The organism is Actinopolymorpha alba DSM 45243 (assembly GCF_000373925.1).
Taxonomy (GTDB): domain Bacteria; phylum Actinomycetota; class Actinomycetes; order Propionibacteriales; family Actinopolymorphaceae; genus Actinopolymorpha; species Actinopolymorpha alba.
Genome location: NZ_KB892743.1, coordinates 1 through 115343 on the forward strand (window position 1 = coordinate 1; position 115343 = coordinate 115343).

General features: G+C 68.9%; 104 protein-coding genes, 1 tRNA gene and 1 riboswitch (1 of these 106 running past the window's edge). Of the genes, 50 read left to right on the forward strand and 55 right to left on the reverse strand.

Features of this window, described 5'->3' with window-relative positions:
- Nucleotides 1–341: 341 nt before the first annotated feature.
- Complete coding sequence (locus B141_RS0109580; RefSeq protein ID WP_020574940.1) at nucleotides 342–4406, reverse strand: type VII secretion protein EccC; 4065 nt, start codon at nucleotides 4404–4406, stop codon at nucleotides 342–344.
- A gap of 155 nt (nucleotides 4407–4561) precedes the next feature.
- Between B141_RS0109580 and eccD the strand changes: the two genes are divergently transcribed.
- The gene (gene eccD / locus B141_RS0109585) at nucleotides 4562–5956 is read left to right on the forward strand and encodes a type VII secretion integral membrane protein EccD (RefSeq protein ID WP_020574941.1); all 1395 of its coding nucleotides are present in this window, start codon (nucleotides 4562–4564) and stop codon (nucleotides 5954–5956) included.
- A 252-nt stretch (nucleotides 5957–6208) separates the two neighbouring features.
- On the opposite strand, the gene B141_RS0109590 is transcribed toward eccD, so the two are convergent.
- A complete protein-coding gene (locus B141_RS0109590; RefSeq protein ID WP_020574942.1) occupies nucleotides 6209–6874 on the reverse strand; it encodes a hypothetical protein in 666 nt (221 codons plus the stop codon).
- Nucleotides 6871–8157, reverse strand: a complete 1287-nt coding sequence (eccE, locus tag B141_RS0109595) for a type VII secretion protein EccE (RefSeq protein ID WP_157180906.1) — start codon at nucleotides 8155–8157, stop codon at nucleotides 6871–6873. The genes B141_RS0109590 and eccE overlap by 4 nt, the downstream gene beginning before the upstream one ends.
- 190 nt (nucleotides 8158–8347) lie before the next feature.
- Here eccE and eccB point away from each other — a divergent pair, with 190 nt between their 5' ends.
- From eccB to B141_RS0109620, 3 genes are all read left to right on the forward strand, one after another.
- Nucleotides 8348–9883, forward strand: a complete 1536-nt coding sequence (gene eccB, locus B141_RS45420; protein ID WP_020574944.1) for a type VII secretion protein EccB — start codon at nucleotides 8348–8350, stop codon at nucleotides 9881–9883.
- A 271-nt stretch (nucleotides 9884–10154) separates the two neighbouring features.
- Nucleotides 10155–10469: a WXG100 family type VII secretion target gene (locus tag B141_RS39825; RefSeq protein WP_157180907.1), complete on the forward strand. Its 315-nt coding sequence runs from the start codon at nucleotides 10155–10157 to the stop codon at nucleotides 10467–10469.
- 46 nt (nucleotides 10470–10515) lie between these two features.
- On the forward strand, nucleotides 10516–10809 hold the full coding sequence (locus tag B141_RS0109620; protein WP_020574946.1) for a WXG100 family type VII secretion target: 294 nt from the start codon (nucleotides 10516–10518) through the stop codon (nucleotides 10807–10809).
- A 147-nt stretch (nucleotides 10810–10956) separates the two neighbouring features.
- On the opposite strand, the gene B141_RS0109625 is transcribed toward B141_RS0109620, so the two are convergent.
- Nucleotides 10957–11955 carry a bifunctional helix-turn-helix transcriptional regulator/GNAT family N-acetyltransferase gene (locus B141_RS0109625; RefSeq protein WP_040420901.1) on the reverse strand — a complete coding sequence of 333 codons (999 nt, stop codon included), beginning with the start codon at nucleotides 11953–11955 and terminating at the stop codon, nucleotides 10957–10959.
- A 168-nt stretch (nucleotides 11956–12123) separates the two neighbouring features.
- Complete coding sequence (locus B141_RS49080) at nucleotides 12124–13029, reverse strand: zinc ribbon domain-containing protein (protein ID WP_157180908.1); 906 nt, start codon at nucleotides 13027–13029, stop codon at nucleotides 12124–12126.
- A gap of 181 nt (nucleotides 13030–13210) precedes the next feature.
- Here B141_RS49080 and B141_RS0109635 point away from each other — a divergent pair, with 181 nt between their 5' ends.
- The 4 genes from B141_RS0109635 to B141_RS49085 all read left to right on the forward strand — a co-directional run bounded on the left by B141_RS0109635 (nucleotide 13211) and on the right by B141_RS49085 (nucleotide 16128).
- Nucleotides 13211–14038, forward strand: coding sequence for a hypothetical protein (locus tag B141_RS0109635; protein ID WP_026257063.1), 828 nt, complete (start codon nucleotides 13211–13213; stop codon nucleotides 14036–14038).
- Nucleotides 14039–14116: 78 nt separating this feature from the next.
- On the forward strand, nucleotides 14117–14635 hold the full coding sequence (locus B141_RS0109640; protein WP_020574950.1) for a hypothetical protein: 519 nt from the start codon (nucleotides 14117–14119) through the stop codon (nucleotides 14633–14635).
- Between the two features lie 6 nt (nucleotides 14636–14641).
- On the forward strand, nucleotides 14642–15217 hold the full coding sequence (locus B141_RS39830) for an RNA polymerase sigma factor (RefSeq protein WP_020574951.1): 576 nt from the start codon (nucleotides 14642–14644) through the stop codon (nucleotides 15215–15217).
- Nucleotides 15214–16128, forward strand: a complete 915-nt coding sequence (locus B141_RS49085) for a hypothetical protein (protein WP_020574952.1) — start codon at nucleotides 15214–15216, stop codon at nucleotides 16126–16128. The genes B141_RS39830 and B141_RS49085 overlap by 4 nt, the downstream gene beginning before the upstream one ends.
- Nucleotides 16129–16164: 36 nt before the next feature.
- Here the strand turns inward: B141_RS49085 and B141_RS0109655 are convergent, their stop codons facing one another.
- From B141_RS0109655 to B141_RS0109665, 3 genes are all read right to left on the reverse strand, one after another.
- Nucleotides 16165–17358, reverse strand: coding sequence for an ATP-binding protein (locus B141_RS0109655; RefSeq protein ID WP_020574953.1), 1194 nt, complete (start codon nucleotides 17356–17358; stop codon nucleotides 16165–16167).
- Nucleotides 17359–17595: 237 nt separating this feature from the next.
- A complete protein-coding gene (locus tag B141_RS0109660; RefSeq protein ID WP_020574954.1) occupies nucleotides 17596–18057 on the reverse strand; it encodes a VOC family protein in 462 nt (153 codons plus the stop codon).
- On the reverse strand, nucleotides 18054–18656 hold the full coding sequence (locus B141_RS0109665; RefSeq protein ID WP_020574955.1) for a DinB family protein: 603 nt from the start codon (nucleotides 18654–18656) through the stop codon (nucleotides 18054–18056). The genes B141_RS0109660 and B141_RS0109665 overlap by 4 nt, the downstream gene beginning before the upstream one ends.
- 62 nt (nucleotides 18657–18718) lie before the next feature.
- Between B141_RS0109665 and B141_RS0109670 the strand changes: the two genes are divergently transcribed.
- Complete coding sequence (locus tag B141_RS0109670) at nucleotides 18719–19717, forward strand: helix-turn-helix transcriptional regulator (RefSeq protein ID WP_020574956.1); 999 nt, start codon at nucleotides 18719–18721, stop codon at nucleotides 19715–19717.
- Nucleotides 19718–19814: 97 nt separating this feature from the next.
- On the opposite strand, the gene B141_RS0109680 is transcribed toward B141_RS0109670, so the two are convergent.
- Genes B141_RS0109680 through B141_RS39835 form a run of 3 tightly spaced genes read right to left on the reverse strand, consistent with a single transcriptional unit; the run spans nucleotide 19815 to nucleotide 23181 of the window.
- Nucleotides 19815–21209, reverse strand: coding sequence for an O-antigen ligase family protein (locus tag B141_RS0109680; RefSeq protein WP_020574958.1), 1395 nt, complete (start codon nucleotides 21207–21209; stop codon nucleotides 19815–19817).
- A complete protein-coding gene (locus tag B141_RS0109685; RefSeq protein WP_020574959.1) occupies nucleotides 21206–22024 on the reverse strand; it encodes a twin-arginine translocation signal domain-containing protein in 819 nt (272 codons plus the stop codon). The genes B141_RS0109680 and B141_RS0109685 overlap by 4 nt, the downstream gene beginning before the upstream one ends.
- Nucleotides 22018–23181, reverse strand: a complete 1164-nt coding sequence (locus B141_RS39835; RefSeq protein ID WP_020574960.1) for a glycosyltransferase — start codon at nucleotides 23179–23181, stop codon at nucleotides 22018–22020. The genes B141_RS0109685 and B141_RS39835 overlap by 7 nt, the downstream gene beginning before the upstream one ends.
- Before the next feature lie 136 nt (nucleotides 23182–23317).
- On the opposite strand from B141_RS39835, the gene B141_RS0109695 reads away from it, so the two are divergent.
- From B141_RS0109695 to B141_RS0109740, 8 genes are all read left to right on the forward strand, one after another.
- The gene (locus B141_RS0109695) at nucleotides 23318–24820 is read left to right on the forward strand and encodes a lipopolysaccharide biosynthesis protein (protein ID WP_020574961.1); all 1503 of its coding nucleotides are present in this window, start codon (nucleotides 23318–23320) and stop codon (nucleotides 24818–24820) included.
- A 115-nt stretch (nucleotides 24821–24935) separates the two neighbouring features.
- Complete coding sequence (locus B141_RS39840) at nucleotides 24936–25745, forward strand: WecB/TagA/CpsF family glycosyltransferase (protein ID WP_020574962.1); 810 nt, start codon at nucleotides 24936–24938, stop codon at nucleotides 25743–25745.
- A 5-nt stretch (nucleotides 25746–25750) separates the two neighbouring features.
- Nucleotides 25751–26995 (forward strand): acyltransferase, encoded by a 1245-nt coding sequence (locus B141_RS0109705; RefSeq protein ID WP_084678205.1) that lies wholly within the window; start codon nucleotides 25751–25753, stop codon nucleotides 26993–26995.
- Nucleotides 26996–27168: 173 nt separating this feature from the next.
- Complete coding sequence (locus B141_RS0109710) at nucleotides 27169–27801, forward strand: hypothetical protein (RefSeq protein ID WP_020574964.1); 633 nt, start codon at nucleotides 27169–27171, stop codon at nucleotides 27799–27801.
- Complete coding sequence (locus tag B141_RS45425) at nucleotides 27801–29387, forward strand: M23 family metallopeptidase (RefSeq protein ID WP_020574965.1); 1587 nt, start codon at nucleotides 27801–27803, stop codon at nucleotides 29385–29387. Before B141_RS0109710 ends, B141_RS45425 begins: the two co-directional genes overlap by 1 nt.
- Nucleotides 29388–29730: 343 nt before the next feature.
- On the forward strand, nucleotides 29731–30009 hold the full coding sequence (locus B141_RS49090) for a hypothetical protein (protein WP_157180909.1): 279 nt from the start codon (nucleotides 29731–29733) through the stop codon (nucleotides 30007–30009).
- A 31-nt stretch (nucleotides 30010–30040) separates the two neighbouring features.
- The gene (locus B141_RS49095; RefSeq protein WP_157180910.1) at nucleotides 30041–32080 is read left to right on the forward strand and encodes a MinD/ParA family ATP-binding protein; all 2040 of its coding nucleotides are present in this window, start codon (nucleotides 30041–30043) and stop codon (nucleotides 32078–32080) included.
- A 58-nt stretch (nucleotides 32081–32138) separates the two neighbouring features.
- Nucleotides 32139–33707, forward strand: coding sequence for an Hsp70 family protein (locus B141_RS0109740; RefSeq protein ID WP_051114022.1), 1569 nt, complete (start codon nucleotides 32139–32141; stop codon nucleotides 33705–33707).
- Between the two features lie 16 nt (nucleotides 33708–33723).
- Here the strand turns inward: B141_RS0109740 and B141_RS0109745 are convergent, their stop codons facing one another.
- The 6 genes from B141_RS0109745 to B141_RS0109770 all read right to left on the reverse strand — a co-directional run bounded on the left by B141_RS0109745 (nucleotide 33724) and on the right by B141_RS0109770 (nucleotide 42981).
- A complete protein-coding gene (locus B141_RS0109745) occupies nucleotides 33724–34731 on the reverse strand; it encodes a hypothetical protein (protein ID WP_157180911.1) in 1008 nt (335 codons plus the stop codon).
- Nucleotides 34732–34844: 113 nt separating this feature from the next.
- Nucleotides 34845–37139 carry a hypothetical protein gene (locus tag B141_RS0109750; protein WP_020574972.1) on the reverse strand — a complete coding sequence of 765 codons (2295 nt, stop codon included), beginning with the start codon at nucleotides 37137–37139 and terminating at the stop codon, nucleotides 34845–34847.
- On the reverse strand, nucleotides 37136–40123 hold the full coding sequence (locus B141_RS39855; RefSeq protein ID WP_020574973.1) for an ATP-binding protein: 2988 nt from the start codon (nucleotides 40121–40123) through the stop codon (nucleotides 37136–37138). The genes B141_RS0109750 and B141_RS39855 overlap by 4 nt, the downstream gene beginning before the upstream one ends.
- Nucleotides 40120–40716 carry a PrgI family protein gene (locus tag B141_RS39860; protein WP_020574974.1) on the reverse strand — a complete coding sequence of 199 codons (597 nt, stop codon included), beginning with the start codon at nucleotides 40714–40716 and terminating at the stop codon, nucleotides 40120–40122. Before B141_RS39860 ends, B141_RS39855 begins: the two co-directional genes overlap by 4 nt.
- Nucleotides 40717–40778: 62 nt before the next feature.
- Nucleotides 40779–41054 (reverse strand): TrbC/VirB2 family protein, encoded by a 276-nt coding sequence (locus B141_RS0109765; RefSeq protein ID WP_020574975.1) that lies wholly within the window; start codon nucleotides 41052–41054, stop codon nucleotides 40779–40781.
- A gap of 88 nt (nucleotides 41055–41142) precedes the next feature.
- Entirely contained in the window at nucleotides 41143–42981 is a 1839-nt protein-coding gene (locus B141_RS0109770; protein WP_157180912.1) for a conjugal transfer protein, read from the reverse strand.
- A gap of 504 nt (nucleotides 42982–43485) precedes the next feature.
- Between B141_RS0109770 and B141_RS49100 the strand changes: the two genes are divergently transcribed.
- Both B141_RS49100 and B141_RS0109780 read left to right on the forward strand, forming a co-directional pair.
- Complete coding sequence (locus B141_RS49100; protein ID WP_084678207.1) at nucleotides 43486–44124, forward strand: TcaA NTF2-like domain-containing protein; 639 nt, start codon at nucleotides 43486–43488, stop codon at nucleotides 44122–44124.
- Nucleotides 44125–44474: 350 nt separating this feature from the next.
- The gene (locus tag B141_RS0109780; RefSeq protein ID WP_020574977.1) at nucleotides 44475–44993 is read left to right on the forward strand and encodes a hypothetical protein; all 519 of its coding nucleotides are present in this window, start codon (nucleotides 44475–44477) and stop codon (nucleotides 44991–44993) included.
- 190 nt (nucleotides 44994–45183) lie between these two features.
- Here the strand turns inward: B141_RS0109780 and csaB are convergent, their stop codons facing one another.
- From csaB to B141_RS0109800, 4 genes are all read right to left on the reverse strand, one after another.
- Nucleotides 45184–46221: a polysaccharide pyruvyl transferase CsaB gene (gene csaB, locus B141_RS0109785; protein ID WP_020574978.1), complete on the reverse strand. Its 1038-nt coding sequence runs from the start codon at nucleotides 46219–46221 to the stop codon at nucleotides 45184–45186.
- Nucleotides 46218–48302, reverse strand: coding sequence for a DUF5693 family protein (locus B141_RS0109790; protein ID WP_157180913.1), 2085 nt, complete (start codon nucleotides 48300–48302; stop codon nucleotides 46218–46220). Before B141_RS0109790 ends, csaB begins: the two co-directional genes overlap by 4 nt.
- Entirely contained in the window at nucleotides 48299–49771 is a 1473-nt protein-coding gene (locus B141_RS0109795) for a lipopolysaccharide biosynthesis protein (protein WP_169512918.1), read from the reverse strand. Before B141_RS0109795 ends, B141_RS0109790 begins: the two co-directional genes overlap by 4 nt.
- A 151-nt stretch (nucleotides 49772–49922) precedes the next feature.
- Entirely contained in the window at nucleotides 49923–50801 is an 879-nt protein-coding gene (locus B141_RS0109800; RefSeq protein WP_020574981.1) for an Fpg/Nei family DNA glycosylase, read from the reverse strand.
- Nucleotides 50802–50943: 142 nt separating this feature from the next.
- Here B141_RS0109800 and B141_RS39865 point away from each other — a divergent pair, with 142 nt between their 5' ends.
- Complete coding sequence (locus tag B141_RS39865) at nucleotides 50944–51282, forward strand: hypothetical protein (protein ID WP_157180914.1); 339 nt, start codon at nucleotides 50944–50946, stop codon at nucleotides 51280–51282.
- Here the strand turns inward: B141_RS39865 and aat are convergent.
- Nucleotides 51222–51914, reverse strand: coding sequence for a leucyl/phenylalanyl-tRNA--protein transferase (aat, locus tag B141_RS0109810; RefSeq protein WP_020574983.1), 693 nt, complete (start codon nucleotides 51912–51914; stop codon nucleotides 51222–51224). The two genes, B141_RS39865 and aat, sit on opposite strands and share 61 nt — an antisense overlap.
- Nucleotides 51915–52786: 872 nt before the next feature.
- Here aat and B141_RS0109815 point away from each other — a divergent pair.
- From B141_RS0109815 to B141_RS0109830, 4 genes are all read left to right on the forward strand, one after another.
- Nucleotides 52787–53467, forward strand: coding sequence for a hypothetical protein (locus tag B141_RS0109815; protein WP_026257065.1), 681 nt, complete (start codon nucleotides 52787–52789; stop codon nucleotides 53465–53467).
- A 193-nt stretch (nucleotides 53468–53660) separates the two neighbouring features.
- Nucleotides 53661–54938 carry an extracellular solute-binding protein gene (locus tag B141_RS0109820; RefSeq protein WP_020574985.1) on the forward strand — a complete coding sequence of 426 codons (1278 nt, stop codon included), beginning with the start codon at nucleotides 53661–53663 and terminating at the stop codon, nucleotides 54936–54938.
- A gap of 1 nt (nucleotide 54939) precedes the next feature.
- Nucleotides 54940–55908: a carbohydrate ABC transporter permease gene (locus B141_RS39870; protein ID WP_020574986.1), complete on the forward strand. Its 969-nt coding sequence runs from the start codon at nucleotides 54940–54942 to the stop codon at nucleotides 55906–55908.
- Nucleotides 55905–56741, forward strand: a complete 837-nt coding sequence (locus B141_RS0109830; RefSeq protein WP_020574987.1) for a carbohydrate ABC transporter permease — start codon at nucleotides 55905–55907, stop codon at nucleotides 56739–56741. Before B141_RS39870 ends, B141_RS0109830 begins: the two co-directional genes overlap by 4 nt.
- Before the next feature lie 98 nt (nucleotides 56742–56839).
- Here B141_RS0109830 and B141_RS0109835 read toward each other — a convergent pair whose 3' ends face one another.
- From B141_RS0109835 to B141_RS39880, 4 genes are read right to left on the reverse strand one after another with little or no spacing between them, the layout of a single operon-like run.
- Nucleotides 56840–57505: a response regulator gene (locus B141_RS0109835; RefSeq protein WP_020574988.1), complete on the reverse strand. Its 666-nt coding sequence runs from the start codon at nucleotides 57503–57505 to the stop codon at nucleotides 56840–56842.
- Nucleotides 57502–58686 carry a sensor histidine kinase gene (locus B141_RS0109840; RefSeq protein ID WP_020574989.1) on the reverse strand — a complete coding sequence of 395 codons (1185 nt, stop codon included), beginning with the start codon at nucleotides 58684–58686 and terminating at the stop codon, nucleotides 57502–57504. The genes B141_RS0109835 and B141_RS0109840 overlap by 4 nt, the downstream gene beginning before the upstream one ends.
- 58 nt (nucleotides 58687–58744) lie before the next feature.
- Nucleotides 58745–59878, reverse strand: coding sequence for a ketopantoate reductase family protein (locus B141_RS39875; protein WP_020574990.1), 1134 nt, complete (start codon nucleotides 59876–59878; stop codon nucleotides 58745–58747).
- Nucleotides 59879–59901: 23 nt separating this feature from the next.
- A complete protein-coding gene (locus tag B141_RS39880; protein WP_020574991.1) occupies nucleotides 59902–61428 on the reverse strand; it encodes a hypothetical protein in 1527 nt (508 codons plus the stop codon).
- 138 nt (nucleotides 61429–61566) lie between these two features.
- Nucleotides 61567–61674, forward strand: a riboswitch (SAM riboswitch).
- A 47-nt stretch (nucleotides 61675–61721) separates the two neighbouring features.
- Here B141_RS39880 and B141_RS0109855 point away from each other — a divergent pair.
- From B141_RS0109855 to B141_RS52210, 6 genes are all read left to right on the forward strand, one after another.
- Complete coding sequence (locus B141_RS0109855) at nucleotides 61722–63176, forward strand: aminotransferase class V-fold PLP-dependent enzyme (RefSeq protein WP_020574992.1); 1455 nt, start codon at nucleotides 61722–61724, stop codon at nucleotides 63174–63176.
- Entirely contained in the window at nucleotides 63173–63319 is a 147-nt protein-coding gene (locus tag B141_RS49105; protein WP_020574993.1) for a hypothetical protein, read from the forward strand. The genes B141_RS0109855 and B141_RS49105 overlap by 4 nt, the downstream gene beginning before the upstream one ends.
- A 197-nt stretch (nucleotides 63320–63516) precedes the next feature.
- Nucleotides 63517–64047: a cysteine dioxygenase gene (locus B141_RS0109865; protein ID WP_020574994.1), complete on the forward strand. Its 531-nt coding sequence runs from the start codon at nucleotides 63517–63519 to the stop codon at nucleotides 64045–64047.
- Entirely contained in the window at nucleotides 64044–64460 is a 417-nt protein-coding gene (locus B141_RS39885; RefSeq protein WP_020574995.1) for a rhodanese-like domain-containing protein, read from the forward strand. The genes B141_RS0109865 and B141_RS39885 overlap by 4 nt, the downstream gene beginning before the upstream one ends.
- Before the next feature lie 119 nt (nucleotides 64461–64579).
- Entirely contained in the window at nucleotides 64580–65611 is a 1032-nt protein-coding gene (locus tag B141_RS0109875; RefSeq protein ID WP_020574996.1) for an ABC transporter substrate-binding protein, read from the forward strand.
- Nucleotides 65612–66010: 399 nt separating this feature from the next.
- Complete coding sequence (locus B141_RS52210) at nucleotides 66011–66142, forward strand: hypothetical protein (RefSeq protein WP_020574997.1); 132 nt, start codon at nucleotides 66011–66013, stop codon at nucleotides 66140–66142.
- A gap of 456 nt (nucleotides 66143–66598) precedes the next feature.
- On the opposite strand, the gene B141_RS0109885 is transcribed toward B141_RS52210, so the two are convergent.
- The 7 genes from B141_RS0109885 to B141_RS49110 form a co-directional block, all read right to left on the reverse strand.
- Complete coding sequence (locus tag B141_RS0109885) at nucleotides 66599–67417, reverse strand: ABC transporter ATP-binding protein (RefSeq protein WP_020574998.1); 819 nt, start codon at nucleotides 67415–67417, stop codon at nucleotides 66599–66601.
- A gap of 19 nt (nucleotides 67418–67436) precedes the next feature.
- Entirely contained in the window at nucleotides 67437–68489 is a 1053-nt protein-coding gene (locus tag B141_RS0109890; RefSeq protein WP_020574999.1) for a FecCD family ABC transporter permease, read from the reverse strand.
- Entirely contained in the window at nucleotides 68486–69559 is a 1074-nt protein-coding gene (locus B141_RS0109895) for a FecCD family ABC transporter permease (protein ID WP_020575000.1), read from the reverse strand. Before B141_RS0109895 ends, B141_RS0109890 begins: the two co-directional genes overlap by 4 nt.
- A gap of 86 nt (nucleotides 69560–69645) precedes the next feature.
- Complete coding sequence (locus B141_RS39895) at nucleotides 69646–70764, reverse strand: glycoside hydrolase family 6 protein (protein WP_237742667.1); 1119 nt, start codon at nucleotides 70762–70764, stop codon at nucleotides 69646–69648.
- 184 nt (nucleotides 70765–70948) lie between these two features.
- A complete protein-coding gene (locus B141_RS0109905; protein WP_020575002.1) occupies nucleotides 70949–71827 on the reverse strand; it encodes an LLM class flavin-dependent oxidoreductase in 879 nt (292 codons plus the stop codon).
- Nucleotides 71828–71905: 78 nt separating this feature from the next.
- Complete coding sequence (locus B141_RS0109910; RefSeq protein WP_020575003.1) at nucleotides 71906–72394, reverse strand: glutathione peroxidase; 489 nt, start codon at nucleotides 72392–72394, stop codon at nucleotides 71906–71908.
- 112 nt (nucleotides 72395–72506) lie between these two features.
- Entirely contained in the window at nucleotides 72507–72653 is a 147-nt protein-coding gene (locus B141_RS49110; protein WP_020575004.1) for a hypothetical protein, read from the reverse strand.
- Between the two features lie 90 nt (nucleotides 72654–72743).
- Here B141_RS49110 and B141_RS0109920 point away from each other — a divergent pair, with 90 nt between their 5' ends.
- The 3 genes from B141_RS0109920 to B141_RS0109930 are packed head-to-tail and all read left to right on the forward strand — an operon-like array spanning nucleotide 72744 to nucleotide 74405.
- A complete protein-coding gene (locus B141_RS0109920) occupies nucleotides 72744–73688 on the forward strand; it encodes an RNA polymerase sigma-70 factor (RefSeq protein ID WP_026257068.1) in 945 nt (314 codons plus the stop codon).
- Between the two features lie 48 nt (nucleotides 73689–73736).
- Entirely contained in the window at nucleotides 73737–74024 is a 288-nt protein-coding gene (locus B141_RS0109925; RefSeq protein ID WP_020575006.1) for a hypothetical protein, read from the forward strand.
- On the forward strand, nucleotides 74025–74405 hold the full coding sequence (locus tag B141_RS0109930) for a PIN domain-containing protein (protein WP_020575007.1): 381 nt from the start codon (nucleotides 74025–74027) through the stop codon (nucleotides 74403–74405).
- 48 nt (nucleotides 74406–74453) lie between these two features.
- On the opposite strand, the gene B141_RS39900 is transcribed toward B141_RS0109930, so the two are convergent.
- Together B141_RS39900 and B141_RS49115 are read right to left on the reverse strand one after the other, a co-directional pair.
- The gene (locus B141_RS39900; protein ID WP_020575008.1) at nucleotides 74454–75722 is read right to left on the reverse strand and encodes an alpha-amylase family glycosyl hydrolase; all 1269 of its coding nucleotides are present in this window, start codon (nucleotides 75720–75722) and stop codon (nucleotides 74454–74456) included.
- Nucleotides 75723–75786: 64 nt separating this feature from the next.
- Nucleotides 75787–75963, reverse strand: coding sequence for a twin-arginine translocation signal domain-containing protein (locus B141_RS49115; RefSeq protein ID WP_020575009.1), 177 nt, complete (start codon nucleotides 75961–75963; stop codon nucleotides 75787–75789).
- Between the two features lie 141 nt (nucleotides 75964–76104).
- On the opposite strand from B141_RS49115, the gene B141_RS0109940 reads away from it, so the two are divergent.
- A complete protein-coding gene (locus B141_RS0109940) occupies nucleotides 76105–77262 on the forward strand; it encodes an NAD(P)-binding protein (RefSeq protein WP_202805717.1) in 1158 nt (385 codons plus the stop codon).
- A gap of 105 nt (nucleotides 77263–77367) precedes the next feature.
- Here B141_RS0109940 and B141_RS0109945 read toward each other — a convergent pair whose 3' ends face one another.
- The 5 genes from B141_RS0109945 to B141_RS0109965 all read right to left on the reverse strand — a co-directional run bounded on the left by B141_RS0109945 (nucleotide 77368) and on the right by B141_RS0109965 (nucleotide 82079).
- Complete coding sequence (locus tag B141_RS0109945; RefSeq protein WP_020575011.1) at nucleotides 77368–78021, reverse strand: response regulator; 654 nt, start codon at nucleotides 78019–78021, stop codon at nucleotides 77368–77370.
- A complete protein-coding gene (locus tag B141_RS0109950) occupies nucleotides 78022–79299 on the reverse strand; it encodes a sensor histidine kinase (protein WP_020575012.1) in 1278 nt (425 codons plus the stop codon). It lies immediately after the preceding gene.
- Nucleotides 79300–79319: 20 nt separating this feature from the next.
- Complete coding sequence (locus B141_RS0109955) at nucleotides 79320–80054, reverse strand: ABC transporter permease (protein WP_020575013.1); 735 nt, start codon at nucleotides 80052–80054, stop codon at nucleotides 79320–79322.
- Nucleotides 80055–80080: 26 nt separating this feature from the next.
- On the reverse strand, nucleotides 80081–80983 hold the full coding sequence (locus tag B141_RS0109960; protein WP_020575014.1) for an ABC transporter ATP-binding protein: 903 nt from the start codon (nucleotides 80981–80983) through the stop codon (nucleotides 80081–80083).
- Nucleotides 80984–81176: 193 nt separating this feature from the next.
- Nucleotides 81177–82079: an NmrA/HSCARG family protein gene (locus tag B141_RS0109965; RefSeq protein WP_020575015.1), complete on the reverse strand. Its 903-nt coding sequence runs from the start codon at nucleotides 82077–82079 to the stop codon at nucleotides 81177–81179.
- A 100-nt stretch (nucleotides 82080–82179) separates the two neighbouring features.
- Here B141_RS0109965 and B141_RS0109970 point away from each other — a divergent pair, with 100 nt between their 5' ends.
- The 3 genes from B141_RS0109970 (at nucleotide 82180) to B141_RS0109980 (ending at nucleotide 84832) form a co-directional block, all read left to right on the forward strand.
- Nucleotides 82180–82791 carry a TetR/AcrR family transcriptional regulator gene (locus B141_RS0109970; protein WP_020575016.1) on the forward strand — a complete coding sequence of 204 codons (612 nt, stop codon included), beginning with the start codon at nucleotides 82180–82182 and terminating at the stop codon, nucleotides 82789–82791.
- 128 nt (nucleotides 82792–82919) lie between these two features.
- Nucleotides 82920–84359, forward strand: a complete 1440-nt coding sequence (gene pdxR / locus B141_RS0109975) for a MocR-like pyridoxine biosynthesis transcription factor PdxR (protein ID WP_202805718.1) — start codon at nucleotides 82920–82922, stop codon at nucleotides 84357–84359.
- Nucleotides 84360–84391: 32 nt separating this feature from the next.
- Nucleotides 84392–84832, forward strand: a complete 441-nt coding sequence (locus B141_RS0109980; RefSeq protein ID WP_020575018.1) for a MarR family winged helix-turn-helix transcriptional regulator — start codon at nucleotides 84392–84394, stop codon at nucleotides 84830–84832.
- A gap of 19 nt (nucleotides 84833–84851) precedes the next feature.
- Here the strand turns inward: B141_RS0109980 and B141_RS0109985 are convergent, their stop codons facing one another.
- A complete protein-coding gene (locus B141_RS0109985; protein WP_020575019.1) occupies nucleotides 84852–86162 on the reverse strand; it encodes an amidase in 1311 nt (436 codons plus the stop codon).
- Between the two features lie 105 nt (nucleotides 86163–86267).
- Between B141_RS0109985 and B141_RS0109990 the strand changes: the two genes are divergently transcribed.
- A complete protein-coding gene (locus tag B141_RS0109990) occupies nucleotides 86268–86960 on the forward strand; it encodes a GntR family transcriptional regulator (RefSeq protein WP_020575020.1) in 693 nt (230 codons plus the stop codon).
- Between the two features lie 8 nt (nucleotides 86961–86968).
- Here B141_RS0109990 and B141_RS0109995 read toward each other — a convergent pair.
- Nucleotides 86969–87052 (reverse strand) — tRNA-Leu (locus B141_RS0109995).
- 251 nt (nucleotides 87053–87303) lie between these two features.
- On the opposite strand from B141_RS0109995, the gene B141_RS0110000 reads away from it, so the two are divergent.
- From B141_RS0110000 to pknB, 6 genes are all read left to right on the forward strand, one after another.
- Nucleotides 87304–88098, forward strand: coding sequence for an FhaA domain-containing protein (locus B141_RS0110000; protein WP_020575021.1), 795 nt, complete (start codon nucleotides 87304–87306; stop codon nucleotides 88096–88098).
- Nucleotides 88098–88571: an FHA domain-containing protein FhaB/FipA gene (locus B141_RS0110005; protein WP_020575022.1), complete on the forward strand. Its 474-nt coding sequence runs from the start codon at nucleotides 88098–88100 to the stop codon at nucleotides 88569–88571. The genes B141_RS0110000 and B141_RS0110005 overlap by 1 nt, the downstream gene beginning before the upstream one ends.
- Nucleotides 88572–88703: 132 nt before the next feature.
- A complete protein-coding gene (locus B141_RS39905) occupies nucleotides 88704–90260 on the forward strand; it encodes a PP2C family protein-serine/threonine phosphatase (RefSeq protein WP_020575023.1) in 1557 nt (518 codons plus the stop codon).
- Complete coding sequence (locus tag B141_RS0110015) at nucleotides 90257–91687, forward strand: FtsW/RodA/SpoVE family cell cycle protein (RefSeq protein ID WP_020575024.1); 1431 nt, start codon at nucleotides 90257–90259, stop codon at nucleotides 91685–91687. The genes B141_RS39905 and B141_RS0110015 overlap by 4 nt, the downstream gene beginning before the upstream one ends.
- 7 nt (nucleotides 91688–91694) lie before the next feature.
- Nucleotides 91695–93155, forward strand: coding sequence for a peptidoglycan D,D-transpeptidase FtsI family protein (locus B141_RS0110020; protein WP_020575025.1), 1461 nt, complete (start codon nucleotides 91695–91697; stop codon nucleotides 93153–93155).
- A gap of 30 nt (nucleotides 93156–93185) precedes the next feature.
- Entirely contained in the window at nucleotides 93186–95099 is a 1914-nt protein-coding gene (gene pknB / locus B141_RS0110025) for a Stk1 family PASTA domain-containing Ser/Thr kinase (RefSeq protein WP_020575026.1), read from the forward strand.
- Nucleotides 95100–95140: 41 nt separating this feature from the next.
- Here the strand turns inward: pknB and B141_RS0110030 are convergent, their stop codons facing one another.
- Nucleotides 95141–95779 (reverse strand): aminodeoxychorismate/anthranilate synthase component II, encoded by a 639-nt coding sequence (locus B141_RS0110030; protein WP_020575027.1) that lies wholly within the window; start codon nucleotides 95777–95779, stop codon nucleotides 95141–95143.
- 74 nt (nucleotides 95780–95853) lie between these two features.
- Nucleotides 95854–97077, reverse strand: coding sequence for a DUF881 domain-containing protein (locus B141_RS51355; protein WP_237742664.1), 1224 nt, complete (start codon nucleotides 97075–97077; stop codon nucleotides 95854–95856).
- A gap of 45 nt (nucleotides 97078–97122) precedes the next feature.
- Here B141_RS51355 and crgA point away from each other — a divergent pair, with 45 nt between their 5' ends.
- On the forward strand, nucleotides 97123–97380 hold the full coding sequence (gene crgA / locus B141_RS0110040) for a cell division protein CrgA (protein WP_020575029.1): 258 nt from the start codon (nucleotides 97123–97125) through the stop codon (nucleotides 97378–97380).
- 1276 nt (nucleotides 97381–98656) lie between these two features.
- On the opposite strand, the gene B141_RS39910 is transcribed toward crgA, so the two are convergent.
- Both B141_RS39910 and B141_RS0110050 read right to left on the reverse strand, forming a co-directional pair.
- Nucleotides 98657–99577, reverse strand: a complete 921-nt coding sequence (locus B141_RS39910) for a rhomboid family intramembrane serine protease (RefSeq protein ID WP_020575030.1) — start codon at nucleotides 99575–99577, stop codon at nucleotides 98657–98659.
- Between the two features lie 14 nt (nucleotides 99578–99591).
- Nucleotides 99592–100125 carry a peptidylprolyl isomerase gene (locus B141_RS0110050; protein ID WP_020575031.1) on the reverse strand — a complete coding sequence of 178 codons (534 nt, stop codon included), beginning with the start codon at nucleotides 100123–100125 and terminating at the stop codon, nucleotides 99592–99594.
- A 255-nt stretch (nucleotides 100126–100380) separates the two neighbouring features.
- Between B141_RS0110050 and B141_RS0110055 the strand changes: the two genes are divergently transcribed.
- Entirely contained in the window at nucleotides 100381–101166 is a 786-nt protein-coding gene (locus tag B141_RS0110055) for a DUF5324 family protein (RefSeq protein ID WP_020575032.1), read from the forward strand.
- On the opposite strand, the gene B141_RS39915 is transcribed toward B141_RS0110055, so the two are convergent.
- Nucleotides 101163–102452: a sulfatase family protein gene (locus tag B141_RS39915; RefSeq protein ID WP_020575033.1), complete on the reverse strand. Its 1290-nt coding sequence runs from the start codon at nucleotides 102450–102452 to the stop codon at nucleotides 101163–101165. The two genes, B141_RS0110055 and B141_RS39915, sit on opposite strands and share 4 nt — an antisense overlap.
- Before the next feature lie 162 nt (nucleotides 102453–102614).
- Between B141_RS39915 and B141_RS0110065 the strand changes: the two genes are divergently transcribed.
- Entirely contained in the window at nucleotides 102615–104471 is a 1857-nt protein-coding gene (locus B141_RS0110065; RefSeq protein WP_157180917.1) for a bifunctional metallophosphatase/5'-nucleotidase, read from the forward strand.
- Between the two features lie 154 nt (nucleotides 104472–104625).
- Here the strand turns inward: B141_RS0110065 and B141_RS0110070 are convergent, their stop codons facing one another.
- The 6 genes from B141_RS0110070 to B141_RS0110095 all read right to left on the reverse strand — a co-directional run bounded on the left by B141_RS0110070 (nucleotide 104626) and on the right by B141_RS0110095 (nucleotide 111599).
- Nucleotides 104626–105456, reverse strand: coding sequence for an ABC transporter permease (locus tag B141_RS0110070; RefSeq protein ID WP_020575035.1), 831 nt, complete (start codon nucleotides 105454–105456; stop codon nucleotides 104626–104628).
- Nucleotides 105413–106228 carry an ABC transporter ATP-binding protein gene (locus B141_RS0110075; protein ID WP_020575036.1) on the reverse strand — a complete coding sequence of 272 codons (816 nt, stop codon included), beginning with the start codon at nucleotides 106226–106228 and terminating at the stop codon, nucleotides 105413–105415. Before B141_RS0110075 ends, B141_RS0110070 begins: the two co-directional genes overlap by 44 nt.
- The gene (locus tag B141_RS0110080) at nucleotides 106221–106724 is read right to left on the reverse strand and encodes a MarR family winged helix-turn-helix transcriptional regulator (protein ID WP_020575037.1); all 504 of its coding nucleotides are present in this window, start codon (nucleotides 106722–106724) and stop codon (nucleotides 106221–106223) included. Before B141_RS0110080 ends, B141_RS0110075 begins: the two co-directional genes overlap by 8 nt.
- 376 nt (nucleotides 106725–107100) lie before the next feature.
- Nucleotides 107101–108006, reverse strand: coding sequence for an ABC transporter permease (locus tag B141_RS0110085; protein ID WP_020575038.1), 906 nt, complete (start codon nucleotides 108004–108006; stop codon nucleotides 107101–107103).
- 3 nt (nucleotides 108007–108009) lie between these two features.
- The gene (locus tag B141_RS0110090) at nucleotides 108010–110871 is read right to left on the reverse strand and encodes a CocE/NonD family hydrolase (protein WP_051114024.1); all 2862 of its coding nucleotides are present in this window, start codon (nucleotides 110869–110871) and stop codon (nucleotides 108010–108012) included.
- Nucleotides 110872–110960: 89 nt separating this feature from the next.
- Entirely contained in the window at nucleotides 110961–111599 is a 639-nt protein-coding gene (locus B141_RS0110095; RefSeq protein WP_020575040.1) for a LysE family translocator, read from the reverse strand.
- Nucleotides 111600–111641: 42 nt separating this feature from the next.
- On the opposite strand from B141_RS0110095, the gene B141_RS0110100 reads away from it, so the two are divergent.
- Nucleotides 111642–112964 carry a sensor histidine kinase gene (locus B141_RS0110100; protein ID WP_237742665.1) on the forward strand — a complete coding sequence of 441 codons (1323 nt, stop codon included), beginning with the start codon at nucleotides 111642–111644 and terminating at the stop codon, nucleotides 112962–112964.
- A complete protein-coding gene (locus B141_RS0110105) occupies nucleotides 112955–113599 on the forward strand; it encodes a response regulator (protein ID WP_020575042.1) in 645 nt (214 codons plus the stop codon). The genes B141_RS0110100 and B141_RS0110105 overlap by 10 nt, the downstream gene beginning before the upstream one ends.
- Nucleotides 113600–113624: 25 nt before the next feature.
- On the opposite strand, the gene B141_RS0110110 is transcribed toward B141_RS0110105, so the two are convergent.
- Together B141_RS0110110 and B141_RS0110115 are read right to left on the reverse strand one after the other, a co-directional pair.
- Nucleotides 113625–114341 carry a DedA family protein gene (locus tag B141_RS0110110; protein WP_020575043.1) on the reverse strand — a complete coding sequence of 239 codons (717 nt, stop codon included), beginning with the start codon at nucleotides 114339–114341 and terminating at the stop codon, nucleotides 113625–113627.
- 119 nt (nucleotides 114342–114460) lie between these two features.
- Complete coding sequence (locus tag B141_RS0110115; protein ID WP_020575044.1) at nucleotides 114461–115069, reverse strand: hypothetical protein; 609 nt, start codon at nucleotides 115067–115069, stop codon at nucleotides 114461–114463.
- Nucleotides 115070–115147: 78 nt separating this feature from the next.
- On the opposite strand from B141_RS0110115, the gene B141_RS0110120 reads away from it, so the two are divergent.
- Nucleotides 115148–115343, forward strand: partial view of an HIT family protein gene (locus B141_RS0110120; protein WP_020575045.1) — the 5' portion only. Its footprint extends 287 nt past the window's final position; the window shows 196 of its 483 coding nt (coding positions 1–196); its start codon is at nucleotides 115148–115150; its stop codon lies off the right edge, out of view.

Sequence of the window (115343 nt, forward strand, 5' to 3'; positions counted from 1 at the left end):
GACGCGAACGCCTCGTCGTCATACCAGCAGCCCAACTCGTCACGAACCCGCATCGCCAACGCACCCCGCGGAAAGGCCGCCCGAGCGACCCGGGCAGTATCGGCCGGCACCTCCGGCCACGGCTGCGGCTTCATCGACATGACCACCCCATTCTGCGGCCGGGAACAAACACCAGAAAACCGACCGGAAACGATCATGACCGGGTCAAGATCAACAAGCACGCACACCACACGGCGTGTCCCGAATAAGCCAACAGGGTCCTCTTAGCCGAAAAACCTCTGACAACCCGGGGCTCCGGTCCGACCGGACCGTCCTGCCAAGCCGCGCCTTCAGCAGGCGGCCTACTCGTCGGGCTTGGCGATGTAGGCGGTTTGGATGAGCCTGGTGCCGAGCCGGCGACTGACGAGGGTGCCGCGACCGGGTGGGAGCGGCGCGCCGCGTACCCCGCCCCAGATCTGACCTTCGTCCCTGGTGCCCGACATGATCAGGGCGGGGTTGCCGCTGTCGCGCATGCGCTGGACGACCGGGTCGTACAACGCCCGGCCCGCACCACCGAACCCGCGCGCGATGACCACGTGTAGGCCGATGTCCTGTGCCTGGCTCACCAGGTCGGCGATCGGGGCGAGCGGGTTGCCCGACGAGGTCGCGACGAGTTCGTAGTCGTCGACGATCAGGTACAGGTCGGATCCCGTCCACCAGCTGCGGTTCTTGAGCTGCTCGGGGGTCACGTCTGGGCCGGGCAGTCGCTTGCGCAACGCGGCTCCGACGTCCTTCATCAACTTCGTCGCCGCGTCTGACGAGGGGGCGTACCCGATCCTGTGCTCGGTAGTGACCGATTCCAGCAGCGAACGCCGGTAGTCGAGGAAGATGAGCCGCGCCTCCTCCGGGGTCTTCCGGGCGACGATGCCCTTGGCGATGACCTCGAGCAGGTTGGACTTACCGCACTCGGTGGCGCCGAACACCATCAGGTGCGGCTCCTCCTCGAGGTTGAGGTAGATCGGTGCCAGCTCGTCCTCGTCGATGCCGATGGGAATGCCCGGGCGTACGTCGGCGCCGGGCTGGGGCAGCGTTTCGAACGGCAGCTCCTCCGGGAGCAGGCGCACGGGTGGCGCGCTCGGCCCACGCCAGGACTGGGCCACCGCCCCGGTCATGGCCTTGACGCCATCGGCGAGATCTTCGGCGCTCTCCACACCGTCGATGCGCGGCAACGCACCAAGGAAGTGGAGCTTGTCAGGTGAGAGTCCCCGACCGGGCCGGTTGACCGGGACGTTGACCGCGGCCCGCCGGTCGATCTCGGAGTCGTAGGGGTCACCGACCCTGAGCTCGAGCTTGGTCTGGATGAGGTCCTTGATCGCCATCCGGAACTCTGACCACTTGTTGGCGGTCGCCACCACGTGGATACCGAAACCGAGACCACGCGCGGCGAGTTGGGTGATCGCGGTTTCGACGGCCTCGTGGTCGGAACGGATCGTGCCCCAGCCGTCGATCACGAGGAAGACGTCGGAGGCGAACCGGTCGGGCTGGATCCGCCCCTGCCGGCGCATCCGGCGATACGTCGCGATCGAGTCGACCCCGGTCTCGGTGAAGGTACGTTCCCGCTGGTCGAGCAGCGTGGTCATCTCGCCGACCGTCCGCCGGATGCCGTCCGCGTCGAGTCGGGTCGCCACGCCACCGACGTGCGGGAGACCGAGCAGGCCGGGGAGCGTGCCGCCACCGAAGTCGAGGCAGTAGAACTGCACCTCGTCGGGGCGATGCGTCAGGGAGTACGACGAGATCAACGCACGCAGCAAGGTGCTCTTGCCGCTCTGTGGCCCGCCGACGATACCGACGTGACCACCCGCTCCCGACAGGTCGAGCCACATCGGGTCGCGGCGCTGGTAGTAGGGCTTGTCGACCAGTGCGACCGGAGCCTGGAGGGTGCCGCGCCGGTCCCACCGCACCGTGAGCCCGTGCTCCTCGGTGACCTCGAGCGGACCGGGCATGAGCTCGTCGAGGGTGGGTGGGTCCTCCAGCGGAGGCAGCCAGACCTGGTGCGCCGCCCGGCCCATCTGCTGGAGTTGTTCGACCACCAGGTTGAGGAGCACCTTCGGCTCGCGGCCGTCCTGGCTGGTCACGACGGGTGCGGCCTCGGGCTCCGCCTCCGCGGGGATCTCCACGATGGTGGGCTCGACGTAGTCGGTCGTGTAGGCGGTGATCTGCGGGACCCACTGCTTCTCGCCCGGCTTCGGCGGCTTCTTCTTGCTGCCGCCGGCGTTCAGGCTCGGGGGCTGGTAGATGCCACCGACGTACGCCGCCTTGAACCGCACCAGCCCTTCGGTGCCGACCTTGAGGTAACCACCACCCGGCTCGCGTGGCAGCTCGTAGGCGTCGGGAACGCCAAGGACGACCCGGCTCTCGCCGGCAGAGAAGGTCCGGAGACCGATGCGGTAGGACAGGTGGGTGTCGAGGCCGCGGAGCTTGCCCTCCTCCAGGCGCTGGGAGGCGAGCAGCAGGTGGACACCGAGGCTTCGGCCGAGCCGACCGATCATCACGAAGAGTTCGATGAACTCCGGCTTCGCCGACAGCAGCTCACTGAACTCGTCGACCACGATCCACAGCGTCGGCAGCGGCTCGAGCGGCTTGCCCTTGGCACGGTCCTCCTCGTAGTCGCGCAGCGATCCGTAGTTGCCCGCGTCGCGGAGGAGTTCCTGGCGGCGGTTCATCTCGCCGGCGAGCGCGTCCTGCATCCGGTCGACCAGGATCAGCTCGTCCTCGAGGTTGGTGATGACCGCCGACACGTGCGGCAGGCTGTCGAGCCCGAGGAACGTCGCGCCACCCTTGAAGTCGACGAGGACCAGGTTGAGCGCGTCAGGCGAGTGGGTGACGGTCAGGCCGAGCACGAACGTACGCAGGACCTCGCTCTTGCCGGAACCCGTGGCGCCGATCACCAGACCGTGCGGGCCCATGCCGCCCTGCGCCGACTCCTTGATGTCGAGATCGACCGGCTCGCCGTCGGGTGTGAGCCCGAACGGCACTCGGAGCCGCTCGCGGCGCGGGCGTGGCCTCCAGATGACTTCCGGGTCGAGGGTGTAGGCGTCGGCGATGCCGAGCAGGCTCATGAGCTCCAGCTCGTACTGCGGCTTCTCCTCGACCTCCGCCTCTGCCGCCTCCTCGATCGCGCCGGACGCTCCCGACACCGCGGAACGGAGCGGGGCCAACTGACGGGCGAACGACTCGGACTGGGAGACGGTGACCTCGTCGGGCCGGCCGAGCAGCGTGCTCTGGTCCGTACCGTCCCGGTCGGCGGTCACGTGGAAGATCTCGTCAGAGGTCACCCTGAGCCGCATGACGCCGTCACCGAAGCGGCGGATGGCGTTGCCGGTCAGGTCGATGACGGTCACTCCCTGCGGCGGAGCACCGAGGAGCTTCGAGTCGTAGCTCGCGTGGCCACCGTCGACGACCACCACGATGTGTGGCTGGTCAGTGAGTGGGTTGCCGGTGGGCGCGAAGAAGGGTCGGTTGGCGATCTGGTCGGCGAGCAGGCGTTCGACCTCTGACAGCGAGGACGCGACGAGCCGGACCTGGCCGGCGCCGTCGGTGCTCGTCGGGTGCAGCGCGTGGGGAAGCCACTTGACCCAGTCCCACTCGGCCCGGCGGTCGGGCGCGACGCACGTGGCGACGAGGAGTTCGTGTGGGGCGTGGAACGCCACCAGATGGGCGAGCATCGCCCGGGTCAGTGCGCGTACGGCGTCGGAGTCGCCATCGACGCGGACGTGCGCGAAGGCACGCAGCGACACCGCGATGGGAACCTCGGGAACCGTGCGGTAGGTCTGGATGAACCTGCGCAGCGCGCCCGCCGCGACGGGCTCGAGGTCCTCGACCGGCTTCGTCTCGGGCGCGATCAGCCTCAGCACGAACCGCTGCGCGCCCTTGGCCAGGCGTACGTGACCGAAGTCCTTGTCGGCTGGCCGACGTTCCCACAACCGTCGGCTGAGCGGCAGGATCCACAGGCTGTCAGGATCGGGATAGCGCCACTCGAGAGCCTCCCGCTGGCGGTTTGCGGCCGTGCGTACGCGGCGGCGGAGCTGGCCGAGGTAGCGCAGGTAGTCGCGCCGGCCGCCGTCGATCTGGTGCTTGCGCTCGGCGTTCTTTCCGCCGCTGCCGAGCTGGCTGATGTACATGCCCACCATGGACACGGCCATCGTGCCGCTCATGATCAGCCGCATGCTGTTGTTGCCGGTGCCGCTGGACATCATGAACGCCATCACGGCACCGCCGCCGAGCATGGGCAGGATGCCGAACATCTTCTGCATCGCCCCGCCCGGCGTGACCTCCGGCATCTCCGGGGGCGCCTCGAAGAGCACCTCGCCCTTCGGCATCGCCGGCGGTGGCCTCCGGCCGGTGCGGCGGTAGAGCACGGTGCTCACGGGCGGCCTCCTCGAGAGCCAGAGTTTGGTCCGGTCCGGCTTCCGGTGTGTTTGAAGAAATGCTAACGATGTACCGAGCGCGCCAGTTGGCGCGGAAGTGGGTAATCTCCGGGTTCGTCTCATCAGGCTGCCCGAGTTGGAAGAGGAGAGCAACCGTGGACGCGAACAGCGGGGTCGAGCTCTGCCGCGTCACCGTCGTCGCGCCACGTACCCGGATGGATCTCGCGCTGCCGACTGACACCCCCCTCGCCGACCTCCTACCGACGCTGCTCAGGTACGCCGGGGAGAATCCTGACGACCCGGCGTTCCTGCGTGGCGGCTGGGTCCTGCAGCGCCTGGGCGAGTCGGCGTTCGATCCCTCCCTGCGCCTGTCAGGGCTCGGCATCAAGGACGGCGACGTCCTGCACCTGCGCCACCGCGAGTCGGCCATACCGGAGTTCGCCTTCGATGACGTCGCCGACGCGATCGCGGTGGCGACCCGTGAACGCCGCTCGGCCTGGCAACCCTCCGACGCCCGCTTGGCGGCCCTCGTGGTCGCGGGTACGTTCTTCGTGCTCGGCGCGCTGGTCGTCCTCCTCAGCGGCCCGTCGTGGGTCCTGCCGACGGTGGTGGCGCTGGTCGGCTCGGTCGGGTTCGTGGCCGGTGGCATGGCCATGTCGCGTGCCTTCAGCCAGGCACGGGTCGGTGCGCTGCTCGGTGCCGCCGGAGTGGGGTACGCCGCGATCGGAGGTCTGGTCGCGCTCGGCGGGGACAAGCCACTCAGCGAGTTCGGAGCCGCTCAGCTTCTGATGGCGTTCGCGCTCGCTCTGGTGATGGCCGTGGTGGCGGGGTTCGCCATCGTCGCCAACTGGGATGGGTTCTTCGGAGCCGCGACAGCTGCCCTGATGGGGATCCTCGCCTGCGTCGCGATCCTCGTCTTCTCGGCCAGCGCCGCCGCGGCGGCCGCCGTCGCGGTCGCCGTCGCCCTGGCCGCGGTGCCGTTCCTTCCCACGCTGTGTGGACGCCTTGCCCAGCTCCCGATCCCGCAGCTGCCAACGAGTTCGGAGGACCTCCGCCGGCAGACCGACGTACTCCCTGGTCCCACCGTGCTCCAGCAGGCAATCACCGCCGACAAGCTGGTCGCTGCCCTGATCGCGTCGACCACGGCCGTGGGCATGGTGGGGAGCATCTTCCTGACGCAGGAGCCGGGGTGGTTCGGTCCCGCGCTGACCGGTGTCACGTCCCTCGCGCTCTACCTTCGCTCCCGCCACTTCCGCGGGCGCACCCACCGGCTGTGGCTGATCTGCGGCGGCGTCGTGACCACCGCGCTGCTGGCGTACCGTCTCGCGGTCACCGACGAAGGTGGGCTGATGCTGCTCGCCGTCGGCATCCCGTGCCTGGCCGTGGCGGCAGGGCTCGGCGCGTGGGCGGTCAGCATGCCCGGTCGCCGGCTCTCGCCGTACTGGGGGCGTTCGGCGGACCTCTTCGAGGTGTTCGTCCTGCTGTCGGTCGTGCCATTGGCGCTCGGCGCGGTCGGTGTCTACACCGCCATCCTCGAGCTGTTCGGCTAGCACGCGGACGATCCTTGAAGGGGCAGCCTCATGTCTCACGTACCGGACGGCTTGCGGGCTGGTCGCGACACTGCCGCGTGAAGACCCAAATGATCACGTATACGTGGTCAATGCATGCCTTGCATGGCATCGACACCTTGCGAGGCGGGCAATGACCACGTATACGTGGTCATTGCCCGCCCCAACCGGAGGGGACTTGGGACTCCGCCAGGTCTGGCTGGGGTACTACGTACGGCCCACGGAGATGCCCGCTCAGCTGCCGAAGAGCCGCTGCTCCATGGTGCTGAGGCCGAGCTGACCGAAAGCGAGCTGGCCGGCGGCCGCGACCGCGACCACGCCCGGAGGCATCTGCGTGAGCCAGCCGGCGCGGTCCTTGGCGAGGCCGAAGCCGCGCCTGGCCACGTCGGCGGCGGCCGCGTCGAGCTGCTGCGTGATGAGCAGGTCGTACGACCGCATGCGGGCCTCGTCAGAGGGCTGGAGCCCAGACTGCACGCACACGAAGGTCTGCCAGTCACCCTGCTCCCATCGGGGCAGGGCGTTGTGGTCGCGGGTCGCGTCGACGACGAGGGAGGGCCGGGCGAGGGTGCCGGTCGCGGTGACCCGGGCGCCGGTGGGCAGAACCGTCAGCCACGAGGGTCCGCGTGGCACGGCGGAGACCAGCCGCCCCCACGCCGCGACGGCATCTGTCACCACCGTCACGTGGGCACCGACCGCGAGGGCGCGGTAGGCGATGAGTTGGGCCAGCTGGCCCGCGGAGATCACACACAGCCGCACCGGATCGCTGCGGAAGAGGCGTACGACCAGGGCCCCCGCCTGCCCCGAACCAAGGACGAGTCCCGCCGCGGGCAACGTGAGGCTCGCATCGCCGAGGTTGTCTGCGTTGAACTCGTGGGCCTGCACCGTGGGGAAGTAGCTCATGGTGCCCCACCTCCCAACGGAATCGTGGCGAGCACGCCGGGAAGTTGCTCGCCGTCAAGCCGGGCCACGTTAAGGCGGGACCGGCCGGCGGACTTCGTCAGCTGGCGGAACGCCGCCCGCGCCGCCTTGGGGCTGTCGCCCGTCACGCGGACGAACGACGAGCAGCGCACGGTGTTCTGGGCCGACCAGGTGAACGACAGGGACGCCGTGGCCGACAGCACAGGCAGCCCAGCCATGGCGGAGAGGACGGACGACAGCGAGGGGATGCCGGCCGACGGCCAGGAGCGCACCCAACCGGCCACGTGGGCCAGGCCGTCGCAGGTCCAGCCGCGCCAGTTCTCCGTCGTACGGCGTTCGCGCCGGGACGCCGGCACATGCTGCGGGTCGACGCTCAGAGTGAGCGTCAGCACCTCCCGCAGCTGGCTCTCGTCGAGCGGCCGGCACGGCAACCCAGAGGAGGACAGCACCTTGGTCGACCAGCCGACACAGGTGCGCAGTGCCCGACGGACCGCATCAGAGTCCTCGCCGCCGAGCGTCACCGAGGTGCCGCCGCGGGCCGGCTCGAGCCGCAGGGCGATCCACCAGGTGACCACGGAGGGGGCCGCACCGTCGCTGATCTCCTGGTAGGAGGCGCCGAGCTGTGCGCCGTACGGCCCCAGCAGGGGCGACGGCGCAGGCAGAGTGCGCACGATGAGCTGGGCCGATGCCAGGCGGATGCCTTCGGCCTCACCAACGCTGGCGAGGGCGCGCAGTGGGATGTTGACCGGGTCGGCTGAGGCGATGAGGTCCTCCCGGTCGGCTCCGAGGAGCACGACGAACGCCGACCCGTCGTACGCGACTCCCACCGGACGCTCCCCGCGACGGCCGGCGACCGACGCCAACTCGAACGCCGGCACCCATTCGCGGATCGGCCCGAGCGCAGGGTCGTGCGGCGGCGCGGCGGTGGCTCGGGAGTTGCGGCTGCGATAGGCCAGCCAGACCCGGAGCCAGCGCCACAGCGGACGGCCGTTCCACCACAGGACAGTGAGGACCGCGACCACGAGGAGCACGGACGCGCCGACGAGGAGAAGCCAGCCGCCGTAGGCGATGCCAGCGACGACGAGCCCGAGGGCGACCTGCCAGGCGACGAGCGTGCCCAGGGAGATCGGACCCAGGTGGCGGCCTGGATAGGCCCGGACCATGCGGCCCCGGCGGGTGGAACGGGAGCTGGAGCGGTCGACTTGACGGCGTTCGGATGCCGAACGCCGGGACGCACTTCTCGGCTTCTCTCTGACGGCGGACACCGACCCTCCTCCCGTTGACCACGGACGTGCCTACGCGATGATGCGCGAGGTCGCAGGTAACGCCGCGGGCCCGGCACCGGCTCGCCGGCATATCGTAGTGACGCGGACCGGTTTACGCCGATACCGGCAGGACCATACGGTGCGTTACAGACGCCCGTCATCATCCAGATCGCACCGACGAGGGACGACCATGCAAACCCGACGCGACCAACTGCAGGCGTACCGGTATCTCGTCCGCCGGGTCCTCGCGTCCCTGCTCGGCAGCGATCCGGAGGCGATCGAGCAGCCGATGCGCAGGGTCTCGACCTCGACGTTCGCCGGCATCATGGTCGGCGTCGTCGCGTGTGCGGGGGTCGCGCTCTACGGCTGGCTGGCCGACACCAACTCCACCAAGTGGAAGAACGAAGCCAACGCGCTCATCGTCGTCAAGGAAACCAACGCGGCGTACCTCTACCTCTCCAAGACCCAGCTCGCCGCCAGCGGCCAGCAGAACCCTCAGCAGCCGCAGGTGCCTGGCCAGACATCGCCGGAGAAGGACATGGTGCTGGTGCCGGTGCGCAACTACACCTCGGCGCGGCTCATCCTCAAGGGCGAGCCCAAGGTGGTCCGGGTGGCCCGGCACTCCCTCGACGGCATCCCACGCGGACCGGAGATCGGCATCCCGCTCGCGCCCAATTCGCTTCCCAGCAAGGAGAACGTCACCTCCACCCCGTGGACGATCTGCTCCACCGCCCGTACGGTCGACGACGCGACCAGGCTCGAGGTCGACCTCCTCATCGGTACGCCAGAAGCCACTGTCAAGGGCACTCCCGTCGGCGACCAGGCGCTTCTGGTGTCGGCCCCCAACAAGGCGATCTACCTTGTCTGGAAGGGCAAGCGTCTCAAGGTCCACCCCGGTGACCTGCCCAGCCTGCAGATGTCGGCGTCGGCCGCGACTCCCGTCGGCAACGCCTGGCTCGCCGCGCTCGAGGAGGGCCAGCCCCTACGCGCGCCGATCATCCCCAACCGCAAGACGCGGAGCCAGGTCAGCGTGGGCGGCCAGGCCACCACGATCGGTCAGGTGTTCCACACCCCGAGCCCGGACTCCTACTACGTGATGCTGAACGACGGGCTCACGCGGATCTCCCAGGTGCAGGCGTTCCTCCTTCTCGGCAGTGGTACGGCACTGGAGAACGGCCGGGTGCAGAGCTCGCCCACCGAGGTCGCCATCGGTATCGCCAACCGCGCGACCTCTCCCTCCACACCGAGTCTGACGGTCCGCGATCTACCCGACGCCACACCCAAACTCGTCGACCTCGGCGGAACCACCAGCGCTCCGGTGTGCCTGTGGCTCAAGGACGGGCAGGACGCGCTGACCGTCACCACCGGCGGCAAACTTCCCGACACCGTCACCAGCACGGACGCCGGCGCGACCGGCGAGGGTACGCCCGCGTCCACGGGGGTCGCCGCCGACCGGGTTGTCGTGCAGCCAGGCAAGGTGGCGGTCGTGGGTCTCGTGCCAGCACCGGGGGTGAAGCCGGAGGGCTACTACCTCATCACCGAGGACGGCGTGAAGTTCCCGGTCCCGAACACCGAGACGCTGGGCTGGCTCGGCTACGGCGGGGCGGATCCGGTCCAGGTGCCCTCGACCCTGCTGCGCCTGATCCCGCAGGGGCCGGCCCTGACCGAGCAGTCCGCCTACCGCTCGGCGCCGTTCAACCCCACGAGCCCGGGGTCCGGCGGCTGACACCAGGTGCCGGCCGCGCGGCAGACGGCAAGGATCTTCGGCTGGTTATCCACAGGGCTGGGGGTACCCACTCACACGGACCGACCATTTCGAGCTAGCGTGTTCTTCGCGTTGGGTGCCAAACCCGTAAAACGACCTCCAACCGTCGTGTTCGGCACACGGGGGACCAGGTCGCCGTTATCACCAGGCACCTTGACAGGAAGGCGAGCGCTTCGGCGTTCGACGACGACAGCACGCCCGGGAAGGCCGGGGTCTACCGGAGGAGGTAGGTGTGGGAGCTCAGCAAGACAGAGCCGCGATGGGGGAAGCGACCCAGCGGGTCAACGATGCCTTCGACGTCATTATTGGCATCAAGGGCAAGCTGCGCGAGTACAGGACCGAGGCGAGCGCGCAGTGGGAAGGCAACGCCTCGGCGTCCTTCGGCCGTGTGATGGACACCTTCGACGAGAAGTTCCAGGTCGTCGGCGACGCTCTCAACGACCTCAACGAGAAGCTCGGCGCCGCGCGTCGCAGCTACGAGGCGACCGAAGAGCAGCAGCAAGAGGGCGTCAGCAAGATCGAAAACCTGTTGGGCGGCCTGACCTGAGCGTCGACCACATCACACGAAGACTCGCACGGGAGGTTTGACATCCATGAGTGACCTGACCAGGTGGAATAGCCAGGCGCTGATCGACCTGCAGACCAACCTTCGACTCGCCTACCGCGGTGTCGAGGACGAGACCAACGACCTCGAGTCGTCCCTCGAAGGCAAGCTGGCGGAGTGGGAGGGCGACGCCAAGCAGGCCTATTGGGACGCCAAGGCGCAGTGGGAGCAGGCGATCGCCGAACTCAACCAGGTGCTTGACCAGCTCGGCGCCGCGATCGGCAACGTCCACGAAAACTACACCAGCACCGAGAAGGCAAACGAAAGCATCTTTCGCGATTAGCAGGATCGCATCGGCCCGTGACAATCGGCCGTTCCGGTCTGCCTCTCGTTGCCAGGGATCCCGGTTACCTCGTCGAGGTGGCCGGGATCCTCTGTCAGATCCGGTGTCGCGCGCCAGATCCAGAGGTGCGCGACGCCGCCCTACGTTTCAGATGAGATCCAGGCGCCACCACTGACCCACGAGGTCGTGGCCAAAGCTGTGGTGCGGTTCGACTTTCTCCAGAGTGAAGCCCGCACGTTCGTAGATCCGCCGGGCATCGGCCAGGACGTCGTTCGTCCAGAGCACCATCTGCCGGTAGCCACTGCGGCGAGCGAAGCGGATGCACTCCTCGACCAGCCGCGAGCCGATGCCCAGACCGCGTACGGACGGCTCGACGAGCAGCAGCCGAAGCTGGGCGACCTCATCGTCTTTCCGTACGCACAGCACGGCGCCGGCGCGGTCACCGTTGACCTCGGCGACCCAGCCGGATTCGCGAACTGGGTCGTGGTGGTCGATGTAGTCGGCGATGATGCGGGCCACCAGGGCTTCGTAGGTTTCGTCCCAGCCGTACTCCTCCGTGTAGACCACCGCGTTGCGGTGGACCACCCAGCCGAGATCGCCTGGGCGCAGGGGGCGTAGGACGAACGCCGGCGCGCGTGGCGCGTCCTCGAGGATGCCGCGGATCAGCCGCATGGCCGACACGAGGCGGCCCTGGTCCTCCTCGCTGAGGCCGCCCAGCAGGGTATGGATGTCGTCGGAGGCGCGGTCGTTCAGGAGCCCGAACTCCTGCTGCCCTTGCTTCGTCAGCGTGACCACCTGGCGGCGCGCATCGATGGGTGAGCGTTGGCGCTCCAGCAGACCGTCGCCTTCGAAGCGGGCCAGGATCCGGCTCAGGTAACTCGCGTCAAGGCCGAGGTGTCCGCGCAGGCTCGTCACCTCGCAGGCGGGGTGGTGAGCGAGTTCGAAGAGCACTCGCGCCTCGGTGAGTGAGTATCCGGTGCGCAGGTGTCCTTCCCCGAGGGCGCCGATCTGGGCTGTGTAGAAGCGGTTGAAGGCGCGTACCTCCGCTGTCGGGTCGGCGACGTCGGGTGCCGCCGTGGCCGCCGCGCCGGTCGACGAGTTGGCCGCCTGGTCAGGCCGGGTTTTTGGTCTCGAGGTCGGATGCATCGTGGCCGCCATCCAATAGTTGTTGGACTCTGTCCACTAATTTTGCGCGTCGTCGCCACCAGCACAAGTCGAACTGGCGGTTCGTTGAAAAGGACGCGCAAAGAGGCAGCGCAGCCCGCGCGACGCGGCGCCAGCCCCAAATGCGGGACGGCCCTATCCGCGCGACCTCTAAGCCGAAGGCTTGGCGACAGGGGTCGCGGGGCTGACCGTCACCTGCCGGCCGGCTCGACGGACGACCAGCGCGACCCACACCGCCGCAGCGGCAAGGAGCAGCGCGCCGCTGCCGAGGATCACGTAACCGAACGCGATCTGGCCCGGATCGGTGCTCGTGTGGAGTCCGAACGCGACGAGAACGGCGGCCAGCCCCACGCCGGCAAGCAGCCAGCAGGGCAGACCCAGCCTGGTCGGAACCGGAGGTTGGGCGCGCCGGGCTCGCACCACCCAGATCGCCGTCAGTGCGATCGACGCCAGCGTCGCAACGCTGGCCGTGAGGAGGAGGATCAGGTTGATCGTGTCGCTCTGCGTTGCCGCCTCGCGGGTCACGGAGGTCGGAGCACTCGCCAGGTCGGCGAAGATCCCGCGGCGAGGCACCAGGGCGAACACGCCGTACGCCGCGATCAGGACGGCTTCGATCGCGAGGACCACGAACAGGACCCGCGCGATCGCCCGTGGATAGACGGCCGGCTGCTGGGGTGGCTGGGCCGGCACCGCGGTCGCGCCAGCGGTCGCGCCAGCGGTCGCACCGGCGGTGGGCGCCGCGCCCGGCCAGTTGGTCTGGCCAGCTTGGCCAGTGTGTTGAGGCGGCGTCTGCCAGGGAGCGGCGTTCTGCGAACCCGACCACGGCGGCGCTTCCTGCGGCGCCGGAGCCGGTCGAGACCACGACGGCAGGATCTGCGCTGGCTTTCCGGACCCGGCGGGTTCGGTCGGCTGTCCGGGTCCCGGCGGCTGTCCCGGCCCCGGTGTGCTCCCTGCCGCTGGGTTCGCGGCTGGCTGGTCGCCGGACAGCGCGACCCCGCACCGAGGACACGTTCGAGGACTGTCCGAGTTGTCAAAGCCGCAACGTGGACAGCGCATCTGCGAAAGCCTCGTTCATCAGGGTGCCTACACGGGAACGCGCGCGAGCCTATCGTTTCTGGGGCTCCCGGTGTCGCAATGGATCGCCGTGGCGGCCACCCCGCGACTCTCTGGGTATCTCATGCCCGCTGCCAACGAAATGAGACTCGGCTGCTCGTTCCGTCGTCGTAGATTCGTCTCCGTGATCGTTAAGGCTCGGCGCGGCGTCCGTCTCGGTGTGCCCGTCGGCCAGGCCCTCCTCGAGGTCCCCACGCCGCCGCCCGCACTGGGAACCGCGTTCCCACCGCGCCGGCTGCATTTGCGTGGGCGATCTGTGTTCGAGCTCAGTATGTGGTGTGGCACCTGCCCCGCGTTGTTCCAACGCGTCGGGGAGCCTCTCTCAGAGGACGTCGACGTAGCACATACGCGGCTGACAGCTGGACTCTCCACAGTCGACGACGCGGTCCTAATGGCATACGACCGGGTCCTGCCAGCTTCGACGTACACAATTCTGCTCCTCGACGTCGAGCCGCGGCTTGTGACGCCCGGGGATGACGCGGACTACTTTTCGCACGAGCAGGTCTCTACGTGGGGAATCGACCCGGCCGTCGGCGCACCGGAGGATCCCGGGACGCCCTACTACCGAACCTTCGAGACGAGCGTGAGCCGCGAGGCTCACCTGTACGAGACAGTCGTGCCGATGGTCCCGCCGACGTGGAACGACACGGACCGCGTCGCCTCGTACGAAGCCGACGCGGGCGTTGACGGCGCGACAGCGGTCGCGTACTCGCTGCTCGACGTTTGCCAGCCGGCGATGGTCGAAGGGGAGGACTACTACGCCCATTGGCTCCTGACCCACTTCCTCCTCGACGGCCACCACAAGGTTGACGCAGCCGCGCGGAAGGGGCGGCCGGTCCGTCTCCTCAGCCTGATCGACGAGGAGTCCAGCATCGCCACGCGGGAAGACAACGACCTTCTGGTGGCGGCGCGTGGCAGAGCACGAAGCCCCCGGATCGCAGGAGAGTCATGAACGACACAGTGGACGATCTCCTGACGTCTACGGGACTGATCGACCGGACCCGGTGGCACATCCGCAATGCCTCTGGGCATGATCCGTGCCCAGAGGGCTGACATGCATGCCGTGTTCCTTCAGGCGTTCCGCGACGGCAATGCAGCCGAGATGGACACCGAACGCGTCGAGGCGGTGCTCGCGGCATACGTCCAGGACCGGGACGGGTCGTTCGTCCGCCTGGCGACGGAAGACGGCGAGGCGGACTGCTACGGGCTCGGCGAGGGACCGCTCATGGTCAACCACGCGAGCGGGGAGCGGATCTGGGACGTCCTCGTCGAGGCGGCTCGCGCGGCAAACCTCGCCGTCATGCCCGTCGACGCGCCCGGGTGCGTGACCGACGAAGCCATGGTTGGGCACCTCCCCGAGGAGCTGCGCGACGACGTCCCGAGTCGTCTCCTCCGGCGCAGACCTCGTCGCGGCCATCACCGGAGGTGCTGCGGGGTGTCGAACGTCATGAGCGGATCCGCCGGGCCTCGGTCGCATTCGACGCCACCGTGGACGAGATCGCCGTTCGGCGGAGAGGGTTTGACACAGCCGGGCGGGAACTCGACATGAGGGGGCATGAGCATCGACAACACGGGCCCGCCGGCGCGGGAGCGACGGTTTACTGCCCTCTTCTCGGCGACCTATCCGGCGGTTCTGCGTTTTGCTGAGCGTCGGGTCCATTCGAGCCACGCCGAGGACATCGCAGCCGAGGTGTTTGTTGTGGCCTGGCGCCGTCTCGAGGACGTCCCGACCCAGGTGGACGACGCACGCGCCTGGCTGTTCGGCGTCGCCCGCCTGACCTTGATGGCCAGCATCCGGGGCGAGCGGAGACGACAGGCGCTGGCCGTCCGCATCTCCCAGGACCCGACGGCTCACGGCCAGGTCGGGGTGCTCGACCCCGACCTGGTTGCCCGGCGAGTTGATCTGGCCCGGGCGTGGTCTCGATTGTCGGCGGTACATCAGGAGGCGCTGGCCCTGACCGTGTGGGACGGGCTGGACGCGCCCCGGGCCGCCCGGGTTCTGGGCATCTCTCCGGTCGCCTACCGCCTGCGCCTGAGCCGTGCCCGCAGGGCCCTGCGCGCCCATACCAAGGCCCTGCCCCAGACCTCCACCCTGGCCGCCACCGCCACGCCCCGAGGGAGCTCGACATGAACACCACCAAGACCACACTCACCGACCGCCAGCTCGACCAGACCCTTGCTGGCCTCGACGCGGCCGTGACAAGCCCCGACCTCGCCACCGGCTCTGACGCGAAGGCGCAGACTGTGCTGCGTCGAGCACTCTCCGCGGCTGACGACCAGATGCTCGTCCCGAAGGTGACGCCCTCGCAGCCCCGAAGGCGGCTAACGGCGGCACGACGAGCAGCCGTGTTCGGCGGCGTCGCAGCCACCATCACCGTCGCTTCCGTCGCCGCCCCGCACTTGTTCGGCGGCGGTCAGGCATTGGCCTGGTCTGCGACGCCGCAAGCCCTGTCCACCAGCGCAGCCCGCCAGGCCGAGAAGGCGTGCGTCAAAGACGTCCTCGACGACCCCACGCCCGTCAAGGACGTGGACAAGTCGAGGATGCGTCCGGTGATCACCGAAGCGCGCGGTTCCTTGGTCCTGGTCTACCTGACCGATCGCGCGCCGAGCCCGAGCGAGTCGACGTGCTACGTGCGCGACGGGTCGGTCGTGAGCACGTCTGGCAGCCTCGCGACTCCGCAGTCCCCCCCAGCGCCAGCCGTGGCGCCGAAGTCGGTGCTCGTCGCACTGGGAGAGGTGACGAGCACGTCCTCGGGCAGCATCCGAGGCGTCCACGGGCGCGTTGGCGCCGACGTCGTCAGGGTCGTCTTCGACACCGTGGCCAAGGGGCCGGTGACCGCGACCGTCCGAGAGGGACACGTCGCCGCCTGGTGGCCCGACGCCCCAACGACCGAACAACAGGAGAACGCGGCGACCGCACCGGAGATCCGCGGCGCCACCCTGACGCTGCGCGACGGGTCGACCCGGCAGGTCAGCGTCGAGGAACTCACGGGCCGTACAACTCAGGAGCTGACTCGGCCTGACTCGAGCGGATCCAACTAGGGCGCACCGTCCCGGCGCTGTACGGGCGCCGGGACGTCAGGCCCGCTGGGAACGTAGGAACGAACCAAAGTGCGGGACGGTGAACGCGACCGAGCCGCGCTCCGCGGCGTACACGAGTCCCTTCTTGATCAGGCCGTCCCGGGCCGGCGACAGGCTCTGTGGCTTGCGGCCCAGCCGGACCGCGACCTCCGACGTCGGGATCGGGCGGTCCGCGAGTTCGGCACCGAGCTCGGCCATCGCCCGCATGTACTCCCGCTCGGCCGGCGTCGCACGTTCGTACCGCGAACCGAAGAAACCGACGGCCAGCTCCGCCTCGGCCTCCGGTGCGGCCACCTTGACGTCGTCGGCGCTGATCGGGCTCCTCGGCGCGACATCCCAGGTCGCCTTGCCGAACGCCTGGACGAAGTACGGATAGCCGTCCGTCACCTCGTGCAGCGCGTCCAGAGCGGAGGGTTCGAACTCCACGTCCTCCGTCCCGGCGGGCACGGTCAATGCTCGGTCGGCGTCGTCCCGCTCGAGCCGGTCGACCGACACGTAGCGGAACAGCCGTTCGGCGTACGACTTGGCGGCGGACAGCGTGGTCGGCAGGTGGGGGAGTCCCGCGCCCACGACGATGAACGGCACCGCCCGCTGGCTGATCTCGTGGCAGGCTCCACACAGCGCGGAGAGGTCGGCCGGCGGAACGTCCTGCATCTCGTCGATGAAGATCGCCGCACCCACGCCCAGATCGCCGGCTACCTCGGCGGCGGCTGCGAAGAGTTCGGTGAGGTCGAGTTCGAGGTCACCCGAGTCGGCTCGGCCGCGGATCGCGGGCACGTCGTACGGAGGCCGCCAGCGCATGCCCTTGCGGTCCTTGAGGGAGCTCTCGAGCGCGAACGCCTTGAGAACGCCGAGGAACTCCTCGACGCGTTCGGGATCTCGATGGCGGGGCGCGAGTTCCCGGCTCGCGGCGTGCAGGGCCTGCGCGATCGGCAGCCGGATCGAGCGGTCGGGACGCGCCTCGACCTTGCCGGTTCCCCAGGCGCGGGACAGCGCGAGCGACCGGAGCGCGTTGAGTAGGACGGTCTTGCCGACACCACGCAGGCCGGAGAGCACCATGCTGCGTTCGGGGCGGCCGGCGGCGACGCGTTCGAGGACGACGCCGAACTGCCGGACCTCCCGATCGCGGCCGGCGAGCTCCGGTGGGCGCTGGCCGGCTCCTGGAGCGTAAGGGTTCCGCACCGGGTCCATGATCGGACTGTATGCGGTCGTCTAGCGCGGATCCTAGATTTGCCTAGAAGCGGCTAGCGGCGTGTCGTGACCAACGGTGGACGGCGTCCCGCCAGTCGGCCAGCGGAGCCACGAGGCACGCGACACGATCGGGCCGTATCGGCCTCTCTAGCGAAATCCCTAGAGTTAGGTAGATGCGGCTAGCTAGGGCGAGCGAACTCCGCCCACCCACGCACGGAGGCAAGGAGCTGAGCTGCGTCAGTCCAGGCAGAACTCGTTGCCTTCGGGGTCGGTCATCACGATGAAGCCCGCGCTCATCGGAGGCGCAGGCTCGTGGCGACGTACCCGCGCCGCTCCCAGCGCGACGAGCCGGTCGCACTCGGCCTCCAGCGCCGCCATCCGTTCCTCTCCCTGCAGTCCGGGGGCCGCGCGGACGTCGAGGTGAACGCGGTTCTTGGCTTTCTTGTCCTCCGGCACCTGCTGGAAGAACAGCCGTGGGCCGTGCCTGTCGGGGTCCTCGATGGCCGATCTCGTGTTGCGCTGCTCCTCCGGTACGCCGACCCGCGCGAGGAAGTCGTCCCACGCGGCCAGCGGGTCGGCGTCCTCGGGCAGGTCGACTCCGGGCGGGCCGGGGTGGACGTAGCCCAGTACGTCGCGCCAGAAGGACGACAGCGCCCGCGGGTCGTGGGCGTCGAAGGTGACCTGGAGGTGGCGGCTCATCGGGTTGCTCCGTTCGTAGCGGCCTTCGTGTGCTGGTAGAGCGGGTGCAGGTAGAGGTCGCGCAGCAGGCAGACCTCGGACAGGTGGTGGATCAGCTCTCGGTGGATGTGCAGCACCAGATCGGCCATGGACACCTCGGGGAAGGGCTCCTTCGCACCGACCGGGACCCGCAGCGCGGCCTCGTCGAGGCCACGCACCCCGGCCAGCCAGACGTCGAGCTGGGCCTCGAGCTGCTCGAGCGCGGTGGCCGCGCTGCCGGCGTACTCCCAGGTCTCGTACGACGCCGCCGGCGCGCCGAAGTGCGACGCGTTGCGCGCGGCGAGCACGCCGACGATGACGTGACCGAGTCGCCAGGCGATCGTGGTGAAGGCCGCGGGGACCGGCTCGGGAAAGGCGTAGTCGATCGTGAAGTCCCCGGCACCGAACAGCACGGGCGCCGTCGAGCTGCCGCGCGGCCGCACGCTCCAGGCGTCTGGCACTGGCGACCAGAAGTACTCGTCGTCGGTGAGGCCGTCGAGCCGGGCTCGGAGCTGATGGTTCCAGTGGAACTCCCACTGCTCGCGCAGCGTCCGGTTCCAGTCGAGTTCGTCTGCATCCATGGAGCCACCCTGACACCCCTGGCGGACAGGATCGGTCCGCTATCTGTGGCAGGGTCGGCGACATGGGTGTGGCAAGCGGTGACGAGCGGGGTACGACAGAGCGGGTGCTCACCCTGCTCGGGCTGCTGCAGCAGCGCCGGGTCTGGACCGGCCCCGAGCTCGCCGACCGGCTCGGGGTCACGCCGCGCACGGTACGGCGTGATGTCGAGCGGCTGCGCACGCTCGGCTATCCGGTGCATGCCAGCCAGGGTGTTGGCGGCGGCTACCAGCTCGGCCCGGGGCAGGACCTGCCGCCGCTGCTGCTCGACGACGAGGAGGCCATCGCCACCGCGGTCTCACTGCTCGCCGGCGCGGGTGGCGGCGTCGCCAGCGCCGGCGACGCCGCACTCCGGGCGCTGACCAAGCTCGACCAGGTGCTGCCCACCCGGCTGCGGCACGAGCTGCGCGCGCTCTCCGGCTCGGTGGAGTCCTTCGGCGGAGGCCGCACGCCGGTCGACCCGGACGTGCTCATGACGCTGGCCAGAGCCTGCCGCGACGAGAAAGAAGCCGGCTTCGACTACCCGTCCGAGAGCGAAGTGCGACGGCGCCGGGTCGAGCCCTACCGCCTGGTCGCCTCCGACCGGCGCTGGTACCTCCTCGCCTACGACCTCGATCGCGACGACTGGCGCAGCTTCCGCGTCGACCGGATGACCGATGTGTCTGCACGGACCTGGCGCTTCCGCCCGCGCGCGGCGCCCGACGCGGCGACGTACGTGCAGGAGGGTGTGGCAAGTCGCGTCTACCCGCACCAGGCGCGTTTCCTCGTACACGCCTCGGCCGACACCGTACGCGCGCAGATTCCGGCGTCGGCGGCCGTCGTACGACGGCGAGGGAGCGAGCTCTGCGAGGTGCTCAGTGGCGCCGGCAGCCTCGACTTCGTGCTCATGCACGTGCTCCTGCTGGGGCACGACTTCGAGGTGCTCGACCCTCCGGAGCTCGGGATGCGGTGTCGCGCGCTGGCGGAGAGACTGCTGTCGGCCGGTGCAACGATCTCACCGGTGCCGGACATGGAAGAGTCATGAGCCGCTACATCTACCACCGACCGCACAGCGGAGCAGGCGGTCGGCAGCCCGCATCACGTCTCCGGACCGGCGTCACGACCGTTCAGGACTTCTACACCTAGCGGTGGGCGCGAGACCGGTCGGATTCCCCAGTGGCAGCGGCCGATTCGTCCTCAGGACCCCCCACCGGATCCGGGCATCGCTGTCCAGCGTCCAGCCAGGGCAGCGCGCAACCGCCCACCAACATCACCAGGGCGCTCGCGGTGAGCGTTACAGTGAAGAGGTTGTTCGCCATCCCCTGCGAGACGAAGGCCAGCATCGCCACACCGATGCCCAGCGGCTCCATGCGCCTCTCACCGGACGCTCGTGCCACCGCTCGGGCCCGCCGGATCACCGCGATCGCCACGGCGACGAGCGCAAGGTTGAGCACCACGGCCCCCAGGAGGCCGAGCACGCCGTTCTCCGCACCCGCGAGCAGGACTGTGTTGTGGGCGTTGTTACCGGCGACCCCGAACGGCGTCGCCCGGTAGCGCTCCGGGTCGGCCGCGGTGAACCTCGCCTGCTCACCCGGCCCGACGCCAGCGATCGGATGGTCGACGAACACGCGGATGGCCGAGACGTACAACGCCATCCGGTCGGTGCTGTCGCTGGTGAACCGCTCGAACGCCGGCGTGAAGAAGAGCAGCCCGGCGAGCACCACCCCGCCGACGGCCAACCACCGCACCCGCCCGCGCAGCGCGATCAACACCACACAGGCGAGTAGCGTCACCGCGAGCGAGCTGCGGGTGTAGGTCAGAACGAGCGCCGCCAGCTGTACGACGACCGCCAGCGCCCAGCCCACCCGCAGCCGCCGGGAGGCGGCGTCCAGCGCGATCCCGAGCGTGACGGGGACGGAGAGGACGAGGAGGGCCCCGAGGAAGTTCGGCGACAGGTCGAGCGTGCCGGTCACCCGCCCCGGGATCTCCCCGACCAGGGTGGTGTTGCCCTGCGCCTCCTGCAGGCCGAAGCCGCCCGGCAGCCCGACGAAGTAGGCCAACAGGCTGACCACCGACTCGAAGGTCCCGACCGCTGCCAGGCCGCGTGCCACCACTTCGCGGGTGCGGGCAGAGGGCACCTGCGCCACGACGACGAGCACCATGGCGACGTACAACAGGATCCGGCCGGGTCCACGGACGAGCAGGTCGGCGGTGTCCGTAAGGCTTTCACCGTTCACGAACGCCGACACTGTGGCGCCGGCGGCGAGCAGGCCCGCACCGACCGCGAGCGCCCGGCCGTACGGCACCTTGTCGAGCGTGCCGCGAGCGAGCGCGTGCGGCAGGAGGAGCACGAGTCCGAGCACGAACAACACGTCGTCGGCGCCGATCCCGAACGCCGCGGCCTGGTGCGGAGGAACGACGGTCAGGACGGCGATCAGCAGCCCGAGCGACGGCGGCCAACTCCGCAGCCTCGGGACGAACCACCACAGGCCCAGCGCCCCCAGCGCGGCGGCCGCCGCGAAGGCGAAGGACGTCACCGGCCCGCCTCTTCGGCCTCGGGGTCAACGCCGGGCATCCGGTCACCATCGAGCACGTTGCGCCGCACCATGTGGTCCACCTCGACGTCGACCGCACCCTCTTCCACGCGGACGGCGTGGACGGCCCCAACCACCATGAAGTCCTTGATGCGTACGTGCCGCGACTTCCCCGACAGGCAGATCCCGTCGCCGTCCTTGACGATGACGCGGTACTCGTTGGGGTCAGCCGTTCTGGTGCGGACGTAGACCCGGCCGTCCTGCCACCAGGCCGCTTCGCCCTCGGAGACCGGCGGCCGGTGGCGGTACCCGAACAGCGCGAGCTCACCGATCTTGACGAAGCCCAGATCGGGGTCCCCGAAGAGCTGGATCCGGCCCGGCCACGGCATGCTCCAGGTCTGCAGTCCAGCGGTTTCGGCACCCGGCGTCCACGGACCCTTGGCCTCGGCATTAGTCGTGAGGACCGCCGGATACAGCGTGTTGGTGTAGACGTTGCGCCGGATGGTGATCGGCTTGTCAGGCGTCCCGACCACGGTGAGGCAGTTCGTGCCGGTGCCCGGATAGACGTCGCGGCTGCCGTACCCCGTGATGAGGATGTCGGTGCCCGGCGCGGCTCGGCGCACCGCCTCGGTCAGGGTGGCGAGCGGCTCCTCAGGCACCCGACCGTCGTTGTCGTCGACACCGATCCGGCGGTCGACGTACAACGTCGCCGGCATGGAGGCGCTCGCCGGCGGGATCACCAGGTCGACCAGCACGCTCACCGCGAGGACGCCGGCCGCCGCGGCGGCGAGGGTGAGGAGGGTACGCCGGGTCAGCACGCCGCCACCGACCCACCGTCCGTATGACCTGACTGCCCTGAACGATCTGAGGCACCGGAACGACCTGAACCCAGCAGCGCGGTATACCGCTCGACGGTCCGCGCCGCGGCGGCGTCCACGTCGTGCTGCCGGGCTGTCTCGTCACCTGCCGCGACGAGCGCCGCCCGCCGGGCCGGATCGCGGACGGCGGCCCGGGCGCGGGACAGCGCCGAGGCCAGCTCAGCGGGGTCTTCGGGTGGGCAGGTGAAGCCGTTGACGCCGTCGGTCACGGATTCGGCCAGTCCACCGATACCGGAGACGACGGGGACGCAGCCGGCCGCCATCGCTTCGAGCGGCGCAAGGCCGAGCGCCTCCTCGCGCGAGGGGACGACGAGGACCTCGGCCGCCGCCATCTCGCGGGTCACGGCGTCCTGGGGAAGCGCCCCCACGAAATCCAGGGCGACGCCCAACTCGCTGGCCAGCAGCTCCAGCACCGCCCGCTCGGGGCCGTCTCCGACAACGCGTAGTCGGGGGACTTCCTCACCACGCCGGGCCAACTCCGCCACGGCGCGGATGAGGACGTCCAAACCCTTACGCGGAATGAGGTTGGCGACGAACAGCACGGCATAGGGCCGGTCACCCGCACCCTCGGAGTCGTTCCGCGCGGCGGCGAAGTCGGCGTACCGGATGCCGGGCGACACCAACGTCACGCGCTCAGGGGGTACGCCGAGCCGATCCTCGACCTCCGCCACGAGGTAGCGGCTGTTGGCGACGACGAGGGCGGCACGGTCGAAGACGGATCGGCACAGGGCGCGGTCGACCCGCGAGCGGTCGGGCAGCCGGAGCACGTCGCTGCCGTGGGCGAACAACACCAGCGGAGCCCGGAGGCGAGCGGCGAGCGGCCAGGCGAACGCGCCGGTCGGATAGGCGATGTGCGCCTCGACGATCGTGTCGGCGGAATCGCGCACTCCCGAGAGGGCACTGCGCGCGACACCGGCGAGCAGGCTGGCGTACCGCAGCGGCGCCGACGGATGGTCCTCGACCGCGACCACTGTGACGTCGTGACCGAGACGGAGCAGTGCATCCACCCGGTTGGCTACGAACGAACCCCAGGCCGGACGGCGTTCACTCGGCCACAGGTTCGAGACGACGACGACGCGCAGGCGAGGACTCCTCACTGCTCTCGCATGGCGGGGAGGCGACCCCGAACGGGGGTCACATCACACACTGTTCAGGACATAACGGTGGCGAACGATACCCTGCCAGCCTGGAGCGACGAGCCCACGGGATCGCGGGGTCCAACACTGGAGGCAGATGAACGCGCCGGAGCCCCGAGGCGAGACGGGCGACGTGGCGGGCGTGGCCAGCCCGGAGCGGCCGAGCCTGACCGGCCGACTGGTACGCGGCACGCTCTGGTCGATGCTCGGCATCGCCGCCCTTGGCCTCACCCGGCTGATCTACACCGCGCTTGTCGGGCGTACCAGCGACCCCAGCCGGCTCGCCGAAATCAACTCCCAGATCTCGCTGGCGTTCCTCGCGACGTTCGCGACCGCCGCTGCGACGGGTGCGGGCGCGGCGAAGTTCCTCCCGCTCACGATGGCCCGCTCCGGTCCGGCCGCGGCCTCGGCGGTGCGCCGGACGCTCACCCGCTGGACTGTCGTGGCGACGTGCGCCGTGGTGGTGCTCATCGGTGTTCTCGGTCGCTGGCTGCTGCCGGATGCGGCGCTGCCCGACCTCGTCTGGGTGTGCGCGCTCACCGCGGCGTACGGCGCGTACTCCTACAGCAAGTCGGTGTTGTACGGCTACCACCTGCCCGGGCGGTACGCCGTGCTCGAGGTCTTCTCCGACGCCGCCATCCTTGTCCTGGCATTGGCGGCCATCTGGTGGCTACCCGACCTGCTGCTCGCGCCGCTCGTCATCGGGTACGCCGCGTTCGCCGTCGCGGCGGCCCGGTCCACGCCGCGCGACCGACCTGGTCCGATGCCAGAACTCGGCCGGGAACTCCCCGGCTTCGTCGCCTACACCGCGCTTGGCATCGCCGCCGGCCAGGGGTTCTTCCAGGTCTCGATGGTGGTTGCGCGGCACGCGGCGAGCGGCCAGGACGCCGGCGCCTATGCCGCGGCGATGAGCCTCATCACTCCGGCGTTCTTCCTGCCGCGCGCGATGGCGCTCGCCTTCTTTCCCGCAGCGGCGGAGGCGGTCGGGCGTGACGACACGCCGGCGCTCGCCCGGCACACCGACGTGGTGACCCGGCTGCTCGCCCTCACGATGCTCCCTGCGTTCGCACTGGCCGCGATGCTGGGAGGCTTGGCGCTGCGGTTGGTCTTCGGGCCGGCGTACGCGGGGGGCGGCGCGGTCTTCGCGGTCCTCGTCCTCGCGGTCTTCCTCTACGTCGTGGCGGTGCCGTCGGTCAACGTCCTCTCCGCGCACGAACTCGCCCTGGCCCGGATCCCACCGCTGGCCTCGACTGTCGGTGTGGTCGCGGGCACGGTCGTCTGGTTGACGCTCGGCAGCCGGCTCGGCGCGGTGGGCGTCGCCGCGGGATACCTTGCCGGCATGCTCATCCAGGCCGGCGTTCCGCTGGTCGTCGCGTTCCACCGGCTGGGCCTCTGGTCCCCCGCGCGGTTCGCGAGGTACGCGCTGAGTCTCGGCGCCGGGATCGCCCTTGCCGCGTTGGCCGTCCTGGATTCCCGGCCGTGGGTCGTCGCGGGATGCGTGGTTGGCTTCTGCGTGGTGTTCGGGTTGCTGCTCGGCGGCGAGGTGCGCAAGGTCGCGCGGGCGTTGCCGGAATTCCGGAAGGCGGTGACCCGGCCGTGAGGCGCGCGATTTGGGAGACACGCCCTAGTTGGGCACCCGCAGTCGACGGGTGAATCCCGGGACTGGCATGCTGGTGCGACATTTCGGCGGTGGGGGGCCCGGTCCGGGAGGGATAGTGACGACACCGCGGCAGACCCGCGCCGACGATCACACCGTAGCCACCGACTGGGTCGAATCCCGGCGCGCCCGCATCTGTGGCGTACCCGTTCACGTCCTCACCATGGAGGAGTCGGTCGAGGCCGCCTGTGAACTCATCCAGACCGGCGAGCCACACCAACATGTCGCCATCAACGCGGCGAAGGTCGTCGCCGCCCGGCGCGATCCCGTACTCCGGGACATCATCGAGTCCTGCACGATCGCGAACGCCGACGGTCAGTCCGTCGTCTGGGCCAGCCGGCTCCTCGGGCCCCGCCTGCCCGAACGCGTCGCCGGCATCGACTTCATGCTCCGCATGTGGGAGGTCTCGGCCCGGAAGGGCTACCGCGTCTACCTTCTCGGCGCCAAGCCGGCGACGGTTCTCAAGGCCGCGGAGGCCGCGCGCACGCAGGGCGTCGACATCGTGGGTGCCCGCAGCGGGTACTGGAAGCCGGAAGAGGAGCAGGACGTCGTCGCGGAGGTCGCGCGTACCCGACCGGACCTCCTCTTTGTCGGTCTGCCGACGCCGCGCAAGGAGAAGTTCCTCCACCGGCACCTGTCAACGCTTCGTACGCCGCTCGCTGTCGGGGTTGGCGGTTCGTTCGACGTCGTTGCCGGCGAGGTGAGCCGGGCGCCGCTCTGGATGCAGAAGTGGGGCCTGGAGTGGGTGCACCGGATGCGGCAGGAGCCGCGCCGGCTGCTGCGCCGCTACGTCCTCGGGAACGTCGAGTTCGTCGCGCTCGTGCTGCGGGAGGCGTTCGCGAAACTCCGGCGTTCCTCTTCCTCCTGAGATCCATGACGCCCGCGGCCCCCGAACCCCTGGCAGCGCAGGCCCTCAAGGCTCACCCGAGCGAAACCCACCCAAGTCAAAGCCCAAGCCACACCCAGCCGCGCGAAACCCGGCCGACCGCGACCCGGCGTACTCCTGGCGACGTCCCCTGGATTTCCTGGGCGCGCATCGTCGCGATCGTGGGCGTGGTCGCGATCCACGTCTGCTCGCACCTCATCCTGGAGTGGGGCGAGATCAGCGCGAAGCTCTGGCATTTCGGCAACCTGCTGGAGTCCGCGAGCAGGTTCAGCGTGCCGGTGTTCGTGATGGTGTCGGGTGCGACGTTGCTGGCACCGCGGCCTGGCGAGACGCTCCGCGACTTCTACCTGCGTCGAGCCTCGCGCATCGCGATTCCGCTCGTGGTCTGGACCTGCTTCTTCCTGGTCCTCGACGCGTGGAGCCACGGCCGGGAGGTCACGGCGTACACCTTCGTGCAGGGATTCTTGTGGGGGCGGCCGTATTACCACCTGTATTTCCTGTACGTCGTCGCCGGGCTCTACCTCATCACGCCGTTCCTCCGGGTGTTCGTGGCTAACGCCGACCGGCGGCTTCTCGTCGCGGCCAGCGCCATCTGCATCGGCCTCGCGAGCGCCGACAAGGTGCAGCACACCTTCATGGGCGGTGGCGGCTTCAACGCGTTCACCTACTTCATTCCGTTCATCGGCTACTACCTCGCTGGCTACGTCGTTGCGACCACGCGGCTGCCGGCGCCCCGGAAGGTCGTCGCGCTCTGGTCGGCCGGGATCTTTGTCGCCGCCGTCCTCGTCACCCACATGGGCACCTGGTGGCTGATGGCGCAGACCGGCGTCCAACGTGGCCGCCTGCTGTATGAGTACTACTCACCACCGACCATCGCCGCCGCGCTCGCGATGACGCTCCTCCTACGGGCGGTCTTCGGTGACCGTGCGGGCGCCGGCATCTGGCTGGCTGCGTGGAATCCGGCCTCCACGAGCTTCGCCCGTCGGGCCCGCCCCCACCGCCAGGGCCGCGTCGACGCTCCGGGCGTGCGTAGGGTGGCCGACCTGACGCTCGGGGTGTTCCTGCTTCACCCGATCCCGCTCGAGCTGCTGGTCCGGCGGAACCAGCCGGTCTTCTCCTCGGCGTACGTCGACATGGCCTTCCACGTAGGCGTCATCGTGGCGCTGCTGGTGGGCTGTGCGCTGGTCACCCTCGTCGTACGCCAGATCCCACTCCTTCGCCGCCTCGTCTAGAGCGGCGCCCGGGGCCGGGGAGCCGGAAGGGAGCTTCGACAGTCGGCCATCCGTACACTGCCGCGCAGCCATGGCGTCGCGTACGGTAGTCGGGACACAAGAGTGATCGAGACCATGGCAGCCGAAACGCCCGCGGACACCTGTGCCCGGGCCTGCCCGTCGGGGAGCGACCGATGGACAACCGGTACGTCCGGATCGCGGCGGTGACAGCCGCGGTCCTTGCTGTTTTCGCGGTTGCCGCACTGCTCGTCACGACCTATCGGAACGCCAGCAACGCCCAGAGTGCCGACCCGCAGGCGACCTCGACCCCGGTCGACGGCACGCCCGCTCCCGCCGGGCCAACCACGCCTGCGCCGACCACCGCGTCGCCGGGAAGCACGGGGCACGACGAGGAGCAGTACGTACCAGACGCCAAGACCAAGGCCGCTCTCGCCGACGTCACAGTGCGGTTCCTCAACGAGTGGAAGCGGTCCGGCTCCACCGAGGAGCGTGAGCAGCGCCTGCGGCCGTACGCCACCGAGTGGCTCGCCAGCCGGCTCGCCAACGTCGATCCGGCCGAGCTACCCACCGCACGCATTGACGGACGGCCCCAGATCGTTGCGGCCACGCCGTACGCCGCGGGCACCAGCACCCGACTCAGCGACGGCCTCCAGATCCGCTGCAACCTCGTCCTCGACACCACCGGCTGGCGGGTCGCGGAGGTGCTCCCCGACACGGACGCATCGACCCCAACGCCGCCGGCACCTACGTCAGCGAGCCCGTCCCCCAGTGGGTCGACACCCGCGGCTGGGGACGGGGCACCCTGATGGCCGCACCGATCGTCGTCGCGGCGAAGTCGGCCGGCCAGAAGCTGGCCAGAGCCGCCGCCCGGCGGGTGGGCCGAAACACCGCCAACACCGTCGTACGCCGGGGCACCGGTGGCCGCGCCGGCCTACCACCCAACCGGCGCCGGACCACGTACGTCGTGCTCGGGATGGCGGTGGCGTTCATCCCCGTGCTGCTGATCGGCATGGCGGGGTCGATGACGCTCGCGTTGTTCGCGCCGCTCGGGTCCGAGGAGTCCACCACCGGCGAACCCTGCGGACCCACCGGACTCACTCAGAGCGTTCGCGCCGCTGCGGACACCAGCCAACTCGACTCCGAGCAACAGGAGAACGCCGCCGCCATCATCGAGGCCGGGCGGGCGGCGAAGGTCCCGGAGTACGGCTGGGTGGTCGGCCTCGCCACCGCGCTGCAGGAGTCCACGCTGCGCAACATCCCCTACGGCGACCGCGACTCGGTCGGGCTCTTCCAGCAGCGGGCCGCATGGGGTTCGTTCGAGGACCGCATGGATCCCCGGACCTCCGCGACGATGTTCTACACCGGCGGGCAGCAAGGTCAGCCCGGGCTGCTCGACATCACCGGCTGGGAATCCATGACGGTCACGGACGCCGCGCAGGCGGTCCAGCGGTCGGCGTACCCCAACGCCTACGCCGACGACGAACCCCTCGCCCGCGCGATCGTGGCGGAGTACACCGGTGGCAGCACCGACCCCCGAGACTGCGGGTTCCCGCCCGGCATGCAGTGCCCGCCGACGCCGTGGCCACAGGTCGAGCAGGGCCTCACCCCTGACGCGATCGTGGTGCTGCGGTGCACCTACCAGAAGTTCCCGCAGTTCGAGCAGTTCTATGGCGTGGGACAGCGACCGACAGGCGGTGACGGCGACCACGCCAACGGCCGCGCAGTGGACGCGATGCTGCCGTTCGACGACTACAAGACCCAGGCGGCCAAGGCTTACGGCTGGACGGTCGCGAACTGGCTCGTCAACAACCGCTCCATGCTCGGCGTCAAATACATCATCTTCGACAAGAAGATCTGGTCGGTCGCGCGGCAGAACGAAGGCTGGCGCGATTATGACCACTACTCCGGATGTACGAGCGACACCTGCCTGCACTACGACCACGTCCACGTGTCGGTCTACGGCGACGCGGCCCGCCTCCCCGACACCGGCGACTGGGTTCTGCCGGTGCCTCCCGGGAGTTACAACCTGACGGCGCGGTTCGGCGACTGTGGCCGGCGCTGGGAGGACTGCCACACCGGCCTGGACTTCGCGGCGAGTGAGGGTACGCCGGTGCGGGCGGCCGCCGCGGGCACGGTCGTCTTCGCCGGGCGCGCCGGACCGTACGGCAACCTGGTCAAGATCGACCACGGCAGCGGCGTCGTCACTTCGTACGCTCACCTGCGGGCCTTCGCTCCTGGCGTCGAGGGCGCGACTGTCATCGCTGGCCAGATGATTGGCGAGGTTGGCACGACCGGCAACAGCACGGGGCCGCACCTGCACTTCGAGGTCCGGGTCGCCGGCCGACTGCAGGATCCCGAACTCTGGTTGTCTGGACACGGCGTCCCGCCCTAACAGGGGTTTACCGTGGCCGCGGCCGTGGCTGGTTGCACATCTACGCCGAGCAACTACTGTTCGCGATGTGCTCGTGAACGCGGGTGCGCACGTGCGCGACCGTCCCACCCGGGCACGCAGGCAGCAGAAAGGGCGATACGACGTGACCATGACCCCGGACCCCGGGTCACCTGAAGGAGGTTCCAACGGAGACGCCAACGGGGCTTCCAACGGAGGTACGGACGACGGTGCCGATCTGCCACTTGAGCCGGCGGTCGCGTTCGGGGTCGAAGGTTATGACCCTGATGATCCGTGGAATGCCGTCCTTTGTGTCGAGAGCGAAAACGCGGTGACGGTTCTACCGTTGACGCCGAGGAGCCTGGACTATCTCGTCGCCACCCTGGGCGAGGTCCGGGACACACAGCGACTGGCGCTGGGAGTGGATCCCACCGGAGAGGCCGAGCCGGCGCCAGACGAACGGTCCGGCACGTTGCAGCAGGTTGCCCGTGCCGCCCGGCTGGCAACGGGCAGCGCGCCGGTTGCCCGACTGTGGAACACCTCGACGCAGGGCCGGCTGATCATCATCGGAGGTGCCGCGTTGTTCGTCGCCCTCGGGATCGTCGCGTCCGTGCTCACTCGATAGCGTTCGAAGCCCCACCGCCAGGGAGTCAGTTGTGAATGACCAGCAGCCCCACAACACCGAAACGTCGACCACCGGCGCTTCCGGGGGCGACGGCCGCGAGGAGCCGTTCGGCATGTCCGATGCCGGGTCTGAGAACGACGACCGGTCGTACGACGTGCACATCGGTGTGGGACGCCCCTATCCACGTCTGCAGGGCCACGGGAGCGAACCTCGAATGACGCAACCCACGCCATCGCCTGATCCGTCGGCGCCAGCGCCCGCTGACGTACGCGCCGACGAGGCTGCTCCGGAATCCGATCCGGCGCCCTCCGAATCGGGAGCCGCTGACGCTGACGCCGACGCGCATCAGGCGGAGACAGGACACGAAACGGCCGCCGGGCAGGAATCCGTCGGCGAGGTGGAGTCGAATACCCAGCGGACGATCCGCGACTTCGCCGAGCTTTCCGGATGGTCGACCGGCCCGGTGTCGGGCCCGGCGTCCGACCCGGCGGCAGGACGTTCCTCCAGTGCCCCGCCAGGAGTGGGTTCGTCCTCCACAACGCCTGGCTCGAGGGAAACCGCGCCAGGTAATGCCGGGAGCTCGCCAGCCACACCGCCCGCACCACCGTCGTACTGGACGCCGCGTCCCACCGAGACCCCGGCGTCACCGCAGGCCCGGCGCAGGGGGACCGAGGGTTCGTCGGCGTACGACCGGGCGGGTTCGTCGGGGCAGCCCACGACGCCCGCGCACGGTGGGACGTCTCAGCAGTCTGGTACGCCGGCACAGATGCCCGCTGGCGTAGAAGGTCAGCGGACGTCCGGCGACCATGGACGGTCACAGCAGCGGCAGGCGCAGCCGGGGTACGCGAATCCGGCCGACCAGCCGACCGAGGCGGCGTACGGTCAACACCCGCACGGCCGGCAGACACAGAGCCAGGCGCAGGGGCAGAGTCAGGGGCAGGCGCCGGCGGCCCCTATCCCGTCCGCGCAGAGCTACTCACAAACACCGACGCCGCAGGCCCCGGCGCCTTACCCCCAGAGCCAGGCGGCGCACGGAGCGCAGCAAGGTCAGTCGTCCCGACCGGTCCAGGGCAGTTCGTCGAGGCCGCCGGTCCCGCAGCGCCTGGCCATGGGAGCAGGGCTCGACGACGAGGACGACGAGTTCATCGAGGATCTCGCCACCCAGCAACGCAGGCCAGTGCCGCGCCACGGTTGGCAGGGTGCGCTCTACCGGATCAGCCGGATCAACCTTGGTCCGGGCAGGCGGGACCGCGAAGAAATCGAGCTTCGTCAACGCCTGAACCGCCAGCTCCGGCGTACCCGCGGCTACTGCGGTTACATCGGCATCGCCTCCGAGAAGGGCGGCGTCGGCAAAACCACCCTCGCCGCACTGCTCGCCGCCGAACTCGCCGAGGGGCGTCGCGAATCCGTCGGGGTCGCAGACCTCAACCCCGACCTGGGTACGCTGCCCGATCGTCTTGGCGTACGCCCCCATCACTCCATCCGCGACCTCCTCGCGCACGTTGAGGAAATCCCGTGGCGCTATCACGTCCATGACTTCATGGAGAAGGTGCCCGAGATGAACGTCCGGGTGCTCGCGGCCTCCACGGACCGCAAGATCCGGCACCAGCTCAGCGTCTCGGATGTCGAACTCCTCGCCGAACTGTTCGCGCCGTTCTTCTCGTTCGCGATCCTCGACAACGGCACACACATCACCCACGAGGCGATGCTGGGGACCCTCCGGATCGCGCACGGCATGGTGCTGGTCACCGACAACACCAAGGACGGGGCCAACCTCGCTCGCAAGACGCTGCAGTTCCTTACTGACAACGGTTTCCCGGAGACGCGCCGCCGGATCGTGCTGGCTGTAGTCGCCAAGGAAACCGCGAGCCCGGTGAAGGTGCGCGCCATCGAGCGGGCGTTCCAGGACCACGTGCGCGCGCTGGTCGTCGTCCCGTACGACCCGGCACTCGACGGCGGCGGCAAGATCCCGTTCCGGGACCCGAATGCCATCCACAAGCTCCTGCGCCCTCAGACACGGGAAGCGGTACGCGGGCTCGCCGCGATCCTCATCGACGACCTCGTCTCCTGAGAATTGTTGATCCGTACAGTTCTTCTCGATCCTCTCTGGTGAGGAGGCGGCATCGCTGATGCGGATCCGCCGGCCAACCCCCGGGCCAGGCAGGGCCGTGGGGATTGACCTCGGCACCACGTATTCCGCGGTGGCGAGAGTCAACGAATTCGGCAAGCCCGCGATCCTGCCCAACCGCGACGGAGAGAACATCACGCCGTCGGTGGTGTTCTTCGCTGGCGAGCAGCCGATCATCGGGACGATGGCGAAGCGGTCCGCGGTGACGTCGCCGCTGGACGTCGTACAGTTCGTCAAGCGGTCGATGGGAGATCCGACCTGGCGGTTCGAAACCGAGGCGGGCACCGCGTACCGGCCGGAGGAGATCTCGGCGCTGATCCTCAAGCGGCTCAAGGAGGACGCCGCCCGTACGCTCAACGCGGACGTCACTGACGCGGTCATCACCGTGCCGGCGTACTTCGACGACGGACCACGGCGCGCCACCATTGACGCGGGAACGATCGCCGGCCTGAATGTGCTGCGCGTCCTCAACGAGCCCACCGCGGCCGCCCTGGCGTACGGCATCGACGGCATCGACGGCACGGCATCCGAAACCATCTTGGTCTACGACCTGGGCGGCGGAACCTTCGACGTGACGGCGATGTGGATCCATGCGGACGAGTTCAGGGTGTTGGCCACCCATGGCGACCGCAACCTCGGTGGCTTCGACTTCGACAACGCCTTGATGCGGCTCCTGGACGAGCGTTTCGTCGCCGCGGGTGGGCCGAGCCTGCTGGATGTCGACGAATGGGAAGCTGGCCTGCGCGAGCGAGCCGAGGTTGCCAAGCACACCTTGACGACGGTTGACCGGACGCGGGTTGCCTTGTCCGCGGGGGGATTCTCGACTGTGGTGCCGGTGACGCGGGCGGAGCTCGAGGACGTGACCTCGGCGCTGCTGAGCCGGACCCGCGACATCGCCGAGCAGGTTGTCGAGGAGGCCGGGCTCACCTGGACGTCAGTCGACCGGATTCTGCTGGCAGGCGGTGCGACGAGGATGCCGATGGTACGCCGGATGCTGGCGACGGTTTCGGGTGTGAAACCTGATGGTTCGGCGAACCCTGACGAGATCGTCGCCTTGGGCGCCGCCATCCAAGCTCACCTGCTGACAACGGAGGACGACTCGCCCTCTGCCATCCGTGCGAGGGGTACGCCAGCGATGCGCCGCCCCGTCATCCACGACGTCACCTCCCACGGCCTCGGCAAGCTGCTCTACGAACCTGGCACTGACAGGCTGGTAAACAGCGTCATCGTCCCGAGAAATACGGAGGTTCCAGCCAAAGGATCATTGGTTTCCTACACGCGCTATGAAAACCAAGATCGCCTGAGGAGCAGGATCACCCAGGGAGACGATAAAGATCCCGCCACCGTACAAACGATCGGCTCAGAGACATTTCCCATAACCAAATATCCAAAAGGCGCTCCGTTCGAGACCTATCTTGCCTACGACGCTGACCAGACAGTCTTCGTGGAAGTGAAGGACCTCACCGCCGACAAGCTCGTCGGGACGTTTGAGATTCATAACGTGGCCAACATGCAGGAGGAGGAAATCAGGAACGCGGCCGAGCGCATCAGACTCGTATCGCCGGACTGATTGAGCTTTCCCTTCTTCAATGATTGGCACTCGGAAGTTTCGTCGAGACCGCACGACCGATCCGATCCATTCGCCTCTCGTCAAGGCGCAACCGCTGCGAGCGAGCCCAGTCGCTCAGCCGCTCACCCCTTGCCAGCACCGCTTTGGAGGAACCTCCCTCTCCGGTGCCCCCGTGAATGAGGGCGAGTTCGATCAGGCCGCCAGCTAGCTCGGTCTCATCCCAGAAGACAACGAGTCCGTTCACATCTTCCGGGTCGACGCCGAGGAGGTTAGTAATATCGCGGACCGCCTCCGCGATCGGACGTAGGCGGACGGCGAGCATTTTCACGTCGCCATCGAGTGCGTAGGCTTCGTCGTGCGTGCTTCCAGCCTGACCAAGAGAGACCAGCTCAACCCTCCCCTCCCAGTGTCTGGTCGCCACCACAAACACACCCGCAGGCCCCACCACGAGGTCCTCGATCTGTCGACCGTCCGGGAGCACGCGGGGGCCAAACTGCTGCCAGCCTGCGCCGAGGTCGGCCAGGGCCTCCTGAGTTCGGTGCACGCCCCGGATGTGGGCCGCGCCGTCCGAGGTTGACGTCGACGTCTTGTCCGGGGAACGTCCGCTGCGTCGATCGCGGTGAGCACACCACGCGACGACCCCCATCGCAAGGCACAGTCCCATGATCGGCACCACCGCAGGCGCGAGATACGCCACCACACTCGCGCCGACAAGCACAGCATGCGCAAAAAGAACCGTTACCGCCGCGTTCCTGCGGCTGTTCTTGATCCCAAGCCAGCTTGCAACGACGACAACACTGCCGAACAGCCAGAACGCCAAACCAAGCTGGACAGGAGAGACCGACTCGATACGGTTGCCAACCCAACGGGTCGTCGCAGACGTGAGAACGAACATCACCGCAAGAGACGCCGCCGCAGCAGCAGCGGCCGGGCTACGCCGCCACCACAAGGCAAACCCGAGCAATACCAGGGCACCAACCACAATGACCGTCGCGGCGTCATCCCGTAAGGCGAGTACGAGCAACGCGAGGGCAACGATCCCGGCGGCTCCTACTCCCAGGAGCCTCCAGCGTCCACGTCTGCGGTTGTCTCCCGGACCAGACGAAATCCCACGCTCACGAATCGTCAACATCATCATCAGGGAGGCGGAGGACCAGCATCATCGTCCTCACCAGTGGGCTTTCGCTCGGTTAGGACCCTCTGGCGTTCTCGGATGCGCCTCATCTCGGCGTCGCGGCCGATGCGCTCGCGGGCGGCGTAGGCGGCGAACTGTGCGTCATGACCGATGCGGGTACGGCTGACGGCGCCCGTCTTGCTGCCTCGTACCATTCCGCTCACCGTCCCGGCAACCATGCCGGCGCCCGTTCGGCCCGCCTGCCTGGCCTCCCGGTAACCCGCCGTCATCCCGGCGCCAGCCCCAGCCGCCAGGCCAGTCGCGATCCTCCCGGTCGACCGCATGCCGCTGGTAAGGCCCGAGTCTGACACCGCCACGCCCGAGTGGGATGTCTCCTGGACGATCTGCGGCGCGATTGCACCGCTCCGCAGGGCGGTCAGGAGTTTCCAGATCGCGGCCGCGGCGACCAACATCAGGAAGATCTTGATGACCGTGCCGCCTTCTGCGACCTGCAGAACGTTCAGAACGGCGAGCAGAAGCGCCAGCACCAGGCCGAACACGCAACGCAGGAAGACCGCCTGCACCATGATGCCCGCCACCATCCGGACGATTCGCCGGGCGGGTGGGAAGGCCGCGATCGCTCCCACGACCGGAATGAAGATCCAGGCCATCAGGAAGACCGCGTGCCAGAAAATGGTGAGGAGCGCGAGAATCCCCACGAAGACGAACGCAATAAGGTTCACGAAGAGCGCGGCGATCGCGGTCGCCATCCGGCCCGTCGGCTGCGTACCCCGCCAGAACTCGTAGTTAGGTGAGTAGTTCTGCGCGACCTTGTACTGCACGCCTTTCCACAGGAAGTAGTGCTGCCCAGTGTCGATCGCTTTGCCGTCCGCCTCGTCGAGCGTTTCGTTCCGGGACAGCGCCTGCGCGATCACCTGCTGCACCGCGAGGTTGATCTTCGCTTCTGACTGGCCCGGTGCGGCTGGGCGGTTGACGCAGCGGTACTCGATGCTCTCGGGACCCTGTGGTCGTTGGTACTCGGGCGGCTGGCCGTTCGGGCAGTAGTCCTTGCCGCCGAACTTCAGGTCGTCCACCTTGAGCTGCCGGTCCGTACCAAACTGCCCGTTGACCCACGGCTGGAACAGCAGGATCTCGTAGAGCGTGCAGGACGAGATTCGCTTGCCGAGGTTGTAGGTCAGGGCCCGCTGCGGGTCGTCGGGCGCGGGCTTGAGGTTCGGCGTTCCCACCTGCTGTGGCGTCGGCACCGTCGGCAGATAGCACGGGCTCGACGCATCGCGGTTGCGGTTGATGATCGCCAGATCCATCACCGCGGAATTGAACTCCGAGGTGTACTTGTCGACCGCACTCGTGACTTTGACGTAGTTGTTTCCGGCGAGGATCGCGGCGATCGCCACCACAATCAGGGCTGAGCTGATAACGCCGGCATAGGTCTCGCGGGCGTCGGCGCGTCGATGGATCCTGGTCAACACCCAGACCCCGGTCACCGCGACCGCCACTGCGACGGCTGGCACCCCCACCATGGTGTTCAGGTTGCTCAGCAGACTCTGCTGTGCATCGTAGAACGCCGAAAAGGGCGCCTCGTTGCTGGCGAGCTGCTTCACCCCGATGGTGAGGCCGCCGAAGAAGCCACCCACCGAGAAGATCATCTGCGCGATGTTGGTCGCAGACGCGTCCATGATCGAACATTGCTTCTCGAAGTTCTCTTCGGGCTTGTCGGCGTTGAACTTCGTGGGGTCGTTCTTGACATCCTCCTTCAGATTCTTCGGCGTGTACGACCACAGGAGTCCACGCGGCCCGGCGACCTCGAGCAGGGTGTGATCCGAAGGGTTCGTCTGACGACCGCGTTTCGCCTTGTCCGGATCGGCGTCCGGCTCCACGTCCTCCTTGGCGATGATGGGAATCCAGGCGGTCATGCCCGCGCCGCCGTGCTCCGGACCGGCGTTCGAGATTTCGCCGCTACCGAAGGGACAGTCCCATGGCGCCGCCTGCGCGGGTGAGACGGCCAGCGAGACGCCGAGCAGGGTGCCCGCGAGTACACCGACCGCGGCCAGCGCACGGCCGAGTCGGCGGATGCGCGGCCGCCACACCCGATGGAGGGAGTGCCGCCGGCGCGGAGGAGCCGCCGCGGTCGCGGGTACGGCAAGGAGGAATTCGACCTCGCGGTCTTGTCCCAGCCGCCTGCGCGGTCGGTGTGTGGCTCCGGCCCCGCGCGGGCTTCGCCCGCCTGGGCCCACCCCCACCATGTGGATCCGGCCCCCACGGGCTTCGCCCGCAGGGCCCACCCCCACCTCGCTCACACGGAGATCCCTTCGTCGGCTCGCACATCGTCTTGGGCAAAGTCGTCGTCCGTCGCCGGCGAGGTCGGGGTCGGTGTCGTGGTCGCCGATACGCCATCCACCAGTGTCGACGCCTCTTCGACAATCCGCCAGTCATCGACGTCGGCAGATGGGTCGATCGCCTTGAACCGCGCCTCCAGATGGGGGTTGCTCTGGATCGCCGCCGCGAACTCGAAGAACGCCCGGTCCACCTCCACGCTCGCGAGCTCGGAATCGACGTCCCGCATCACGCACTCGCCGTCCCGCAGCGACTTCAGCGTCTCGATCATCGGCCGGTCATCGGTCAGGCGGTTCAGGAGCGGCAACGTCTGTGCGGTATCCGCGTCAGAGTGGTGCCGGAACGCGAACACCGTGTGGATCTGGTTGGTCCCCGCCGCCTTCGCGTCCACGTCTTCGGACTCGATGCGGGCCAGGTCACCGGCCTGCTGGGTGATGAGGACGACCCCGATGTTGAACGCCCGACCCTGCTTGAGGACGAAGCTGATGAGGTCGCGGCCTTCGCCGGTGCTGGCGACGCTGTACGCCTCGTCGACGAACAGCATTTGCGGACGCCAACCCTTCGCCGTATCGCGTTCGGTCGTCTCTTCCAGCATCTGGAAGCCGAGCCGGGTCACCAGGTAGATGATGCCGCGGGCGATGTTGGCCGAGGAGCTGTTGCCGTGCGCCCGGGGAAGCCCGCGCAGCGTGATGATGGTGCGGCGCTTGCCGCTGTCATCTACCGCGACCGTCGACTCGCGGGCGAACGCCACCCGGGCATAGGGGTTCTTCCGCAGGTCCTCGAGCACCGCCGCCGCGAACCGCAGGTCGCGTACCTCCGTATCGGCGACCCCGGCGTCCCGCACGCGTTCGAACTCGTCGACCACCATCTGCAGGACGTTCCACGTCGTTGGCCGCGGCACGTTTCGCTCGACGTCCTCACGGGTCGCCTCCGGGTGTGCCGAACGGAACGCCGCCACCTCCCGGTCGTACTCGTTCACCATCACCGAGAACGCCTCGACGACATACCCACTGATCCGGCTCCACGCCACCTCGCCGAGGAAGATCTCCAGCATCGCCTGCGCGTGCATCCGGCCCTCGGTCACGGTCGCCGACGTGAGCAGCGGATCGAGGTTGCCGGCCCGACCGCGGAGCGGGTCGATGATCTCGGTGTCCCGCCAGTACGCCTCGTTGATCGGCTGGAACGGACACCCAGCTTCCCCCAGGCAGCCGTCGGCCGCGTGTCGCATGAACTCCGAATCGAGCACCTGCGACCCGAACGCCAGGTAGTAGGCCATCCGGGCGGCATCGATCTTCGGGTCGATGAAGACGCAGCGTACGCCGGCCTCGGATTCGTAGTGGAACATCTTGAGCGCGAGAGTGGTCTTGCCGCCGCCAGACGCACCGACGATGACGACGCCCGCGCCGTTCTCCCGAGCGATCGCGGAGTGCGCGGAATAGTGGACGGGGTAGTGACCGTCGCGGGTACGCCCGACAAGGATGCCCTGCCAGCCCTTGGCGATACCGTCCCGGCCCACGACGGCGCGGTCACCGACCTGGGTCGCCGTCGTCAGCAGTGCGACTCCGAGTTGGTCCAGCTCCTGCAACCGACGGAACGGCGCGATCCGGCCGATCGGCGACTTGTCACCGTCACCAGGAAGCACGTTGTAGAGAAGGCGGTACTGCAACCGCTTCGGGCGGAGGATGGTGGCGTCGAGCGCCTTGGCGAAGAGGCGTTCGATCCGCTTGCGGCGGTTCTCCAACTCCTCGGGCGTCGGCGCCGAAAGGCCGAGGAGCAGCTGCGACTCCATGCCGGGGAACGGCCGGCTGTCCTGCTCGTCGACCAGGTGGTTGGCGCGCTCGACCTGCTCAACCAGCAGGGAGTCGATGCGGGCGCTGGCCCGATCCATGTCGCGCGCCTCGTCCTCGAGGTTGTCGCGGATCTTCTTACCGCGGTCGCGGAGCTCCTCCGGTGGCAGCAGGATCCCCCGCCACGACACGACCACCGGGAAGTCGAGACGCTTGAGGATCCGACCCCAGGCGCGGGACTTCGCGAACCTGATCGCGTCTGGCCAGCCGGTCGCCACGAGCGTGGTGAGGTAGGTCTTCTGGTCCTCGCCGGTGTCGTCGTCGATGACGTTCACCTCGAGGCGGCTCTTGTGGTTGGGCGCCCGGAAGTCCGCCGCGAGCTCGAACTCGTGCGCGCCCCACGGTCGGCGGTCGATCGCCTGCTCGTCAGGGATCGGCAGGTGCCCGAAGAGGCAGGTGCGGATGATGCGTACCAGATCCCGCCGCAGCATGGGCTGGACGCCGATTCCGGAGTCGACCGCGACGGCGTACACCTCGTCGGCCCGCTCGTGCCACTCGGCGATGACCGCAGGATCGAAGTACTCGTCGTGAACGCCGGTCGCCTGGTCAGCGATCGCCGCGACCGCCGCCGAGCCGCCGCCACGGCTGTCACCGAGCTGACCGATACGCATCAGGAAGACGACGTCGTACTGCGCGCCGAGGCGATCCTGGGTGATCGCCCGGCCGGATTCGCGCCTGATCAGCTTGCGGTAGTTGTCGGTGGGTTTCCACGCGCGTTCGAGCAGGTCGAGGGTCCAGCCACGCAGGTCGGGACGGCGCGGTACGAGCATCACCTGGAACTGCGGCCGATGGAACTCCCGCGCCACCTGGTGCAGCAGGTTGGGTAGCTTCAGCGCCTCGGGAACGAGGTCGTCGCTGGTGATGTGCTCGTCGGTCGTCGTCGTGATGAAGAAGCCGGTCCAGACAGACCTGCCCCACACGAAGATGATGTCGTCGCCGTAGCGGTACGGCAGGCGTTCGCGTTCGGCCCGGGGCTCGCGGGCTGGTTTGTTCTGGGTGGGCTTGTCGTCCCCGCCGCCGGCGTTGAAGACGAAGATCGCGATCGCGCCGATACCGACGACGCCCAAGGCGATGAGCGGCAGGAGATACAGCGGGTTCATGCGACCGACTCCTCCATGTGGATCCGGCCCCCACGGGCTTCGCCCGCAGGGCCCACCCCCGCCTCACACTCGGGTACGTCCCCGGCGTACGGAGGTGCGGTGTCACCGGACTGGCGGCGGATCAGCCGGTCCGCGCGTCCGGCCCGCGCCTCGGCCAACGCGCGGTGCCAGCGGGGGTGCACCGGATGCCAGAGGATGACCCGCCAGTGCACCATCTCTGGTTCCACGTCCGCCGCGAGGCCGTGGATTCGCCGAGGCTGCAGGAAGAGGTAGTCGGCGGCCACCAGGAGGTTCTGCTCCGTCGTCAGTCCGTTGCGCCAGCGTCGCGGCCACAACGAGTAGATGGCGATGGCGATGGTCAGACAGCCGAGGATCGTCCAGAGGTTGAGCGCGATCGCGGGCAGCACGGGCGCTGCCGCCATGACGCCGCCGAGCAGGCCGAGGAACACCACACCCGCGATGACCAGGGCCCGCAGGTCGATCCCGCCGATGATCGTCAGCGGGACGCCCTCGGCGAGGTTCCACAGCTTCTTACGCCGCCGCTCGAGGTCGGTGTGATCGAAGGCGACGTACCGCCCCGAAGGCTCGGCCATTCGTTACCTCCCCATTTACGAGTTGGCCCTCGCGGACAACCGTGCGGCGAACTGCGTACGCGTCACTGGCCGCCGACCTGCTTGCCGATCGCACTGAGCAGCGCGGCGATACCCGATGCACCTCCGATGAGCAGCGCGGCGAACGCGACGACACCCATGTTCTGGATGGCCTCGCGGAAGTTGTCGCCGCGACGGATCGCGAACATGACCTTGAATCCGATGATGATGATCGCCACGGTGAGCGCGCCGACCGCGACTCCGGCCAGCAAGCTCTGGATCCGGCCGAAAAACGCGTCGAGTTGCGACCCACCGGACGCCACGATCACGAGGTCGCCCATCTCCCACTACCTTCCTCAGTTATTTCTCAATCACGGGGCGCGAGCACTGTAATGAACACTGCGGGGCTCTTGTCGTAGAAATCCGGTGTCAGCCCCCCTTCAAATCGGGGACGCCGCCCCGCACGTCCCTGACCGCCCACTCCTGGCTGGGGCTTGACGCCTGCGTCGTCTTCACCAGCTGCAGGCGGTACGCACGGGTCTCGACGGCGCCGCTGCCCGAGCCGGGGCTGCGCCAGTTGACCCACACCCAGGCTTCGGTCACCATTCCGGTCTTCCAGGTGTACGGCCCGCCCGACGTGTCCACGCCCTTGGGCAGGAAGACGCGAACCTCCCTGATCGTGGGCTCCGTCACGGTGCCACCCAGCCCGGTGGTGGTCCGGCTGGTCGCGTCCGGCGTCACGAAACGTTGGAGCGCGGGAGCGTTCGAGGCGCCCCACGCGGCGAAGAACTGCTGGAAGAACTCCCCCTCGGTCAACGCGTCACCGAGGCCACCGTCGACGTTCGCGGGTGCCTTCGGCTCGGGCGCCGCGGCGAGGTTGGGCTGCGGCATCTCCCCGAGGTCTCCGACGATGCGCATACCGTCGGCCGAGGACAGGTTCGCGACGTACACCGGCACCGCGACGATCCGACTGCCGGCGCTCGTCAGAGCCCGTACGGTCATCATGCGGGACTTACCGGCGTACCCGGGGACGTTGATCGGCTCGGACTCGCCGGTCCAGCTGGTGTCGACGACGGTCTGGGCGCCGGTGCCGTTCCAGCCGCAGGTGGGGTCGGTACCAGTCGAGACGTACTTCTCCAGCTGCGCCTCCCGCTGGTTGTTGGCGCCCGGGGTCGCATCGTGCGTGAGGCAGATCCGGGCGTAGTCCGCTGCGAACCTCCCCGCCTGCTCGAGCGGGAACTCCGTCAACCGGAAGCGGGCGATGTCTGCGCTGCTCAGCTGGTACGTGTTGTCCTTTCTGATCCCGTAGCCCAGAGAGAACGCGAGGTACGCCACGATCCCGACCACGACCAGGCACGCGGAGAGGACGAGGGTCACCCTTACGGCGGCGTGGGCACCACGACCGCCGGAGAACCGGCCGCCAGGAGCGGGTACGTCGAAAGTGCCAGGTTGGCGGGCGTTCTTGGCAGCCGCGTTCTTCCTGGACTGGCGCCTCGACTGACGCTTGGACTGGTTGGACTGCTGGTTGGAGCGGGCGTCCCTGCGCTCCTCGCGGCCTTTCGGCGGGCGAGCACTTCCGCGGCCACCTCGCGGGCCTCGGGCTTCCGTACCTCGAGCATCGTCGTTATCTGTGAGCCGACCCACGGAGGGCGTTGCCGGCCGGCGTTCGGCTGCCTGGCGATCGGCCGCCCGACGTTCGGCGGCCCGACGTTCGGCGGCTTGGCTCGTCGCTGGTCGGCTCGACCCGCGAGACGTCTGCCGACCCGGCACGCCGGAACCGGCTGGCGTGAACTCGTCGTCCTGTTCCTCTTCGGAGGGCGGATATCCATGCCGAGATTGAAATCCCGGTTCGGCTGGACTGGCGTCTGGGACCGGGTCCGAGTCCGGCTCCTGCCCAGGCCAGAAGCTGTCTGGTTCGGCGTGCTCGACCGGAGGGTATGCGGGGGCGGGTGGCTGGCTGAGGTCGCCGTTCACTGAAGGACGTCGAACCTCGAGGTCCTGGTCGACGGGCTGGGGGGCCGGGACCGGCGGCGCTTCCGGGCGTCCGAACCGATGGCCGAACTCAGGCGTACCCGTGTCCGTCACGCTGTCGTCAACCGGCGCGCGGTCGGGGTCCTGCGGGGGTACGTCCTCGTACGGTGCCGGCACACCTTCGTCAGGAGACGCCGAAGTCGAGGGCGCGTCGGGTTCCTCGGCCTGCGAGGTCCGTCGCTGCCAGGAGAAACGCATCCGGGACAGCGGTGTGGGGGGTTCGTTCGGCTCTGTCATGACCCTACTGTTCTCGGCTGCTTGCCCGTCGTAGTCACGATAAGCGCGAAGACCTCCCCTGTGCGTCTTAGGACAGACAGATATGGACTTGCCGCACTCGACCTGACTCAACCACCGCGAGAGTACGGCCGCAAGCTGACACCAACCACCCCTCGCTACTCAACTCCCCCAAGGCTCCGTACGGCCATGATAAGCGGCTAAACGGACAAAATGATCACTGGTGGGCCCCGGCGTGTGGCCCGGTCCTGCAGGCGAGTCAGGTGGGGTGGCGAGGGCTGGTGCTGCCTTGCTCACAGCGCCCCGGCGTTGGCTTGCCCGACTGGTCGATTGGTCTGGCTGTTGGGACCTGCATGATCGCTGGCTGCTGATCCAATTCGTCCGCGGAAGACAGCGGCGCACCTACCCTCCCGCAGGCGCGCCCCGCCGGGAACGACTGATGGGCTTGCCGACCGAGCCAGACAATCGACGCGAACCTTCACCTATCCACAGGAGACAGGCCTGTGGATGACGATCTACTCGGATGGTGGCAATCCGGTTACGATCCCCGGCACGATGACAGCCATGACGACATCACACCTGCGCCGCCTCGCCGTCGCCGCCGCGGCATCCGGCGCGCTCGCAGTCACCGCCGCATGCACCGGCAACCCCGAGCCACGAACCACCTCCACAGCGACATCGAGTACGACACCCACCGCCAGCGCAACCCCGTCCCCGACAACCCCGACACCGACCCCCACCCCCACCCAAGACCTCGAAGCCCAACTCCTAAGTGCGACGAACAGGTTCTACAGCGAGATCAGCAAGGCCTATCAAACATTGGATATAAGACCCGTAGAGGCACTCTTAACACCCGGATCCGATGCCGCAAGTGGATATACCGATTACATCAAGGACGCCAAGTCAAAGGGACACAGTTTTCGAAAAGTCCCGAACTACAGGGTCAGCTCTTTTACTCTCGCGTCAGCGAACGTCAACGACAACACCAGGGAGGCAGTTTTCACTCAATACGCAAGCGGCCTGACCGAGGTCGACCAGGGCGGACAAGTGGTTACATCTTTAGAGTCAGAGTCAGGTAAGACCCGTATCGTCTTTATGAAAGTAGGGGATCAGTGGCTAGTGGAGAGGCAAGACATCATCTCGTAAACGCTCAACACGGCATAGCCATCGCATTGTTGATTTTGATAACACTCGTTTCCGCGATGCTCGATGCGACTGATGCTTTCGCTGCCACTCAGTCGGGTTGTCAGCGCTGTGGACCAAAGCCACCCCCCACTCCATCCCCTCCCGATGGAAGGGAAGGGAGGTTCGTTGGCGCCGCCCTCTTTACTAGGGACGGAGATGTACTTTCCGCGCCAGGGGGTAGCCGAGATTGCGCCGACTGTGAATGGCTTGTGATGGAGATGTGCTCGCAGGGGAAAGGTGATGGCGGCTGGGGTTGTAGGCAACGCCAAGATTACTGTCAGCAGACAGGACAAGTTGGCAGCCCCTTCAGCGTGTGGCTTATCGAGCCGAGCGGGAACTCAACCTTCGTCCGCTACGTGTGTATCGGTGACCCTGAGGACATCCTCACGGTTGAGGATGTAGGCGAAGAGATCAAGAAGCAATGGGTTGCGTACGTGCCGGAGCAAAAGCCGACGATGCAGCCGCCAAATGGTAAGGCTCTCGTGAACCTGCCAGCTATCTTCCACTCGGGCCAGCCAAAGGAGATGCCAGAGACCTCTGCCGACGTTTTCAACTTCACGGTGAACGTTAAGGCGAGGGGGGAGTGGGCCTGGGAGTTCGCGCCCGGGGTTACGAGGACCTTCGACGTACCGGGCAGCACCTACCCCGACGATGAGGTCTCGCACACCTACGCCCAAAGCGGCCCACAGAACGTCGTCCTCAACACCAGGTGGTGGGGCTCTTTCACAGTCGGCAATGAAGGACCATGGGACATCGAGACACCCGCCACCCAAGGCCCCTACGAACTACCGCTCGAGGTTGTCGAGTCATCCCCGGTCCTCGGGAGATGACGCTCTCGCAACACGCGGAGCGGGTCGAAAACGGGTCAGAGCAGGTCCAACGAACGACCCAGCGTGCCGTGGCTCAAAGCCAGTTTCCGTTGTACGGGCCACGGCCGCATCCGGGTTCGGGTTCGGGTTCGGGTTCGGGTTCGGGTTCGGGACCGCACGAAAACACGGACAGCGCATCCACCCGCCCGCCTCACACGCCAAGGAGGCGAGCAATCTCCCGCGCCGGGCGCTGCGACTCCGCGCGCAGGACCTCCAGCCGATCCAGGTACGCCTGATCCGGACCCTCCAGCGCCTTGCGGACCTCCGCCACCAACGCATCGTGGTCAACCGGCCCAGGCAAGGTAGCCGCCACCGGCTGCCCGACCTGCGTTGCGAACGCCGCGACCTTTGGGTCATACGACAATGCCACGAATGGACGTCCAGCTGCCGCAGCGGTAATCAACGCATGCAGCCGCATCCCCAGAACAGCTCGCGAGCCCACCACCGCGTTCAGCACGACGCGGTGTCCCTTCGCCGGATCGACCACGGGTAAACCCACAGACGCCGCAAGCTCACGGGTGAGCTGACCATCCTGCCCCGCGTGAAACGGCACCAGCACGATCTCGATATCCCGCGCCAGCTCCGCCAGTGCCGACCTCAAGACCGGCAACCACTCCGCCGACCCCGCCCACGGACGCAAAGCAACAGCCAAACGCGCCGACGGCTGCACCGACTGGACCAGCGACAGGTCCACGCCGAGCACCGGATCAGGCACCAGCTCCAGCTCACGAATCCCCAGCTTCGCGGCCAGCGCCATCGACTCGACGTCTCGGAACGCGATGTAGCTTGCCGACCGCAACGCGGCCCGCGCCAAACGCCGATTGAACCACCGGCGGAGCGGCCCCAAACCCTGCGCATAAACAAAGACCGGCTTCCCCGCCGCCCGCGCCGCCAGCATCACGCCGCCATAGAAGGCCACCGGACGAGCGCTCGTCACATCCTGCAGGAGGCTCCCGCCACCCGCGACCAGGCCGTCAGCCGACCGCACCGCCCGCAGCACCTCCGCGAAGTCGGACCGGGGTACGGCGGGCAGACGATGCGCGGCCATGGTGTGGTCAGGGTCGCCGGAGATGACGACGAACTCCGCCGACGGCCCCAACGCCGACCGCAACGCCGCCACCTCGGCCGCCAACAACGCTTCGTCTCCGGCATTGCCGAACCCGAAGTACCCCAACAGCGCAAGCTTCACCCGGGCACCTCCACGCGTTCCGTCTCAGTTGTCGAAGGTGCCCGCCGCCGAGCAGGCACCCGGCGCGACACGAACCCGATCAGCCAGACCGCGCCGCATCCCAGCACCAAGCCGATCACCATGGCGTACGCCGACCGGAGCAGCGCCACCGGGAGCGGGGTATGGAAGTGCGCGAACGTGTCGACCATCGACGCGGTGCCGATCGCGGCGACGGCCGCCCAAAGCCAGCGCACGCGTCCCGACGAGGCGACCGCGACCACCAGCGCGGGCAGTCCGAGCAGTGCTTCCTTGAACCGCGGCCTTACATACAACGCCTCGTCGAGGGTGTCCCGCAACCAGAGCTCGTACCCCGGCGCGATACCGGAGTTGCCCGACCGAACCAGGTAATAGCCCGCGACCGCGAGAACCACCGCCCCGGCCACGAGATGCCAGGGCCGCACCAGGCGCCCCACCCGCACCACGCCGCCCACAAGTCCAGGGAGGCCCAGCGGCCGAGCACCCACTGCCGGCGCTCCACGAGAACCCATCGAAGCAAAGCGCGACGCCCACAGCGAAGCGACGAGAACGCATCCCACGATGGCCGGCGGCCCTACCAGCAGAGCCTTCACCCCGAGGAACGGCACGAGTCCGGCCATGAAGACGCTCCGGCTCCCGAGCGCCGCCACCACCAACCCAGTGGCCAGAGCAACACCCATGCCGAAGACATACGACGTAACGAGCAACCGGCGCCGCGCCGGGCCAGCCGGACGCGCGTCTCCAACCGCCACCAGAACCGCCAGGGACGCACCCGCGATCGCAACTGCCAGCGTCAGCAGCTGCCACAGGACCAGCCGCCCCGTCGCCAGCGCAGCCACCGCGAGCAGAACAGCCCCGCCAACACCAACCCAGACCGCCCGCCGAGACACCACCCAGCGACCCCAGCGCCGACCGGCGAGCGCCGGAAGCGGCGTACCAACAAGCCATCCACCCGCGACCGCCAGCAGCAGGATCGCCGCCACCGCCACGGCAGCCCGCTCGAGCGGCCCCGGCTCCACGGCCGGCAACGGGACCGGCGGCCCCACGCGGAGCCCACCGGGTAGGTCACTGGTCAACCGAGGCGCCAGCCCGCGCACCCGTTCCAGGGGCAGCTCCGCGTCGGGATCTTCCGCCGGAGAACGCAGGACCAGCAGCCGGACGCCGCGTTCCTTCTCCGCCCGATGGCTGCGTACGACCAGCGCGTCGTCCTGGTCAGCTGGCGTGATCGCCATGATGTGGGCGCGTACGACGTGACCGGGCAGGCGTGCGCCGTAGGACTCCGCACCCGGCAGCGTTCCCAGGTCGGGAAGCGCCAGGTGGAAGCCGCGCTCGGAAAGGTAGGACGCGAACGCCACCCGGTCAGCCGGCCTGGTCAGGAACGGCAGCGGGCCGAGCGCCAGCACGACACGCGCACCAGTGACGTCCGCCGCCCGGATGATCTCGGCCTCGAGCCAGCCGCGCCCGGCCACGACCCGGGCGGGCAGGGCCAGCACCACGCGGTAGCCCGCCGAGGTGAGCGCCGCCAACCGGGCCTGGTCGTACCCCACGGCGATGTCGCTGAGGTCCCGCATCCCGTCCACGCGGACGAACGGCACGGGCCCGTCGGTCGAGGGCAGCGATGCGGTTGTTACGCGCGCACCGAAGCGAGCCCGGAGTACACCGGCGAGATCCGCGAAGACACCACCCGGATCACCCGGCCGTCCCTTGAGGACGCTGGCCTTGCCTCGCCCAGCCAGGGCCGGCGGAACGGCGCCGGTGCCGGCGAGCAGACCGACATCCATCACGACGACGTCCCCGCGGGCGAGGTACTCCCGCACGGACCGCATGCCCACGACGACCGTCCCGACCCCGGCCGCGGTGAGCTCCCTGGCGGTGACGCCTGCCGGCGCGGTCCCTGCCCGGGTCCACGCCTCGACGGCGGAGTCGACGACGGCGAGATCCACGGTGTGCGTACGACGTTCGGCGGAAGCCCGGACCGCCAAGGCCGGCGCCGCGAGCACGACGGCCAGCACGCAGGCAATGACGACCCGCCGCCGCCCAGCCATCCAGACACCGAGCGACCTCATGCCGAGCCCCCCGGAGACTGGGGGTGGGAGGGCGCTTGGGGGCGCGTCGCCGGCGGATGAGAGGACGCGGAACGACGAGCCAGCCGGCCACGAGCCAACCGACCACCGACGAGCCGCACCAGGTCCACGACGTCCGCGGGTCCGGGCAGCAGCGCCAGCAGCCGGCCACCGGTCACCCGCCGGTAGCAGCCCAGCAGCACCACCGCCGTACCCGCGTACGCGACGAACGACGCCAGCGCCGCCCCCTCGATGCCGAGCAGCGGGATGAGCACGAGATCGGCGACCACAGTGAGGCCGGCACCCACGCCCGTACCCATCGACACCAGGCCCGGCCGCCCCCGTCCCTTGAGGTCAGCGGCCAGGATCCGGGACAGCGCGAGCGGCAGCATCGCGGCCAGAAGGAGCAGCAGCGCGGTGGTCCCGCGCCGGTAGACCGCACCGAAGAACCACCCGAGGACGAGCGGCGACACCACCGCCAGCGCGGCGGCGATCCCGAGCGTGGCCAGGAGAGTCAATCGGCTGGTGCGTTCGGTGGTCGCGGTGGCTCGCGGATCGGCCTGCGCGGCGACGTGGGGGAACAGCATGGACGACGCCGCCGTCGACGCCTGGCCGACGACCTCGGACACCCTGGTCGCGACGAAGTAGATGCCGGCGAGGTCGAGGCGAAGGAGTGCCGGCACGAGCAGGAGGTCGAGCCGCAGGTTGAGGAACGTGAGGACGTTGCCGACCTGACCGGCCAGCCCGAGCCGGAGCGCCTCACGGGAGAACGTCCGATCGAACCTCGGCCGCAGTGACCCGACCACCCGGCGTACGGCCACGAGCGCAGCCAGCGCCGGGACGGCCACCCCGAGACCGGTCGCGAGGACATACCCCTCGGCGGTCCGGGACACCACGCCCAGGACGGCGGCGGTGAGGCCGAGGGTGGCAAGGCTGCGCAGGACGTCGGCGAGGATGTAGGCCCGCCGGCGCTCGAGGCCGAGCAGGAGTGACCCGGCGACTTCGTACCCGATCGTGGCAACGGCGATCAGCCCGGCAGCAACGAACAACCCCGGCGCCGGCTGGTCAAGGACGACAGCCCCCACGACCGGCGCCGCGATCCCAGTGATCAAGGCCGACCCGCCGAGCGCGCCGACAGCGAGCATGAGGATGTACGACACCACCGCGGGACGCTGGTCACACCGCCGGCCGAGGAAGTAGATGGCGGCGATGTTGAGGCCGCCGTTCGCCATGATCGCGACCGCCCAGCCGACGGTGAGACCGACACCCGCCGCGCCGAGGGCGGCGGGGTCAAGAAGCCTGGCAGCGACCACCCCGGCGACGAACGTCGCGACCACGGACGCGAGCCGCGCACCGGTGAGCGCGACCATCGCCGAGCCGAGGGAACCCTCGCTGCGCTCGGTCACACGCTCGCCGAGCCGCTCGGCCTCCGGCACGGCGTACCCCTTCCAGACTTGTCGGTGACGGCTCATCGACCGCCCTCCGCGACTGAACGCGGCAGCCGTCGGTGAGACACCTCCGGCGGGGCGGCCGGACCCACAATGCCGCAGGGCACCCTCAACCGGCGAATGGGGCATATGCGGACGCCGCAGTCGCGGCCGACGCGCGCGGCCGCGCGACCTCTTACTTGAGCAGCCGCGACAGCCGGCGGTCTGCGAGCGGCTTGCCGCCGGTCTGGCAGGTCGGGCAGTACTGCAGGCTCGAGTCCGCGAAGGACACCTCCCGCACCGTGTCACCGCAGACGGGGCACGGCTGGCCGGTCCTGCCGTGGACCGCGAGGTTGGTCTTCTTCTCCGACTTGAGGTCCTTGGCGGCAAGGCCCCGGGAGCGTTCGGCCGCGTCGGTCAGGACCTCCTGGATGACGGTGTGCAGCGTCGTGCTCTCCGCATCGCTCAGACCGCTGGCCGGCTTGAACGGCGAGAGCCGGGCGGCGTGGAGGATCTCGTCGGAGTAGGCATTGCCGATCCCGGCGATCCGGGCCTGGTCGGTGAGGATGCCCTTGATCTGCGCCCGGCCGGCGGCTCGCAGGATCTCGCGGAGCCGGTCGACGGTGAAGTCGGCGCCGAGCGGGTCGGGGCCGAGCCGCGCCACGCCAGGCACCTCAGACGAATCGGCTACGACGTAGCACGCGAGCCGCTTCTGGGTGCCCGCCTCGGTGAGGTCGAAGCCGACACCGTCCCCCAGGTGGACGCGGAGCGCGAGCGGACCCTTTCCGGGCCGCGGCGGCTTCTCGGCGAGCGAGGTGCTCCAGCGCAACCAGCCGGCGCGGGCCAAGTGGACGAGGAAGTGAAGATCAGCGGCGCCGTCCCCGGTCATCGTGAGGTCGAGGAACTTTCCGTGCCGCCCGACAGCCGCGATCGTGCGGCCGGTCAGCGCCTGGATGGGTGGTTGGAACGTCTTGAGCGCGCTGATGGCCATGACGTCCACGCGTTCGACGGTGCGGCCGACGGCCTCCGTACGCAGGAACCCGGCCAATGCTTCGACCTCGGGCAGCTCAGGCATGCGCCTATCCTCCCCCGCGAACCCACCTAGCGGAAGGATGGCGGAACGGGCGCCGGCAGGAGACGGGTCGATACCCGGTCAGACACCGTCAATGCTGAGGAAACCTGTTCGGATCCTTGATCTTCGGGGCATGATCGGTGGTATGTCCGACGTCACCACGCTGCCGGTCCACGGCGAGGTGTTCCTCGATGCGAGGGGTGACGACCGTTCGCTGCGGGTCAACTGGCACCGCCAGGGGGGTCCCGACGGCATCGTCGTGCTCTCCCTCTGGAGGGAGGGCACCTGCGTGGGGACGTTCCGCCTCCGCGCCCGCGATGTGCCGCTCCTGATCGACGTACTCGCCCGCGGCGTCCAGCCGTTCGCCACCCACGGCGCGCACGCGGACTATGGCGCCCACGCGGACTACAGCACTCACGCGGACTACAGCGCGCCGGCATACGGCCCACCGAACACCGCCGGCGCCGACAACCTCAGCGCCTGATCCAGCATCCGGAGGTACTCCTCCCGCGACACCTCGACCGCACCAAGCGACGCCAGGTGGGGCGTGCGCCACTGCAGGTCGAGCAACCGGCGGTCGGCGTCATCGGCGGCGAGCAACTCGACCAGCCCGACGAGCGCGACCTTCGACCCGTCCCGCTCCCGGTGGAACATCGACTCGCCGGCGAAGAGCCCGCCGATCGCAACGCCGTAGAGTCCACCGGCGAGCTGGCCCTCGGGTGTCCAGGCCTCGACCGAATGGGCCCAGCCAAGCTCGTGGAGGCGTTCGTACGCCGCGATGATCTCGGGCGTGATCCAGCCGCCCGGCCGCTTGGGGTCGGCGCAGGCGCGGATCACCTCGTCGAAGACCGTGTCGACCCGGATCGTGAACCGCCGGCACGCCTGCCGCAGCGACCGCGAGACGCGGATGCCGTCGATGGGCAGGATGCCGCGCCGCAGGGGTGACCACCACGGCATCGGTCCGGTCCGCCGGAGCGGCATCGGGAAGATGCCCTGACGGTACGCGGCGATGAGAGTGGTGGGTTCGAGGTCGGCGCCGTGGCCCACCAGGTCCCCGTGGCCCGCGAGTAGGGGCGACGGGAACTCCCATCGGGTCGGCGGCATGTCGGTCGGCACAGAAACCAATCCTGCCGGAGCGCTCAGACAAACGGGGGCGCTGCGGCCGCCGCGCCGCTGCACTTTGAGGCTTGTTCAAAAGCCCGTGCCGGATGGCTTGCTGCGCCCTGGTCCGAGCGGAGGCCGACGTGTGGGGCTTGGCGCCGATGTGGTGGCCGGGGCAATCCATGCTCGCTTCGGCATGAGTGCGTGCGCTACTTGTCCGAAGGTTCTCCGCGTGGGAGGGGTGTCGATCCTTCGGACAAGTCTGCGATCCCTCACCACGGCGGCCTGTTGTCTCGCGTACCAGACGGCTTGCGGTGTATCTCAGCATCCGAGCCGACTGGGTGTACGCGATGTGAGACAGCGCGGACCTCGCGTGGCAAGTCGTCACCAGGCAAGGCAAATTGAGCGTGCTTCGTGGGGAAATGCCGCGTGAGGTCCCGCCCGTCTCAAATGGCCTACACCTGATCGTTCCAAATACTGAGAAACCGGGCGGCAAGCCCGGGTTGTCATAGGAATGTCGGCTAAGGGACCGAGAAACCTATGACAACCCGACCAGTCCAAAGGGCTTGTCTCGTACCGTGGGCAGACCTGAAGACGCCCTCGCCTCCACATCGTCGCCAAGCCCACGTCGGCCGCCGCTCGGGCCAGGCACAGCAACTCGGGCCAGGCACAGCAAACTGTCGGGCGCGACCGGGTTTTGGATAGGCCTCAGCCTCCGTGCGTGAAGGTCAGTGCGCCGGTGGTCGTACTCGCCGGCCGAGCCCGAGCCCGAACGACTCTCGGCGGCGGCCACCAAAGCCACGATCCGGACAGCCAGGCTCGAACGGTCCGGGAAAGACGTATGGTTCGTGACAGATCCCCGGCGCCAGATGGGACAGGTGTCGACTATGCCAGTAGGAAAGATGGTGGCGCGCGGCCTCGCACCGATGGTCCGCCAGATGGCTCCGCGAGCGGCCGCTGGTCTCTTCCGGTCCGTTCTCGACGCCGCGATCGACGGCCGCGGACGCTTCCCCGGCGCGATCGCCGTGGCCGACCGCCACCTCTCCCGGGCGGACGGTAACCACGTCATGGCGGCGAACGACATCGTGGAGCAGCATGTCCGGCTGGCCGGCGCCCAGGGGTTCGTCACGAGCCTCGGCGGTTTCGCCGTCATGGCGGTCGCCCTCCCGGCCAACGTCACGGGTCTCGCCGTCCTGCAGTCCCGGATGGTCGCGGCGATCGCGCACCTCCGGGCGTACGACCTGTCCGATCCGCGCGTCCGCACCGCCGTCACCGCCTGCCTGCTCGGCGAGGATGCGATCGACGAGCTCATCACGAAAGGCGCCCTGCCTGCCACGCCGCTGGCCATCGCGACCGCCCCGGTCCATGACCCCACCCTTGACAACCGCGTCGCCGCCGAACTCGGGACAATCCTCACCGCGCGGGTCGGCGGCAAGCGTCTCGGTCTCACCGTGAGCCGCCGGATTCCGCTGGTGGGTGGCGGCGTCGGTGCTGTCGTGGACGCCGTGTCGACGTACCGTGTAGGCCGGTACGCGCAGGGTGAATTGCCCCCTCGTCGTTCGGTATAACGACGTTCGTTCGGCATCTCGAACAAGTCCGGTATTGGCAAGCGCCTTCCCTCAAGGGCATCCGGCGCCTTACGCTGCCGCAACGTTTCGTTGACGGCACGTCAGTCACGAGCGCGCACGCGCTTGCTCGGAGCTCACCCACTCCGGCCGGCACGCTTCCCCGACCCGCAGAGCGAATGAAACGAGGTGAACCATGGCGCCCACCCGACGCGCGTTTCTTGCGGCGGCCTCTGGACTCCTCGGTACCGCACTCCTCGGCACCTCTGGGTGCGGCCGAGGGTCTTATCTGACTCCCGAAGGCACCCTGAGTCTGTGGTACTGGAATCGATCGATCAGTGACACTCTTCTCGGCAAGGCTCCCAAGGCGGTAGGCGTCCCTTTCGTCCCGCAGAAGATTGGCAGCGACTACAAGTCGAAGTTCCTGACCAGCCTCGCCGGGCGCGCGTACGTTCCCGACATCGTGGGCCTCAACGACGACGTCGCGACGTACTTCCCGAACTCCGATGAGTTCATCGACCTCTACGAACTGGGCGCAAAGGACGTCGAGTCGGAATATCTCCAATGGAAGTGGGCCCGAGGCGTCACACCCGAGGGCAGGATGATCGGCTTCCCGATGGACACCGGTCCGACCGCCCTCTTCTACCGTCCAGACCTCTTCGAACAGGCGGGACTGCCGACCGAGCCCGACGAGGTGGCGGCGAAGCTGGACACCTGGGAGGCCTACCTCGAGGCCGGCTCCCAACTGGTGGAAGCGTTGCCGAAAACCAAGATGCTTCCCAACATCCCTTCGACGGTCTACACCCAGGCCCTCGCCCAGCAGGCCACCCGCTACCTGGACGAAAAGAACAAGTTCATCGGCGACGGGCCGCAGGTCAAGCAGGCGTGGGACCTCGCTGTCGAAGCGAACCGAAGGAAGCTCAGCGCCAACGCCGACGACTGGTCGACCGACTGGAACGCCGCCATGTCGACCGGTCGGATCGCCACCTTCGTCGGAGCCGTGTGGGCGGGTCAGATCCTTTCCGACGGCGCCAACGACACGAAGGGCAAGTGGCGGGTCTGCCGCGCGCCCGGCGGAGCTGGGAATGCCGGCGGATCCTTCCTCGGCATCACGAAGTACTGCCGGGACCCGGAAGCCGCGTTCAAGGTGATCAGCTGGCTGCAGTCGCCGGAGAACCAACTCGTCTACGGCCTGAACGAGATGAAGCTCTACCCTGCGGCGATCTCCTCTATTGAGGACCCGCGTGGTCAGCACAAGGACCCGTTCTTTGGCGGGCAGGTCAGCAACGATGTCTTCGCGACTTCCGCCAAGGAGGTCAAACCGGTCTATCTCAGTCCGTACGACAACGTGATCAACCCGGCGTTCATCAGCGAACTCACCAACGTCTGGAGTGCCGGCAAGAACCCGGATGCGGCCTGGAATGACGCCCTCACCGAAGTCAACCGGCAACTCTCGCACCTGGGGTTGATCTGACATGGCCACGACATCTATCGCCGCCAACGCCGGAAAAGACCCCGGAGCAGCCGCTCGCGCGGCCACCGGGCGCAAGCGTTCCGAGTACTTCTCGCTCTATCTGGCGATCTCGCCGTTCTATATCCTCTTTGCGGTCTTCGGGCTCTTCCCGATCCTGTTCTCGGCTTACCTGTCGTTCCAGAGCTGGAACGGCATCGGCGATATGAAGTTCGTCGGGTTCGCTCAGTATCAGTTCATGCTCTCCGACCAGTTCTTCTGGAAGTCGATCGTCAACACCTTCCAGATCTGGTTCATCTCGACGATCCCGATGCTGTTCTTCGCGCTCGTCATCGCTTTCATGCTGAACCAGCAGATGCTCCGGGGTAGGAGCGCCTACCGGATCGCCTACTTCATTCCCAACGTGACCTCAATCGTGGCGATCGCGATCATTTTCGGGTCAATCTTCAGCAATCAGTTCGGCCTGATCAACGCCGGTCTGCAGGCGATCGGGGCGGACTCGATCGAGTGGTTGAACACTCCGTGGGGAATCAAGATCGCCATCGCCGCCATGGTGATCTGGCGCTGGACCGGATACAACGCCATCATCTACCTGGCCGGCCTGCAGGCGATCCCCACTGAGCTCTACGAAGCCGCGCGAGTTGACGGTGCGAGTTGGGTGCAGGTGTTCTTCCGGATCACCATTCCGATGCTCCGGCCGATCATCCTCTTCACGGTGATCACCTCGACGATCGGCGGTATGCAGCTCTTCGCCGAGCCGCAGGTGCTGGTCGGTAACAGCGGCGGTCCAGGCAACGAGGGCCAGACGATGGTGCTCTACCTCTACGAGCAGGCGTTCATCAAGAATCAGTTCGGCTACGGAGCCGCGATCGGGTGGGGGCTCTTCGTCATCATGATCCTCTTCTCGCTCATCAACTGGCGGCTCGTCCAGGGCGCGGGCACCCGCGGTCTTCGGAGAGGAGCGCGCGCATGAACCCCGTGACCGCGCAGCGCATCAGAAGCACCATCACCCATCTCCTGCTCCTGGCAGGCGTCGCCATCTCGATCTTCCCGTTCTACTGGATGTTCGTGATGGCGAGCCGGACGACGACGGATGTCTTCAAGTACCCTCCGGAGCTCCTTCCAGGGACACATCTGCTGGAGAACATCCGGAAGATCTTCGACAACATCGACATGGTGGGCTCGACGTTCAACACGCTCGTGGTCGCGCTCGCGACGACCGTGCTCGTGTTGTTCTTCGACTCGATCGCGGCGTTCGCGTTCGCGAAGTACGAGTTCCCGGGGAAGAACATCCTGTTCGTCGTCCTGCTGGCGACATTCATGATTCCGTCGCAGCTGTCGACGGTGCCGTCGTTCATCGTGATGGCGAACCTTGGCTGGGTTGGCTCCCTGTGGGCACTCATCATTCCCGGTGCGGTGAACGCGTTCGGCATCTTCCTGCTCCGGCAGTACGCACAGGGCGCGATCCCGTCTGATCTACTGGACGCGGCCCGCATCGATGGTTGCAACTTCTGGCAGCAGTACCGCAATGTCGCGTTGCCGCTGCTCCGGCCGGCACTGGCGTTCCTTGGAATCTTCACGTTCATCGGCACCTGGAACGATTACCTCTGGCCGCTGGTCGTGCTGATCGATCCCGAGAAGGTGACGCTCCAGGTGGCGCTGTCGCAGATGAAGGGCCTCTTCACCACGGACTACAGCATGGTGATGGCCGGGACACTGCTCGCCGTGATCCCGCTGATCATCGTGTTCTTCATCGGTGCCCGGCAGTTCCTGTCCGACCTCGCGGCGGGAGCGCTCAAGCAGTAGGGCACAGCATCGAACACCAGCGGCGACCTCCCGTCGCCGTCCGGCCTGGGCTGGCGTGAGACCTACCTCGCGCCAGCCCAGCTGTCGTTGAAAGAGCCTCAGCTCAGCCAGCCGGGACGCACCAGGCCGGCTTCGTACGCGTACACCACCAGCTGGGCCCGGTCACGTGCGCCGAGCTTGATCATCGCGCGGCTCACGTGGGTTTTGGCGGTCGCAGGGCTCACGACCAACCGCCCGGCGATCTCGACGTTCGACAGTCCCTCGGCGACCAGGGCAAGGACCTCCCGCTCGCGTTCGGTCAGGGCGCCGAGGTCTGGTAGGCCGACCGGTGCCTTCGACCGGCTCGCGAACTCCGCGATCAGCCGTCGGGTGACCCCGGGAGACAACAGCGCGTCCCCGGAGGCCACCGACCGCACGCCCCGCAGCAGCTCCACCGGCTCGGTGTCCTTGACCAGGAAGCCGCTCGCACCTGTCCGCAACGCCTCGAAAAGGTACTCGTCCAGGTCGAACGTCGTCAGTATCACCACGTGGACCTCCGCCAGCTCGGGGTCGGTGACCAGCTGGCGGGTCGCCTCCAAGCCGTCCACGCCAGGCATCCGGATGTCCATGAGGACCACGTCGGGCCGCAGCGACCTGGTCACGGCCACCGCCTCGGCCCCGTCACCCGCCTCGCCGACCACCTCGATGTCGGGCTCGGCGTCCAGCAGAGAACGAAACCCGGCGCGTACCAGCGCCTGGTCGTCGGCGAGTACGACGCGGATCATGCGGTTGCCTCCATCGGAAGTTCGGCCCGGACCCTGAAGCCTCCACCGGGCTCGGGACCCGCCACCAGGCGTCCACCCAGAGCGGTGACGCGTTCACGCATGCCGGCCAGCCCGGTGCCGCTCCCGTTCGCACCACCCGAACCCGCAGCACTACCCGCACCAACGCCAGGCGTACCAACGCCATCGTCCGTGACGTCGACGACGAGCAACCGGTCGGCGTACGTCACCCGCACCACGGCGGTGCGAGCTCCAGCATGCCGCAGCACGTTGGTCAGGGCCTCCTGGATGATGCGGTACGCCGCCACGTCGACGCTGGAAGGGATGGCTCGCGGCCCGCCTTCGATGCTGACCTGGACGTCAAGGCCGGCTTGACGAGTGCGCTCGACGAGCGGGGTGAGCACGCGCAGGCTGGGCGCCGGCTGCCGCGGCCCGGGCTCGTCGACCTGCCGGAGTACGCCGAGGACGGAACGCAACTCGACCAGCGCCTCCTTGCTCGCCTGCTTGATCGCGGTGAGCGCGGTGCGGGCCTGCTCGGGGTTGGCGTCCATGAGGTGCAGGGCGACACCAGCTTGGACGTTGATCAGCGAGATGTTGTGGGCGACGACGTCGTGGAGTTCACGGGCGATCCGGAGGCGTTCCTCGGTGACGCGACCGGCGGCCTCGGCGGCCTGGGCGCGGCGGGACTCCTCGAGCCGTTCGTGCCGGATCCGGAGCAGCTCCGCCCCGACCAGGATGACGAGCGTCCAGCCGGCGACGATCACCGCCTGCACCACGGTCGGGCGACCCTGCTCGCCCAGCAGCTGGCCGATCCCCAGGTGCCCGGCGTACAACCCCGCCGCCGCGAGCCAGGCCACCCGGCGATGCCCCCTACGGACCGCGTTGACGAGCGCCACGACGAAGCTCAGGACGAACGGGCCGTAGGGGTACCCGAACAGGACATAGACCAGCGAAACCCCGGTCACCGCCAGCAGGACGGGGACGGCGTGGCGCTGGCGGAAGACCAGGGCAGCGGGGCCGAGCAGGAGAAGGGCGATCGCCACGGCGTCGACGGGTCGCCGCCAGGGCTGACCATGCGACGCGCCGAACGTGCCGACCACCTGGATGACCGCGATCAGGGCCGGTACGCCGTAGGGCAGCCCGACGCCCGCGACCCATAGGGACCGGAACCCGCGTGTGCTCACGAGTGCACGCTAGGCCAGGCAGGTCCGCCGGGGCATCGGTCAGGGGACGTCGACACCGCTACGTCGTGGGGAGTACGCCGCCATCCCGCTCAGCCGCTTCCGTGCGGAGAGAGCGCTCGAAGGCCTCGTCCTCGGCGTCCAGCAGCGCCACGAAGTCCTCCGGTGGCAGCGACCCGGGTGGCGTGCCGTCGCGGGCGGCGCGGTTGGCCAACTGGCGGGCGAGTTCGTTCGCGGGCGTGGGTACGCCGTGGAGCCGGCCCTCGAGCACGATCTCGCCGTTCAGATAGTCGGCCTCGATCGAGCCGGTCGCCCGCGCCAGGCTCTGCCACGACGAGCCACCCGTGCGCGCCTGCCCGTTGACCGGTTTCACCTGCAGGATGTCGCCGCGACGGGCGCGATCCTCCACGAACGGCACGAACGGGATACCCGCGGCCCGCAGCACTGCCATGCCCTCGGAACGGATTCGGTCGACTGCCACCCGCCGGGCGTCACCGCGTCCGCACACCGCGTCGATGGCGTTCCCGAGGTTGCCCAGCAGCTTGGTGTACTTCCAACGCGTGATGTCGGGTCGCGGCTCAGACACGAACGTCGCCGCACCGAACGCCGCGGCCACCTGCTCGGCGGTCCCGTCGACACCGTGGGGGTACCTACCGAGGTCGAGGATGCCGGAGACGGGCGAAGACTGCGCCTGCACCACACCCGGCGTGAGGTGCGCCGCCGGGAACATCACGTGGACGCCGTAGACGTTCGGGAACACCCGCAGGGCGGCCCGCTCGTTGGCCACGGCGTTCTGGACGCAGACGATCGGCGTCCGCGGGTCGACGACCCCGGCCAGCGCGCTGAGCGCGTCGGCCGTGCCCCCGCTCTTCATCGCGAGGAGTACGACGTCATCGGGTCGCCAGTCGATCTCCCGCGGGTGCCCGACGGCGGGGACGGGGAGCGTCTCCGCGCCCTCCGGCGACTCGACCCGGAGCCCGTCGGCGCGGATCGCCGCCAGGTGCGCGCCGCGGGCGATCAACGTGACGGGGAAGCCGGCGGCGAAGAGGCGACCGCCGAGGACACCGCCGATCGCGCCCGCGCCGTACACGACGAAGCGACGGGCACCGGCACGAGCAGGGACGGCAGGCGGGTAACTGGCGGGGGTGATCGCGGCCATGGCACGAGCCTGCCAGCGGTACGTCAGGATCGCCAACCAGGCTCATCGGCCAACCAGGCTTACCGGATGGTCAGGATCCGGGCGGCGCCGAGCGGTCCAGTCGCGGGTAGCACGCGCACGTCGATCGGATGCCCGCCGGCAAGGCCTCGCACCTCCGCCTCGGACGGCTGCGCGCGGCCGTGCTCGAACAGCACGTACGACACCCGCCGACCAGGTGGGAGCGTCCTGGACCGGGCCTGCCAGACGCTCGCGGTGGCACAGCCGGAGTACCACCCGAGCTCCGGTTGGTACCCCGTCACCAGCAGGCAGTCGCGCTCGCCCCGGAAGGTCTCGGCGACCTCCACCAGCGCCGCCCGGGTCCGCGTCACCTGTGCCAGCGAGCCACCGGCCAGGTAGGTGTACGTCGCGGGAAGCGTGACCAGAGCTGTCACCGCCATCCCGGCGAGGAGTGCGGGTGACCAGCGGCCCGCCCAGCTGGCCAGCGACTGCACCCCGAGGACGAGCAGCAGGATGACCGCGAGGAACACGAACCGCGGCTCGCCGTGCGCGGTGAGCCCGAGGAGTACGAAGACCAGCCCGGCGGCCAGCCCGACAAAGACCGTCCGCCGGTCCGCGCCAGGCCGTGCCCGACCCCGCAGGATCCGCCAGCCGGCGAGCGCGGCCGCGAGCAGACCCGCCGCCATCACGACGGCACCGAGGGGTCCGGCCAGCGCCGGGAAGGTGCGGACGTAGTAGACGAGACCGTCGCCGACGTACGCCGGATTGGCGGATTCACCCGCGTCGACCAGGAGACCGAACGGCGAGCCCGTCACCCGCCCGGCGAAGAGCAGGTGCGGGACCATCCCGGCGAGAACGATGCCGGCCGCGCCAGCAAGCCACCGCCCGTACGTAAACCAGGATCTGGGACCCCACGCGACGACCGCGGCCAGCATGAGGGCGAGGAGTCCAGCCGTCGCGCCGTACCTGAGGTAGAAGGCGCCCAACGCGAACACCGCGGCCAGCACAAGGTCGCCTCCGCCGGCACGAGCGCCGCCCACTCGAGCACCACCGACTCGAGTGCCGCCGCGAGCAGACCCGCCTGACCGACCCCGCCGTTCCTGGGCGCGGGCCAGCGAGAACGCCACGCCGACGAGCATCCCCGCGGCCCCGATGTCGCCGAGGAACTCAGGAGTACGCCGGAAGAAGCCAGGTCCCGTCAGCACCAGCAGGAGGACGACCACCGCCCGGCGTGGGCTCGTCGCGGCGGCCGCCGCGACGTACACCAGGACCAGCGTCACCAGAAGGAGCCCCAGCCCGACCAGGCGGACCGCTCCTTCGCTCGGGTGTACGGCGAGGGCGAGGTAGCCGAGCGCGGGGAGTCCGGGCGCGCGGCGGGGATCCCACTGGGCGGCCGGCGCTCCGGTGAGCCAGGACCTGGCCTTGGTGGCGTACACCGCCTCGTCGTGCCCGAGGTAGGGCAGCACGCCCTGCAGGACGGACCATCCGGCGACGGCGAGCGCGAGTACGGCCAGGACCAGGAGCCAGGGCGGGAGCCCGCGAAGCACGCGGACAACGGCCGACGCCCGAAGAGCCCAGTCCGTCCGCATAACGGAAGGTGCTCTCAATAGTTGAGACACAGGTGCGGGAACCTCCCTGAGCGGTTAGCGTTGCTCGCGGTCATGAGCGCCAGCATGGAGCTCACCATCAGATGCCCAGGTCGCGTCCTTCGCAGACCAGCTTTCTGTGGTGATCCCGCTCCGACAGCCCCGGCTCGCTGGCCGGCAACCCTCCTCCGCGGTGGGGTGCCCCGGGTGAAGACCAGGCGGTGCCAACCGGCATGGCAAGCGCGGACCCCGCACGGCCTCGGGGTCCCGAGTCTGCGAGGTGTGTGTTGACTGCGGTGGAACTCCGGCCAGACGGCTGTTCAACCTTCCACGACTCCCTTTCCACGGCGTCCGGGTACGGATCCGCTCCCGACCACCCGCTCGACCCCGCACGGTCGGGCTGGGGCGTCAACCCGCTTCTACCCGTGTTGGGCGCCGACCTCGCCGTTCCCCTCGTGACCGGTGAGACGCTGCCATACGCCAACCTCGACTACGCCGCGAGTGCGCCCTGCCTGCAGGAGGTCGCGAACCACCTCGCCGAGATCCTGCCGTTCTACGCCAGCGTCCACCGCGGTGCCGGCTACTCGTCGCAGGTGAGCACCTCGGTGTACGAAGGCGCCCGGGCCCAGGTCGCGGCGTTCGTCGGCGCCCGCGACGACGACGTGGTGGTCTTCACCCGCAACACCACCGACGCGCTCAACCTGCTGGCCGGATGCGTTCCCACGGACGATCCGTCCGGCGGCGAGGTTGTCTTCCTCGACATCGAGCACCACGCCAACCTGCTGCCCTGGCAGCGCGGCAAGCACCGCTGCGTCCTGGCCGGCACCACCCAGCGGGCCACTCTCGTCGCGCTGCGGGCCGCACTCGCCGCCCGACCGGCCGCCCTCGTCGCGGTCACCGGCGCGTCCAACGTCACTGGTGAGGTCCTGCCGCTCGAGGGGATCGTCGCGATCGCGCACGAGCACGGCGCACGGGTGGTCCTCGACGCCGCCCAACTCGCCCCGCACCGCCGGATCGACCTGGCGTCGTCGGGCGTCGACTACGTGGCGTTCTCCGGACACAAGCTCTACGCCCCGCTCGGATCCGGCGTACTCGTCGGCCGGCGCGACTGGCTGGACGAAGCGCCGGCGTACCTTCCAGGTGGTGGCGCGGTGCGCGAGGTCGGCCTCACCCGGACCACGTGGGCGAGCGCACCGCAACGCCATGAGGGTGGCACCCCTAACGTCCTCGGCGCCGCCGCGCTGGCCCGCGCCTGCCAGGCGCTCGCGCAGCTTCCGGACGGCGCGCTCGAGGCGCACGAGAACGCGCTACGGGACCACCTGATCAGCCGGCTCGACGTCCTTGCCGGAGTACGCCTGCACCGCATCTGGCGGGACAGCCCGAGTTCGATCGGCGTGGTGGCGTTCAGCATCGAGGGCTTCCACCCCGGCTTCGTCGCGGCGTACCTCTCAGCGGAGCACGGCATCGGCGTCCGCGACGGGAAGTTCTGCGCCCATCCCCTGATCTCCCGGCTGGGCGCCACCGACGGCGCGCTCCGGGCCAGCTTCGGCGTAGGCAACACGCTCGCGGACGTCGACCGGCTCGCCTCGGCTGTCGAGGAACTCCTCACGACCGGACCGCGCTGGGAGTACGCCGTCGTTGACGGTCGCTGGGCACCCACCCCGGACCTCCGCCCGATTCCGGCCTGGGCCGTGCCGTCCGAGAACGCCGCCACCGGGACGGCACCGTGCGAAGGCGAGCCGACCTGGTGAGCACAACCACTCAGGCGGACGCCCGCAAGGACGGGTTGACGACTCACCGGCGCCTGCCCTACCTCGAGGTCTTCTGGATCGGCCGACGTGGCAACCACTTCGACGAGTGCTGTCTCCACGCCGCTGGTCCGGATGCCGGTTGATCGTGTCAGTCCCTCCCCGGAATGATCACGTAAACGTGGCTTGTGCGTGCCTCACGTGGCATCGATGCCATGCCAGGCAGGCAGGCAGGCAATGACCACGTATACGTGATCATTCCCAGCCCACATCCGTGACGTGCCGGGCCAGCGGTTCGAGTTCCCACCAGCTTCCCTGACTCGATCCTCTGGAGAGACCCGTCATGTCCACGACCACACTCACCTTCAGCGACGATCCGTTCATCGGGCCAACCACCGGCGCCGACGTTTCCTCCGCCGCCGCGCTGGTCCGCCGGCTGGCCGCCGACCCCCAGGTGTGGCGGGATCGCGTCCGCTTCGGCCGGGGCGAGGAGCGGTGGTACGCCCGCCTCGACGTGGACCCCGACCACGAGGTCTGGCTGATCTCCTGGCTTCCAGGTCAGCGCACCGGACTCCACGACCACGGTGAAGCCCTCGGTGCGTTCGCCGTCGTACGCGGAACCCTCACCGAGACGACCGTGCGGTCCGGACCGCTCGGCCTCGGCGATGCCGTACGGTCGAGCCGGCGGGAGTTCGCGCAAGGGGGCATCCGCGGGTTCGGCTACGAGCACGTGCACGAGGTGGCCAACCTGAGTACGGATCCGGCGGTCAGCATCCACGCCTACGCACCGGAGTTGACCGCGATGACGCAGTACGTGCTCGAGCACGGTCGGCTGCGGGTCGTGTCGTCAGAGCAGGCGGGAGTGGACTGGTGACCGTAAGGACCATCGACGACGTACTCGCGGAGGCCCGGGCTCGGCTGCGCCGCCTCTCACCGAAGGATGCGTTCGAACGGGTCCGGTCCGGCCGCGCACTGCTGGTCGACATCCGCCCCAGTGAGCAACGCGCCCGCGAGGGAGACGTCGACGGCGTGGTGCCGGGCACGCTCGTCGTCGAACGCAACGTGCTCGAGTGGAGGTTCGATCCGGCGAGCGACGCCCGGCTGCCCGAGGCCAGTGGGTACGACGTCGAGGTCATCGTCTTGTGCTCTGAGGGATACACGTCGAGTCTGGCGGCCGCTTCCCTGCAGGACCTCGGGCTGCACCGGGCCAGCGACGTCGACGGCGGCTTCCACGCCTGGGTCGCCGCCGGCCTCCCCTGGCGCGCCACGTCCGCGCGGCCGCAATGACCAGCCCCAGGCGGCTCCCTCCTCTGACGAGATATGGATTCCAAGTTAGGCGTGCCTAAGCTAAGGTCTCTCCTCGGGCGACTTCGAGCCGTGGTCGCCGGCGAAAGGAGTACGCCCTGATGGCCATCTCGAGCCCACCCCTCGTGCGCCGCTGGTCCGTGAGTGCCGCGGCACTGGTCGCCGCGCTCGCGACGGCTGTCGGCTGCGGCGGCGGAACCACCGGTTCTGACGCCAGCGCGCCCGAAAGCACGACCAGCAAGGCCGCCGAATCCGGCAGTGGGTTCCCGCGTACGGTCAAGCACGCGATGGGTTCGACCAGCATCCCCACGAAGCCGAAGCGCGTCGTGGCGTTGGACGGGAGCTACGTCGACGACACGCTCCTTCTCGGCACGCCACTCGTCGGCTTCACGTCGTACCGCGCCATCGACGACAAGCTGCCCGCCTACCTCGGCGACGCTCGCACCACCCTCGCGAAGGAAGCGGTGTCGGTCGGCACGCTGGAAGAGCCGAGCCTGGAGAAGATCCTCGCACTCAAGCCGGACCTCATCGTGTCCGCGAAGGTGCGGCACGAAGCGTTGTACGACAAGCTCAGCGCCATCGCCCCCACGGTGATGTCCGAATCCACCGGGCCCACCTGGAAGGCAAACATCTCCCTGCTCGCCAAGGCGCTCGGGGAGGAGAAGAAGGCGGCCACCGAGATCGCCGCGTACGAGAAGCGGGCCAAGGCGGTCGGAGACGCGATCAACGCCAAGGCGGGTGATCCCACGATTTCCGTCGTGCGGTTCGTCGACGGGCCGACCCGGCTGTACCTCAAGTCGTCGTTCAGCGGGATCGTGCTCGCGGACGCCGGCCTGCGCAGGCCGCCCGCCCAGGACATCGCGGACCCGGAGCGGATCGCGGCGGAGATCTCCGAGGAACGCATTCCAGACGCCGACGCCGACCACATCTTCGTGACGACGTACACCGCCGACGCGGGGAGTGCGCAGGGCACGAAGGTGAAGTTCCAGGCGAATCCGTTGTGGAAGCGCCTCAAGGGCACCGTGCACGAGGTCAAGGACGAGCTCTGGATGACGCCGTGCAGCATCCAGGGCGCCGAGTACATCCTCGACGACCTGGCCAAGGCGTTCGGAGTGGATCCCCAGCGAAGCTGAGCGGAATGCGGTCGTGCGGGCCCGGCGTTTCTGGGGTTGAACGCCGGGCCCGCAACGGTGGGTCGGGCGTTCGATCGTCCGACACCCCGATGCCGTTTGAGGAGCACACCGTGCCGCTGAACGTCGCCGAGCGCGAGCAGTTTCTGGCTGAGCCACACATCGGCTCCCTGGCCGTGGACGCCGGCCCAGGTCGAGCGCCCCTGGTCGTACCGATGTGGTACCAGTACACCCCGGGCGGAGACCTGTGGGTGATGACCGGCGCGGACTCCCAGAAAGCCCGGCTGATCAGGGCGGCCGGTCGTTTCAGCATCCTGGCGGAGCGGGTCGAGCCGACGATCCGCTACGTCTCCGTCGAGGGACCTGTCACGGAGACGATCCCCGCGACCCGGGCTCTGGGAGATGAGTGCGCGGTACCTCCCGGAGGAGAAAGTCGCGGGGTACGTCGAGATGGCCCTCGCGGAGCACGGCGAGCAGGTCGTCATTCGACTGCGGCCAGAGCGCTGGATCTCCGCGGACCTGGGCTCGCTCTGATCCCAACGTAAGCCGGGAGACAAGGGACCCGAGCGTGCCGGCATCGCGAAGGGAGCCGGAGCCGACTTGGCGAAGGTATCTCGGCTTCTTTGCCGAAACCCCTCCGCCAAGTCACCGCAACTCGCGAGCGATCTCGCATAGGGGGCAGGCGCGTCTCCAACCCGCGGGCCGTCCGGTAGGTGAGACATAAGGCTGCGCCTTCAAGGATCGTGAAGGGTTTTCGTCATATAGCGACGAAAACCCTTCACGATCATGACCCGCCGCTCCGGCGGAGTTGATCAACGGTCCCGGTTCTGGTGGCCAGGCTTCTGTCTCACATTGGCGAGCATCTCGAATAGTGAGCGTTCCCCGAGCCCTGGCCAGTTTCAAAGTCGTCCGGCGACCCATCCAGCTCGGATATTGAGCTCTTCGACGTCGCTGATAAAGCGGGTACGAGCCGTCCCGCATTGAGCCCGCCTATACGTGAGAGCGCACCCGCGCCGCCGGCACCACCAGTGGCGTACCCGTCTCCGGATCCTCGATCACCCGGCAGCGCAGGTCGAAGACGCGTTCCACCAGTTCCGCGGTCATCACCTCGTCCGGCTGCCCCGACGCGACCACGGCACCGTCCCGCATAACGATCAGGTGGGTGGCGTACCTCGCGGCGTGGTTCAGGTCGTGCAGGACCGCCACGAGGGTGCGGCCTTCACGTTCGTGCAGGTCGGCGCAGAGGTCGAGGACCTCGATCTGGTGGGCGATGTCGAGGAACGTCGTCGGCTCGTCGAGCAACAGCAACGGCGTCTGCTGCGCGAGCGCCATCGCGAGCCACACTCGTTGCCGCTGGCCGCCGGAGAGTTCGTCGACGAACCGCTCCGCGAGGTCGCTGACCCCGGTGGCTTCCATGGCCTCGGCGACCACCGTCTCGTCGTCGCGCGACCACTGCCGGAGGAGGCGCTGGTGCGGGTAGCGGCCCCGGGCCACCAGATCCGCGACGGTGATGCCGTCTGGTGCGATGGAGGTCTGCGGGAGCAGCCCGAGGCGCCGCGCCACTTCCTTCGAGGGGTACGACGTGATCGCCGTACCGTCCAGGTAGACCGCCCCCTGGGCCGGTTTCAGCAACCGGGACAACGCCCGCAGCAAGGTGGACTTGCCACACGCGTTCGGCCCGATGATCACGGTGAACGACCGGTCGGGGATCGCCACGTCGAGGCCCTCCGCGACGACCCGACCGTCGTAGGCGAGCGTGGCCCGCTCCGCACGCAGCCGGGCGACGGAGCCGTTGTGGTTGACGGTCATGCCTGTGCGAACCTCCACCTCAGGACCTGCGCCATTCTCGGGCGAGCAACCAGGCCAGGTACACCCCGCCGACCGCACCCGTCATGACGCCGACCGGCAGTTGCGTCGGCGCGAAGAGACGCTGGGCGGCCAGATCGCTGGTGACGAGCAGGAACGCCCCCATCAGCGCCGACGTCACCAGGCCAACCCCGGGTTGACGGGTCAGCCGCCGCGCCAACTGCGGCGCCGCGAGGGCGACGAACCCCACCGGACCGGCGGACGCGGTGGCCACCGCGGTCACCGCGACGGCGGCGACGACGAGGGCGAGCCGGGATCGTTCGGCGGAGACGCCGAGCGCCTTGGCCGCGTCGTCGCCCATCTCGAGCAGCCGCAACCGCGGGCCGAGCAGGAAGACGACGGGCAGCAGCAGGATCAGCGCGGCGGCGACCGGTCGTACGTGCTCCCAGCCGCGGCCGTTCAGACTGCCGATCAGCCAGATCGCGGCGCCCTGCGCGTCAGTGACGTCGGCACGGGTGATCAGGTACGAGTTGACAGATGACAGGACCGCGCTGATCCCGATCCCGATGAGCACCAGCCGATAGCCCTGGACCCCACGCCGGAAGGCGAGGACGTACACCAACAGCGCGGTCAGCATGCCGGCCCCGATCGCGGCACCGGAGACCACGAGCGCGCCGGCGTGGAAGACGAGGAGTGCGACCACGGCACCCGACGCCGCACCCGTGGTGAACCCGACGATGTCCGGACTGCCGAGCGGGTTACGGGACAGGCTCTGGAACACCGCCCCGCCCACCCCGAGCGCGGCGCCCACGAGGAGTGCCGTGAGCACCCGCGGCAGCCGCAGAGTGAGCACGATGAAGTCCGTGGCCTTGGTGCCCTCACCCACGAGGGTGCGGAAAACGTCGGGCACCGAGACCGGGAAGTCGCCTGTCGCGATGCCCACCAGACCGACCGCGAGTGCGGCGGCCGCGAGCGCCACGCAGACCACCAGTGCGCGCATGTCGACAAGGAACGACAGCCTGCCGCCCCGGCTCCTCAGGACCGTCCCACGGACGGTGCTCGCGACCTGCGTCATAGCTGGGCGATCCGTCGCCGGCGTACCAACGCGATGAAGAACGGCGCACCCAACGCCGCGGTCACGATGCCAACCTCCACCTCACCCGGCCGGGCCACGATCCGCCCGAGGATGTCGGATGCGAGCAGCAGGATGGGGGCGAGGACGACGGAGTACGACAGCACCCAGCGCTGGTCGGGCCCGGTGATGGCGCGGGCGATGTGCGGAATCGTCAACCCGACGAAGCCGATTGGCCCGACGGCCGCTGTGGCCGCACCGCAGAGCAGGGTGATCGCGACCGCGCCCAGGATGCGCGTCCGGCCTAGATGAGCTCCGAGAGCGCGCGCGGTGTCCTCGCCGAGCGCCACCGCGTTGAGGGGGCGGGCCAGCGCGAGTCCGAGCACAGTCCCGACCGCGAGGAACGGCACCACCTGACCCAGCACCGACGCGTCGCGGCCGGCGAGCGCACCGACCGCCCAGAAGCGGTACTGGTCGAAGACGTCGGTGTTCGTGAGCGTGATCGCCGAGATGAACGCTGTGAGCGCAGCGGTGATCGCCGTACCCGCGAGGGCCAGCCGGACCGGACTCGCCCCACCCCGGCCCTGGGATCCGAGCAGGTAGACGGCTCCAGCCGCGACTGCCGCGCCGAGCAGCGCACACCACACGTAGGCCGTCGGGCTGGAGAGTCCGAGGAACGCGATCGCGACCACGACCGCCGTCGCCGCGCCCGCGTTGACGCCGAGGAGTCCGGGATCGGCGAGCGGGTTACGGGTGAGGGCCTGCATGAGGGCACCAGCCAAACCGAGCGCCGCGCCGACCGCGATACCGAGCAGGGTGCGGGGGATGCGGAGATCCCAGACCACGATGGCGTCGTTCGAACTGTCCCGATGCACGAGTACGTCGAGCACCGTGCCGAGCGGGATCTGCCGGGAGCCGACGGCCACGCTGACGAGCGCTGTCAGGGCGAGGACACCGAGGACGACCAGGAGACCGGCGCCACGCAGGACGAAACCGCGGGTCGAGCGGGGAGGTCGGACGGCTGGCTCGGCGGACTCCGGTGGCGCCGGCTCGCGCACCTGCGGAGCGGCCATCGATGTCCTCCGGGGCGAGAGCGAGAGTTAGCCCCGGCTCCGTTGCGCGGGACGCGACCAAGAGAAGGCTAACCTAAGCTAACGAGTCAGCGACCGCCCTGTGAGCTTTCTCCCGGCGGCCGACCCAGGTCAGCTCCACCGGCGAAGGGTCCGTTGGCGCCGTGCGGTGGCCAGAGCGATCCGCCATCACCATCACCTGGGCCGGAGTCCTGTGGCGGCTCGACCGGATCGGACGGCGATCTTCCCGTGATGAGCGCAACCGCCAGCGAGGGTACGAACGCCCCGGCTGGCTTGCCCGGCGGACCGATCCCACACCCGTCGCCGTCAGACTCACCCGCCGGCTTCACCCACAGGGCCAGGTCGAGGCCGTGCACCCGGCCGAGGCCGGGCGTCTCACCGATCCGCTGGCCGGGCGGGTTACACCATTCGGTGCCGGCCGGGGGTTGTCCGCTGCGGCCCGTGTCCACGACGAAGGTCGAGTGGATGCCGCTCTGGAGCAGGAGCGCGGCGATCTCCTGGCCGTACCTCACGTTCTCCCAGGCGGACTGGTAGTTGGAGACGTTCAGGGAGAACCCCCGGGCCTTCGCCACGTTCGCCTGCCGCAGCCGGTCGGCCATGGTTTGTGCGTCGACCCAGCGGAAGTGGCCGGCGTCGATATAGACCCAGGCGTTCGGGGCGCGAGCGGCGAACTCGTCGACGGCGTTCCCCAGCAGCGAGGTGAACTCCGCCTGCTCCTGCGGAGGCCGGCACGAGATCCCAGGGAGAGCGTCGGGCTCCAGGATCACCACGGCTGGGCGCGACCCGACGGCCTCGGCCAGTCCGCGCACCCAGGTCCGGTAGGCCACGGCCTCGGGGGCACCGCCAGCGCTGTACCCACCGCAGTCGCGCCCCGGGATGTTGTACGTCACGAGCACGGGGAGCCGGTCCGCCGCGGCCGCCCGGCGCACATACGCACGCGCGTTCTTCGCGTCATCGCCGGCTCCCACGAACCATCGCGCGAGCGGCTCGTCGGCGATGCCGCTCTTGATCATGGCGCTTTCGGGATCGTTCGGGTGTTCGCGTACCCAGGTGGCCGGCTGGGATTTGGGGTCGACGTACAACCCGGTGGTCATCGACACCGGATCGCCGCTGGTCGGAACACCCTTCGACCAGGTACTTCCGGTGGCCAGCGGGCCGACCCAGCCCGAGTTCAACGACGTCAGCATGGTGGTCACAACGACAAGAGCCGCAAGGGTCACGAGCGCGACAACCGGCGTTTTCCGGCGTCTCGTCCGCCCGCGCCGCGTGCCCGGAGCGTCCATCGTCCCCTCCAACCGATGGCGGTGCACCTGCTGCGGGTCCTTGCCAAGGTAACCCAGGTGCCAGCCGGGGGGAGCGGATCCGCGAGCCTCAGCCGCGTTCCTCGGCCACCAGGTCGCGAACCGCGCCCATCACCTCCTCCGCGAACCGTCGCGCCTGGTCAGAACCCTCCGCCCACAGGACGAACGTGTCGAAACCGAGGCCGACCGCGAGGTCCGTGAGCTCGTCAACCCACTGCGCGGGTGGTCCATGGAGAAGCCCCTCAGACGGGCCGTCGGTGATCGTGCCGCGGACGTTGAGGACGCGCCGGATCTCGCTGGGGTCGCGGCCTGCCCCGACCGCCGCGTCGTCGACCCGGGCCGCCATCGCCACCAGCTGCGCGACGTCCCCATGTAGGGAGGGCAACCAGCCGTCAGCCACCCGACCGGTCAGCGCGAGCGCACGCGGGCCGTAAACCCCGAGCCAGATCTGGATCGGGTGGGGCGGCACCGGCCCGCCGTGCGCGCCGGCGAGGTGGTAGTGCTGACCGTCGAACCGCAGGTTCTGTCCGCCGCTCCAGAGGAGCCGGATCACCTCGACCGCCTCAGCCAACGTGGCGTACGCCTCGGCGGGTGTCCGCCGCGGACCGCCGTACGCCGCGATCGCGTCCCAGAATCCACCGGCGCCCAGCCCGAGTTCGAACCTGCCGCCGCTCAGCAGGTCGAGACTCGCGGCCGCCTTGGCCAGCACCGCCGGCGGGCGCAAGGCCAGGTTGGCGACGTCAGGAAAGAGCCGGATCCGGGTCGTCTGTGCGGCGATCATGCTGAGCAGGGTCCAGGTGTCGACGTACCGGCGTTGGTAGGGATGGTCCTGGATGCCGATGTAGTCGAACCCCCACGACTCGACGTCCCGTGCGGTGGCGAGCAGCGGGTCGTCGGCGTTTGGTACGAGGAAATATCCGAACGACAGCTCGCGTCCGTAGTCGGGCATGGCCCTTCTCCTTCCCCGAGCCAGGAGGCACCGCCCGGAAACGCCGGCAGGCGCCTACGGGAACCGACGGGCGAACGTTCAGGCTGGCAGGTTCGCCTCGATCGCGGCGACCACCGCGGCGTCCTCGGGCTCGGTGCGCGGCCGGAACCTGTTGATCACGGTGCCATCAGACGCGATGAGGAACTTCTCGAAGTTCCACTGGATGTCGCCGGCTTCACCGTCGGCGTCGGGCGTCGCGGTGAGCTCGGTGTAGATCGGGTGCCGCCCCGGACCGTTGACCTCGATCTTCTCAAACATCGGGAACGTCACGCCGTACGTCGTCGAGCAGAACTCCTGGATCTCTTCGGCCGTGCCCGGCTCCTGCCCACCGAACTGGTTGCACGGAAAGCCGACGACCGAGAAGCCCTGGTCGGCGTACCGCTCCTGCAGGCGTTCGAGCCCGGTGTACTGCGGGGTGAGGCCACACTTGGATGCGACGTTGACCACGAGCAGGGTCTTGCCGGCGAGGTCGCCGAGCGTGCCGGGCTTGCCGGTCAGGGTGTGCAGCGGGATGTCGTAGAGGCTCACGCGATCGGTCCTTCCCAGGTCGAGGGGGTTCGCATGTCTCAACTCACCGTACGGCCCGAACAATCCCGCGGCACGCACCGGGACGGCCTGCCCTGACTCCCGGACTGCCCGCTCAGGCTCCCTGCCGCGCCCTCATGTACGGCGTCTCGATCGGGATGACGGAACGGACCTTCACGGTGGAGGCCATCGCGTAGAGCTGGATCGTCACGGCACCGCCCTGCTCGACGTCGGCGAACTCCAACTCGGCGCGCCGGACCACGGTCGCGCCTTGTGGATAACCCGTGCGAGGATCCAGGGGAAGGCTGCTTGTCGTACGTCCGGCGGGATGAGGCATGAAGGGCTGAGCTGGATGGCCGAGGGATTCGGTGAGAGCGAAGGCGTCGCGGTCGAGGACGCGACCACGGCGTTCAACGCCCAACGGGAGCTGCTGTTCGGGGTCGCCTACCGCATTCTCGGCAGCGCGGCGGACGCCGAGGACATCGTCCAGGACGCCTGGTTGCGCTGGCGTCAGGTTGATCACGCCGGAGTCCTCGACGCTCGCGCGTTCCTCGTCCAGATCACCACCAGGCTCGCCATCGATCGGCTCCGTAGTGCCCACCATCGGCGCGAGACCTACGTCGGCCCGTGGCTGCCCGAGCCGATCCTCACCAGTCCTGACATCGCTGATGACGTCGCTTTGGCCGACACCGTGTCGTTCGCGATGCTGGTGGTGCTCGAGACGCTCTCTCCACTCGAGCGTGCCGTCTTCGTGTTGCGGGAGGCGTTCGGTTTCTCCCACGCCGAGATCGGCGGGATGCTCGACCGGAGCGAAGAAGCCGTACGCCAGTTGGCCCGCCGGGCGCGCCAGCACGTGCAGGCCCGCCGGCCGAGGTACGACACCGACCCGACGACCCAGCGGGCTGTGACGCAGCGGTTCCTGGCGGCGAGCACCACCGGGGAGCTCGACGACCTGATGCGCCTCCTCGCACCTGACGTCGTACTCCACAGCGACGGCGGTGGCGTGGCGAAGGCACCGGTCCGTCTCATCGAGGGCGCCGACAAGGTCGGGCGTTTCCTCGCCGCGATCGGCCAGCAGCCGCCACCCGAACCCCGCGGCTATCTGGTCACGGCCAACGGCCAGCTCGCGTTGTACATCACGTCCCGCGGCGAGCCGTTCACCCTGATCTCACTCGATGTCGCGGACGGCCTGATCACCAGGGTCCACCTGCTCGCCAATCCCGAGAAGCTGACCGCGCTCCGTGACGCCGAGAACGTCGGTATTCCCCTCGACTTCGGAGGGTCACCGGAGCGGTAGCCCCAGCATTGGTAGGAACGCGTTCCTACCACGCGCCATGGTGGCGCCATGAGTGCACGGAAGCTGTCGATCTCAGTGCCTCCCGAGGTCGAGGAGACGATCAAGGCAGCTGCGGCGGAAGAGGGCAAGCCGGTTTCCGCGTGGCTGGCCGAGGCCGCCGTCGAGAAGGCCCACCTCGCCGCCTTGCACGCGGCGGGTCGTGCTGCTGCCCGGGAATTGGTCGCGGAATACGAGAGCGAGCACGGCAGGCTGCCAGAGGAGTCCCGGCGACGTGCCCGCGAGTTCCTTTTGGAGACCGGACTGCTCGACGACGAGCCGTGGCGGACGGCCCGGTAAGTGCGCACGATCGTCTACGACACCGGCGCCGTACTAGCCGCCGGACGGCGCAAACCCGACTTCCTCGCCCTGCACGATGAGCTGACCGCCGCCCGCATCCGCCCGATCGTTCCGGTAGTGGTCCTCGCCCAAGCCTGGCGCGGTTGCCCTCAGCACCAAATCTCCCGCGTCCTCAAGGGATGCGATATTCGCCCCGACGACGAACGCATCGGGCGCGCCGCCGGCGTCGCCTGCGGTGCGGCCGGGACTGCCGACGTGGTGGATGCGATCGTCGTCGCCATCGCCGTCCAGTACCAAGCCTCGGTTGTCACCAGCGATCCGGATGATCTGAACCACCTCGCCGACTCGATCGGCGTCGAACTCCGCCTCTTCACCGTTTGATCACCGTCCGAAAACGCAGTCCAGACTTCCGTGACCTCAACCCACCGGCTAGTGAACCAGGATCGCGCCGTAGTGCCCTTGCACGGTGACCGTGACCTCGCCGTTCGCCACGGTGTACGACGCTCCCGTCACGGCGTCGGTCATCGTGCTCCCGTCAGGCACCGACAGCTGGTAGACGGGGATCCGGTACGGATGGCTGGTGGAGTCGTTGTTGAGCAGCACCGCGATCCGGTTGCGCGCGTCCATCCGGCCGAAGGCGTACATCTTCGTGGCGTCGTCCACGCCGAGGGTGAGGAACGACCCGGTGCGTAGCGCCGGATAGGCCTTGCGAATCGCGATCAGTTTCTTGACCAAAGCGACCGAACTGTTGGCGGTGGTCGCCTGCGACCAGTCGAAGGTACGCCGGTTGTCGGGGTCCGCACCGCCCTGCATGGCGTACTCGTCGCCGTAGTAGATCGTCGGAACGCCAACGTACGTTAGCTGGAAGAAGTGCGCGAGATAGGTCTTCCAGATATCGCCGCCGGCGCGGGTCCCAAACCTCGTGATGTCGTGGTTGGACAGGTGGTTGCTCATCGCCTGCAGCGCGGGCGTCGGGTAATTGGCCCGGGTCCCGCGCAGCCAGGCGTCAAACCGCGACGTGCTTATCGAGGCGGGGTTGTTGCCGTAGTCACGGCCCGTGATCCATTCCGACACCGGTTGGGTAAAGCCGTCGAAGTTGGTCACGGAATCCCACTGGCCACCGGAGGTCCAGGAATTGGCGTTGCCCCAGTATTCCCCGAAGACCAACGCGTACGGGTTGGCACCCTTCACGGCGGCCCGGAACTCCGACCAGATCTGGTGATTGGTCGCGTTGCTGCCGTTCCCGCCACCCGCGTCGGCGTACTGCGCCGCGTCCAGCCGCCAGCCGTCAATGCCGTATTGACGGAGCCACTTCTGCGCGACCGACCCGGTCGAGCCGTACATCGCCTGGCGTACGGCGGAACCAGCGGAGCCGAAGTCGAACTTCGGCATGCTCGGCGTGGTATTGAAGAAACTCGAGTAGGAGTTCGGCCAACTCTGGAACGTGTACCAGCTGTACGTCGGGCTCGCCTGCGACTCGTACGCACCGGTCACGCTCGGCCAGACGTTCCCGCGGTCGAACCACTTCGCCCAGCTACCACTGTGGTTGAAGACACCGTCGAGCACGATTCGCCCGGCCGGCCCGTTGGACGAGCTGTGGATATCAGAGACCAGGCTGGAGAACGCCGCATTCCCGCCGGTGTTCTTGAGATAGCCGAGGTTCTGGCGAACTCCCTGGAGATCCCCACCAAAGAACACACTGCTGTTGACCGCCGGCGAGTCGGCGAAAACGCTCTGCCCCCAGGACTTCTTCTGGGTGGGGTTAACTCGGCTCCGCCGTGGACACGTAGAGCGGTCCCTGGTCGTGGAAGAGGCCGTTCCATTCGACGTTGTTGTCGTTCGCCGCCGCCCAGGCCGGCCCCGGCCCGGACACCACGCCGAGCGCGGCGCAGGCGAGCACCGTCACCATCGCGAGCACCGATCGCCGGGACGCCTTCATCGCGCTGCCCCCTCGCGTCGTTCACGCCACACCCGGTCGGCACGTCACTGTCGGGATGTCACGGCCGCGCGGCCCGTCTCGTCTCCGGAGTGTAGGGATCAGAGTCATCGAGTCCAGGGCAGAAGGTGCAGTATGCGCAAAGTGACAGTTATCGGGGGCGGCCTTGGTGGTCTCGTGGCCGCGATCGCCTCCGCCGAGGCCGGAGCACAGGTGGAACTCTTCGAGTCCCACCGCACCTTGGGGGGTCGGGCACGGTCGACCGAGGCGCCGTACATCGCGAACGACGGACCGCACGTCTTCTACAGCGACGGCCCGCACTGGTCCTGGCTGGTCAGCCGGGGCCTCGTGACGCCGGCCGCGAAGGTCCCGCTCCTTGACGGGCTCCGGCTGAGGTTCCGTCACCAGGGCCGGTTGCGGGCCACACCGCCGGCGTCGCTGCTGCGACCGCTCGGCAGTCGGCGCCTGCGGGCGCCGGTGGACCAGACCTTCACCAGTTGGGCGGCCGCGCGGTTCGGGGAGGAGAGCGCTCGTGCCATGGCCCACATGATGGGGGTCGTGGCGTTCGACGCGGACCCGGGCCGGCTGTCGGCGGCGTTCGTGTGGCAACGCTTCCTCCGGGTCACCCGCCCAGCCTATCCGGCGGCGAGGTACGTCGTGGGTGGCTGGCAGGGGGCGGTCGACCGGCTGGCCGCGCGGGCTCGGGAACTCGGCGTCCAGATCACGACGGACGCCCGGGTCGATACGCTGCCGGCCAGCAACCCGGTGATCGTCGCGACCTCCCTCGACGCCGCCCGGCGCCTGCTCGATGACGACTCGCTGCGCTGGGAGAGCGGGCGGACCGCGATGCTCGATGTGGGCGTACGACGTCAGCGGGGAGACACCTTCTTGGTGTTCGACCTCGACGAGGCGGGCTTCCTGGAGCGGTACTCCGGGCCCGACCCGTCCGTCGCGCCGGCCGGTGAGTCGCTGATCCAGGCGCAGATGCCGCTAGGTCCGGGCGAGTCCAAGGCGGCCGGGATCGAACGGCTCGGCCGGATGCTCGACCTGGCGTTGCCTGGCTGGCGGGAGCGGACCACCTGGCAGCGGAGTGCGGTCGCGGCCGGGCGTACCGGTGCGCTCGACCTGCCGGGTACGACGTGGCGGGACCGGCCGGCGATCGATCGTGGGGACGGGGTTTACCTTGTCGGCGACCAGGTCGCGGCGCCCGGGCTCCTCAGTGAGGTCACCATCGCGAGCGCCCGGCACGCCGCCCATCTCGCCGCCGGCGCACCCGTGCTCAACCTGCTGGCCGCTGCATGAGAGACGCGCGGTCGACCCTCAATGATCACGTATACGTGGTCATTGCCTGCCTCACACGGTGTCGGTGCCATGTGAAGCAGGTACGCGCCACGTATACGTGGTCATTCAGGGTCGGCCGCGCGGCGTGAGGAGGCCGCGCTCGAACGCCGTCGCCACAGCCGCCGCCCGGTCGTTGACCCCCAGCTTGGCGTAGATGTGCAGCACGTGCGTCTTGACCGTCGCCTCGCTGATGAACAGCCGCGCGGCGGCCTCGCGGTTGGTGGAGCCCTGCGAGATCAGGGTGAGGACCTCAAGCTCGCGCTGGCTCAGGGGTTCCTTCGCCGGCTGGCGTACCTGTCCGAGCAGCCGGGTCGCCACCGCCGGCGACAACACCGACTCACCACGGGCCGCCGCGGTCACCGCACGGAACAGTTCCTCGCGCGGCGCGTCCTTGAGGAGATAGCCCGTCGCGCCGGCCTCGATCGCCGCCAGCACGTCGGTGTCGGTGTCGTACGTCGTCAGCACCAGAACGCGAGCCGGCACCTTACGCTCGGCCAGCTGCCGGATCGCGGTGACACCGTCCACCCCGGGCATCCGCAGGTCCATCAACACCACGTCCGGTAGCAGGACCAGGGCCCGACTGACCGCCTCAGCACCGTCGGCCGCCTCGCCGAGCACCTCGAACCTCGGGTCGCCGGCGAACATCCCCCGCAACCCGTCTCGGACCACCGGGTGATCGTCGACGATGAGCAGGCCGATCGGTGTCGTGGGAGCGCTCATTCAGCCCACACCTCCGGCCGCGATGGCGGGCAGGCTCGCCGAGATCGCGGTGCCGCCGCCCGGCTCCGACTCGATCTCGAGCCGCCCGGCAAGGCGGTGCACCCGCTGCCGCATGGCGATCAGGCCGAAGCCACCGTCGCGATCGGGCGCCGCGGGTTGGCGTTCGGGATCGAAGCCCACACCGTCGTCGCGTACGTCCAGCGTCACCACGTCCTCCATGTAAGACAGCGTCAGACCAACCCGGGAGGCGTTGGCATGCTTGGCGACGTTGGCCAGGCCTTCCTGAGCGGTGCGGAGCAGGGCCACCTCGACCTCGGGGTGAAGTGGGCGAGGGTTCCCGGTCGTGGTGACCTGGGCGGCCACGCCGTTGACCTCCGCCCAGCGTTCGACGACCTCGGCCAGGGCGTCCGGCAGGTGGCCAGCATCCAGCGCCTCCGGTCGTAGTGCGTGGACCGAACGCCGCGCCTCCGACAGGCTTTCCCGGGCGAGCCGCATGGCCGCGTCGAGGTGACGTTGACGTTCGGATGGATCGTCACCCGCCTGCCCGGATGCCTCGAGTTGGGTGATGATGCCGGTCAACCCCTGCGCGAGGGTGTCGTGGATCTCCTGCGCCATCCGCTGGCGTTCGTCGTGGATGCCGGCCTCTCGGGCCTGCGCCACGAGCTGCGCGTGGAGGCCGGCGTTCTCCCGCATCATCGCCGTGAGCCGGGAGTTGGCCTCAGCGAGTTCCTCGATCGTCTTCTTCCGCTTCTCGCCCTGCTCGCTGGCGACCAGCGCGAAGAAGCCCATCGTGCTGGCCAGCAGGACGTTGACCGCGACGAGAGCGAGGTAGGTGCCCAGCCAGGCCGCGGTGGGCTCGAAGATGCTGCCCGTCTGTGAGAAGGCCGTGATCGTCCCGGTCCCCGCGATCCCCGCGTAGCTCCAACGTCCCGGGAGGAAGACCGTCGCGTGGATGTAACCGACCCACGCGAAGATGCCGAACCACGGCGCCATGGCGACCAGAACGCCCGCACAGACCAGGAGCCCGGCGAGATAAATACCCGCAAGACGTGGGCGTTCGACCCGAACCGGCCGAAGCGTGACGAAGAAGAAGATCCAACCGATCGTCACGGCGGAGACGCAGAGTACGCCCACGAGGTAAGCCGTCGAGGGGATGGGCTGGAACACCGTCACGATCACCGAGAGGGCGAGCAGGACGTAGGGGAGGGCGCGATAGACCGGCATCTCACGCCGCTCCCAGGCGTCCAGCCGGCTGACCGACTGCTGCTTCTGAAGCACGCTGCCCTTCCTCCTACGACTTACTCCCAGCGGAACAGCCTCGCCGCGACGACGCTGGCCGCCACCGCGATCGCCGCCATTATCACCAGCTGCAGGGGTTCGGGGCCGGTGCCGGTCCAGGCATCCTGCAGGGCCTGGACTCCCGGCGGCACGTAGTCGCCGATCCGGACCAGGAACTCCGGAAGCAGGAACCTCGGCAAATAGACGCCGCCGAAGAACATCGACACGAAGAAGATTGGCAACGCGACCGCCGCGGAGGAACGGGCGGTCGGTGCGACGGCCGCCGCGACCAGGCCGAGCGCGAACAGCGATGCCCCGCCCGCGATGAAGACCGCCACGAAACCCAGCGGGTGCTGGGGAAGCGGGATGTCGAACACCAGTCGCCCGATCAGGACCAACAGGACCACCGCCACGATCGCGGCGACGCCGTTGATCAGGAGTTGGGCGATGAGCAGGTTCGCCGGATTCACGGGCGTGGTCGAGAGCCGGCGGAGGATGCCCTTCTCGCGGTACGTCGCGAGCCGGACGGGCATCGTGTTGACGCCCAGGGTCGCGAGCGTGATCACCACCAGCGACGGAACGAAGAAGTCGACGAATCTCTGTCCGCCGAACGTCTCGTCAGGCGTACGGAGGGCGGGAATGGCCCCGAGGATCACCAGGATCAGGCTCGGTAGGGCCACCGCGAAGAACGCGTTCGCCACGTCCCGCAGGAACAGTCTCGACTCGACAACGGTCACCTTGACCAGCGCGGCCATGGTTCTTCTCCTTGTGGTCAGAGTGATCAGTCGTGCAGGGCACGGCCGGTGAGCTGGACAAAGGCGTCGTCAAGGTTGGCTTGCTCGACCCTGAGTTCGTGGGCGACGACCTGGTGCTGGGCAAGGACGGAGGTGACCGCGGCCAGCGCGTTTCCGGTCCCTGTCACCACCAGCCGGGCGCCCGCGCGGGTCACTCCGGTCACCTCGGGCAGGTCGAGAAGCAGTTTGTCGTCCACCGGGGCCGCCGGCCGGAAGGTGATCCGCTGCTCGTCGTTGACCCGGGCGACCAGGCCGGCAGGGCTGTCGATCGCCACGACCTGACCCGCGTCGATGACGGCGATCCGGTCACACAGGCGTTCGGCCTCTTCCATGAAGTGGGTGACGAGCAGGATCGTGACGCCCCTGGCGCGGATCTGCTCCACCAGGTCCCAGGTGTCCCGGCGCGCCTGTGGATCGAGACCGGTGGTGAGTTCGTCGAGGATCGCGACCTCGGGGTTGCCGACCAGCGCGAGCGCGACCGACAGCCGTTGCTTCTGGCCACCGGACAGTTTCTTGTAAGCGGTGTCGCGCTTCTCCGCGAGCCCAAGCTCGTCGATCAGGTGGTTCCAGTCCGCCGGCGAGCGGTAGAACGAGCTGTAGAGATCCAGCGCCTCCCAGACCTTCAACCGCTCTGGGAGTTCGCTCTCCTGCAGCTGGATGCCCAGCCGCTGCCGTAGCTCAGCCTGCCGCGGATCAAGCCCCAACACGCGGACCTTGCCGCCGTCTGGGTGCCGCAGCCCCCCGATGCATTCCACTGTGGTCGTCTTGCCGGCGCCGTTGGGGCCGAGGATCCCGAAGATCTCTCCTTGCTCCACGGTGAACGACACGTCGTCCACCGCCACCTTGTCGCCGTAGCGCTTGTGCAGGTTGGTGACCTCGATGACCGGCATGGCCGCCTGCTCTCCTTGCTCCCGCCTTCTTGACGGAACCAAGCTTCATGCCGAAGCGGGTCCGGGCGGATCGCCCGAGCGGCCAGCGCTGTGCTTCGTTGCGGCGGATTTCTCGCATCCGCCGTACGACGGTGACGGCATCCACCGAATGGTGGATGCCGTATGCCGTCACACCCGCGCTGATTCAGCTGGCTCAGGCGGCGAGGAGCTCCTTGATCCTCGCCGCGCCGGTCCTTTCCAGCCACGTCTCGAAGTCCATCAGGCTGGGATACTCCTCGCGCAGGGCGGGGACGTCCACCCAGCTTTCCTCCTTGGCGTTGAGCGCCTCATAACCTCGGGCGGCTTCTTCGCTGGTCTGCCGGAGCACGTCGATCGGGATCTGGACGTACGGAACGCTCCGGCCGGTCGCCCGACTGATCGCGTCGGCGATCTGCGGGCCAGTGAGCTCGTCCCCGGCGATGTCGATGGCCCGTCCGCGATAACGGTCAGGATCGGCGAACGCGAACGCGGCGAACGCACCGATGTCGTCCACCGCGATGAGCTCCTGGCGCACGCCCGGCCTGAGCGCGGTCATGAGTTGTCCATCACGGAGGCCGAACAGCGGGTGGACGTAGTTCTCCATGAAGGAGACCGGGCGCAGGATCGTGGCCGGCAGGTCGAGGGACCGGATGTGCTGCTCGATCTCCCATTTGTTCTCCAGGTTGCGAAGCCCGGAGATGCGTCGATCGGCACCGATCGCCGACGTGTAGACGAGATGGTGGACGCCGGCGGCCTTGGCCACGTCCGCGACGTTCCGGCCCCAGCTGATCTCCTCCTCCCAGCCGAAGTCGGGTGACTGCCCCGGGCGCATGGGCGGGGACTGGACGCTGAAGACGCCGTATGCACCGCGCAGGGCGACCTCGAGCGACGCCGGGTCGCTCAGGTCGCCGGTCACGAGATGGGCGCCGGCCGCCTTGAGTGCCTTTGCCGCCGAGCTGGACGGCGTACGGGTGAGGGCCCGCACTTGCCAGCCGTCCGCCAGCAGACGGCGAGCGGTCGCACCGCCCTGCTGCCCGGTCGCACCTGTGACGAGGATGATCTTGTCTGAATGGCTCACGCCTGCCTCCACAACTAGAATCGGAACGCACAGCCCGGTTAGACCATACGGAACGCGCGCCCCGTTTTGCAATGCGGCGTCGAAGGAAGGCATCCGCCTGATGGCCAAGCAACCCGCGTCGCCGAGCGCAGACGCGCCAGGAAAGACCCCCTCGATGCGCGCCGATGCCCGCCGCAATCGGGCCCGGGTCCTCGCGGCAGCCCAGGAGGCGTTCGCGGCCGAGGGCCTGTCGGTGCCGCTCGACGAGATCGCCCGGCGGGCCGGAGTCGGCGCCGGCACCGTCTACCGCCACTTCCCCACCAAAGAGGCGTTGTTCGAGGCCGTGATCGCGGAGCGGATGGCGAAGCTCGTGGACGACGCGCAGACCCGGGCCGGCGGAGAAGACCCGGGCGCGGCATTCTTCGAGTTCTTCGCCGAGACCGTCGAACGCGCGATGCTCAACAAGGACCTCTGCGAGGCACTCGAGGCCGGGGGCGGACCCAAACTCAAGGAGCCCCCCGCAGGCACCCATCAGGCGTTCACGGACGGGCTCGGTGAACTCCTCGCTCGCGCCCAAGGAGCGGGCGCGGTCCGCGACGACGTGGATGTCGTGGACGTCCGAGCCCTGCTCGTGGGTTGCGTCTCGATGGAGCGGCAGGTGCGCGACGTACGCCCGCACGGCCACATGGTCGCCCTCGCCTGCGACAGCCTCCGCCCGCGCCGCGCGGAATGATCACGTTTACGTGGTCATTGCCTGCCTCGCACGGTGTCGGTGCCATGTGAAGCATGGAATGACCACGTAAACGTGATCATTCCATGGCCCCATCGCGGCGCATTGGCCTGGGCATACCATTCGGTGTCGTGCCCGCACCCCAGTCCAAGCTGGCCTGTGACGTTCTTCTCGACCTCGACACTGCCGGTCCCGGTCCGCTGCACGAGCGCCTGACGCGTGCCCTCCGTACCGCGATCCGGGACGGCGTACTCGCGCCAGACAGCGCACTCCCACCCAGCCGAGCACTGGCCGCGGACCTCGGCTGCTCGCGCTGGGTCGTCACCCAGGCGTACGAGCAGCTGATCGCCGAGGGATACCTCGCCGGCAGGACGGGATCAGCTACCAGGATCCGGCGGCTGGACCCGCAGGACCGGCCCGCTGACGTCCCCGAAGGTCGCCGGCAGGTTCGACCAGAGTTGCCGACACCCCGCTACGACCTCGCACCCGGTCTGCCCGACCTGCGGGAGTTCCCGCGCCGTCGATGGGCTGACGCGATCCAGTCCCAACTCACGACCCTGCCCCATACCGAGCTCGGTTACCCCGAACGCAGCGGGGCGCCTCGGCTACGAGAGGTACTCGCCGCCTACCTCCGGCGAGTCCGGGGTGCTGACGCGCAACCGGCCGACGTCACCGTCACCTCGAGCGTGACCTCGGGTGTCACGGCGTTGTGCCGCGTCCTACGCGCCAGGGGAATCAACCGCATCGCCGTCGAGGACCCGGGCTGGACACGCCTGCGCCAGGCGGTCGCCGACCTCGGCGTCGAACTCGTCGGCATCCCCGTTGACGCCGATGGTCTCGTGGTCGACGCGCTCGTACGCCAACCCGACGTACGCGCCGTACTCCTGACGCCCGCCCACCAGTTCCCGACCGGGGCGGTTCTCGCTCCCGAACGCCGGGCGGCCCTCCTCGCCTGGGTCCGCGGTGTCGACGGCGTGATCCTCGAGGACGACTATGACGCGGAGTTCAGATACGACCGGCGGCCGGTCGGAACGCTTCAAGGCGTCGAGCCGCGGCATGTCGCGCTGTTCGGATCGCTGTCGAAGACGCTGTCGCCAGCTCTGGGGATCGGTTGGATGGTCACCCCACGTGCCTGGACCAGCATGCTCCGCGACGACACGAAGGCTCTTCCAAGCCCACCGCTCCTCGACCAGTTGGCGTTCACGCAGTTTCTCGAATCGGGCGGTTACGACCGCCACCTTCGCGCGTCCCGACAACGCTATCGGCGCCGCCGGGACGCGCTGGTCGGCGCGATTGGTACGCAGCTACCGGACAGCACGCTTTCCGGTGCCGCCGCGGGACTGCACCTGGTGCTCCAGCTCGATCCGGCCACACCGGCCGACGCGGTGGTCACGGGCGCGGCGGCCGCTGGGGTGAAGGTGGCCGACCTCGACACCTACCGGCTCAGTCCCGACCCGTCCGCGCCCGCGCTCGTCCTCGGCTACGGCAACCTGCCGGACGGCGCGGTCCACCCGGCCGTCAGTCGTCTGGCCGAGGCGGTCCGCTCCGCGCGATCATCGGTCATGAGCTGAGCACCAGCCGGTCGGTGGAGGAGGATGGCACAGTGAGCGAGCCCAAGGCGAGTCGGCCCAGAGACGAGTTCCCGACTGTCTTCTGGGCGACGAAGCGCGCCATGGCCGAAGCCGCCGACGTCGCCTACCGCCGACACGGCGTTCGCGACGGGCAGCAGTTCCTGCTCATGTGCCTGTGGCAGGACGACGGCCTGGCACCCGGCGAACTCGCACGGCGCCTCGGTCTCGCCACCCCGACCGTCACCCGGGCCGCCATCCGGATGGAAGCCGCCGGCCTCGTCACCCGCGAACCCGACCCGCATGACCGCCGGCTGGTGCGGATCCGCCTCACGAAACGCGGCCGGGAACTCGAGACCATCCTCGACGAGGAGATGCGTACCCTCTCCGACCGGGCACTCGCCACCCTCAGCGAATCCCAGCGCCGCGAGCTCATCGAGGCGCTCGAGCAGATCCGCCGCAACCTCAGCCGCTGAAGCGACTACCCCGCCGGCGTCACCTCGACCGCGCCAGCGCCCGCATCAGCAGGTGCGCGCGACCGAGGAGGAGCTCGTCAGCACCCGGTCGACCGACGCACTGCAGACCGAGTGGGAGCCCGCCTGTGGCGCGCCCCACCGGCACGGTGATGACCGGGAACCTGGCCTGCGTCCACGGCAGGTTCATCACCGGGCTGCCGGTAGATCCGAGCCCCTCCGGCGCCGGACCCGTCGCGGCCGGCGCGATCCACAGGTCGACGTTGTGCGTGTCCATCAGGTCGACGATCTGGGCGGCGAACTCCTCGCGTTCGGCGAGCGCCCGCTCGTAGGCCGCGCGCGGCACCTGCTGACCCTCGCGGATCGCCGCCGCGGTTGTCTCGTGGTAGCGCTCGGAGTGCGTGGGGAAAAGGTGGACGTGGGAGTGCGCGAGCTCCGCCAGATTGATGACGGCGTTGCGCTGGTTGACCTCGTGGATCGTGCACAGCATCTCCACCCGGCGGATCGGGAACCCCGCGGCGCCCAGCCGGGCGACCTGGTCCTCGAACGCCTTCAGCGCCTCGGGCTCAGCCTGCTCGAGGTAAGGGCCGGCGGGGACGCCGAGCACGGGCATCCGCTCGATTCGGACGCCGACCCGCCACGCCGTACACGCCGCGCTGGAGGCGGCAGTCAGCAACTCGAGGTCCCTGCAGAGGAATCCCACCGTGTCGAATGTCGGCGCGTTCGAGATCAGCCCGCCTGAGGGAATCCGCCGGTAGCCGGGCTTGAAGCCGACCACGCCGCAGTACGCCGCCGGCCGGATCACCGAGCCCACCGTCTGCGTCCCCAGCGCCAGCGGCACCATCCCGGCAGCCACGGCGGCCGCCGAGCCGCTGCTCGACCCGCCCGGCGTGTGGTCACGATCGTGGGGGTTGCGGGTGGGCCCCGGTGCGGTGAACGCGAACTCCGCGGTGACGGTCTTGCCCGCGACGACCGCACCGGCCGCACGGAGCCGGGTCACCACGGACGCCTCCGGGCCAGCGAGCGTCTCCGGCGCCAGCCGCGAGCCTGCCCGGGTGGGAAGCCCGTCGACGTGCAGGACGTCCTTGACCCCGATGGGTACACCGAACAACGGAAGGCGGTCCTCCACGTCGGGCCATCGCCGTACGAGCTCCCGCAACTCCGCATGGAGACGCTCACGACGCTCAGGCTCCGCGACGAACGCCTCGAGCTCGGCGTCGACGGTCTCGATCCGTGCGCAGATCGCGGCGGCGTACTCGCGTGGATTGAGCTCACCCCGCCGGAACGCGACAGCGTCATCGGCGGTGGGCTCGGGAACGAACGTTTCGGACATATCACCCACAGTTGCACATCGGCCCGACCAAAAAGGGAGCGGGTGCGGGAAGCGGGGCGGCTAGGATACCCAGCCGACCGCACACGGGTGGGGAGACGAGATCTCATGGTCGAGATTCAGCTGTCGTCGGACCGCGTCCCGCAACGGCGCATCCTCACAGACGATGTCTACGAAACCGTCAAGGCGATGGTGATGGACCATGACCTCGCTCCCGGCGCGCACCTCAACATCGACGCACTCGCCCGCGCCCTCCAGGTCTCACAGACACCTGTCCGCGAGGCGCTCGCGCGCTTGGAGTCTGACGGACTGATCGTCAAGCAGCCACTGCGTGGCTACACCATCGCTCCGCTTCTCAGCCGGGAGGAGTTCGAGCAGCTCTTCGAACTGCGCTTCCTTCTGGAACCCTGGGCCGCGGCTCGGGCCGCCGAACTCTCGACGGCCGCACAGCACCGCCAGCTCGAGGCTGCCTTCGACGATCTCAAGGACATCCCGTCGGAGGGGACATACGACGCCTACCGCGCGCTCACGGCGCACGACGAGCGCTTCCATGCCCTGATCCACACGTTCTCAGGCAATCCGCTCCTGGCGACGACGTTCGAGCGGCTCCACGCGCATCTGCACATCTTCCGGCTCTACTACGGCAGCGGCATCGGCGCATCCGCCGTCGACGAACACCGGCACATCGTCGAGGCGATCCGGTCGGGCCGACCGGAGAACGCTGACGTCGCGATGCGTGCACACCTCACGGCGTCACGAGACCGCCTGCGTCCGGTCTTTGACCGAACGGATCTGGACTGAACAATGGGTGCGCGAGGGGGGAGTTGAACCCCCACGCCCTTGCGGGCACAGGAACCTGAATCCTGCGCGTCTGCCTATTCCGCCACTCGCGCGCACTTCACCCCAGCAGGCCAGGGCGGATAGAGGTTAGCACGACCCCCGCGCCCGCCCCTCGCCGCGCCGGGGTCTCTCCGGGCCCCTGCCATCCGCCGCCCACCCGGCTCCGGGCCCTCCAGGGCACGGTCACAGATCCAGACATGCGGGATACATCGGAGGCAACCGACGGTAGGAGGCGGCCACGACCGGGAACGACGGTTACGATCGACCGAAACATTGGCACCGTCGACGCGGGAAGGAGGTACCCGTGGGAGTCTTTCGTCGCTTCGAACGAGGCCTGGAAGGCCTCGTCACCGGGACCTTTGCACGCGTCTTCCGGTCAGCCGTCCAGCCGGTCGAGATCGCCTCAGCCCTTCAGCGCGAGATGGACAACTCCGCGCAGGTGCTGTCGAGGGACGCGAGCCTGGTACCCAACGACTTCACCATCGAGCTCTCGCCGAGTGACTACGACCGGCTCGCTCCCTACACCAACGCCCTGAGCACGGAGCTCGCGGAGGTTGTGAACAGGCATGCGAGCACGCAGCGCTACGCGTTCACTGGTCCGGTCACGGTGGCCTTCAATCGGCAGGACAAGCTCTCGACCGGAAGGTTCCGGGTCCACGGCAGCGCGGTCGCGGCCGTGACCCCAAACCGCCGTCCGGGTCAGCCGCCGCCAGGCCCGCCGCCGTTCCCCCAAGGACCCCCTGACCGGCGGCATCCCCCGGGCGCCCAGCAGTTCCGCCCACCGGCGCCCGCCCGTGCTCCCGCGCCCTACCTCGAGGTCAATGGCCAGCGCCACCCCCTCGAGCCTCCGGGCATCGTGCTCGGTCGGGGTTCTGAGGCCGATCTCCGCATCACCGACCCTGGGGTGTCGCGACGGCACGCCGAGATCCGCGTCGTCCAGGACGGTCCCGGTTACACCGTGGCGATCCACGACCTCGGATCCACCAACGGCATCGTCGTCAACGGGCAGCGCGTCGACTACGCACCACTGCGGGACGGCAGTCAGATCCTGCTCGGCAACACCCTTCTCGTTGTACGCCGGCCCGACGGAGCGCAGTAGTGTCCGAGCTCACCCTCACGATCATCAAGCTCGGGTTCCTCGCGGTGCTCTGGCTGTTCGTCCTCTCGACAGTGTCGGTGATCAGGTCCGACCTGTTCGGCAGCCGGGTCACACCCCCGGCCCGGGGCGAACGCCGACCCAAGCCGGCCAAGCCGACCCGGCCACCCCGGCGCCGCAAGGGCGAACCCTCCGCGGCTGTCGTGGTGCAGGGCGCCAGCGCCGGCCTCCAGGTACCCCTTGGAGACACCCCGCTGGCGATCGGCAGGGGGTCCGAGTGCGAGCTGCACATCGACGATGAGTACGTCTCCACCCGGCACGCCGTGCTGCGCCCACAGGGCGGGACGTGGTACGTCGAGGATCTGGGTTCCACCAACGGCACGTTCGTGGGAGAGTCCCGTATTCACGGGCCAACCGCAGTCGGATCGGGGATACCGGTTCGGGTTGGCAAGACGATCATCGAGCTTTACAAGTAGGCGCGGAACGATGACCTCTGAGCTTGTGCGGTCGAGGGTGGCCGTGGGCGTTGCCGGCACCATGCCGCGGAGCCGTGGCGTCCGCACCTCACCTGTCCAAGCGACGACCTCTCATGGCCAAAAGAAGGCAGGATGACGCTCGCGCTCCGCTACGCCGCACACTCCGACGTCGGTCTCGGCCCGAAGAACCGGAACGAAGACTCCGGCTATGCCGGGCCGCACCTGCTGGCCGTCGCCGACGGCATGGGCGGCGCCGTGGGTGGCAACGTCGCCAGCGCGATCACGATCGCGACGGTGCGCGCGCTCGACACTCCTGGGCATCGTGACCCCGAGCAGGTCCTCGGCCAGGCCGCGAGTGACGCGAACGCCCGGATCGCGGCCCGCATCGACGCTGACCCGCACCTTGAGGGGATGGGCACCACCCTCACCGCCGTCCTCTTCGACGGTGAGAACGCCCACATCGCCCACATCGGCGACTCCCGCGCCTACCTGCTCCGTGAGGGCCGGCTGCGGATGCTGACCCACGACCACACCTTCGTCCAGTCGCTGGTCGACGAGGGCCGCATCACGCCTGAGGAAGCCGAGCACCACCCGCACCGTTCCCTGATCATCCGGGTGCTCGAAGGGCGGCAGGACGCGCGACCCGATCTCTTCGCCATCGAGCTCGACCCCGGCGACCGGCTCCTTCTGTGCAGCGACGGGCTCGACAACGCCGCGGTCAAGGACGACGCGATCGCCGACATCCTCATCCGCGCCAGCACGCCCGAGGATGCCGCCATCAGCCTGATCGAACGCGCGCTCCTCCACGGCAGCCCCGACAACGTCACCTGCGTGGTGGCCGACGTGGTCGAGGCGAGCCAGCCCGTCTCGGGCGTACCCGCCCTCGTCGGCGCGGTTAACGAGGCCGACCCGGCGCTCCACTACGACGGCCCGGCCACGGCTGAGCACACGATGTTCGGCGGTCCCGGCGTTCCGAGCCAGCCCGGGCCACCGATGCTGCCCGCCACCCAACCCCCGAACGCCCTCGACGAGGGCCTCCAGCTCGACGAGCCCGATCTGGAGGAGGAGCTCCGCTACGCACCCCGCCCGCCGCGCCGGTTTCGCTGGTTGTTCCGCCTCGTCGGCGCCGCGGTGGTGCTCGGTCTCATCGGCGTTGGTGCCCGCTGGGCGTTCAACTGGACGCAGGAGCAGTACTACGTCGGCGCCTACTCAGACGACACGACCGGCGGCACGCCGAGGCAGCCCCGGGTCGCGATCTTTCGCGGCATCGCGCAGCAGGTCCCGGGCATCCGGCTGTCGGACCTCTACCAAGTCGAGCCGCTGGAGCTGACCAAGCTGCCGCCGTACCACCGTGAGCGGGTCACCAACACCATCGCGGCTGACAACCTAGGCGAGGCCAAGTCCATCGTGGCCATGCTCCAGGACATCGCGACCAAGTGCGCGACGCCGCCCGCACCCCGACCCGCGCCGACCCCCGGCCGGACCCCGACGCAGACCGGACCGGCCCCCACACCTTCCCTGACAACCAGCCCCGGCAGGCGGCCGGGCGGCGCACTCGCGCCCACCGCCAGCACGTCGGCTGACCCGCGTGCCACGTCCGGAACGCGGACAGTCGCCGCCGCACCCGACCTTCCACTCGAGTGCGGTGACGACGCGGCCCCAACCCCCGACCCGACAGGCACGAAGTGAGCGAGGCCCAGCCAAACCCTGCTGTTCAGGTACGCAAGCGCCGCGGTGCGGAGCTTGTGTTGATCGTCGTCGCCCTCGCGGTGGCCGTCGGCGCCTACGCGATCGTCGGCATCACCGTCACCGGCAAACTCTCCCAGCAGGTCCTGTCCTACGGCGCCGGCCTCGCGATCCTGGTTGGCATCGCGCACGTGATCGTCCGCATCATGACGCCGTACGCCGATCCGCTGCTCCTGCCGTGCGTCGTCTTCCTCAACGGCCTCGGTCTCGCCCTCATCCACCGGCTCGACCTCACCAAGATCGAGAACGCCCGCGCCAACGGAGAGTCCCTCCCGCGCGCCGACGCACCGCTCCAGCTGACCTGGACCGCGGTCGGTGTCGCGGCGTTCATCCTGGTCCTGCTGGTGATCCGTGACCATCGCCGACTCCAGCGGGCCACCTACACCGCGCTGTTCGCTGGTGTCGGGCTCCTGCTCCTGCCGCTGGTGCCCGGCCTCGGCGTCCGCTTCCAGGGCGCGCAGATCTGGATCAGGTTCGCCGGCCTGTCCTTCCAGCCGGGCGAGATCGCCAAGGTCTGCCTGATCGTGTTCTTCGCCGGCTACCTCGTGGTCAAGAAGGACGCGTTGGCGCTCGCCGGCCGGCGGTTCATCGGCATCGACCTTCCCCGCGGCCGTGACCTCGGGCCGATCCTCTCCGCCTGGTTGATCAGCCTCGCCATCCTGGTCTTCCAGCGTGACCTCGGCACGGCGCTGCTGTTCTTCGGTGCGTTCGTCGTCCTGTTGTACGTCTCGACCGAACGCCCCGGCTGGCTCTTCGTCGGCGGCGGGTTGTTCGCCGGCGGGGCGTGGTTCGCCTACATCGCGGCCACGTCGCTCCACATCCCGCAGTTCTCCCACATCGCCAACCGCATCAACGCCTGGTTGCATCCGTTCGATCCGCAGTACCGCGAGGGCGCCTACCAGATCATCCAGTCGCTCTACGGTTTCGCGTACGGCGGACTCCTCGGCCGTGGCCTTGGCGAAGGTCACCCGAACCTCGTGCCGCTCGCCAAGAGCGACTTCATCATCGCGGCGATCGGCGAGGAGCTCGGGCTCACCGGCCTGATGGCGATCCTCGTGCTCTACGGCATCATCGTCGAACGCGGCCTGCGCACGGCGCTCGTGTGCCGCGACCATTTCGGCAAGCTGCTCGCGACCGGTGTCGCGGCCGTCTTCGCGATCCAGGTGTTCGTCGTGGTCGGCGGTGTGACCAAGCTGATCCCGCTCACCGGTCTCACCACGCCGTTCCTGTCCTACGGGGGTTCCTCACTGGTAGCCAACTGGGCGCTCGTCGCGCTCATGTTGCGGATCAGCGACCAAGCGAGGCGGCCCGCGACGCTTCCCGCCGCGCCGACCGAAGATGCTCTGACGCAGGTGGTGGTACGCCGGTGATGTCCCGATGAACCGTCCGATCCGACGCATCGCGGTCGGCTTCATGGTGTTGTTCTGCGCCCTCCTGGCGAACGCCAACTACATCCAGGTGTTCCAGGCACCCGAGCTCAACGCCCGGGACGGCAACCGCCGGGTGACGCTGGATGAGTACGCCCGCCAGCGCGGACCCATCCTGGTGGGCGGCACCCAGGTGGCCTACTCCGTGAAGACCAACGACAACCTCATCTACCTACGGAAGTACCGCAGCCCCGAGTTGTACGGCCACCTCACGGGCTACTACTCCTACATCTACGGCCGGAGCGGCATCGAGTCCGACCAGAACTCCGTCCTCTCCGGCACCGACGACCGGCTCTTCGTCCGGCGCATCGTCGACCTCATCACCAACCGCCAGCCCCAGGGCGGCAGCGTCCAGCTCACGATCAACCCTGACGCGCAGCGCGCGGCGCTCAAGGGACTCGGCGACAAGCGCGGCTCCGTCGTCGCCATCGAGCCGTCCACCGGCAAGGTCCTCGCGATGGTGAGCCAGCCGTCGTACGACCCCAACAAGCTGTCATCCCACGACTCGGCCAGCATCACCGAAGCGTGGAAGGAACTGACCCAGAACAACCCCGCCGAGCCGATGCAGAACCGCGCGACCCAGCGCCGCTACCCACCGGGTTCGACATTCAAGCTGGTCACCTCTGCCGCCGCACTCTCGACCGGGCGCTACCGACCAGACACGGTGGTCCCCGCACCCGCCGTGCTCGACCTGCCGCAGACCTCCCGCACCATGAACAACTGGCAGGACGGCCTGTGCGGCTCCTCCGCGCAGATCACGCTGTCTGAGGCGCTCGCCACGTCCTGCAACACCGCGTACGCCGACCTCGGCCTGAAGCTCGGCGACAAGGCGCTGCGTGATCAGGCGGAGAAGTTCGGGTTCGGCACCAAGTTCCTGCCCGAGCTCGGCGGCGTCTCCAGCGTGTTCCCCGACGAGCTCGACAAGCCGCAGACCGCGTTGAGCTCGATCGGTCAGTACGACGTCGCGGCGACGCCGCTGCAGATGGCGATGGTGACGGCGGGCATCGCCAACGGCGGCAAGGTGATGAAGCCCTACATCGTCGGCAAGGTCAACGGGCCTGACCTCCAGCCTCTGGAGATCACGGAGCCGGAGGTGGTGTCGCAGGCCGTCTCGTCGAGCGTCGCGTCCCAGCTCACACAGATGATGGTCGACGTCGTCGAGGGCCCGAACGGCACCGGCAAGCCGGTGAAGATCGACGGCGTACAAGTTGCCGGCAAGACGGGTACGGCACAGACCACGCCCGACCGGCCGCCGTTCGCCTGGTTCGTCTCTTTCGCACCCGCCGATAACCCGAAGGTGGCTGTGGCCGTTGTTATCGAGCGGGCGGATGTGGGCCGGAACGAAATCTCCGGCGGGAAGCTCGCAGCGCCCATCGCGAAGGACGTCATGGAGGCGGTGATCGGAAAATGAGTCCGGTGACCCCGCAACGAAAGGGCAGGCATGGCTGAGCCGAGATTCCTCGGTGGTCGGTATGACCTGGGCGAGGTGCTCGGTCACGGGGGTATGGCCGAGGTACGCATCGGGATCGACCGCCGGCTCGGACGTACGGTCGCGGTCAAGACCCTGCGCCCCGACCTCGCGACCGACCCGATCTTCCAGGCACGCTTCCGGCGGGAGGCCCAGTCAGCGGCCTCGCTCAACCACCCGTCCGTGGTGTCGGTCTACGACACCGGTGAAGAGACCTTCGACGGCGTGTCCGTGCCGTACATCGTCATGGAGTACGTCGAGGGCCGCACGCTCCGCGACGTCCTCCGTGAGGGTCGCCGGATCCTGCCGGAGCGGGCGATGGAGATCACCGCCGACATCCTGGACGCGCTGGAGTACAGCCACCGGGCGGGGATCATCCACCGCGACATCAAGCCGGCCAACGTCATGCTCACCCCGAGCGGTGACGTCAAGGTCATGGACTTCGGTATCGCCCGCGCGGTCGCCGACGCCTCCGCCACGATGACCCAGACGGCCGCGGTGATCGGGACCGCGCAGTACCTCTCGCCCGAGCAGGCGCGCGGTGAGTCCGTCGACGCGCGGAGCGACATCTACTCCACCGGCTGCCTGCTGTACGAACTCATGACCGGCCGGCCGCCCTTCGTCGGCGACTCGCCCGTGTCAGTCGCGTACCAGCACGTGCGGGAGGAGCCGCGGCCGCCGTCGATGCTCGACCCCGAGGTGCCGCCGGTCGCGGACGCGATCACCCTCAAGGCCCTCCAGAAGAAGCCGCTCGACCGTTACCAGTCGGCGGCGGAGATGCGCGAGGACATCGAGCGCGCCCTGTCCGGCCAGCGGGTGAACGCGCCCGTCGTACCCATCGACGCGACCGCGCGGTTCCTGCCACCCGACGAGCCGCCCGACGCCACGATGGCCGGCGACTGGCACCAGCCCGAACCCGACGAAGGGCCCGACCGTGGGCGCAAGGCCGCCTACGTCATGCTGGTGATCGCCATCCTCTTCGTGCTCGGCGTCGCGGGCTTCATCGGCTTCAACATGCTCGGCGGTGACGGGGCACCCAAGACAGTCGTCGCGCCCACCCTCATCGGCAAGACTGAGGAGCAGGCACGGACGATCCTGGCCCAGAGCCAACTCCGGCCCGGCCAGACCAAGTCCGCGGGCAGCGACAGCGCCCCCAAGGGCCAGATCATCGCCCAGAGCCCCCAGCCCGGCGCCTCGGTCCAGATCAACTCGGTCGTCGACATCACCGTCTCCTCAGGGAAGCCGACGGTGCCGGTCCCCGAGGTGGTGGGCAAGCAGATCGCCGAGGCGAGGACGGTTCTGGCGACGGCTGGCTTCAAGGTCGTCGACCGCGAGGACAAGGAGGCCAGCTCCGCCTCGGGCACCGTCACCCGGATCGACCCGAGCGAGGGCTCCGTCGTTCCCAAGGGGAGCACCGTCACGATCTACTTCTCGAGCGGCCTCGCCGAGGTGCCGGACGTACGCCAGCAGAGCCTCGCAGAGGCGGAGGCGCGGCTCGGCGACGCGGGCTTCAAGGCCCGGAAGGTGTGGGAGACCACCTCCGACTCATCGGAGGGCACCGTCATCAGGCAGGTACCCAACCCCGGCCAGCGCCGGGAGATCGGGTCGACGGTCACGATCGTGGTGGCCCGCGCTCCCGCGCCCGAGCCGCCGCCTAAGCCGGAACCGACCAGGACGCCGGAGCCGGATCCGGAGCCGACGACGCCGCCAAGCACGCCCACACCGGAGCCGACCACACCGTCGCCGACCGACACGGGATTCCCGGACCTGCCGGGGATCATCCCCGATGCCCCGTCGACGACGCCCGCGCCGGCACCTACCACCGCACCGGACCAGCCGGCACCCGCTCAACAGGCCCCTGACCAGCCGGCACCCGCTCAGCCGTAGCCTGCCCGGGTGCCCGCGGACGGGTCGGCGTCCTTCTGGGTTCAGAGGTCGGACGCCGACCGGGTCACCACCGGCGCGAGGCCGGCCGAACGTTCGACCGCGTCGGCCTCGCCGCAGGTCACCAGCCAGTTGGCGAGCATCCGGTGACCGCCCTCGGTGAGCACCGACTCCGGGTGGAACTGCACGCCCTCGCAGGCGAGTTCGCGGTGGCGGAGCGCCATGATGACGCCTGAGGTGGTCTGGGCGGTGACGTCGAACTCGGCCGGCACCGACTCGGGCTCGACCGCGAGCGAGTGGTAGCGGGTCGCGGTGAACGGGTCCGGCAGCCCGGCGAGCACTCCAACGCCGCTGTGGTGGACCCTGCTGGTCTTGCCGTGCAGGAGCTCCGGCGCCCGCGTGACGACTCCGCCGAACGCCACGGCCATCGCCTGCAACCCCAGGCAGACCCCGAACAACGGCACCCGGCCGGCGGCGTACTTGATCAGGTCCACGCAGACACCGGCATGCTCCGGCGTACCTGGCCCGGGCGACAGGAGGACCCCGGCAAAGCCCTCGACGTCGGCCGGCTGGAGTTCGTCATTGCGACGAACGTCGCATTCGACGCCAAGCTGGTAGAGGTACTGCACCAGGTTGAAGACGAACGAGTCGTAGTTGTCGACGACGAGGATGCGTGCGGTCACCGGCCCATTGTCCTGACCCGCCTGGTCGACGCGGCACGGGGCCGCCGCCGCGACGTGTTTCAGCGCGACTCGCTCTATCCGCCGTCGGGGTCGCGTTCCTTGGCGTAGTTGAGGTTGAGCGACCCGTCGAACCCTGGCAGGGAGAGCCGCGACGACCGCTGGAGCTGCCAGCCGAGGCCGTACCTCGGGTCCTTCGCGTAGGTCAGGTAGATGTCGACCGCGGGCGAGTCGCCCAACGCCTCGATCATGCCGCCGGTGCCGCCGATCGCCTGGATGCGGTACGGCGGGGGATACGGGATGCCGTGCAGGACGACCGAGTTACCGACACACCGGATGGCGGAGGTCGAGATGATCCGCTGATCCTGGATGGTCATCGCCTCAGCGCCGCCGGCCCAGAGCGCGTTGACCACAGCCTGGATGTCCTGCTGGTGCACCACGAGCGCGTCGGGGTCGGCGACCTCTTTGCGGGCGCTGGCCGGTGCGTCGTCCAGAATGACCGTCACGCCGGCTCCCGCCACCGGCGTGAGCCCGACGGCGGGTGCGAGGGTGTCAGCCTTCTTCTGGGCGTCGCCGGCGTTCTCGTTGCCGTGCTGAGGACCGAGGAGGTCGTCGACCTCGGACCGTAGCTTGGACAGCTTCGCGTCGAGGGCGCGGTTGTGCTGGAGTTGCGCCCGGGCCAGGTCGGCGACGTCGGTCTGCCGCTCGGCCCGCAGGTCGGTGCCCTCCGCGCTCACCGCGCTTGTCACCCCGAGGAAGCCGGCGATCGCGAACGTCGCGGCCGCGAGCACCCGCGTCAGGACGGGCGTCCACCGGCGCATGCCGCCGCCGCTGTCCTCGTCCTCGTCCTCGTCTTGATCGTCGGGCTCGTCTTGACCGTCGGGCTCGGCGTCGTGCTTGGCGCCGGGTTCGTACGCCGCCGAAGCCTCCTCCGTGGCCGGCTCTGAGCCAACGAGGTCTGCGTCGACCGGGGCCGGCTGGGTCGGGTCCTCCTCAGCCGGCTCATCCTCAGCCGGCTCATCCTCGACGGACCCGTCCGTGGCTGCCTCGTCTGTGGCTGCCGACGTGTTGATGACAATCGTGGCAGTTTCGGCGGACGCTGCGGCGTCATCGGTGGGGGCGTCGGTCGCGGCGCCGGCTGGCGTGGCAGCATCGACTTCGTTGTCGACGCCGCCGGACTGGGCGGGCGAACCATTTGGACCAGGATCTGTCACGGCGTCAGGGCATTCCTGGTCCGGTCGGTCACCCACGTGCCCTCCGTCGTTCTCCTGCTCCGGCGTGTTGACTACGCTAGCCGACATCTGGGTCAGCCGACCCCTCGGACGTCTTATGCGGAGGATGGCGACGTGCCCGAGTCGCGCAACCGAAAGAAGCAGGCCTACACGCCACCATCGGAGAAGGCCACGCCCGCCAAGAAGCTCTCAGGCGGACGCTGGGTGGCTCCGGTCATGCTGGTCTGCTTTTTGGTAGGCCTCGCCTGGATCGTGACGTTCTATCTCGCCGGGAGCGAGATCCCCGGCATGCGCGATCTTCAGAACTGGAACATCCTCATCGGCATGGGCCTGATCGCGATCGGGTTCGTGGTGTCGACCCAGTGGCGGTGACTCACCACCCGCCCTACTGATCTGGCTCAGCTTTCCCTGCACAGATGCCGCGTGCACTCACCTGGGCGCACGCGGCATCGTCGTTTATCCACTTATCCACTTATCCACAGGCCAGCTCCGCAGTTTATGCCCGGATCATCCACACTCCACGTTCATTCCACAATTGTGATTACACGGGTGTAGTTCTCCACATCGACATCCCCAGCCTGTGGAGAACCGCGTGGTTTCTGGGGTGCCGCTCAGCTGTGGAAATGACAGAACCGCAGGTCGGCGCAGGGAACAACGCTAGGGCGCACTGGGGACTGAGATGCCCGCCCTGTGTATGACGTACTTATCCACAGGCTTTGCCGCCAGCGCTGGACGTCCACAAGAGTTCCCCAGCGACTCACTAGTTATCCCCAGTTTCCACAGGCGCCCTGGGGAAACTGCGGGCGAACCGGCCGCCGCCCTGAGGATTTGCGGTCCCCACCGGCACAGCCACTGCACACCCACCGCACAGCCGCAGGAGCGTGCGGGGGGTGTGCCGCGCGGTCGTGCCCGGTCGCCGCCGACCATACGACCAAGCACCGACAGGGCCGTGAGCCCCGCGGCGGCGCCTGGCCCGCAGCGAGGGGGAGACCACCGGCTGCGGGCGCGTCAAGGCCCGACCGGCAGCGAGGGACATCCGACTGAAGCGGGGACAGACCGTGATCAACTTGTTGCGCGCGAGTGCGTCCGCGACTGGTCCGAAGCTTCTCCGCGCGGGAGGGGTGTCGATCTTTCGGACAAGTCCACGTCCCCCACCGCGACGGGCCCGTCGTCTCAGGTAATGGACGGCTTGCGGCGGATCTCAACATCCGGGCCGACTGGGTGTACACGATGCGAGACAGCTAGGACCCCGCGCGGCAAGTCGTCACCATGCACGGCAAATTGGGCGTGCTTCGTGGGGACATGCCGCGTGAGGCCGGGCCCGTCTCACTTGGTGGCCTATTCAAAACCCTCTGACGCCGAATGGGTTGCTGGATCTGGTTGAGCGGGAACCAGACCAAGATCGCCCACCGAGGTTGCGATGACTTGGCGGAGGAGTTTCGGCAAAGAAGCCGAGACACCTCCGCCAAATCGCCTCCCGCTACCTTCACAATGCCGGGCCCGTCTCACCTGGCGTACACCCAACTGTTTCGGATACTGAGAAGCCAGGCGCCGGGCTCGAGCTGGCGCCCAGGGCGGTTCAGCGTGCAACACGCCAAGTGCGATGGCACCACGCGCCGGAAGCGACTCGCGTCAGGCGTGGGAGAAGCTAGCTGGGCATACCCGCCGTCAGCTGGGCTGTACGCCAGACGATGAGCCCGACCGTCGCAAGGATCACGGCGACGAAGCCGAGGGTCTGCATGAGATCCCGGCGTTCCCGCGGCGCGTAGGCCAGGACCGCACCGAGAGCGAGACCGGCGATGAAGCCGCCCAGGTGCCCCTGCCACGACAGGAAGCTGCGGAAGAGCACGTTGAGCACGATGTTGACGACGAGGATGCCCATGAACCAGCTCATGTCGGCACGCATCCGCCGCGCCAGCACGACGGTGGCGCCGAAGAGCCCGAAGATCGCGCCCGACGCCCCGACGATCGGGACCAGCGGTGAGGTGAACGCGTAGGCCACCGCAGAGCCGGCCAGTGCGGAGACGAGATACAGAGCGGTGAAGCGTGCCCGGCCGAGGAGCCGCTCCAGCGCCGGTCCCAGCACCCACAGGGAGAACATGTTGACGGCAAGATGCAGGAGCTCGACGTGGAGGAACGCCGAGGTGAGCAACCGCCAGTAGGCGCCGCCCGCGACGCCGTGCGCCTCACCGACCGCGTCGGCGAAGAACGACGTCCGGCCCACCAGCATGAGCTGCTGCTCAACCGCCCGGCCGAGCAGCAGCGTCAGAAGATAGATGACGACATTGAGTCCAAGGATCACCTTGGTGACGATGGCGCCATCTCCGCGTACGACACCCCCGAACCTGGTGCGGGCGGACGGCATCGTCCGGTTGCCCTCCCGCACACACTCCACGCACTGGAAACCGACGGAGGCCTGCCGCTGGCAGTCAGGGCAGATGTAACGCCCGCACCGCTGGCAGCGGATGTAGCTCTCGCGCTCAGGGTGGCGATAGCAGGTCGGAATCGGCTGCGGCGCCGAGGGGTTGCTGGCCTCGGCGCCGTCCTCCGGCCGGGGGTAGTCGGTCATGAAAGCCCTCGCGGTCAGACCTCTCGGCGTTCGATCTCGACCGACTCGATGAACACGGGCTCGAGCGGCCGGTCCATGGGGCCGGTCTCGACCTTGCTGATGGCCTCGACCACGGCGCGGCTGTTGGGTTCGACCACCTCACCAAAGATGGTGTGCTTGCCATTGAGGTGCGGGAAGCTCGGGCCCACGGTGATGAAGAACTGCGAGCCGTTGGAGTTGGGCCCGGCGTTTGCCATCGCCAGCAGATAGGGCCGGTTGAACCGCAGCTCGGGATGGATCTCGTCACCGAACTTGTAGCCAGGACCGCCGGTGCCGGAGCCGAGCGGGCACCCACCCTGGATCATGAAGCCATCGATGACGCGGTGGAAGGTGAGGCCGTCGTAGAACCGCCTCGTCGTCTTCTCGCCCGTCTCGGGGTCGATCCACTCCCGCGTGCCTTCAGCGAGGCCAACGAAGTTTTGAACCGTCTTGGGCGCATGATCGGGAAACAGCTTGACGACAATGTCGCCGGCCGACGTCCGAAGCGTCGCGAACGTCTCCTCGCTCACCGGTTGTCCCCTCTCTTACCGTTCATTGAGTGGGATCCGGCTCCCACGGGCTTCTCCCGTCGGGGCCGCCCCCACACCACCATGAACCGATCCTTTCACGGCAACGAGCCAGGCGCGCCCGGGGTGCCCCCGCGACATGAGGCGTGCCGCGGGGCATGATCGGGAACGAACCTGGGAAGGCATCACGGAAAAGTCCCCTGACACTGTGTGGACGTTCCGAAGAGCCACCCGATGTGGACGAGGAGGCGCAACCTGATGGGACGCCAGAAGAAGCGAGCGAGCCTGGCTCCGAAGGCTTGGAAGAAGGCCAACCCGCCCGCAGAGCACGCGTGGGACAAGCTGGGCCCGGCGATGGGGAGCGCCAAGCAGCGCATCAGCCCGGTCGTGGAGGACGCGCGGCAGATGATGACCCCGCGGGTCGAACACGCGCGCACGGTCCTGGTCGAGGACGTCGTTCCCAAGATGACGAGCGCCATGACGACGGCGGTCACCGCGAGCGAGCCCTACCGCACCGAAGCCAAGAAGCGCGGATCCGCCGCGTACGCCGCCCTCAGGGGTGAGCTGGAGAAGCAGGAGCCGAAGCGCAGGCGGCACTGGCTGCGGCGCCTTCTGGTGCTCACGGCCCTGGGTGGCGCGGCCGCGGTCGCCTACCGGTACCTCCGGGGTGGCACCGACCAGTGGCAGCCGTTGCCGTCGACGGGGTCGACGGGTTCGGGCGCCGCCGAGGCCCGGCCTGCCGAAGAAACCGCCGGAGCGACGACGTCTCAGCGGGGTACGTCGGAGCGGGCGCGGGGCTCGCGGGGTTCCCAGGCGAGCGGGGCATCGAGTTCGACGATGCCCGCCGATCGGGCGGGCGCGACGCCGGACGAGGCGCTGGCCGACCAGGCGGCCGAGACCGAGGCACACGCGCCGACCACTCCCGACGCACCGGCCGAGCACGTCGAGCCCACCGCCGCGAGCGCTGAGACCGGTGGTGAGCCCGCGCACGCCTCCGGCGCCCGCAACGGTACGACGCCGAAGAGCCGTTCCCGGTCGAGCTAGTCGCGGCTGTCCGGCGGCGGGATGGGACCCGCGAGCAGCGGGTCCCCCGTCTCCTGCTGCCAGCGTTCGAGTGTCGTCGCGAGCTCACCTTCGACGCTGGCGAGCCCCGGCGTCCCGGCAAGGTTGCGCCGCTCCCACGGGTCCTCTGACAGGTCGTACAACTCGACATCGGGGCGTGGCGCCAGGTGGTCGTCACCCATGCCGGCCCGGGTGGGGCTGGCTTCGATGTCCTGCGGCAACACGAGCCGGGGACCCGGCTCCGCGTTACGGATGTACTTCCACCGGCCGGTGCGGACGGCGCGCATCGGGTCGTACGCGTCGTGGTAGGTCTTCTCGGCGAAGACCTCGGCCCGACCGGGTTCGTCGCCGCCGCGGAGCCACGCCGCGTGGCTGATCCCCTGGATCTCGTCCGGGACCTTCCCACCGCCGAGTTCGAGCAGTGTCGGCAGGACATCGACGTGGGCGGCCAGGCGGTCGGTCGCCTCCCGCCGGTACGCCGCACCATCGTCGGGTGGCCGCATGATCAGCGAGATCCGGATGCCCGGGTCATAGAGCGTCGACTTCCCACCCGGGAACGCCATGCCGTGGTCGGTCGTGAAGACGATCCAGGTCCGCTCCAGCAGTCCTTCGTCCCGCAGTGTCTGGATCAGCCGGCCGGTCGCGCGGTCGGCCACCCGGATCGACCCCTGGAACGCCGCGAGGTCGGCGCGGGTGTGGGCGTTGTCGGGCAGGAACGCCGGCACCGCCACCTGGTCGGGGTCGTCCGGCGGGTAGAGCTCCTCGGGATAGGGCCGGTGTACCTCGAAGAAGCCGACGACGGCGAGGAAGGGTTCCTGCCGGCGTTCGGGTGCGCGCAGCCAGGCTGCGGCCTCATCGACCACCGTGTCGGCACGCTGCCAGCCCGTCTCGGGGTCGCGGGCGTCGTGGACCTCGTCGTACCCCAGCCGTTCGGGGTTGGCCGACTCGTGTTGCATCCCGAAGTTGGCGCTGTGATAGCCGAGCCGGCGTAGGTGCATCGGCAGCGTCTCGACGCCGTCGGCGTACTCCCAGCCGCGGTGTTGGAGGCCGATGATGCCGTTGGAGTGCGGGTAGCGGCCGGTCATCAGCGCGCTGCGGGCCGGGCTGCACAGCGGGGTGGCACAGAACGCCTGGTCGAACCGCACTCCTTCGGCCGCGAGCTGGTCGACGGCGAGGCTGGGTACGCCCGGGACGCCGTACGTGCCGAGGTGGGTGCCGAGGTCGTGCCAATGGACGAGAACGATGTTGGGGCGGTCGCTCGAGGTCACGCGGGCGAGGTTAGCGCCCGCATCCCTGCGCTTTCGTGATTACGGCGGGCCAATTCAGGCCAGGTTTACGCATTCTTTGCGTCGCTCGTCTAGCTTCCTCGCTGCTGGTGATCAACACCACGTCCTGATCCTCGTGCTCCCCTGTCCCGACGGAGGTCCGCCGTGTCCGCAGGCAAGCCCGTGTCAGCTGGAGTGGATGTCCGAGTCGGGAGGGGGTTGTCCCGGCGGGCCTTCGTCGCCGGCGCCGGTGGCCTCGCGTCCGCGTTCGCCATTGGTACGCCCGCCTACGCGTCGGACGCCGCCAGGACGGGCGTCACCACCGGGGCGATCGACGTCCAACTCCTCAACATCACCGATTTCCACGGCAACCTCCGGACGCCCACCTCCGCGGCGGACGGCTGGATCCCGAACCCCAACGGGACCGGAACCATCAACGTGGGTGGTGCGGCCTACCTGGCCGCGCATCTCAAGCGGCTGCGGGCGGCGAAGAACTCGATCTTCTTCGGTGTCGGCGACCTGTGGTGCGGCGCCGAGCCGTTGGAGACCAAGCTGGTTCGCGACGAGTCGGCGATAGAGGTGCTCAACAAGCTCGGCATGACCTTCTCCACCCTCGGCAACCACGAACTCGACTACGGCCTGGACTATCTCGTCGACCACATGGTCCGCGCGAAACCCGTCGGCGAGCCTGGCCGGGACTCCAGCTTCCTCGACTCGACCGGGCAGGCGTTCCAGGGACTCGCGTTCCCCTACTACTCCGCGAACATGCTGTCGCGTAAGACCGGGCAGCCGGCGCTGAAGCCCTACAACGTCGAATGGGTGTCGGGCCCGAACGGCCGCCGCTACCCCATCGGCTTCATCCACCTCACCGTGACGAACACGCCGGTCGGCTCGAGTTCGTACGAACCACAGCTCATCGGCTACGACCAGATCGAGATCGCCAACAGGTACGCCGCCTTCCTGAAGCGCCGCGGCGTCAACGCCCTCGTCCTGAGCGTCCACGACGGCGCCCAGCAGTACGACAACTGGAACGCGCCCATCAACGGCGGCAACATGAGCACCGGTCCGGCCCTTGAGCTCGCGGCCCGGGTCGACCCCGACATCTGCGCCATCGTCACCGGGCACTGGCACTGGTGGTTCAACGCGATGCTGCCCGACCCGAACGGCAACCTCCGCCCGGTCGTCGAGGCGAGCCACGCCGGTCAGATGATCAACGAGATCAGCCTCAAGCTGGATCCGCGGACCGGGAAGGTCATCCGGGAGCTCACCGTCTCGACCAACCACCCGGTCACGCTCGACATCACCCCCGATCCAGAGATGCAGCGCGTCGTCGACTACTGGACGGCCTTCGGGGATCGCCGGTACGCCGAGCCGGCCGGTACCCTCACCGCCGACTTCACCCGGACGTTGAACGAGCACGGCGAATGCACGATGGGCGACCTCGCCGCGGACTTCGTGTACTGGGACGCGAACTCCTACGTCGAGGGGGCCGCCGACTTCGGGTTGTTCGCCGTCCGCCCGGCGAAGGGCTCGACCGCGCTCCGGGGTGACTTCCGTTATGCGAAGGGCAGTAATGCCGCTGACCAGGACGGGCTCATCCTGTATGGCGAGGCGTACGCCTACCTCGGCTACGAGAACCCCGTCCTCACCGTGACCCTGACCGGAGAGCAGATCCGGCAGGCGCTGGAGCAGCAGTGGCAGCCGCAGGCTGACGGGACGGTGAAGTTCGCTCCGCTCGGTGTGTCGTCCAACGTGCGGGCGACGTACGACGCGACCAGGCCGGTCGGCCAGCGGGTGGATCCCGCGGCGTTCCTCATCGACGGCCGCCCGCTCGACCTCGGCCGGGCCTATCGGGTCGCCGGGCTGGCGTACACCCTGATCGGTGCGGACGGCTTCGGCGCGCTCGCAAGCTTCACCAACCCGGTCCGGAACGATCGCGACCACGAGGGCTTCATCAGGTACCTCCGTGCCGTCGGTGCGATCAGCCCGTCGAAGCTCGACCGCATCACCGTCCGGTCCTGAGGTCATGCGGCCGGTCGGCCGTTGGACGGCGGGGAGGGCTCGCTGAATGATCACGTATACGTGGTCATTACCAGCTTCACGTGGTGTCGACGCCATGTGAGGCAAGCAATGACCACGTATACGTGATCATTCAGCGCCCCGCACCAAACCGCTGCTAGCGGGCCAGCCGTCCGAGCAGCGCGGACGCGGTGGTGATGCCGATCCCAGCCGCAACGACGAGGACCGCGAAGTCCAGGCCAAGGTTCGCCGGCGTACCAACCAGCAACCCCCGCAACGCGTCGACCTCGTAGCTCAGCGGGTTGAACAGCGCAACCCACTTGAGCCAGTCGGGCATCAACGCGATCGGATACAACGCGTTCGACGCGAAGAACAGCGGCATCGTGAGCGCCTGCCCGATACCCATCAGGCGGTCGCGGTTGAGGACCAGCCCGGCGATGGTGAGGGAGAGGCAGGAGAAGAACGCGGCCCCCAGGAGGAGCGCGGCCACCGCGCCGAGGAGCCGCAGCGGGTTGGGCGTGATGTTGACGCCGAGGAGCACCGCCAGGATGAGCACGATCACGGCCTGGACGGTGGCCCGGACTCCGGCGGCGAACGCCTTCCCCGTCACGAGGGCGGCTCGCGGTGTCGGCGTCACCAGGAGCTTCGCGAGGACGCCGGCGTCGCGTTCCCAGATGATCTGGATGCCGTAGAAGATCGCGATGAACAACGCGGACTGGGCGAGGATGCCGGGCGCGAGGTAGTCGAGGTACGGCACGTTGCCGGTCGGGATGACCCGCAGCCGGCTGAACGTCGTACCGAAGACCGTGAGCCACAGCGCGGGCTGGATCGCCCGGGTGATCAGCTCGGTACGGTCGTGGCGGAGCTTCTGGAGTTCGAGCAGGCACAGGGTGGCCACCCGGCTGGGCAGCCGCCACCCGGCCAGCCGGCCGGTGAGAGCGTGCTCAACCGAGTCGGCGGGCGGTGCGGCGCGTGCTGCGGACGTCACGGAACCCACCTCCTTCCTCGAAGGTGTCGCCGGCGTGGTGGCGGAAGACGTCCTCGAGGCTGGCGCCGGGTCCCAGCGCGGCCTTGAGGTCCTCCGGCGCGCCGACGGCCCGGAGCCGGCCGAGGTGCATGAGCCCGATCCGGTCGCACATCTGGTCGGCCTCGTCCATGTAGTGGGTGGTGACGAGGACCGTCATGCCGGTGTCGGCCCGCAACTCCTCCACGCGTTCCCACACGGTGCCGCGGGCGATGGGGTCGAGCCCGATCGTCGGCTCGTCGAGGACCAGGAGCCGGGGACGGTTGATGAGGGCCTGTGCGAGTTCGAGCCGGCGGATCATCCCACCGGAGTACGTCGCGGCCAGCCGGTCCGCGGCCTGCGTCAGCCCCATGATCTCCAGCGCCTCGTCCACCTGAGGCCGTCGCTCCTTGCGGGGAACGTCGAAGAGCCGGGCGAAGAGCATGACATTCTCGCGGCCGGTGAGGGCGGCGTCGGCCGACAGCTGCTGCGGGACATACCCGATCAGGCGACGGACGGCCATCTTGCGGCGGCGTACGTCGAACCCGAACACGCGGGCCGCACCCTCCTGGAGGGGCAGCAGCGTGGTGAGGACCCGGATGGTCGTGGTCTTGCCGGCGCCGTTGGGACCGAGCAGTCCGAAGACCTCGCCGGGGCGTACTTCGAGGTCGAGGTCGGCGACGGCCTGGTGTTCGTTGAAGTGGTACGACAGGCCGTGCAGCGACACCGCGGGAACGCCGTCGGGGTAGTCAGTCATCTCCCGCCTCCTCCTCGAGGCTCCCTCCGGCACCGTCGAGACGGAGGGTCAGCTCGGCCAGTGCGGGTACGGCGTTCACCAGGACCCGGCGCTGCTTGGCGGGCATGGCCTGCAGCGCCGCCGCGACCACATGCACCCGGCCGTCGCGGGAACGGCTGAGGCGTGCCTCCGCCTCCTCGGTCAGGTGCAGCCGGGCCACCCGGCGATCCGTGGGATCGACGTCCCGGCGGAGAAGCTGCGCCTTCGACAGCTGCCGGACGAGCGTGCTCACGGTGTTGGCCGCGAGCCGCAGCTCACTGGCCGCAGCCGTCACGGAGATGCCGGGCTGCCGGCGTACCAACCGGAGCAATTCGGCCTGAGCACCGGTCAGCGGGCCGAAGAACCACTCGGCGCCCGCGCTGCGGCGCAGTCCCCGGCGCAGCGCACCAATGCCCGCGAGCAGCTCCTCGGCCAGAGCGAGCTCGGCGTTCTGGGCGATTGTCGGCTCAGAAGCCACCCGACCAGAGTAGCTCTGTCACAGAGGTAACTACCAGAACCGCGAGCTGACCGATGATTGCCGCGCCAAGTACCTGTGACAACTCGGGGTTGCGTGAGGATTGTGAAGGATTCTGGTCATATATCGACGAAAATCCTTCATGATCATGGCGGCCGCGCGCTCCGACAACTTCCAGAAGCTGCGCCCCGGATGATGGCGTTTGAAGAACCCTCGGCGTGACGCTGCTGGCGTCTCACATTGTGTACAGCCTTTGCGGGAGCTCACGCAGAAGCCTGGTGAGCCCACCACTGACCTGGTGCTGTTCGCCGCCTCCCACATCGCGCGATCAAATGCGAGAGACCACAGTTTTGAATAGGCCTCCATGTGAGGTCAGGCTTTAGGAGAGGACGTCCTTACGGAGGAAGGTCCACCAGGCGCAGGCGAAGAACACCGCGGCGTAGACCAGCGCGGACACCCCACCCTTCGCCATCCCCTCCAGCTGCACCGGCTCGGTGAACAGCCCGCGCCAGGCGTCGGCGTAGTGCATCGGCAGCACGCTGCGGAGGGAGCCGAGCGCGTCCACCTGGTTGAGGATGTTGGCGACGATCACGACAACCACGCAGCCGCCGACGGCCGCCAGCGGAGTGTCCGTGCTCACCGACAACCAGAACGCCAGTGCGGCAATGAGGAGCAGCGTGCCGGCGAGGTAGCCGACCATGCCCCCGATCCGCAGCAGCGCCTCGCTGGTACCAAGGTCGTCACCGCGCGGCGTACGCAATGCTCCCCATCCGAACGCCGCCCAGCCCACCGCCAGCGCGGTCGCGGTGAGGAGCACGAGCGCCACCGTCGAGGTCAGCAGGCTGACCGCGAGCTTGACGCCGAGCAGCCGCGCGCGCGGGACCGGCACGGCCAGGAGATACCGCAGGGTCCCCCAGCTCGCCTCGCTGGCCACGGCGTCACCACACTGCAGCGCCACGATCATGACCAGCAGGAACGTCGCGGACGCCGAGAGGGTGAAGACGGTGAAGTTCGCCGCGCTGAAGGTCGCGAGGCCGCCGAACGACGCCGTGCCGCCGGTGTCCTGGGTGCCGAACCTGAAGGCGGCGACGAGTACGAGGGGAAGGGCGACGACCAGGCCGAACACCAGTCCGGTCCGGCGACGGCGAAGCTGCCGGCGGAGTTCGGTGCGGATCCGGAGCGTGGCCCGGGCGCGGTATCCCGGCACCGCTCCGTCGGTGCTGAGCGTGGTGGGGGCGAGCGGGGTGGCGGCGATCTGGTCCGTCATGGCGTTCTCACTGGTCATCGGTCACCGGTCCTGGCGGTACTCATGGCCGACGAGGGTCAGGAACACGTCCTCCAACTGCCGGCGTGGCGCGACCCGGTCGACGCCGACACCGCCGGCCACGAGCGTCCGCACCAACTCGCTGCGGGCGACCCCGTCGAGGTCGACGACCAGGCCGCCGTTCTGCCGGGCGACGGAGCGGACACCGAGGTCGCCGAGCAGCGTTTCGGCCCGCTCCACGTCGGTGACGTCGACGACCACGGTGGGTGAGTCGGCAACGATGTCCTCGACCCGGCCGGCCGCGAGGCGCCGCCCTCGATGGAGTACGACCACGTGCGTGCAGGTCTGCTCCACCTCGGCCAGGAGGTGGCTGGAGACGAGCACGGCCCGGCGGCCCTCGGTGTAGCGCCTGAGCACACCCCGCAGCTCCGCGATCTGGGGCGGGTCGAGGCCGTCCGTCGGTTCGTCGAGGATGAGCAGGTCCGGCATCCCGAGCATGGCCTGGGCGATGGCGAGCCGCTGGGTCATGCCGTGGCTGTACGTCCGAACCTTCCGGTCCAGCGCGGGCCCGAGCCCCGCGATCTCCAGGACCTCCTCGAACCTCGCGTCCGCCACCGGGCGTCCTGTCGCCTGCCAGAACAGCTCGAGGTTCGCCCGGCCGGTCAGGTACGGCAGGAACCCGGGCCCTTCGACCAGGACGCCCACCCGGGACAGCACCGGCGTGCCCGCGGTCAGGGGATGACCGAAGAGCAGCACCTCCCCGGCGGTCGGGCGGACCAACCCCTGGAGGATGCGCAGGCAGGTCGTCTTACCCGCGCCGTTCGGGCCGAGCAGCCCCACCACCTCTCCACGCCGCACCGTGAAGTCCACTTCCTGGAGCGCGGTGAGGCCGTCGGCGTACGTCTTGCCAAGACCGCACACGACGAGCGGAGTGTCCGCGTGTTCGGCGACGACATGCCGGACGCGGCGCCGCGACCGCCGCCGCCCGAGCAGCCACACGGCGGCGCCGCCCAGGATCAACGCCGTCACGACCCCGGCAAGGATGGCGAGCCACGGTCCGGTCGGGTCACCGGCCGCGCTGGCCGCCACCTGCGGAAGGCGGACCGTGTTGCCGGCCAGCCCGGCGACGTACACCTGCGGCGCCTCGGGTCCGGCGTACGCCTGGTCGGCGGTCGCGAGCGTGACCCTGAGCCGGTGGCCGGCGGGAAAGCGGTGCACGATCGCGGGCAGCGTCACCGTCACCGGCCTGGCCTGGTCGATCGAGGCCGGCAGGTTGGTCAGCCGGACCGGCGCGACACCGCCGCCGGGTAGCTCGACCACCCCGCTTGGCGCGACGTCGTACAGCTTGACGAAGAGCACCGCGCTGCCCGTCGGCGAGGCGGCTCTGACCCGGACGCTTGGCGCACCCGTCACGTCGACGCGGCTCGACAACGGCGCCGACTCGTACACCACGCTCTGGCCCGGGATGTCCAGCGTGAGCCAGCGGGCCAGCAGGCTGCTGCCGAGGGCCCCGAGTGCTCCGAGGCCGCCGAGGCCGGGGACGGACGACAGGGCGGCAGGTGTACCAGCCGGGGGATTGCTGACTGGCTGGGGCTGTCCGTCGAGGGTGATCTCGCGGGCGGGCTCGTCACCGCCGAGGTGTGGATAGGCCTTCGCGAAGAGGCCGAGGCTGCGTACGCCGGTGCCGCCGTAGTCGGTCCCGGTGACCCGACTGAACGCGAAGGACCGGACGGGCGCGCGGCCGGTTCCCTTGACGTAGTAGTCCAGCCAGCCGACGGTGGCCGCCTTGACCCGGCGCTGGTCCAGGTCGGACCCGGCACCGCCGTCGTGACCGCCCGCGAACCACGTAACGCGGGCCCGCGTCCCCGCGGCCGCGATGCCGGTGGCGTTCGCTTCGGCCTCCGAGAGCGGAAACAACGTGTCGGCAGTCCCCTGCACGAGCAGCGTGGGGGCGCTGATCCGGTGGAGGATCTGGGACGGACTCGAGCGCTTCAACAGCCGGAGGGTGGCCGGGTCGGCGCGGCCGGTCATGACCGCGCGCTGGTACATCCGGCAGACGTCCGGCGCGAACCGCCCGCAGCTGGGATCCATCCTCTCGGCTGCGGGCACCTTCGGTGAGGGCGCCGCGGACGGGACGGGGCCGGGGGAGGCGGATGTCCCGGTCGCCGCGGACAGCCCGTCAGCCTCTGTCAACGGTTCTTTGACAGACAGCGGAGTCAGGGTCGGCGATGTGTCGGTCCCAGCGGCGAACAACCAGCCGGCCCAAGCCCGCTTGAAGACTCCTTCCGCGGGTCCACGTCCGGTCGACTCCGGGAACAGCGCGGTGGACAGGTCGTTCCAGGTGACCTGCGGAACGATCGCGTCGACCCTGTGGTCGTACCCCGCCAGCAGCAACGCGAGCGCGCCACCGTACGACCCGCCCACCACGCCGACCCGCGGGTCGCCCGGACCGTCGCGGCGGACCTCGGGCCGGGCCGCGAGCCAGTCCAGCAGGGCCCGCGCGTCGTTGACCTCGTAGTCGGGGCTGTCAAGATGGATCTGCCCGCTGGAACGCCCGAAGCCCTGGGCGGTCCAGGTGAGAACGACGTACCCGCGGTCGGTCAGGTCCTGGGCCTGCCCGTCAACGCTGTCCTTGGTGCCACCGAAGCCGTGCGCGAGGAGAACCGCCGGGGCCGGCTGGGCGGCTGTCGCCGTCGCGGGGAGGTAAAGCCGGGTGTCAAGGCGTACGGGCTGGTCACGCCGCGGACCGGTGAGGACAGTCACCATCGCGTCCTCTGCCCGGTAGCCGGGACGCGTGTCAACCGCGTGCCACGCGACGCCGCCGATGCCCGCCGCGAGGGCGACTACCAGAGCTGCCATGCGGCCGCGAAAACGCACTGCGACCATGCGGACACCGTACGCGTTCAAGCTGGGGTCGCGGGGCCGGTTTGCCGGGCCAGTGCCAGCTCAGTGCCGGGTCAGTGCCGGGGTCCCGTTCAGTGCGTGGAGTCGAGAGCCAGCCGGACCGCGAGCGCGCCGAACACTGCCGCCGACACCCGGTCGAGCCAGCGCCGGAACGCCTGGCGACGGAGAAGGCGATCGGACATGGTTCCCGCCAACAGACCCGCCGACGCGTCCACCGAGAGCCCCACGACGATGAACAACCCGCCGAGCACCAGGAACTGCACCGTCGCCGGCAAGCTACCCGCGCCGGTCGTGAGGAACTGCGGGAAGAACGCCAGATAGAAGAGGATCACCTTGGGGTTGGCGAGGTTCGTGAGCACCGCCATGCCATAGACGCGGGGCAGTGATCGTGCCCGCGGCGCCACCGGGGCTGAGAGGTCGAGCCTCCGGCTCGCCCGCCACGTCGTGATCGCGAGGTAGATCAGGAAGAGCGCGCCGGCGATGCGTACTCCGTCCAGCACGAGCGGCGCCGCCCGGATCAGCGCCCCGAGGCCGAACGCCGCGGCAGTGGTGTGGACCGCGAGGCCGGTCGACATCCCCAGCGCCGCCACGACACCCGCCCGGCGTCCCCCGGTGAGCGCATTGGCGACGATGAACAACATGTCAGGCCCAGGTGCGACGCTGATCAGCGCGACCGCGACGACGAACGCGGCAAGCAGGGCGTGGTCCATAGCCCGTTCTCCAACTTCTTACGTGCGAGGCCGCCCAGCCAGGTGGCTCATTTTCTCCTGATCAGGCCCGTACGACCCGTCCGGGAGGCGAACACCCGGTCGGACCCGGTTCATTCCCGCGGCCGCTCAACTAGCCTCACGTCCTGTGCGAGCGCTGCCAACGGACCCTGGAAGCGGTCTGGGACGACGAGCGGGGCGGGCTTCACCCGGGTACGCCACCTGGCCCGGCGCGGTGCCCGGACCTCGGCCGGCCTCGCCCTCGGTGCACTCACCGGAGTCCTCACCCTCGTGGGGTTGCTGCTCGCCGGGCTTGCCGTCGCGGGCACCGCGGCACTGCCGCCCGCTCGACGGACGGCGACCCGACTGATCCACGATGCGGCGAGGTGGCTGGGCACGCTCGAGGGCCAGCGGTTGGCCAGGTTTCTCGGCGGGGAGAGCTCCCCACCAGCCAGTGGTCGGCGCGCACTGGAGTACCTCGCGGTGCGGTGGCCGGTGGGTCTGCTCGGCGGCTTCGTCCTCGTGCTCCTCGGCTACGGCGCGGCAGTCGGCAGCGCCCTCGTCGGGGGCTGGCTGGTCGGAAGACGCCCCGACAACATCCCACCGACCTGGCCGATCGTCCTCTACATCCTCGTCCTGGGGCTGGTCCTGCTGTATCTCGCCCTGCAGGGCCTGGCCGGGGTCGCGGCCCTCGACCGCCGGCTGGCGCGGCACTTCCTCGGACCCAGCGAACGCGAACGCCTCCAGCGTCGGATCGCCGAACTCGCGAGCAGCCGGGCCGGGATCGTCGAGGCGGTGGACGCCGAACGCCGCCGGATCGAGCGCGATCTCCATGACGGCGTACAACAACGGCTCGTCGCGCTGGCCATGCTGCTCGGGCGCACCCGCCGCAGCGACGACCCAGCGAAGTCCCACGACCTGCTCCGCCAGGCTCACGAGGAGTCCCAGCACATCCTGAACGACCTACGCGATGTGGCGTGGCGGGTCTATCCGACCGCCCTCGACACCCTGGGGCTGGAGGAGGCGCTCGCCGCGGTGGCCGACCGGTCCAGCGTGCCGGTCCAGATGTCGTACACCGTGGCGGAACCGCTCGCCGCCCCGATCGCGACTGCCGTCTACTTCGTCGTCTGCGAGGGCGTGACCAACGCCGCCAAGCATTCCGGCGCGGACCTGATCAGCGTCATTGTCGATCGCCGGGAGAGGATCATTCACGTGCGGATCAGCGACAACGGAGCGGGCGGCGCCGACCCCGGGGGCGGCGGACTGTCCGGCCTCGCGCGGCGGGTGGTCGCGCTCGATGGCACGCTCGCGGTCGAGAGCCCGCGCGGGGGTCCGACCACGATCACCGCGGAGTTGCCGTGCGCGTGATCCTCGCCGAAGACTCGGTGCTGCTGCGGGAAGGGCTCGTCCGGCTGCTCACCGAGGAAGATCACGCCGTCGTCGCCGCGGTGGGTGATGGCGACGCGCTGCTCGCGGCGGTGGCGGAGCATCGGCCCGAGGTTGTGGTGGCCGACGTACGCATGCCGCCGACCCACACGGACGAAGGCCTGCGGGCGGCGCTGGAGATCCGCCGGCGGTGGCCGGGCACCGGCGTACTCGTGCTGTCGCAGTACGTCGAGAAGCGGTACGCCACGGAGCTGCTCGGGTCTGACACCAACGGTGTCGGGTACCTCCTGAAGGACCGGGTCGCGCAGGTGGAGGAGTTCCTCGCCGCCCTGGACCGGGTCGGTGCGGGGGGTGCGGCGTTCGATCCCGAGGTGGTGCGGCAACTCCTCGCCCGCACCACCCACGCGGATCCGTTGGCCAGGCTCACCCCACGGGAGCGGGACGTACTCGCCCACATGGCGGAGGGACACACCAACGCCTCGATCGCCGCCGCGCTGCATGTCTCGTCGAGCGCGGTGGAGAAGCACGTCAACGCGATCTTCGACAAGCTCGAGTTGTCGCACGTGACGGGCTACAGCCGGCGGGTCCTCGCCATCCTCCGCTACCTGGGTACGTGACGCCGGCCCTCGAGAGGCTCCTGTCTCAGTCGGCGAGCTCGTCGTCAGGGCGGGTGGCCCGCTGACCCGTGCTACGCGATCCCACCCGGCGACCAGGCGAGCGTCGGGCTCCGACCAGGCGTGCGACCACGAAGCCGACCACGGCGAGCACCACGACCACCACGACGACCTTCGAGAGAACCCCGACGTAGCCCTCGACCAGGGTCCAGTTCTCGCCGAGGAAGTAGCCGGCCATCACCAGCGCGGTGTTCCAGATCGCGCTGCCCATCGCGGTGAAGATCAGGAACGTACCGATCGACATGCGTTCGATGCCGGCCGGAATCGAGATGAGGCTGCGAAAGATCGGAATCATCCGGCCGAAGAAGACGGTGCCGACGCCGTGTTTGACGAACCACGCCTCGGTCTTGTCGACGTCAGAGAGCTTCACCAGAGGTAGCTTCGCCACGATCGCGCGGGTGCGTTCGCGACCGACCAGCGCTCCGATGTAGTAGAGCGCGACGGCACCCACGACCGAACCAAGCGTGGTCCAGACGAGTGCGCTAACCAGGCTCAGCTCGCCGCGACTCGCGGTGAAGCCGGCCAGCGGGAGGATGATCTCGCTGGGGATTGGTGGAAAGAGATTCTCGAGGGCGACGGCGAGGCCCGCGCCGGGCCCGCCGAGGGTCTCCATCAGCCCGGTGACCCAGCCGACGAGTCCTCCGGTCGGCTGGCCCTGGGTGACCAGGCTGGTGGCGGTGTTCATGCGTGACTCCGTTCGATCATGTGGGGAACGCTAGGGGCCCCGCTCGGGTTCCGGCCATGGGGTCGACCACCCAGGTGGCGGGCGCGTACCGCAGTGCCAACGTGCGGAAAACCACACCTTCAGCGGACCCGGACGCGGCCACCACTGAAAGAGGCCAGAGCCTGGTCGATCGCCGCGACCGGCTGGCGGAGGGTCGAGATCGCATATCGCAGGCCCTTGGTGCCGTGGACCTTCTTGTGGAGGATCCGTTGGACATCGGGATGCTCGAGCCCCTGCACTCCTGGTGTGGTCGGTGTGACACCAGGCATCAGGTCCAGAATCAGCCGCGGCCCACCCCGCCACCTTCTGAGGCGGAAGCCCACGACGGCGTTCCACGGCAGGAAGATCGAGTCGGGTGCGGCGTCGATGCTGCACCGCAGGCCGGCCGGAGACATCCGAAAGGCCAATGGCGAAATCCCTGTCGTCTCCCACGTTCGCCGGGTGCGCCCGATGGACCACAGCACGTAGTTACCCGAGAACGCCAACGTGACAGCCGGAAAGAGCAGGATCAGAAGCGGAGTAGAGTACGCGATCGCCGCACCCATCCCGACGAGACCGACAACGACTGCGGCACTGATGAGGTTGGTCCAAGCGGCGACGCGCATCAGCCTCAGCGTCCGGACCCGGGCCCGCACCACCGCCTCCTGATCCACGTCCACGAGGAACTCCGCGGCAGGTCCACCAAACATGCGCGGCACGCTACCGGTCTCTTGATCACCGCGGCGCCTGACCCACCGAGCGTCCCCCTGCTGCTACGTTCCCCAGGCATGTTCAACCATGAGCCCCCGGACTACCCGTGCCCGTTCTGCTTACTGATTACCAGCGGCGAGAACGAGCTCATCTCCAGGCACGACGTCGTACGCCAGAACGAACGCGCGACGGCGTGGGTCTCGCCGCGCTGGTGGCCTAACAACCACGGGAACGTGCTCGTGGTACCCAACGCGCACTACGAAAATCTGTACG

What these genes read in the sequence shown, in the direction of transcription:
- B141_RS0109590 (WP_020574942.1), bottom strand. Translation starts at nt 6,874, where the DNA reads ATGAGCTACTTCCCCACGGTGCAGGCCCACGAGTTCAACGCAGACAAC.
- eccB (WP_020574944.1), top strand. Translation starts at nt 8,348, where the DNA reads ATGCAAACCCGACGCGACCAACTGCAGGCGTACCGGTATCTCGTCCGC.
- B141_RS0109620 (WP_020574946.1), top strand. Translation starts at nt 10,516, where the DNA reads ATGAGTGACCTGACCAGGTGGAATAGCCAGGCGCTGATCGACCTGCAG.
- B141_RS0109625 (WP_040420901.1), bottom strand. Translation starts at nt 11,955, where the DNA reads ATGCATCCGACCTCGAGACCAAAAACCCGGCCTGACCAGGCGGCCAAC.
- B141_RS49080 (WP_157180908.1), bottom strand. Translation starts at nt 13,029, where the DNA reads ATGCGCTGTCCACGTTGCGGCTTTGACAACTCGGACAGTCCTCGAACG.
- B141_RS0109640 (WP_020574950.1), top strand. Translation starts at nt 14,117, where the DNA reads ATGATCCGTGCCCAGAGGGCTGACATGCATGCCGTGTTCCTTCAGGCG.
- B141_RS39830 (WP_020574951.1), top strand. Translation starts at nt 14,642, where the DNA reads ATGAGCATCGACAACACGGGCCCGCCGGCGCGGGAGCGACGGTTTACT.
- B141_RS49085 (WP_020574952.1), top strand. Translation starts at nt 15,214, where the DNA reads ATGAACACCACCAAGACCACACTCACCGACCGCCAGCTCGACCAGACC.
- B141_RS0109655 (WP_020574953.1), bottom strand. Translation starts at nt 17,358, where the DNA reads ATGGACCCGGTGCGGAACCCTTACGCTCCAGGAGCCGGCCAGCGCCCA.
- B141_RS0109660 (WP_020574954.1), bottom strand. Translation starts at nt 18,057, where the DNA reads ATGAGCCGCCACCTCCAGGTCACCTTCGACGCCCACGACCCGCGGGCG.
- B141_RS0109665 (WP_020574955.1), bottom strand. Translation starts at nt 18,656, where the DNA reads ATGGATGCAGACGAACTCGACTGGAACCGGACGCTGCGCGAGCAGTGG.
- B141_RS0109670 (WP_020574956.1), top strand. Translation starts at nt 18,719, where the DNA reads ATGGGTGTGGCAAGCGGTGACGAGCGGGGTACGACAGAGCGGGTGCTC.
- B141_RS0109695 (WP_020574961.1), top strand. Translation starts at nt 23,318, where the DNA reads ATGAACGCGCCGGAGCCCCGAGGCGAGACGGGCGACGTGGCGGGCGTG.
- B141_RS0109705 (WP_084678205.1), top strand. Translation starts at nt 25,751, where the DNA reads ATGACGCCCGCGGCCCCCGAACCCCTGGCAGCGCAGGCCCTCAAGGCT.
- B141_RS0109710 (WP_020574964.1), top strand. Translation starts at nt 27,169, where the DNA reads ATGGACAACCGGTACGTCCGGATCGCGGCGGTGACAGCCGCGGTCCTT.
- B141_RS45425 (WP_020574965.1), top strand. Translation starts at nt 27,801, where the DNA reads ATGGCCGCACCGATCGTCGTCGCGGCGAAGTCGGCCGGCCAGAAGCTG.
- B141_RS0109740 (WP_051114022.1), top strand. Translation starts at nt 32,139, where the DNA reads ATGCGGATCCGCCGGCCAACCCCCGGGCCAGGCAGGGCCGTGGGGATT.
- B141_RS39855 (WP_020574973.1), bottom strand. Translation starts at nt 40,123, where the DNA reads ATGAACCCGCTGTATCTCCTGCCGCTCATCGCCTTGGGCGTCGTCGGT.
- B141_RS39860 (WP_020574974.1), bottom strand. Translation starts at nt 40,716, where the DNA reads ATGGCCGAGCCTTCGGGGCGGTACGTCGCCTTCGATCACACCGACCTC.
- B141_RS0109765 (WP_020574975.1), bottom strand. Translation starts at nt 41,054, where the DNA reads ATGGGCGACCTCGTGATCGTGGCGTCCGGTGGGTCGCAACTCGACGCG.
- B141_RS0109770 (WP_157180912.1), bottom strand. Translation starts at nt 42,981, where the DNA reads ATGACAGAGCCGAACGAACCCCCCACACCGCTGTCCCGGATGCGTTTC.
- B141_RS49100 (WP_084678207.1), top strand. Translation starts at nt 43,486, where the DNA reads ATGACGATCTACTCGGATGGTGGCAATCCGGTTACGATCCCCGGCACG.
- B141_RS0109790 (WP_157180913.1), bottom strand. Translation starts at nt 48,302, where the DNA reads ATGAGGTCGCTCGGTGTCTGGATGGCTGGGCGGCGGCGGGTCGTCATT.
- B141_RS0109795 (WP_169512918.1), bottom strand. Translation starts at nt 49,771, where the DNA reads ATGAGCCGTCACCGACAAGTCTGGAAGGGGTACGCCGTGCCGGAGGCC.
- B141_RS0109800 (WP_020574981.1), bottom strand. Translation starts at nt 50,801, where the DNA reads ATGCCTGAGCTGCCCGAGGTCGAAGCATTGGCCGGGTTCCTGCGTACG.
- B141_RS39865 (WP_157180914.1), top strand. Translation starts at nt 50,944, where the DNA reads ATGTCCGACGTCACCACGCTGCCGGTCCACGGCGAGGTGTTCCTCGAT.
- B141_RS0109815 (WP_026257065.1), top strand. Translation starts at nt 52,787, where the DNA reads ATGCCAGTAGGAAAGATGGTGGCGCGCGGCCTCGCACCGATGGTCCGC.
- B141_RS0109820 (WP_020574985.1), top strand. Translation starts at nt 53,661, where the DNA reads ATGGCGCCCACCCGACGCGCGTTTCTTGCGGCGGCCTCTGGACTCCTC.
- B141_RS39870 (WP_020574986.1), top strand. Translation starts at nt 54,940, where the DNA reads ATGGCCACGACATCTATCGCCGCCAACGCCGGAAAAGACCCCGGAGCA.
- B141_RS0109830 (WP_020574987.1), top strand. Translation starts at nt 55,905, where the DNA reads ATGAACCCCGTGACCGCGCAGCGCATCAGAAGCACCATCACCCATCTC.
- B141_RS0109835 (WP_020574988.1), bottom strand. Translation starts at nt 57,505, where the DNA reads ATGATCCGCGTCGTACTCGCCGACGACCAGGCGCTGGTACGCGCCGGG.
- B141_RS39880 (WP_020574991.1), bottom strand. Translation starts at nt 61,428, where the DNA reads ATGCGGACGGACTGGGCTCTTCGGGCGTCGGCCGTTGTCCGCGTGCTT.
- B141_RS0109865 (WP_020574994.1), top strand. Translation starts at nt 63,517, where the DNA reads ATGTCCACGACCACACTCACCTTCAGCGACGATCCGTTCATCGGGCCA.
- B141_RS0109875 (WP_020574996.1), top strand. Translation starts at nt 64,580, where the DNA reads ATGGCCATCTCGAGCCCACCCCTCGTGCGCCGCTGGTCCGTGAGTGCC.
- B141_RS52210 (WP_020574997.1), top strand. Translation starts at nt 66,011, where the DNA reads ATGAGTGCGCGGTACCTCCCGGAGGAGAAAGTCGCGGGGTACGTCGAG.
- B141_RS0109885 (WP_020574998.1), bottom strand. Translation starts at nt 67,417, where the DNA reads ATGACCGTCAACCACAACGGCTCCGTCGCCCGGCTGCGTGCGGAGCGG.
- B141_RS0109890 (WP_020574999.1), bottom strand. Translation starts at nt 68,489, where the DNA reads ATGACGCAGGTCGCGAGCACCGTCCGTGGGACGGTCCTGAGGAGCCGG.
- B141_RS0109895 (WP_020575000.1), bottom strand. Translation starts at nt 69,559, where the DNA reads ATGGCCGCTCCGCAGGTGCGCGAGCCGGCGCCACCGGAGTCCGCCGAG.
- B141_RS39895 (WP_237742667.1), bottom strand. Translation starts at nt 70,764, where the DNA reads ATGCTGACGTCGTTGAACTCGGGCTGGGTCGGCCCGCTGGCCACCGGA.
- B141_RS0109905 (WP_020575002.1), bottom strand. Translation starts at nt 71,827, where the DNA reads ATGCCCGACTACGGACGCGAGCTGTCGTTCGGATATTTCCTCGTACCA.
- B141_RS0109920 (WP_026257068.1), top strand. Translation starts at nt 72,744, where the DNA reads ATGGCCGAGGGATTCGGTGAGAGCGAAGGCGTCGCGGTCGAGGACGCG.
- B141_RS0109925 (WP_020575006.1), top strand. Translation starts at nt 73,737, where the DNA reads ATGAGTGCACGGAAGCTGTCGATCTCAGTGCCTCCCGAGGTCGAGGAG.
- B141_RS49115 (WP_020575009.1), bottom strand. Translation starts at nt 75,963, where the DNA reads ATGAAGGCGTCCCGGCGATCGGTGCTCGCGATGGTGACGGTGCTCGCC.
- B141_RS0109945 (WP_020575011.1), bottom strand. Translation starts at nt 78,021, where the DNA reads ATGAGCGCTCCCACGACACCGATCGGCCTGCTCATCGTCGACGATCAC.
- B141_RS0109955 (WP_020575013.1), bottom strand. Translation starts at nt 80,054, where the DNA reads ATGGCCGCGCTGGTCAAGGTGACCGTTGTCGAGTCGAGACTGTTCCTG.
- B141_RS0109960 (WP_020575014.1), bottom strand. Translation starts at nt 80,983, where the DNA reads ATGCCGGTCATCGAGGTCACCAACCTGCACAAGCGCTACGGCGACAAG.
- B141_RS0109970 (WP_020575016.1), top strand. Translation starts at nt 82,180, where the DNA reads ATGGCCAAGCAACCCGCGTCGCCGAGCGCAGACGCGCCAGGAAAGACC.
- B141_RS0109985 (WP_020575019.1), bottom strand. Translation starts at nt 86,162, where the DNA reads ATGTCCGAAACGTTCGTTCCCGAGCCCACCGCCGATGACGCTGTCGCG.
- B141_RS0109990 (WP_020575020.1), top strand. Translation starts at nt 86,268, where the DNA reads ATGGTCGAGATTCAGCTGTCGTCGGACCGCGTCCCGCAACGGCGCATC.
- B141_RS39905 (WP_020575023.1), top strand. Translation starts at nt 88,704, where the DNA reads ATGACGCTCGCGCTCCGCTACGCCGCACACTCCGACGTCGGTCTCGGC.
- B141_RS0110020 (WP_020575025.1), top strand. Translation starts at nt 91,695, where the DNA reads ATGAACCGTCCGATCCGACGCATCGCGGTCGGCTTCATGGTGTTGTTC.
- pknB (WP_020575026.1), top strand. Translation starts at nt 93,186, where the DNA reads ATGGCTGAGCCGAGATTCCTCGGTGGTCGGTATGACCTGGGCGAGGTG.
- B141_RS51355 (WP_237742664.1), bottom strand. Translation starts at nt 97,077, where the DNA reads ATGTCGGCTAGCGTAGTCAACACGCCGGAGCAGGAGAACGACGGAGGG.
- B141_RS39910 (WP_020575030.1), bottom strand. Translation starts at nt 99,577, where the DNA reads ATGACCGACTACCCCCGGCCGGAGGACGGCGCCGAGGCCAGCAACCCC.
- B141_RS0110055 (WP_020575032.1), top strand. Translation starts at nt 100,381, where the DNA reads ATGGGACGCCAGAAGAAGCGAGCGAGCCTGGCTCCGAAGGCTTGGAAG.
- B141_RS0110075 (WP_020575036.1), bottom strand. Translation starts at nt 106,228, where the DNA reads ATGACTGACTACCCCGACGGCGTTCCCGCGGTGTCGCTGCACGGCCTG.
- B141_RS0110085 (WP_020575038.1), bottom strand. Translation starts at nt 108,006, where the DNA reads ATGACCAGTGAGAACGCCATGACGGACCAGATCGCCGCCACCCCGCTC.
- B141_RS0110090 (WP_051114024.1), bottom strand. Translation starts at nt 110,871, where the DNA reads ATGGTCGCAGTGCGTTTTCGCGGCCGCATGGCAGCTCTGGTAGTCGCC.
- B141_RS0110095 (WP_020575040.1), bottom strand. Translation starts at nt 111,599, where the DNA reads ATGGACCACGCCCTGCTTGCCGCGTTCGTCGTCGCGGTCGCGCTGATC.
- B141_RS0110110 (WP_020575043.1), bottom strand. Translation starts at nt 114,341, where the DNA reads ATGAACACCGCCACCAGCCTGGTCACCCAGGGCCAGCCGACCGGAGGA.
- B141_RS0110115 (WP_020575044.1), bottom strand. Translation starts at nt 115,069, where the DNA reads ATGTTTGGTGGACCTGCCGCGGAGTTCCTCGTGGACGTGGATCAGGAG.